Source organism: Actinomyces sp. SKVG-SVH-4(1) (assembly GCF_048514265.1).
In the GTDB taxonomy this organism is placed as follows: Bacteria; Actinomycetota; Actinomycetes; order Actinomycetales; family Actinomycetaceae; genus Actinomyces; species Actinomyces oris.
Map to the genome: position 1 here is coordinate 169,455 of NZ_JBGEVE010000003.1, position 106,521 is coordinate 275,975.

Annotated in this window: 98 protein-coding genes, 1 tRNA gene, 1 pseudogene and 1 other annotated feature; of the genes and pseudogenes, 66 read left to right on the forward strand and 34 right to left on the reverse strand. The window is 68.6% G+C overall.

Annotated features, from left to right (window positions below):
* Nucleotides 1-14: 14 nt before the first annotated feature.
* Complete coding sequence (gene gabT / locus AB7V09_RS04130) at nucleotides 15-1,337, reverse strand: 4-aminobutyrate--2-oxoglutarate transaminase (protein WP_010614462.1); 1,323 nt, start codon at nucleotides 1,335-1,337, stop codon at nucleotides 15-17.
* A gap of 193 nt (nucleotides 1,338-1,530) precedes the next feature.
* Between gabT and AB7V09_RS04135 the strand changes: the two genes are divergently transcribed.
* From AB7V09_RS04135 to AB7V09_RS04155, 5 genes are all read left to right on the forward strand, one after another.
* Nucleotides 1,531-3,111, forward strand: coding sequence for a PucR family transcriptional regulator (locus AB7V09_RS04135; RefSeq protein WP_419143019.1), 1,581 nt, complete (start codon nucleotides 1,531-1,533; stop codon nucleotides 3,109-3,111).
* 311 nt (nucleotides 3,112-3,422) lie between these two features.
* A complete protein-coding gene (locus tag AB7V09_RS04140; protein WP_419143020.1) occupies nucleotides 3,423-4,850 on the forward strand; it encodes an aminobutyraldehyde dehydrogenase in 1,428 nt (475 codons plus the stop codon).
* Nucleotides 4,851-4,880: 30 nt separating this feature from the next.
* On the forward strand, nucleotides 4,881-5,741 hold the full coding sequence (locus AB7V09_RS04145) for a universal stress protein (RefSeq protein ID WP_419143021.1): 861 nt from the start codon (nucleotides 4,881-4,883) through the stop codon (nucleotides 5,739-5,741).
* Entirely contained in the window at nucleotides 5,738-7,318 is a 1,581-nt protein-coding gene (locus tag AB7V09_RS04150) for an APC family permease (protein ID WP_419143022.1), read from the forward strand. Before AB7V09_RS04145 ends, AB7V09_RS04150 begins: the two co-directional genes overlap by 4 nt.
* 176 nt (nucleotides 7,319-7,494) lie before the next feature.
* Nucleotides 7,495-8,865, forward strand: coding sequence for an aspartate aminotransferase family protein (locus AB7V09_RS04155; RefSeq protein ID WP_419143023.1), 1,371 nt, complete (start codon nucleotides 7,495-7,497; stop codon nucleotides 8,863-8,865).
* A gap of 89 nt (nucleotides 8,866-8,954) precedes the next feature.
* Here the strand turns inward: AB7V09_RS04155 and AB7V09_RS04160 are convergent, their stop codons facing one another.
* The 14 genes from AB7V09_RS04160 to AB7V09_RS04225 form a co-directional block, all read right to left on the reverse strand.
* A complete protein-coding gene (locus AB7V09_RS04160; protein WP_419143024.1) occupies nucleotides 8,955-9,461 on the reverse strand; it encodes a ClbS/DfsB family four-helix bundle protein in 507 nt (168 codons plus the stop codon).
* 135 nt (nucleotides 9,462-9,596) lie between these two features.
* Nucleotides 9,597-11,168 carry a peptide MFS transporter gene (locus AB7V09_RS04165; RefSeq protein WP_419143025.1) on the reverse strand — a complete coding sequence of 524 codons (1,572 nt, stop codon included), beginning with the start codon at nucleotides 11,166-11,168 and terminating at the stop codon, nucleotides 9,597-9,599.
* 304 nt (nucleotides 11,169-11,472) lie between these two features.
* The gene (locus tag AB7V09_RS04170) at nucleotides 11,473-13,056 is read right to left on the reverse strand and encodes a peptide MFS transporter (RefSeq protein ID WP_419143026.1); all 1,584 of its coding nucleotides are present in this window, start codon (nucleotides 13,054-13,056) and stop codon (nucleotides 11,473-11,475) included.
* A gap of 371 nt (nucleotides 13,057-13,427) precedes the next feature.
* The gene (locus AB7V09_RS04175) at nucleotides 13,428-14,696 is read right to left on the reverse strand and encodes an alpha-hydroxy acid oxidase (protein ID WP_009406137.1); all 1,269 of its coding nucleotides are present in this window, start codon (nucleotides 14,694-14,696) and stop codon (nucleotides 13,428-13,430) included.
* Between the two features lie 268 nt (nucleotides 14,697-14,964).
* Nucleotides 14,965-16,425: a mannitol dehydrogenase family protein gene (locus tag AB7V09_RS04180; RefSeq protein WP_419143060.1), complete on the reverse strand. Its 1,461-nt coding sequence runs from the start codon at nucleotides 16,423-16,425 to the stop codon at nucleotides 14,965-14,967.
* Between the two features lie 273 nt (nucleotides 16,426-16,698).
* The gene (locus AB7V09_RS04185; protein WP_419143027.1) at nucleotides 16,699-17,349 is read right to left on the reverse strand and encodes a LutC/YkgG family protein; all 651 of its coding nucleotides are present in this window, start codon (nucleotides 17,347-17,349) and stop codon (nucleotides 16,699-16,701) included.
* Nucleotides 17,349-19,082, reverse strand: coding sequence for a LutB/LldF family L-lactate oxidation iron-sulfur protein (locus AB7V09_RS04190; protein ID WP_419143028.1), 1,734 nt, complete (start codon nucleotides 19,080-19,082; stop codon nucleotides 17,349-17,351). The genes AB7V09_RS04185 and AB7V09_RS04190 overlap by 1 nt, the downstream gene beginning before the upstream one ends.
* Nucleotides 19,079-19,909 carry a (Fe-S)-binding protein gene (locus AB7V09_RS04195; RefSeq protein ID WP_003789184.1) on the reverse strand — a complete coding sequence of 277 codons (831 nt, stop codon included), beginning with the start codon at nucleotides 19,907-19,909 and terminating at the stop codon, nucleotides 19,079-19,081. Before AB7V09_RS04195 ends, AB7V09_RS04190 begins: the two co-directional genes overlap by 4 nt.
* A 528-nt stretch (nucleotides 19,910-20,437) precedes the next feature.
* On the reverse strand, nucleotides 20,438-21,271 hold the full coding sequence (locus AB7V09_RS04200) for an RCC1 domain-containing protein (protein ID WP_419143029.1): 834 nt from the start codon (nucleotides 21,269-21,271) through the stop codon (nucleotides 20,438-20,440).
* Between the two features lie 1,047 nt (nucleotides 21,272-22,318).
* A complete protein-coding gene (locus AB7V09_RS04205; RefSeq protein WP_419143030.1) occupies nucleotides 22,319-24,028 on the reverse strand; it encodes an L-lactate permease in 1,710 nt (569 codons plus the stop codon).
* Nucleotides 24,029-24,451: 423 nt separating this feature from the next.
* Nucleotides 24,452-26,542: a heavy metal translocating P-type ATPase gene (locus AB7V09_RS04210; protein ID WP_419143031.1), complete on the reverse strand. Its 2,091-nt coding sequence runs from the start codon at nucleotides 26,540-26,542 to the stop codon at nucleotides 24,452-24,454.
* A gap of 230 nt (nucleotides 26,543-26,772) precedes the next feature.
* A complete protein-coding gene (gene glpK / locus AB7V09_RS04215) occupies nucleotides 26,773-28,308 on the reverse strand; it encodes a glycerol kinase GlpK (RefSeq protein WP_308681720.1) in 1,536 nt (511 codons plus the stop codon).
* Nucleotides 28,309-28,398: 90 nt separating this feature from the next.
* Nucleotides 28,399-29,139, reverse strand: coding sequence for an MIP/aquaporin family protein (locus AB7V09_RS04220; protein ID WP_279012985.1), 741 nt, complete (start codon nucleotides 29,137-29,139; stop codon nucleotides 28,399-28,401).
* 166 nt (nucleotides 29,140-29,305) lie between these two features.
* Nucleotides 29,306-31,105, reverse strand: coding sequence for a glycerol-3-phosphate dehydrogenase/oxidase (locus tag AB7V09_RS04225; RefSeq protein WP_308681723.1), 1,800 nt, complete (start codon nucleotides 31,103-31,105; stop codon nucleotides 29,306-29,308).
* A gap of 388 nt (nucleotides 31,106-31,493) precedes the next feature.
* Between AB7V09_RS04225 and AB7V09_RS04230 the strand changes: the two genes are divergently transcribed.
* From AB7V09_RS04230 to AB7V09_RS04255, 6 genes are all read left to right on the forward strand, one after another.
* Nucleotides 31,494-32,648 carry a sugar-binding transcriptional regulator gene (locus tag AB7V09_RS04230; protein WP_308681725.1) on the forward strand — a complete coding sequence of 385 codons (1,155 nt, stop codon included), beginning with the start codon at nucleotides 31,494-31,496 and terminating at the stop codon, nucleotides 32,646-32,648.
* A 126-nt stretch (nucleotides 32,649-32,774) separates the two neighbouring features.
* Nucleotides 32,775-33,407 carry an amino-acid N-acetyltransferase gene (locus AB7V09_RS04235; protein WP_308681727.1) on the forward strand — a complete coding sequence of 211 codons (633 nt, stop codon included), beginning with the start codon at nucleotides 32,775-32,777 and terminating at the stop codon, nucleotides 33,405-33,407.
* A gap of 139 nt (nucleotides 33,408-33,546) precedes the next feature.
* The gene (locus AB7V09_RS04240; protein WP_311372059.1) at nucleotides 33,547-34,032 is read left to right on the forward strand and encodes an SRPBCC family protein; all 486 of its coding nucleotides are present in this window, start codon (nucleotides 33,547-33,549) and stop codon (nucleotides 34,030-34,032) included.
* 122 nt (nucleotides 34,033-34,154) lie between these two features.
* Nucleotides 34,155-34,826 carry a hypothetical protein gene (locus AB7V09_RS04245; protein WP_311372058.1) on the forward strand — a complete coding sequence of 224 codons (672 nt, stop codon included), beginning with the start codon at nucleotides 34,155-34,157 and terminating at the stop codon, nucleotides 34,824-34,826.
* 142 nt (nucleotides 34,827-34,968) lie between these two features.
* Nucleotides 34,969-35,916, forward strand: a complete 948-nt coding sequence (locus AB7V09_RS04250; protein WP_419143032.1) for an A/G-specific adenine glycosylase — start codon at nucleotides 34,969-34,971, stop codon at nucleotides 35,914-35,916.
* A gap of 150 nt (nucleotides 35,917-36,066) precedes the next feature.
* Entirely contained in the window at nucleotides 36,067-37,305 is a 1,239-nt protein-coding gene (locus tag AB7V09_RS04255; protein WP_419143033.1) for a hypothetical protein, read from the forward strand.
* A 58-nt stretch (nucleotides 37,306-37,363) separates the two neighbouring features.
* On the opposite strand, the gene disA is transcribed toward AB7V09_RS04255, so the two are convergent.
* The 4 genes from disA to tkt form a co-directional block, all read right to left on the reverse strand.
* Nucleotides 37,364-38,434, reverse strand: a complete 1,071-nt coding sequence (gene disA / locus AB7V09_RS04260) for a DNA integrity scanning diadenylate cyclase DisA (protein ID WP_101559851.1) — start codon at nucleotides 38,432-38,434, stop codon at nucleotides 37,364-37,366.
* Nucleotides 38,435-38,764: 330 nt separating this feature from the next.
* Nucleotides 38,765-40,186: a DNA repair protein RadA gene (gene radA, locus AB7V09_RS04265; protein ID WP_419143034.1), complete on the reverse strand. Its 1,422-nt coding sequence runs from the start codon at nucleotides 40,184-40,186 to the stop codon at nucleotides 38,765-38,767.
* A gap of 63 nt (nucleotides 40,187-40,249) precedes the next feature.
* Complete coding sequence (locus tag AB7V09_RS04270) at nucleotides 40,250-40,810, reverse strand: hypothetical protein (protein ID WP_419143035.1); 561 nt, start codon at nucleotides 40,808-40,810, stop codon at nucleotides 40,250-40,252.
* Nucleotides 40,811-41,043: 233 nt separating this feature from the next.
* Nucleotides 41,044-43,134, reverse strand: a complete 2,091-nt coding sequence (gene tkt / locus AB7V09_RS04275; RefSeq protein WP_419143036.1) for a transketolase — start codon at nucleotides 43,132-43,134, stop codon at nucleotides 41,044-41,046.
* 223 nt (nucleotides 43,135-43,357) lie between these two features.
* Here tkt and AB7V09_RS04280 point away from each other — a divergent pair, with 223 nt between their 5' ends.
* On the forward strand, nucleotides 43,358-44,740 hold the full coding sequence (locus AB7V09_RS04280; RefSeq protein ID WP_419143037.1) for an MFS transporter: 1,383 nt from the start codon (nucleotides 43,358-43,360) through the stop codon (nucleotides 44,738-44,740).
* A gap of 37 nt (nucleotides 44,741-44,777) precedes the next feature.
* On the opposite strand, the gene AB7V09_RS04285 is transcribed toward AB7V09_RS04280, so the two are convergent.
* The 4 genes from AB7V09_RS04285 to AB7V09_RS04300 all read right to left on the reverse strand — a co-directional run bounded on the left by AB7V09_RS04285 (nucleotide 44,778) and on the right by AB7V09_RS04300 (nucleotide 50,671).
* Nucleotides 44,778-45,965 carry a hypothetical protein gene (locus AB7V09_RS04285; RefSeq protein WP_419143038.1) on the reverse strand — a complete coding sequence of 396 codons (1,188 nt, stop codon included), beginning with the start codon at nucleotides 45,963-45,965 and terminating at the stop codon, nucleotides 44,778-44,780.
* 322 nt (nucleotides 45,966-46,287) lie between these two features.
* The gene (locus AB7V09_RS04290) at nucleotides 46,288-47,748 is read right to left on the reverse strand and encodes a flotillin family protein (protein ID WP_419143039.1); all 1,461 of its coding nucleotides are present in this window, start codon (nucleotides 47,746-47,748) and stop codon (nucleotides 46,288-46,290) included.
* A gap of 99 nt (nucleotides 47,749-47,847) precedes the next feature.
* On the reverse strand, nucleotides 47,848-48,348 hold the full coding sequence (locus AB7V09_RS04295) for a nodulation protein NfeD (RefSeq protein ID WP_009747649.1): 501 nt from the start codon (nucleotides 48,346-48,348) through the stop codon (nucleotides 47,848-47,850).
* Nucleotides 48,349-48,454: 106 nt separating this feature from the next.
* Nucleotides 48,455-50,671 (reverse strand): hypothetical protein, encoded by a 2,217-nt coding sequence (locus AB7V09_RS04300; RefSeq protein WP_419143040.1) that lies wholly within the window; start codon nucleotides 50,669-50,671, stop codon nucleotides 48,455-48,457.
* Nucleotides 50,672-50,958: 287 nt separating this feature from the next.
* On the opposite strand from AB7V09_RS04300, the gene dhaK reads away from it, so the two are divergent.
* From dhaK to dhaM, 3 genes are all read left to right on the forward strand, one after another.
* On the forward strand, nucleotides 50,959-51,984 hold the full coding sequence (gene dhaK / locus AB7V09_RS04305) for a dihydroxyacetone kinase subunit DhaK (protein ID WP_419143041.1): 1,026 nt from the start codon (nucleotides 50,959-50,961) through the stop codon (nucleotides 51,982-51,984).
* Between the two features lie 67 nt (nucleotides 51,985-52,051).
* The gene (gene dhaL / locus AB7V09_RS04310) at nucleotides 52,052-52,711 is read left to right on the forward strand and encodes a dihydroxyacetone kinase subunit DhaL (RefSeq protein WP_003789237.1); all 660 of its coding nucleotides are present in this window, start codon (nucleotides 52,052-52,054) and stop codon (nucleotides 52,709-52,711) included.
* Nucleotides 52,712-52,800: 89 nt separating this feature from the next.
* Complete coding sequence (gene dhaM, locus AB7V09_RS04315) at nucleotides 52,801-53,217, forward strand: dihydroxyacetone kinase phosphoryl donor subunit DhaM (RefSeq protein ID WP_314157435.1); 417 nt, start codon at nucleotides 52,801-52,803, stop codon at nucleotides 53,215-53,217.
* Between the two features lie 45 nt (nucleotides 53,218-53,262).
* Here dhaM and AB7V09_RS04320 read toward each other — a convergent pair whose 3' ends face one another.
* Both AB7V09_RS04320 and AB7V09_RS04325 read right to left on the reverse strand, forming a co-directional pair.
* Nucleotides 53,263-53,931, reverse strand: a complete 669-nt coding sequence (locus AB7V09_RS04320) for a potassium channel family protein (protein ID WP_009394109.1) — start codon at nucleotides 53,929-53,931, stop codon at nucleotides 53,263-53,265.
* 40 nt (nucleotides 53,932-53,971) lie between these two features.
* A complete protein-coding gene (locus AB7V09_RS04325; RefSeq protein WP_419143042.1) occupies nucleotides 53,972-55,573 on the reverse strand; it encodes an MFS transporter in 1,602 nt (533 codons plus the stop codon).
* 122 nt (nucleotides 55,574-55,695) lie between these two features.
* On the opposite strand from AB7V09_RS04325, the gene AB7V09_RS04330 reads away from it, so the two are divergent.
* Complete coding sequence (locus AB7V09_RS04330) at nucleotides 55,696-56,406, forward strand: TetR/AcrR family transcriptional regulator (RefSeq protein WP_075414860.1); 711 nt, start codon at nucleotides 55,696-55,698, stop codon at nucleotides 56,404-56,406.
* A gap of 62 nt (nucleotides 56,407-56,468) precedes the next feature.
* Here the strand turns inward: AB7V09_RS04330 and AB7V09_RS04335 are convergent, their stop codons facing one another.
* Nucleotides 56,469-58,091 (reverse strand): TrkH family potassium uptake protein, encoded by a 1,623-nt coding sequence (locus AB7V09_RS04335; protein ID WP_419143043.1) that lies wholly within the window; start codon nucleotides 58,089-58,091, stop codon nucleotides 56,469-56,471.
* A gap of 276 nt (nucleotides 58,092-58,367) precedes the next feature.
* Between AB7V09_RS04335 and AB7V09_RS04340 the strand changes: the two genes are divergently transcribed.
* The 3 genes from AB7V09_RS04340 (at nucleotide 58,368) to AB7V09_RS04350 (ending at nucleotide 60,263) form a co-directional block, all read left to right on the forward strand.
* Nucleotides 58,368-58,610 carry a helix-turn-helix domain-containing protein gene (locus tag AB7V09_RS04340; protein ID WP_003789249.1) on the forward strand — a complete coding sequence of 81 codons (243 nt, stop codon included), beginning with the start codon at nucleotides 58,368-58,370 and terminating at the stop codon, nucleotides 58,608-58,610.
* A 146-nt stretch (nucleotides 58,611-58,756) separates the two neighbouring features.
* Nucleotides 58,757-58,855: a 30S ribosomal protein bS22 gene (locus tag AB7V09_RS04345; RefSeq protein WP_003792170.1), complete on the forward strand. Its 99-nt coding sequence runs from the start codon at nucleotides 58,757-58,759 to the stop codon at nucleotides 58,853-58,855.
* Between the two features lie 103 nt (nucleotides 58,856-58,958).
* Nucleotides 58,959-60,263 (forward strand): UDP-N-acetylmuramate dehydrogenase, encoded by a 1,305-nt coding sequence (locus AB7V09_RS04350; protein ID WP_009406219.1) that lies wholly within the window; start codon nucleotides 58,959-58,961, stop codon nucleotides 60,261-60,263.
* A gap of 307 nt (nucleotides 60,264-60,570) precedes the next feature.
* Here the strand turns inward: AB7V09_RS04350 and AB7V09_RS04355 are convergent, their stop codons facing one another.
* Together AB7V09_RS04355 and AB7V09_RS04360 are read right to left on the reverse strand one after the other, a co-directional pair.
* On the reverse strand, nucleotides 60,571-61,656 hold the full coding sequence (locus tag AB7V09_RS04355) for an adenosine deaminase (protein ID WP_075414863.1): 1,086 nt from the start codon (nucleotides 61,654-61,656) through the stop codon (nucleotides 60,571-60,573).
* A gap of 178 nt (nucleotides 61,657-61,834) precedes the next feature.
* A complete protein-coding gene (locus AB7V09_RS04360; RefSeq protein WP_419143044.1) occupies nucleotides 61,835-62,674 on the reverse strand; it encodes a hypothetical protein in 840 nt (279 codons plus the stop codon).
* Nucleotides 62,675-63,150: 476 nt separating this feature from the next.
* Here AB7V09_RS04360 and AB7V09_RS04365 point away from each other — a divergent pair, with 476 nt between their 5' ends.
* Nucleotides 63,151-64,398, forward strand: a complete 1,248-nt coding sequence (locus AB7V09_RS04365) for a phosphotransferase (protein ID WP_003789258.1) — start codon at nucleotides 63,151-63,153, stop codon at nucleotides 64,396-64,398.
* Between the two features lie 29 nt (nucleotides 64,399-64,427).
* Here the strand turns inward: AB7V09_RS04365 and AB7V09_RS04370 are convergent, their stop codons facing one another.
* Complete coding sequence (locus AB7V09_RS04370; RefSeq protein ID WP_419143045.1) at nucleotides 64,428-65,471, reverse strand: serine/arginine repetitive matrix protein 1; 1,044 nt, start codon at nucleotides 65,469-65,471, stop codon at nucleotides 64,428-64,430.
* Nucleotides 65,472-65,634: 163 nt separating this feature from the next.
* Nucleotides 65,635-66,849, reverse strand: a complete 1,215-nt coding sequence (locus AB7V09_RS04375) for a pyridoxal phosphate-dependent aminotransferase (protein ID WP_101559512.1) — start codon at nucleotides 66,847-66,849, stop codon at nucleotides 65,635-65,637.
* 219 nt (nucleotides 66,850-67,068) lie between these two features.
* Between AB7V09_RS04375 and AB7V09_RS04380 the strand changes: the two genes are divergently transcribed.
* From AB7V09_RS04380 to rplA, 5 genes are all read left to right on the forward strand, one after another.
* Nucleotides 67,069-67,141: transfer RNA gene (locus AB7V09_RS04380), tRNA-Trp, on the forward strand.
* A gap of 97 nt (nucleotides 67,142-67,238) precedes the next feature.
* A complete protein-coding gene (gene secE, locus AB7V09_RS04385; protein WP_003789264.1) occupies nucleotides 67,239-67,475 on the forward strand; it encodes a preprotein translocase subunit SecE in 237 nt (78 codons plus the stop codon).
* Between the two features lie 135 nt (nucleotides 67,476-67,610).
* Nucleotides 67,611-68,456 (forward strand): transcription termination/antitermination protein NusG, encoded by an 846-nt coding sequence (gene nusG, locus AB7V09_RS04390; RefSeq protein ID WP_419143046.1) that lies wholly within the window; start codon nucleotides 67,611-67,613, stop codon nucleotides 68,454-68,456.
* Between the two features lie 259 nt (nucleotides 68,457-68,715).
* Nucleotides 68,716-69,147 carry a 50S ribosomal protein L11 gene (gene rplK, locus AB7V09_RS04395; RefSeq protein ID WP_003789267.1) on the forward strand — a complete coding sequence of 144 codons (432 nt, stop codon included), beginning with the start codon at nucleotides 68,716-68,718 and terminating at the stop codon, nucleotides 69,145-69,147.
* Between the two features lie 98 nt (nucleotides 69,148-69,245).
* Nucleotides 69,246-69,935: a 50S ribosomal protein L1 gene (gene rplA, locus AB7V09_RS04400; protein ID WP_009405977.1), complete on the forward strand. Its 690-nt coding sequence runs from the start codon at nucleotides 69,246-69,248 to the stop codon at nucleotides 69,933-69,935.
* Nucleotides 69,936-70,886: 951 nt separating this feature from the next.
* Here the strand turns inward: rplA and AB7V09_RS04405 are convergent.
* Nucleotides 70,887-72,389 (reverse strand): OmpA family protein, encoded by a 1,503-nt coding sequence (locus AB7V09_RS04405; RefSeq protein ID WP_043537562.1) that lies wholly within the window; start codon nucleotides 72,387-72,389, stop codon nucleotides 70,887-70,889.
* Between the two features lie 241 nt (nucleotides 72,390-72,630).
* Nucleotides 72,631-74,301, reverse strand: coding sequence for an OmpA family protein (locus AB7V09_RS04410; protein WP_419143047.1), 1,671 nt, complete (start codon nucleotides 74,299-74,301; stop codon nucleotides 72,631-72,633).
* 343 nt (nucleotides 74,302-74,644) lie between these two features.
* On the opposite strand from AB7V09_RS04410, the gene AB7V09_RS04415 reads away from it, so the two are divergent.
* Both AB7V09_RS04415 and AB7V09_RS04420 read left to right on the forward strand, forming a co-directional pair.
* Nucleotides 74,645-75,262 carry a hypothetical protein gene (locus tag AB7V09_RS04415; RefSeq protein ID WP_254654028.1) on the forward strand — a complete coding sequence of 206 codons (618 nt, stop codon included), beginning with the start codon at nucleotides 74,645-74,647 and terminating at the stop codon, nucleotides 75,260-75,262.
* A 107-nt stretch (nucleotides 75,263-75,369) separates the two neighbouring features.
* Complete coding sequence (locus tag AB7V09_RS04420) at nucleotides 75,370-75,948, forward strand: OmpA family protein (protein ID WP_419143048.1); 579 nt, start codon at nucleotides 75,370-75,372, stop codon at nucleotides 75,946-75,948.
* A gap of 23 nt (nucleotides 75,949-75,971) precedes the next feature.
* Here the strand turns inward: AB7V09_RS04420 and AB7V09_RS04425 are convergent, their stop codons facing one another.
* Nucleotides 75,972-76,721, reverse strand: coding sequence for a prepilin peptidase (locus AB7V09_RS04425; protein WP_419143049.1), 750 nt, complete (start codon nucleotides 76,719-76,721; stop codon nucleotides 75,972-75,974).
* A 493-nt stretch (nucleotides 76,722-77,214) separates the two neighbouring features.
* Between AB7V09_RS04425 and rpsL the strand changes: the two genes are divergently transcribed.
* The 37 genes from rpsL to rplQ all read left to right on the forward strand — a co-directional run bounded on the left by rpsL (nucleotide 77,215) and on the right by rplQ (nucleotide 105,280).
* A complete protein-coding gene (gene rpsL, locus AB7V09_RS04430) occupies nucleotides 77,215-77,589 on the forward strand; it encodes a 30S ribosomal protein S12 (RefSeq protein WP_003786082.1) in 375 nt (124 codons plus the stop codon).
* Nucleotides 77,589-78,059 (forward strand): 30S ribosomal protein S7, encoded by a 471-nt coding sequence (gene rpsG / locus AB7V09_RS04435; RefSeq protein WP_003786052.1) that lies wholly within the window; start codon nucleotides 77,589-77,591, stop codon nucleotides 78,057-78,059. The genes rpsL and rpsG overlap by 1 nt, the downstream gene beginning before the upstream one ends.
* A 45-nt stretch (nucleotides 78,060-78,104) precedes the next feature.
* A complete protein-coding gene (gene fusA / locus AB7V09_RS04440; RefSeq protein WP_279015495.1) occupies nucleotides 78,105-80,246 on the forward strand; it encodes an elongation factor G in 2,142 nt (713 codons plus the stop codon).
* Nucleotides 80,247-80,446: 200 nt separating this feature from the next.
* Nucleotides 80,447-81,637, forward strand: coding sequence for an elongation factor Tu (tuf, locus tag AB7V09_RS04445; protein ID WP_314156868.1), 1,191 nt, complete (start codon nucleotides 80,447-80,449; stop codon nucleotides 81,635-81,637).
* A 335-nt stretch (nucleotides 81,638-81,972) separates the two neighbouring features.
* The gene (locus tag AB7V09_RS04450; RefSeq protein ID WP_390883622.1) at nucleotides 81,973-84,834 is read left to right on the forward strand and encodes a CshA/CshB family fibrillar adhesin-related protein; all 2,862 of its coding nucleotides are present in this window, start codon (nucleotides 81,973-81,975) and stop codon (nucleotides 84,832-84,834) included.
* Nucleotides 84,835-84,984: 150 nt separating this feature from the next.
* Entirely contained in the window at nucleotides 84,985-86,592 is a 1,608-nt protein-coding gene (locus AB7V09_RS04455) for a SpaH/EbpB family LPXTG-anchored major pilin (RefSeq protein WP_419143050.1), read from the forward strand.
* Between the two features lie 236 nt (nucleotides 86,593-86,828).
* Nucleotides 86,829-88,067: a class C sortase gene (locus tag AB7V09_RS04460; protein WP_419143051.1), complete on the forward strand. Its 1,239-nt coding sequence runs from the start codon at nucleotides 86,829-86,831 to the stop codon at nucleotides 88,065-88,067.
* Between the two features lie 258 nt (nucleotides 88,068-88,325).
* On the forward strand, nucleotides 88,326-88,634 hold the full coding sequence (gene rpsJ / locus AB7V09_RS04465; RefSeq protein WP_003786051.1) for a 30S ribosomal protein S10: 309 nt from the start codon (nucleotides 88,326-88,328) through the stop codon (nucleotides 88,632-88,634).
* An 8-nt stretch (nucleotides 88,635-88,642) separates the two neighbouring features.
* Entirely contained in the window at nucleotides 88,643-89,311 is a 669-nt protein-coding gene (rplC, locus tag AB7V09_RS04470) for a 50S ribosomal protein L3 (RefSeq protein ID WP_003789295.1), read from the forward strand.
* A 4-nt stretch (nucleotides 89,312-89,315) separates the two neighbouring features.
* Nucleotides 89,316-89,960: a 50S ribosomal protein L4 gene (gene rplD / locus AB7V09_RS04475; RefSeq protein WP_009403568.1), complete on the forward strand. Its 645-nt coding sequence runs from the start codon at nucleotides 89,316-89,318 to the stop codon at nucleotides 89,958-89,960.
* Nucleotides 89,957-90,259 (forward strand): 50S ribosomal protein L23, encoded by a 303-nt coding sequence (gene rplW / locus AB7V09_RS04480; protein WP_003786064.1) that lies wholly within the window; start codon nucleotides 89,957-89,959, stop codon nucleotides 90,257-90,259. Before rplD ends, rplW begins: the two co-directional genes overlap by 4 nt.
* Nucleotides 90,260-90,285: 26 nt before the next feature.
* Nucleotides 90,286-91,122: a 50S ribosomal protein L2 gene (gene rplB, locus AB7V09_RS04485; protein WP_009747234.1), complete on the forward strand. Its 837-nt coding sequence runs from the start codon at nucleotides 90,286-90,288 to the stop codon at nucleotides 91,120-91,122.
* A gap of 14 nt (nucleotides 91,123-91,136) precedes the next feature.
* On the forward strand, nucleotides 91,137-91,415 hold the full coding sequence (gene rpsS / locus AB7V09_RS04490; RefSeq protein ID WP_003786073.1) for a 30S ribosomal protein S19: 279 nt from the start codon (nucleotides 91,137-91,139) through the stop codon (nucleotides 91,413-91,415).
* 31 nt (nucleotides 91,416-91,446) lie between these two features.
* Nucleotides 91,447-91,824 carry a 50S ribosomal protein L22 gene (gene rplV / locus AB7V09_RS04495; RefSeq protein ID WP_003789298.1) on the forward strand — a complete coding sequence of 126 codons (378 nt, stop codon included), beginning with the start codon at nucleotides 91,447-91,449 and terminating at the stop codon, nucleotides 91,822-91,824.
* Entirely contained in the window at nucleotides 91,824-92,645 is an 822-nt protein-coding gene (rpsC, locus tag AB7V09_RS04500; RefSeq protein WP_003789299.1) for a 30S ribosomal protein S3, read from the forward strand. Before rplV ends, rpsC begins: the two co-directional genes overlap by 1 nt.
* A 3-nt stretch (nucleotides 92,646-92,648) precedes the next feature.
* Complete coding sequence (rplP, locus tag AB7V09_RS04505; protein ID WP_003781881.1) at nucleotides 92,649-93,068, forward strand: 50S ribosomal protein L16; 420 nt, start codon at nucleotides 92,649-92,651, stop codon at nucleotides 93,066-93,068.
* Complete coding sequence (gene rpmC, locus AB7V09_RS04510) at nucleotides 93,068-93,313, forward strand: 50S ribosomal protein L29 (protein WP_009403578.1); 246 nt, start codon at nucleotides 93,068-93,070, stop codon at nucleotides 93,311-93,313. Before rplP ends, rpmC begins: the two co-directional genes overlap by 1 nt.
* Nucleotides 93,310-93,603 (forward strand): 30S ribosomal protein S17, encoded by a 294-nt coding sequence (gene rpsQ / locus AB7V09_RS04515; RefSeq protein WP_003789301.1) that lies wholly within the window; start codon nucleotides 93,310-93,312, stop codon nucleotides 93,601-93,603. Before rpmC ends, rpsQ begins: the two co-directional genes overlap by 4 nt.
* Before the next feature lie 568 nt (nucleotides 93,604-94,171).
* Nucleotides 94,172-94,540 (forward strand): 50S ribosomal protein L14, encoded by a 369-nt coding sequence (rplN, locus tag AB7V09_RS04520; RefSeq protein WP_003781898.1) that lies wholly within the window; start codon nucleotides 94,172-94,174, stop codon nucleotides 94,538-94,540.
* A 2-nt stretch (nucleotides 94,541-94,542) separates the two neighbouring features.
* Nucleotides 94,543-94,887, forward strand: coding sequence for a 50S ribosomal protein L24 (rplX, locus tag AB7V09_RS04525; protein WP_003781892.1), 345 nt, complete (start codon nucleotides 94,543-94,545; stop codon nucleotides 94,885-94,887).
* Between the two features lie 2 nt (nucleotides 94,888-94,889).
* Nucleotides 94,890-95,447, forward strand: coding sequence for a 50S ribosomal protein L5 (rplE, locus tag AB7V09_RS04530; RefSeq protein WP_043537565.1), 558 nt, complete (start codon nucleotides 94,890-94,892; stop codon nucleotides 95,445-95,447).
* A 1-nt stretch (nucleotide 95,448) separates the two neighbouring features.
* Complete coding sequence (locus AB7V09_RS04535) at nucleotides 95,449-95,634, forward strand: type Z 30S ribosomal protein S14 (RefSeq protein ID WP_003781856.1); 186 nt, start codon at nucleotides 95,449-95,451, stop codon at nucleotides 95,632-95,634.
* A 58-nt stretch (nucleotides 95,635-95,692) separates the two neighbouring features.
* Nucleotides 95,693-96,091, forward strand: a complete 399-nt coding sequence (gene rpsH / locus AB7V09_RS04540) for a 30S ribosomal protein S8 (RefSeq protein ID WP_003781870.1) — start codon at nucleotides 95,693-95,695, stop codon at nucleotides 96,089-96,091.
* Between the two features lie 21 nt (nucleotides 96,092-96,112).
* Nucleotides 96,113-96,652, forward strand: a complete 540-nt coding sequence (gene rplF, locus AB7V09_RS04545; RefSeq protein ID WP_003789306.1) for a 50S ribosomal protein L6 — start codon at nucleotides 96,113-96,115, stop codon at nucleotides 96,650-96,652.
* 2 nt (nucleotides 96,653-96,654) lie between these two features.
* Complete coding sequence (gene rplR, locus AB7V09_RS04550) at nucleotides 96,655-97,035, forward strand: 50S ribosomal protein L18 (RefSeq protein ID WP_003789309.1); 381 nt, start codon at nucleotides 96,655-96,657, stop codon at nucleotides 97,033-97,035.
* A gap of 34 nt (nucleotides 97,036-97,069) precedes the next feature.
* Complete coding sequence (gene rpsE / locus AB7V09_RS04555) at nucleotides 97,070-97,777, forward strand: 30S ribosomal protein S5 (protein ID WP_003789310.1); 708 nt, start codon at nucleotides 97,070-97,072, stop codon at nucleotides 97,775-97,777.
* Nucleotides 97,777-97,983: a 50S ribosomal protein L30 gene (gene rpmD / locus AB7V09_RS04560; protein WP_009396392.1), complete on the forward strand. Its 207-nt coding sequence runs from the start codon at nucleotides 97,777-97,779 to the stop codon at nucleotides 97,981-97,983. Before rpsE ends, rpmD begins: the two co-directional genes overlap by 1 nt.
* 1 nt (nucleotide 97,984) lies before the next feature.
* The gene (gene rplO, locus AB7V09_RS04565) at nucleotides 97,985-98,461 is read left to right on the forward strand and encodes a 50S ribosomal protein L15 (RefSeq protein WP_003789315.1); all 477 of its coding nucleotides are present in this window, start codon (nucleotides 97,985-97,987) and stop codon (nucleotides 98,459-98,461) included.
* A gap of 350 nt (nucleotides 98,462-98,811) precedes the next feature.
* Nucleotides 98,812-100,113: a preprotein translocase subunit SecY gene (gene secY / locus AB7V09_RS04570; RefSeq protein WP_009405748.1), complete on the forward strand. Its 1,302-nt coding sequence runs from the start codon at nucleotides 98,812-98,814 to the stop codon at nucleotides 100,111-100,113.
* Nucleotides 100,110-100,697, forward strand: coding sequence for an adenylate kinase (locus AB7V09_RS04575; RefSeq protein ID WP_419143052.1), 588 nt, complete (start codon nucleotides 100,110-100,112; stop codon nucleotides 100,695-100,697). The genes secY and AB7V09_RS04575 overlap by 4 nt, the downstream gene beginning before the upstream one ends.
* Nucleotides 100,698-100,832: 135 nt before the next feature.
* Nucleotides 100,833-101,714, forward strand: a complete 882-nt coding sequence (gene map / locus AB7V09_RS04580; RefSeq protein WP_419143053.1) for a type I methionyl aminopeptidase — start codon at nucleotides 100,833-100,835, stop codon at nucleotides 101,712-101,714.
* A gap of 287 nt (nucleotides 101,715-102,001) precedes the next feature.
* Entirely contained in the window at nucleotides 102,002-102,223 is a 222-nt protein-coding gene (infA, locus tag AB7V09_RS04585) for a translation initiation factor IF-1 (protein WP_003781847.1), read from the forward strand.
* Nucleotides 102,224-102,256: 33 nt separating this feature from the next.
* Nucleotides 102,257-102,370, forward strand: a complete 114-nt coding sequence (rpmJ, locus tag AB7V09_RS04590) for a 50S ribosomal protein L36 (protein WP_003781903.1) — start codon at nucleotides 102,257-102,259, stop codon at nucleotides 102,368-102,370.
* A gap of 165 nt (nucleotides 102,371-102,535) precedes the next feature.
* On the forward strand, nucleotides 102,536-102,910 hold the full coding sequence (gene rpsM, locus AB7V09_RS04595) for a 30S ribosomal protein S13 (protein WP_010614542.1): 375 nt from the start codon (nucleotides 102,536-102,538) through the stop codon (nucleotides 102,908-102,910).
* A gap of 61 nt (nucleotides 102,911-102,971) precedes the next feature.
* Nucleotides 102,972-103,373 (forward strand): 30S ribosomal protein S11, encoded by a 402-nt coding sequence (rpsK, locus tag AB7V09_RS04600; RefSeq protein WP_003781888.1) that lies wholly within the window; start codon nucleotides 102,972-102,974, stop codon nucleotides 103,371-103,373.
* Nucleotides 103,374-103,531: 158 nt separating this feature from the next.
* The gene (locus AB7V09_RS04605; protein ID WP_003789324.1) at nucleotides 103,532-104,533 is read left to right on the forward strand and encodes a DNA-directed RNA polymerase subunit alpha; all 1,002 of its coding nucleotides are present in this window, start codon (nucleotides 103,532-103,534) and stop codon (nucleotides 104,531-104,533) included.
* Between the two features lie 30 nt (nucleotides 104,534-104,563).
* On the forward strand, nucleotides 104,564-105,280 hold the full coding sequence (gene rplQ / locus AB7V09_RS04610) for a 50S ribosomal protein L17 (protein ID WP_419143054.1): 717 nt from the start codon (nucleotides 104,564-104,566) through the stop codon (nucleotides 105,278-105,280).
* A gap of 95 nt (nucleotides 105,281-105,375) precedes the next feature.
* On the opposite strand, the gene AB7V09_RS04615 is transcribed toward rplQ, so the two are convergent.
* Nucleotides 105,376-105,996 (reverse strand): tetratricopeptide repeat protein, encoded by a 621-nt coding sequence (locus AB7V09_RS04615; RefSeq protein WP_419143061.1) that lies wholly within the window; start codon nucleotides 105,994-105,996, stop codon nucleotides 105,376-105,378.
* Between the two features lie 20 nt (nucleotides 105,997-106,016).
* Here AB7V09_RS04615 and AB7V09_RS04620 point away from each other — a divergent pair, with 20 nt between their 5' ends.
* Together AB7V09_RS04620 and AB7V09_RS04625 are read left to right on the forward strand one after the other, a co-directional pair.
* Nucleotides 106,017-106,331 (forward strand): transposase, encoded by a 315-nt coding sequence (locus AB7V09_RS04620; RefSeq protein ID WP_419143055.1) that lies wholly within the window; start codon nucleotides 106,017-106,019, stop codon nucleotides 106,329-106,331.
* Nucleotides 106,292-106,420, forward strand: a sequence feature (AL1L pseudoknot). Its footprint overlaps the gene before it by 40 nt.
* Nucleotides 106,328-106,521 (forward strand): annotated as a pseudogene (locus AB7V09_RS04625) (IS3 family transposase); the annotation flags it as partial. (Overlaps the previous feature by 93 nt.) The gene AB7V09_RS04620 and the pseudogene AB7V09_RS04625, both read left to right, overlap by 4 nt.

The following is a 106,521-nucleotide window of genomic DNA, read 5'->3' on the forward strand; positions in this document are numbered from 1 at the left end:
GGTGGAAGAGGGGATCAGGGCTGGTCTCGGAGCGCCTGCTCGAGGATCTCCATGCCTTCGGCGAACAGCTCGTCCGGCATGGTCACCGGTGGCAGGAGGCGGATGACATTGCCGTAGGTGCCGCAGGTGAGCAGGATCAGACCGCGTGAGCGCGCGGCCTGCGCGACGGCGGCGGTCAGTGCGGCATCGGGCTTCTGCGAGTCGGGGTCGACGAGCTCGAGAGCCATCATGGCGCCCTTGCCCCGGACCTCGCCGATGCGGGGGTCCTTCGCCTTCCACTGCTCCATCAGGCGGATGCCGGTCTCGCCGATCGTGCGGGCCCGTCCCAGGAGATCGTGCTCCTCGATCATGTCCAGGGTCGCCAGGGCGGCGGCACAGGCCAGGGGGTTACCGCAGTAGGTGCCGCCAAGGGCGCCCGGTTCGGCGGAGTCCATGATCTCGGCCGAACCGGTGACCGCCGACAAGGGGGTGCCTCCGGCTAGGCCCTTGGCGGTCGTCACCAGGTCGGGAACGACTCCCTCGTGGTCGCAGGCGAACCACGCCCCGGTGCGGGCGATTCCCGACTGGATCTCATCGGCGATGAAGACCGCGCCGTTGTCATGGCACCAGCGCTGGAGCGCGGTGAGGAAGCCGGGCGCCGGCACGATGAACCCGCCTTCGCCCTGAATGGGCTCGATGATGACGGCGGCGACGGAGGATGCCCCCACCTGCTTCTCGATCTGACTGATCGTGCGCTCGGCGGCGGCCTCGCCGTCCAGTCCGTCGCGGTACGGGTAGGAGCCGGGGACCCGGTAGAGCTCAGGGGAGAAGGGGCCGAAGCCGCCCTTGTAGGGGGCGACCTTGGCCGTCAGTCCCATGGTCAGGGAGGTGCGTCCGTGGAAGGCGTGGTCGAAGCAGACCACTGCCTGGCGGCCGGTGTGCTTGCGTGCGAGCTTGATGGCGTTCTCGACGGCCTCCGCCCCGGAGTTGAACAGCGCGGTCTTCTTCGGGAAGCTGCCCGGGGTCAGGGCGTTCAGGCGTTCGGCGACCTCGACGTATCCGGCGTACCTCGTGACGGCGAAGGAGGTGTGCGTCAGGTTCTCGGCCTGCTCCTGGATCGCAGCGACGACGGGCGCCGCCGCACCGCCCACGGTTGTCACCGCGATGCCGGATCCGAAGTCGATGAGACGGTTGCCGTCCACGTCCTCCAGGACGCCTCGGTCCGTGCGCCGTGCGAAGGTCGGCATGGCTGCGGTCAGGGCGCGTGGGAGTGCGGTACCTGCGCGTTCGTCGAGGGCGCGGGCCTCGGGACCGGGCAGAGGAGTGGCGAGATGAATGGTCTGGGGCAGCGTTGCCATATGGACCTCACAGTGTGTCGTGACGGGCGGAGAGCTGCAGTGGAACAGAGCGCTCCGGGGATGTCGTAGAAACGAGCTCGGCTATGAGTTCCGTCTCAGGTTATGCCCGCCTCTAGGCCTGATCACCTAAGCCCAATGCACAAAATCTCGCGAATCCTGTGCGTGATGCATAGAACAGTGTTTGAATCCAGGCATGGTGTTGGTGTCGGATCTCATCGATGGAGCGGACCTGGGGGTTCGCGCGGTGCTTCTGCCCGCACCGCACGCCGCGGTCACCTGGGTTGTCGCGACCGAGCTCCTCCAACCGGCCTCCTACCTCGAGGGCGGCGAGCTCGTTCTCACCACGGGTCTCGTCATGGCCGATGCGGAGGCGGCCACGTGGCGGGAGTACGTGGCATCACTGGTCGAGGCAGGAGTCGCGGCTCTCGGACTGGGGACCGGCATCGCCTTCGACACCGTGCCCGAGGACCTGCGCGAGGCCTGCAGGGCCGGGCGTCTCAATCTCATCGAGGTCCCCCTCGAGGTCTCCTTCGCCTCCATCAGCCGCGAGGTCGGGGCCATGCTTCAGGCCACCGAACCTGAGATCGGTGCCGAGGGGGCGGGAGACGAGGAGACCCTGGTCCTGCAACAGCTGACGCGTGCAGCCGCCAAGGACAACCAGAGCGCGATCATGCGCGCCCTGGCCTCGATCCTCCGGGGCGAGGTGTCCCTGCGGGATGCCACGGGACGCACCGTGGTCGGTCCCTTCGGGCCGGAGGCGACGGGAATCGACGACGAGGTCGCCGAGTGCATCGCCAGGATCCGTCCGGCAGGGATGCGAGGAGCCGGGGCGGTCGGCCTCGGCGACATGCGGCTGGTCGTCCGCCCGGTCGGCATCACCGGCGAGCCCGAGCGCTACCTGGCGACCGTTCAGCGCGAGACGCTCACGCGCGCTCAGACCCTGGGGGTCGATCTCGCCTGGTCGTTTCTGAATCTCATCGCCGAGTCCTCCAAGGCCTTCACCGGATGGCTCCTCCAGCTCGTGGGGGCCTCCACCCGGCATCTCCTGGCGGGTGACATCGCGCAGGGGCTGGCGCTGGCGGACCAGGTTCAGGAGCTCGTCCTCACCCGCCTGCCGTCTCCGGAGCGGCGATCGGTGCCCGCTACCGGTGGTGGTCATCAGTGGCGGGTTGTCTGCCTCGAGGGTGGCAGTGCTGACGTTGCCGGGCTCTCCACAGTGCTGGCCCGCCTGCTCGTCGAGAGTCGGGGGGCTCCGGTGGGGGAGCGGCTTCTGTGGCGCACGGACCGGGGCGGGACCCGCCTGATGATCCTCGGTGAGGTCGAGCGCGTTCCCTCCCTTCTTGAGGACGGCAGTGTCACGCCCTGGACGGAGCGGATGCGGATCGGCGTCAGCGGTCCTGTCGGCGTCACTGATCTGCCGCGGGGCGCACAGCAGGCGCTGTCCGTCTGCACCGGAACTCGGCAGCTCGGACAGGCGGTGCGCTGGGAGACCTCGGGACTGCCGTCGGTCACGGACCTCCTGGACGAGGATCGGGCCCAAGCCTTCGCCCGCGCTCGCCTCGGGGGCGTCGCCGATCAGCCCGAGCTGCTCGAGCTGTTGAGGATCTACCTCAGCGAGGCCGGGGCGGTGCAGCGCATCGCCGAGCGTCTGGGGGTGCATCGCAACTCCGTCCCCGCACGTCTTGTGCGCCTGAGGAGGGCACTCGGCGTCGACATCGAGGATGCCGAGCAGCGGGCGAATTTGTGGTTTGCGTTACATTTTTGGGCGGAGTGACGGTTTGTCATCTCGCACAAGGGTGACTTTTCCGCGTTTTGATGCGATTCCTTGAAGTGTGGAACGTGATGTTCGACATACCTGGTGGTGTGTGTTTACTATTACGCCGTCACCTAGGACCTTAGCCCGCGTTGTTGTTACAGGACTTGTGCCGCGTCGGGCTCCAGCGGCGATGTGGCCTGCGCCGGTCCGGCGTGAGCTTGGGCAGCAGATGCCTGAGCCGTCTCATTTTTTCGACTCTCGACACCTCTCGTCTCGACTCTCATCTCGACACCGACGTCCCGCCAAAGCCAAGAAGCAGAGTGATTCACATGAGCCTTCCTCTCCTCCAGAATTTTATTGACGGACGATTTGTTCCGGCAACCACCGATACCACGTTCGACGTCGTGGATCCTCGAACGGAACAAGTCGTGGCGCAGTGCCCGGTCTCGGGTTCCGCCGATGTCGACGCCGCCTACGACGCCGCCCTCAAGGCATTCGAGAGCTGGCGGCTGACAACGCCGGCGGAACGGCAGATGCTCCTGCTCCGGCTCGCCGACGCCCTGGAGGCCAACGCCGACCGTCTCGTCGAGGCTCAGCGCCGCAACACCGGTCAGCTCGCCGAGATGATCCGGGCGGAGGAAGTCGTGACAGGGGCCTCTCAGCTGCGGTTCTTCGCCGGGGCCGCCCGTCTCCAGTCGGGTGTCGCCTCGGGGGAGTACGCCGAGGGTCTGAACTCGCAGATTCGCCGCGAGCCCATCGGCGTCGTCGGGCAGATCGTCCCGTGGAACTACCCCTTCATGATGCTCATCTGGAAGGTCGGGCCCGCTCTGGCCGCAGGCAACACGGTGGTGCTCAAGCCGAGTGCCAACACGCCCGAGAGCGCCATCGTCTTCGCTGAGATCGCCAGTGAGATCCTCCCGCCAGGGGTCTTCAACCTGGTGCTCGGCACCGGGGAGACCGGGCGGCTCATGAGCTCCCACCCGGTGCCCGGGCTGGTCGCGCTCACAGGTTCAGTGCGCGCCGGCTCGGATCTCGCTGAACAGGCGGCCGGAAACGTGACTCGTGTTCACCTCGAGCTGGGAGGCAAGGCCCCTGCCGTCGTCTTCGCCGATGCCGACATCGAGGCGGCTGCCGAGGGCATCGCCGCCGCAGGGACGTTCAACGCCGGGCAGGACTGCACCGCCGCCACCCGCGTGCTGGTCGAGGCCTCGGTGGCCAAGGAGTTCACCGATGCGCTGGTGCGTCACGTCGAGTCCTTGCGGACCGGTCCGATTCCGGAGGAGGAGGCGTTCTACGGCCCTCTGAACAACGCCCGTCACTTTGCCTCCGTGCAGAAGATCGTTGAGGAGCGGCCCGCACACTCCCACCTGCTGACCGGTGGTCACCGCGTCGGCGAGAGCGGGTACTACTACGCGCCCACTGTCATCTCGGGGCTCAAGCAGGACGACGCGCTCGTGCAGCAGGAGGTCTTCGGGCCGGTCCTGACCGTTCAGGAGTTCTCCTCCGACGACGAGGCCCTGGCCCTGGCCAACGGTGTGGACTACGCCCTGTCCTCGTCCATCTGGACGACCGACCACCAGCGTGTCCTGCGATTCAGCAGGGACCTGGACTTCGGCTGCGTGTGGGTGAACTGCCACATCCCCCTCGTCGCGGAGATGCCGCACGGCGGCTTCAAACGGTCCGGCTACGGCAAGGACCTCTCCGTCTACGGCGTGGAGGACTACACGCGTATCAAGCACGTCATGAGTGCTCTGTGACCTCCCGGAAGCTAACAGGAGATCACCCCCATGCGCATTCTGACGGCTTTCACCAATTCGCTCGGCGGCAGAGACTCCTACCACCTGGGGGTATCTCTCGCTGAAGCGTTCTCGTGCCCACTCGATCTCGTCACCGTCGTCAAGGGCGGCGGAGGGCGCTACGTCCTTGATGTCACCGATCACGCCTTCCAGGACGTCGTTGCCACGCAGGTCGACGACTGGATGACGGAGATCATGGAGGAGCATCGGCCCCGTGTGCCGGTGAGCAAGTACCTGCGGTACAGCCTCTCCTTCCCCGAGGGCATCATTGCCTCGGCCGAGGAGCTCAAAGCCGACCTGCTCGTAGCCGGCGGGGGCCGTCACGGGGTCCTGGGACGAGTGTCCCTCGGCTCCGTGGGGCAGACCCTGCTCAACTCCTCGACAGTTCCGGTCGCCCTGTCCCCGCGCGGCATGAGGCACGCCCCTCTCGACGGGCTCTCACGCATCACGGTCATGCTGGGCGAGTCCGGCAGGTGGAGGGGAGTGCTCAGTAAGGCCAGGACCTTCGCAGACAGAGCCGGTGTCCCGTTGCGTCTCGTCACGGTGGCCACCGGGGACTCACAGGACACCGCGGAGATCGAGAAGCGGACCGAGGCCCTGCTCGCCGAGGTGCGCCTGGATCTCACCGGACTGGATGATCAGCGTGTCCAGATCGTTCACGCCCACTCCATGAGCGCCGCCGTGCTGGCCATGGAGTGGAATAGGAATGAGCTGGCCTTCCTGGGGTCGGCGCGCCTGGCCCAGAGCGGGCGCCTGTTCCTGGGGCCGGACGCCAACAAGATCCTGCGGGTCCTGCCGGTGCCGCTCGTCGCCGTCCCGGCTGATCCGGCCGACGTCGGAGGTGGAACATGAGCGCCGCGACCACCAGCTCTGGAGGCGGGCTGTCGAAGAAGGGACTGGCCGAGGGCTCTGTCGGTCTGCTCGGCGCCATCATCATCGGGGTGTCCTGCATCGCGCCCCCGTACACCCTCACCGGCGCGCTGGGGCCGACCGCCTCAGAGGTGGGCGAGCAGGTACCGGCGATCTTCCTCGTCGGATTCATCCCGATGCTCCTGGTCGCCTTCGGGTACCGAGAGCTCAATGCGGCGATGCCCGACTCGGGCACATCCTTCACCTGGGGGACGCGTGCCTTCGGTCCGTGGATCGGGTGGATGAACGGATGGGGGCTGATTGTGGCGACCGTCGTCGTCCTGTCGAACCTTGCGGCCATCGCCGTCGACTTCTTCTATCTGTTGCTCGCACAGGTGACTCGCAATTCCGCCATTGCGGATCTCTCCGACAACGTATGGGTCAATACCCTCACCTGCCTGGTCTTCATCACGCTGGCGACCTGGATCGCGTACCGCGATATGCAGACCACCCAGAAGCTCCAGTACTGGTTGGTGGGGTTTCAGCTGACGGTGTTCCTCGGCTTCGGCGCGGTGGCCATTTACCGCTACTTCACCGGAACCGCCGTCAATCCGACACCCGTGAAGCTCGAATGGTTCAATCCCTTCGCCGTCGACTCGCTGGGGACTTTCGTGGCGGGCGTGTCCCTGTCCTTGTTCATCTACTGGGGCTGGGACGTGTCGCTGACGGTCAATGAGGAGGCCGACGACGCCAGCTCCACTCCAGGGCGCGCCGCCGTGCTCACTGTCATGACAATTGTCTCGGTGTACATGTTCGTCACGATCGGATCCATGATGTTCGCCGGCCTGGGGGAGGATGGGATAGGACTGGGCAATCCTGCGATCCAGGACAATGTCTTCTTCGCCTTGGCCAGACCGGTTCTGGGGCCGTTCGCGATCCTCCTGTCGACGGCGGTGCTGGTCTCGTCCGCGGCGTCCTTGCAGTCCACCTTCGTCTCTCCCGCCCGCACCTTGCTGTCGATGGGATACTACGGGGCGATGCCGGAGAAACTCGGTGAGATCTCTCCGCGCTTCCTCACCCCTGGTCGCGCAACAGTCGTCTCGGCGATCGCCGCCTCGACCTTTTATACCCTGCTGCGCTTTGTATCCACCTCCGTCCTGTGGGACACGGTTCAGACCCTGGGGGCGATGATCGCCTTCTATTACGGGCTCACCGCCTTCGCCGCGGTATGGTACTTTCGAGGGAAATGGTTCTCCTCAGTGAGGAACTTCTTCTTCACGCTGGTCTCGCCGGGACTGGGAGGTCTCATCCTCTTCTCGCTCCTCGGCCTGACCCTGAAGGACTCCCTCGACCCGGAGTATGGGTCGGGATCGCAGGTCTTCGGCGTCGGTCTCGTCTTCGTCCTCACCCTCGCCCTCATTCTCCTGGGCGTGGTACTGATGCTTGTGCAGTACGTCCGAGCACCGGCCTTCTTCCGTGGGGAGGTGATCGCACGATCCGACGCTGTCACTGAGGAGATGAAGGTGGCGACTGTCTATGAAGACGGCGACGACGCCTACCCGCTCCGTGCTGCGTCGTGACCGCCGGTGAACCGGAGTGAACGCGCACACATGAAAACAGCTCCCTCCGCGCCAGGCCGGCGGAAGGAACTGAGAGGAAACACATTGTCATCGCATCGACGGACACAGCTGATCGATGCGCCGGTAATCAAACACACGATATGTGGACGCCAGGCCGGACCACGAAGGAGTGAGCAATGAGCATCAACATGGAGCGAGTCGCTGAGCTGACGGAGATCGAGTCCAAGCGCCTCAACGAACGGACCAAGGGATCCGGCGACATGTACAACCGCGCGAGGAACAGTCTCTCCGGCGGAGTCGCCTCCTCATACCAGCTGCGCGAGCCCTGGCCCATTTACCTCGAACGGGGGCAGGGGCCGAAGGTCTGGGATGTTGACGGCAACGAGATGTGGGACTTCCACAACGGCTTCGGGTCGATGCTTCAGGGGCATGCCCACCCGGTGATCGGTGAGGCCGTTCTGGAGCGGTACGGCAAGGGTACCCACTTCGCCGCCCCGACCGAGGACGCTCTGGCGGTGGCGGAGAACCTCTCGAGCAGGTGGGGGCTGCCGAAGTGGCGCTACACGAACTCGGGCTCGGAGTCCACGATGGATGCCATCCGCATCGCACGCGCCTACACCGGTCGCGACACGGTCATGAAGATCTTCGGCTCCTACCACGGGCACCACGACACCGTCATGGTCTCGATCGGCGTCGAGTACGACAAGATCGGTGACCGCGACAACCTGGCCTCCCTGCCCTACGGAGGCGGCATCCCCGACGCCACCGTCCAGATGACGGTGCCGGTTCCCTTCAACGATGCCGAGGCCATGGAACGCCGCATCGTCCGGCTGACCGATGAGGGTCGTAAACCCGCCTGCGTCATCATGGAGCCGGCCATGATGAACCTGGGTGTCGTGCTGCCGGAACCGGGTTACCTGGAGAAGGTTCGTGATATCACCCGGCGACACGGCGTCGTCCTGATCTTCGACGAGGTCAAGACCGGCCTGTGCATCGGTCCGGGTGGCGCCACCAAGCGCTTCGGAGTGACTCCCGACATGGTGACCATGGCCAAGGCCCTCGGTGCCGGTCTGCCCTCGGGCGCCATCGGAGGCACCGAGGAGGTCATGTCCGTCGTGGAGGACCACACCGTCTTCCAGGTCGGCACCTACAACGGCAACCCCCTGGCGATGGCCGCCGTTCGGGCCAACCTCGAGAAGGTCCTCACCCCGGAGGCCTACGCCCACCTCGACCACCTCAACGATCGCATTCTCGCGGGTTGCACGGAGGTCATTGAGCGCTACAACCTTCCGGGCTACGCGGTGGGCGTCGGCGGCAAGGGGTGCGTCACCTTCTCCCCCAAGAAGGTCGTCGACTACGAGTCCTTCAAGGAGCACCAGAACGCGGAGCTGTCCGAGCTCGCGTGGCTGTTCAACATGAACCGGGGGATCTTCATGACTCCGGGCCGCGAGGAGGAGTGGACCCTGTCAGTGACCCACACGGATGAGGCGATCGACGCCTACGTCAGCTGCTTCGAGGAGCTTGCCGAGGCGATCACCTCCAAGTGACGTCAGCACTCTCTGATCTCATGGGGGCCACCGAAGACGTCGGTGGCCCCCATGAATCGTGTCCTGCCCGCGGTGGCGCTCGGTGGCACTCAGCGGCGTTTCCAGGCGCGGATCCTCGTGCGGAAGGAGGTGAAGGGCGCCACCGTGTTGATGTGGATCCACTTGGCCACCGGCCAGGCCGACGGCGTCGAGGAGGCCCACGCCCGCTGCCCGGAGGTGAAGAGCTCCTCCCGACTCAGCGATGCCACGAGGGCGACGACGCCGTCGACCCTGTCCCGAAAGGCCTCCTGAAGCCGGGGCAGTGGGGCATCGTGCCATCGCTCGTAGAAGGTGCTGTAGAGGTCGCCGAGCCGGTTCCACCGGTAGCCGGGTGCGGGCGTGACCACCTCGCATCCGGCCTGCTCATCGCGTTCCCAGCCCAGCAGCAGTGCCATCCACCCCAGCTGGTAGGCGAGCATCTGCGCCGGCGTGCGGTCCACCCCGTCCTTGAGCGTGTGGAGTTCGGAGGCGGGGACGTCGTCGAACTCGGCGATGAACAGCTCAGCGCGCTTGCGGATCTCCGCGATGAGCTCCTCACCGGAGGCGTAGTCCTTCACGGCGGTCTCCTTCTTCGTCCTCGCTGGCCCGCCGGTGGCAGTCGGAGGCGTGCGATCGTAGGTTAACCCTCGCGGTCGTGCCCTTAACCTACGAACCCGAGACTTAACCTACGAACTCGCGGCCCCCAGCCCCGCCTAGTCCTGCGCCGTGACCCCGACGTCGGCCATCTTCCGCTCCGTCCACGGGGCGACGATGAACAGGATGATGGCCACGGCGACCGTCACGGCCCCCAGGCCGTAGTAGTAGGTGGAGTTTGCGATGTTCTCCGTCCTGGAGATGATGAAGCCGGCCAGCCCCTGACCAGTGGCCGTCGTCAGCAGCCACAGACTCATTGTCTGGGAGGCGAAGTTCTTGGGTGCCAGCGCCGACGTCGTGGACAGGCCCACTGGGGACAGGAAGAGCTCGGCGACGGTCTGGATGATGAAGACCACCGCCAGGAACCACCAGGGGGACAGCTTTGCGCCGCCCGGCCAGATCTGGAAGCCGTAGCCCAGGATGAAGGCCGATCCCCCGATGATGAGCACCGAGATCGCGAACTTCATGATGGTGGAGGGAAACCTGCCCGCCCGCCGGGTGAAGAGCCAGCCGATGAATGGTGCCAGGATGACGATCGTGGCGGGGTTGATGGACTGGTAGGTCTCGGGGGTGATGGCCCAGCCGAGCCACGGGATAGTGCCGTCGGTGTTGTCCTTGGCGAAGGTGGCCATCTTGCCGGCCGCCTGCTCGGAGATCATGAAGAACAGGACCGCCCCGATCCACAGGGGGATGTAGGCGCGCAGGTGCGTGCGCTCGCGGGCCGTGACCTTGGGGGAGCGGAACATGAGGACGAAGTAGCCCAGGGCGGCACCGGCCGGGATGATGAGCATGGTCGCGGAGATGGCGTCGAGCAGGCTGCCGGTCAGGGCGTTGAGGACCGAGACGAGTGCGGCCGCGGCCACCACGGTCAGGAGCGAGGCGAGTACGAAGCTCCGGCGCTCCTGGGGGCGGATGGGGTTGGGAACGGTGAAGGCGAAGGCGGAGAGCTTGTGTCGGCCGTAGATGAAGGCGATCAGGGCCACCCCCATGCCGACGGCGGCTGAGAAGAAGCCGGCGTGGTAGCCGTAGTGCTCACGCAGCCAGCCGGTCACCAGCGGAGACGCCAGTGATCCGAGGTTGACCGACATGTAGAACAGCTGGAAGCCGGCGTCGCGCCGAGGGTCGTCGTCATCGTAGAGACCCCCGACGATCGTGGACAGGTTCGGCTTGATGAAGCCGGTTCCGACGGCCACCAGCACGATCCCCGTCCAGGCGAGGGCGGGCGTGGGGATGGACAGGCAGATGTGGCCGGCCATGATGACGACGCCGCCGTAGAGGGTGGACAGCCACGGTCCGATGATGCGGTCGGCGAAGATGCCCCCGGGGATGGCCAGCAGGTAGACGGCCGCACTGTAGGAGGCCAGGATGACCTGCCCGGAGTTGGCGCTCAGGCCCAGGCCGCCGCGGGCCACGGTGTCGGTGATGAAGTACAGCAGGATGGCGCGCATGCCGTAGTAGGAGAAGCGTTCCCACATCTCCACGTTGAGCATCCAGGGCAGCCCGCGGGGGTGGCCGAACAGCCCCCGGTCCTCCTTCGACGGCGTCGTGCGCAGGGTGGCGGGTCGCCACCGACTGGCGATCATCCGACCAGTATCGAGATCGTCCTCGACGGGAGTCGGGGTCGTTGACATGAGACTCTCCCTTCCTGTGGTCAGGTGAGGCGTGCTGCCGGACCGTCAGTGTCCGGCATGAACCACAGGTACCCATGCACCCTACCCCGACCGTGAGGTGATTTTGGGAGAACGTGAAGGCGGCTGAGCGAAGCGGCCCATGAGGTCGGCGAGTCGGGGACGCTCAATGCCCCCTCTGGGACCCATCGGCGGCAGCCGCGCCTCGCGGTCGTAGGTTAGTCCGCGGGATCGTGCGCTGAACCTACGACTCCGAGGGCCAACCTACGAACTCGCGGCGCTCCAGGTGCGGCTCGTCCAGGCGCTCCTAGTCCTGCGCGGCGACCTCGACGTCGGCCATCTGCCGCTGCGTCCACGGGGCGACGGCGAACAGCACCAGGGCCATGAGCAGCGTGGCCACGCCCAGGCCGTAGTAGTAGGTGGCGTCGGAGGCGTCCTCGGTCTGGGCGATGACGAAGCCGGCCACGCCCTGCCCGGTGGCGACACTGAGCCACCACAGCCCCATCGCCTGGGAGGCGAAGCTCTTGGGGGCCAGGGCGGTCGTCGTGGCCAGGCCGACCGGGGTCAGGAAGAGCTCGGCGACGGTCTGGATGACGTAGACCAGCGCCAGGAACCACCAGGGGGACAGGTGCTCCCCACCCGGCCAGATCTGGAAGCCGTAGCCCAACATGAGCGCCGAGAGCCCCACGATGAGCACCGCGATGACGAACTTCATGATGGTGGAGGGGAACCGGCCCGCCCTCCGGGTGAACAGCATGCCGACCATCGGGGCCAGGATCACGATCGCCGCGGGGTTGACCGACTGGTAGGCCTCCGCGGTGATCGACCAGCCGAACAGGGGCAGCCGCAGATCCGTGTTGGAGTCGGCGAAGGTGGCCATCTTGCCGGCCGCCTGCTCGGTGATCATGAAGAACAGGACCGCGCCGATCCACAGGGGGATGTAGGCACGCAGGTGCGTGCGCTCGGGGGCGGAGACCTTCGGGGAACGGAACATGACCACGAAGTAGGCCACGGCCGCACCGACCGGCACGAGCAGGCCCGCCGTGGCGACGGTGGTCACCAGGTTTCCGGTGATCGCCTTCAGAGTGGCCACGACAGCGCCGACGGCGACCAGGACGCCGAGGGAGCCCAGCAGCAGTCGCCGGCGTTCCTCGGGGCGGATGGGGCTGGGGACGGTGAAGGCGAAGGCGGAGAGCTTGTGGCGACCGTAGATGAAGGCGCCCAGGGCGAAGGCCATGCCGATGGCGGCCGAGGAGAAGCCGGCGTGGTAGCCGTAGTGCTCGCGCAGCCAGCCGGTCAGCAGGGGAGAGGCGAAGGCGCCGACGTTGATGGACATGTAGAACAGCTGGAATCCGGCGTCGCGCCGGATGTCATCGTCGTCGTAGAGGCCGCCGACGATGGTCGTCAGGTTCGGTTTGATGAAGCCGGTGCCCACGGCCACCAGCACGATCCCCGTCCAGGAGGTCACGGTGCTGGGGATGGTCAGGCAGATGTGCCCGGCCATGATGACCACGCCGCCGTAGAGGGTGGACAGCCAGGGCCCGATGATGCGGTCGGCGAAGATGCCTCCGGGGATGGCCAGGAAGTAGACGGCCATGCCGTAGAGCGCGATGACGACCTGTCCGCTGGTCTCGCTCAGGCCCAGGCCGCCGCGGGCGACCGTGTCGGTGATGAAGTACAGCAGGATGGCGCGCATGCCGTAGTAGGAGAAGCGTTCCCACATCTCCACGTTGAGCATCCAGGGCAGTCCGCGGGGGTGGCCGAACAGCCCCCGGTCCTGCCTCGACGGCGTCGTGCGCAGGCTGCGGGGCCGCCACCGGCTGGAGATGAGGCGGCCGGGCTCGGTGAGCTCGTCCTCGCGCTCGTTGACCGCCGTCGTGGCGGCTGACATCGGGCCGGATGTCGAGTCTGACATCGGGCCTGACGTCGAATCGGACTCGGACTGTGCCATGGCGCTGTCCCTTCCTCGGGGCGGTGGCCACTCGGGGCCGGCCGCAGGGGTGATCCAGGGCGCCGGGTGCTCCGTCTGACACGAGGGGCACAGACCTGTCGCCGAGGTCAGAAGTGATGGTGCCCAGACCATAGCGCCCGGGCTGTTTCCGGCATGCTTCCGGTTCTTGGCCAGACGGCGGCGGCCCCGGAGAGGACCGCAGGGGGTCTCTTCTCCGGGGCCGCCGGGTGCCGCCGCACTGGGCGGATGACGGGTACTCCTCCGACGACGCGCGGAGGGGCAGGCCGGCAGGACTGCGCGGGCCGGGGCCCTCAGCGGGCCAGGGCGTCGGCTGCGGCCTTGACGTTCGGGCGCACCGGGGTCAGGCGGGTCAGCTGGGTGACGTGGCGCGGCTCGAGCTCGTCCAGGCTGGAGACCCCCAGGAGCTTCATGGTGCGGATGACCTCGTCGGAGAGGATCTCGATCATACGGTCCACGCCCTCGCGCCCGCCGGCCATGAGGCCGTAGAGGTAGGCGCGGCCCACGAGCCCGAACTTGGCGCCCAGGGCGACGGCGGCCACGACGTCGGCGCCGTTCATGATGCCGGTGTCCACCATGATCGTGGCGTCCTTGCCGACCTCTCGGACCACCTCGGGCAGGAGGCGGAAGGGGATGGGGGCGCGGTCGAGCTGACGCCCGCCGTGGTTGGACAGCAGGACGCCGTCGACGCCCAGGTCGATGAGGCGCTTGGAGTCCTCCACCGTCTGGACACCCTTGATGACGATCTTGCCCGGCCACATGGAGCGGATGACCTTGAGGTCCTCGTCGCTGATGGTGGGGTCCATGGCGTTGTCGAGCAGCTCGCCCACGGTGCCGCCGGTGGACTTCAGGGAGGCGAACTCCAGCTTGGGCGTGGTCAGGAAGTCGAACCACCACCACGGGCGGGGGATCGCGTTGAGGACGGTGCCGGCGGTGATCTGGGGCGGGATGGAGAAGCCGTTGCGCTTGTCGCGCAGGCGGGCCCCGGCCACGGGGGTGTCCACGGTGAACATGAGGGTGTCGAAGCCGGCGGCCGCGGCGCGCTCGACCAGCCCGTAGGAGATCTCGCGCTGGCGCATGACGTAGAGCTGGAACCAGTTGCGCCCGTGGGGGTTGGCGGCCTTGACGTCCTCGATGGAGGTGGTGCCCAGCGTGGACAGGGTGAAGGGGATCCCGGCGGCGCCGGCGGCCCCGGCCCCGGCGACCTCGCCCTCGGTCTGCATGAGGCGGGTGAAACCGGTGGGCGCGATGCCGAAGGGCATGGACGAGCGCCCGCCCAGGATTTCGCAGGAGGTGTCGACGTCGATGGCCGGGCGCAGGATGTCGGGGTGGAACTCGATGTCGCGGAAGGCCTGGCGGGCGCGGCGCAGGGAGACCTCACCCTCGGCGGCGCCGTCGGTGTAGTCGAAGGCCGCGGCCGGAGTGCGGCGCTTGGCGATCTTGCGCAGGTCCCAGGTGGTCAGTGCGGCGTCGAGGCGGCGACGCCTGGGGTTGAGCTCGGGCGTCTTGAAGTGGAGCAGCTCGAAGATCTCGCTCGGGTTGGGCAGCTGGCGCTTGACCATAGGAACCTCATCGGTGAGTCGGATTCTGGACGCTCCGCGCGGCGCGGAGTGCTCGTGGAGGCGGCCGGCCCCCATGGCCGGCACTGAGGCCTACGAACCACCTCATGCTATGGGACAAAGGTCACCGAAGCAAGGTTAGCCTAAGCAAGCCGTCTAACGGGAGGGAGAGATTTGCAATTTCTGTGCGGGGCCAGTCTCTCCGTCGCGGTGGCGTCTGCTCGACGGCGGGGACGACAGCGCAGGACGATGACGGGGCCGACAGCCCGGGCTAGGCCGCCCGGGTGTGGCCGGCCAGGGCGCGCAGACGCGCCCGCGCCCCTTGGCGTCGCAGGGCCTCGAGCTCCTCGACGAAGGTGCGTCGGAAGCGCTCGTTGGTCGCCAGGCCTCCGAAGATCCCCTCGTGGCAGATGAAGGCGGTGCCGTGGCCGGCCCGCTGCGCGGCCATCAGGTGCCTCAGCTCCTCGGCCAGAGGGTCGTCGACGACGATCGCCCCGCCGTTCTCGTCGTGGCCCTCCAATCCCAGCGCCCAGGCCGCCACCATCGCGGTGCCCAGACGGATCGGCCCGCCGGCGGTGAGGTTGTCGCGCACTGTGCCCAGGACGAACTTCGGCATCCGGCTGGAGGCGTCCTGTGCCAGGCGGGAGAGCGTGTCTGCGATCGCCTCGTTGGTGAAGCGCTTGAAGAGCGTGCTGATGTAGTCGTCCAGGTCGATCCCCGGCACCGAGCGCAGGGTGGCCCGCGCCTCGCGCTCAAGATAGGCCCTCACCCAGGTGGCGATGTCCGCATCGGCTGCGGCCTCGTGCGCGTACTTGATCCCCAGCAGCCGCCCCCAGTGGGCCAGCCCCTGGTGGGAGGCGTTGAGCAGACGCAGCTTCATGAGCTCGTAGGGGACGACGTCGTCGACCATCTGCACCCCGACCTCCTCCCACGGGGGCCGCCCGGCGGGGAAGTCGTCCTCGATCACCCACTGGGTGAAGGGTTCGCAGACCACCGGCCAGGCGTCCTCGACACCGAGTGCCCGTTGCAGCTCGGCGATGTCGGCCCGCGTGGTGCGCGGGGTGATGCGGTCCACCATGCAGCTGGGGAAGGCGACGTTCCCGTCGATCCAGTCCGCCAGCTCAGGGTCGCTCATCGCGGCCTGGGAGACCACCGCCGTGCGGGCCGCCTTCCCGTTACCGGGCAGGTTGTCGCAGCTCATGATCGTCAGTGGAGCGATCCCCGCCTCCCGACGACGCCTCAGCGCCTCAACGATGTAGCCGAAGGCCGTCGTCGGCTCGCCCGGGTGCTCGGCGTCGTGGACGGCCCCGGGGCTGAAGGTGCGGAACTCGCCGGTGGCATCGTCAACGTTGTAGCCGCCCTCGGTGACCGTCAGCGAGACGATCCGGGTGGTCGGCGCGCTCAGGAGGGCCAGGACCGCCTCCGGGTCGTCGGGGGCGAGACGGTAGTCGTGAATGGAGCCGATGACCGCTGGATCGCGCAGCCCACCGGGATGCTTGAGCACCAGGGTGTAGAGGTGGTCCTGGCTCTCCAGCACGTCACGCATCCGGGCGTCCCCGGGCAGTAGGCCGACGCCGCAGATCCCCCACTCCAGGCAGGATCCGCCCGCTGCGGCGGCTGCTCCACCGCCGGGCCCGGACCCGGCGCGCCGGCGCATGAGCCTGTCGAGGTAGGCGGCCTCGTGGGCGCGGTGAAAGCCGCCCACGCCGATGTGGACGATCCCGGTGGTCATGGCGGAGCGGTCGTAGGCGGGGGCCAGGGGCGACTCAGTCAGTGAGATGGTCAAGAAGAGGTCCTTTCCGCGCTGCCGCCAGTCGCCCTCAGTCAACCGGGCCTCCTTGGAAATCCGGTGGGCGTCCACTCCGGGAGGCCTCAGCGGAACGGTCCGCCCCTCGCCCTGATCCCTGTGAAACTCTTGCGGGAGCAGGGAAGAGACGACAAGACTCCGCGCCGCCCGAGCAGTGAGCAATCGGGCGACGCGGAGTGAGAGCGGTCTTGATGAACCTCAGTGGGCGATGACGACGCGCAGGTTGCGCGGGCCGTGCACGCCGTTGACACGCACCAGCTCGATGTCGCTGGTGGCCGAGCCGCCGGCGATCCACGTCATCGGGCGCGTGGGGTGCTTGCCCAGGACGTCGACGGCCTGCGGCACCGTCGGCATGATCGTCTCGCGCTCCAGAACCACGACGTGCTTGTCCGGCACCAGCGAGATGGCCCGGCGGCCCTGGTCCGGCTCGCCGTCGAGGACGATCGTCCCCGAGATCGAGATGCCCACACGCGAGCAGGTCAGCACGGCGTCGATCTCATTGAGGTCGAGGGTGGCGATGGCCTCCTCGCGGGAGTCCTCCACCACGGCGCGGCCGCCCCGGGCCGCCGCCTTCTTGTAGTCCTCGGGCAGCCCGGCGGGGACGACGACGGAGCGCGCCTCACCGAGCATCTCGTCGATGGCATCCAGGATCGCCGCGTCCTTAGGGGCGACGATGACCTCGGCCGAGTAGTCCTCAAGCTTCTCGATCATCTCATCAACCACGGGCTTGGAGCCGGGGGGATTCTCCCCGGAGCGGATGTAGTTGCGCGGGATCGGCCCCACCGGTCGGGTCTGGGACCGCGAGATCGCGTCGCGGGCGCGGGCCAGGATCGCGGACTTCGCATCCATCACAGCTCCTCCTCGCTGGTCGAGCCGGCCGGGGCCTGGGAGGCGGATGCCTCCGGGGCGATCGGCTCAGGGTTGTTGATGGCCGAGCGTGCGTCCAGCGCGGCCGGGGTGGGCTCGCCGTCGGCGCTCGCGCTGCCGGACACCGGCTTGCCAGAAAGCGGGGGCGGGTCGGCCGGGAAGCCGTCCGCGTGACCACGGCCGCTCTGGGCGCCGGCGACCTGGCTCAGCGGAGTCTCACCCTCGGGGTGAGTGCGCTTCCACCACTGGCGGAAGGTCTCCGAAGGAGCCACCGGCAGGTCGCGCGCCCCGGTCCACAGCGAGGCCGGGAAGGGCAGGGCACCGATCTTGCCTTCCTTGCCGCCCAGCAGCGCCGAGGCCTTGACCGTCTGCGAGGCGGCGGCCCACAGCGAGCTCTTCGACATCACCGGGGCCGAGACGTTCATGGCCACATCCCACACGTCCGGCACCGCGCGGCGCTTGACGTCCACGGAGCGGGCCCGCAGGTGGATGAGGATCGTGGGGATGTCGATCTTGACCGGGCACACCTCGCCGCAGGCCCCGCACAGGGAGGAGGCGAAGGGCAGGGTGTGGACCGGGTCGTCGTCGGCCAGCCCCTGAGTGAGCTGAGGCGTGATGATCGAGCCGATCGGGCCGGGGTAGACCGAGCCGTAGGCGTGCCCACCGGTGTGCTGGTAGACGGGGCAGATGTTCATGCACGATCCGCAGCGGATGCAGGCCAGGGCCTGGCGGCCCACCGGGTCGGCCAGGGTCTTGGTACGCCCGTTGTCCATGAGCACCAGGTGGAACTCCTTGGGGCCGTCGCCCTCGGTGACACCGGTCCACATGGAGGTGTAGGGGTTCATGCGCTCACCGGTGGCCGAGCGCGGCAGGAGCTGGGAGAAGATCTCCACGTCCTGGAAGCGGGGCACCAGCTTCTCGATGCCCATGAGGGTGATGAGCGTGTCCGGCAGGGTCAGGCACATGCGCCCGTTGCCCTCGGACTCGTAGATCGAGACCGTGCCGGTCTCGGCCACACCCATGTTCGTGCCGGAGACGGCCACCGAGGCGTGCAGGAACTTGTTGCGCAGGTGCGAGCGGGCCGCGGCCGTGAGCTCCTTGGGGTCGTCGGAGAGGTCCTCCGGGGCGTCCTCCATGCGGTCCAGGAAGATGCCTCGCACCTCGGAGCGGTTGCGGTGGATGGCGGGCACCACGATGTGCGAGGGCATGTCGTCGGCCAGCTGGACGATCATCTCGGCCAGGTCCGTCTCGTGGGCGGTGATGCCCCGGTCGGCCAGGTACTCGTTGAGGTTCGTCTCCTGGGTGGCCATCGACTTGACCTTGACGATGTCGTCGACGCCCTTGGAGGCGATGATGTCGGTGATGATCCGGTTGGCCTCGGCGGCGTCACGCGCCCAGTGGACGATGCCGCCGCGGGCGGTCACGTTGGCCTCGAACTGCTCCAGCAGCTCGGGCAGGCGCGAGGCCACCTCGAACTTGACGGCCTCGGCGGCGTTGCGCAGGTCCTCCCAGTCGGGCATCTCGGATACGCGGTCGGCGCGCTTGGAGCGGATGGTGCGCGTGGCGTGGCCCAGGTTGCGGCGCATCTGGGTGTTGGCCAGCGTCTTGTGCGCGCCCTCGGGGAAGGTGTGTCCCCAGCGCAGCGTGTCCTCGGGCTGCTCGACCTCGGTGCGCCACCCGCCCGTGTGGGGCATACCGAGAAATACCTGTGTCATCGTGCCACCGCCTGTGTGTGCTGAGAGTTACCGGTGTGCTGGACGTGCTTGGGGGCGAAGGAGATGTTGCCCTCGAAGGGCGCGTCCTTGGTGGAGGCCAGAATCTCGGCCAGGTGCATGATGCGCACCCCGGAGTTGACACGGGACAGGCCACCGCCGATGTGCATGAGGCAGGAGTAGTCACCGGCGCACAGGACCTCGGCGCGCGTGGACATCACGTTGCTCATCTTGTCGGCGAGCATCGCGGTGGAGGTCTCGGAGTTCTTCATGGAGAAGGTGCCGCCGAACCCGCAGCAGACCTCGGCGTCGGGCAGGTCGATGAGGGTGAGGGCCTCGACGGCCTTGAGGAGGCGGTAGGGGCGGTCGGCGACCTTGGCGACGCGCAGCGAGTGGCAGGTGGGGTGGTAGGTGACCGTGTGCGGGAAGTAGGCGCCCACGTCCTCGGTGCCCAGGACATCGATGAGCAGCTCGGTCAGGTCGTAGGTGTGCGCGGCGATCTGCTCGACCCGCTTGGCCAGGGCCGTGTCGCCCACGTGCTCGGCCACGAGGCCCTGCTCGTGGCGGGCCGCGCCGGTGCACGAGCCCGAGGGGATGACGATGGCGTCCCACTCGCCGTCGAGCACGGGGGAGAAGGTCTCCACGTGGTTGCGGGTGATCTTGGCGGCCTGCTTGAAGTAGCCGGTGTTGGCGTGCATCTGGCCGCAGCAGACCTGTCCCTCGGGGAAGCAGACCTGGTGGCCGAGCCGCTCCAGGATGGTGACGGTTGCCTGCGCTGCCTGCGGGAACATGGTGTCCGCAAGACAGGTGGCGAAAAGGGCGATTCGCACGATATGCCTCCACGACGTCGTAGCTGAGACTTCACGAGGACCGCCCGGACTCACCTGCCTCGAAGCAGGATGTGATGCGGCCTCGGCTGCGTCTCAGGCTACGGCCCGGAGGTGGTGCTCGTCTGACAACGACGGACTCCCGGTCGGTTGGTTCCGCTCTCTGAGACAGGTTTTCCGTTGAGGTGGCGCCGATCTGTGAGGGGTGAGGGTGGGCTGAGCAGGGGATGGCCGCGGCGTGTGGGAGGTAAGTCCTAGAAGCGGATTGCGTCATGCATTACTGCCCTTATCTGCGATGGGCTTCGAACAGCCCTCGGTAGGAGTGTGGCCGACGCCGTCGAGAACGCACTTGTGCTGCGAGAACGTACTTTCGCGGCGAGGACTGCGCTTGCCTCCAGAATGCGAGTGCCGGCGCGCAGTCGTCGGTGGGAGAACGCAGTCCTCGGCTGGGAAGTACGTCCCCGATCCGACGTCGGGGCTCGGGCTTAGCCCTTCAACCTCACGTGTGTCAGTGCGGTGGCGGCGACGGGCTCAGCCGGCGGACCAGGCCCCGACCTCGAGCTGGCCGTGACTGTTGGAGCCAGTGGCCACGACGCCGCCGTCGGCGCGTAGGCCCACGGTGTGGGCCGCGCCCGCCGCAATGGCCACGATGTCGCGCCAACGGCCCACATCGCACTGACCGGCCTCCGATTTGCCCGCTGCGACGACCGTCCCGTCGGCCCTGAGTCCGACGCTGTGATAGCTGCCCGCGGCCACGGCGGTGATAGTGGACCAGCGCTCGATCCCGGCCCAGAGCTCCGGACGTCCGGCCGCGAGAACAGTGCCGTTCTCCAGCAGCCCCAGAGTGTGGAGGTAGCCCGCGGAGACCGCGCGCACTCGGTGCCAGTCCTGCACCTCGCACTGGCCGGCGGCGTTGTTGCCGGCTGCGCAGACGCTCCCGTCGGCACGAACGGCCACCGTGTGCCAGTCGCCGCAGCTGATACCGGTGATCTCGCGCCAGTGGTCAACCTGCCGTTGTCCCTCGACGTCGCGGCCGGTGGTCACCAGCGTCCCGTCGATGCGCAGTCCTGCGCTGGATCTCCATCCTGCGGCGACGGCGACGACGTCCCGCCAGTCCCGGACGTCGCACTGCCCCTGCGCGTTCCAACCGCAGGCCAGCACTGTTCCGTCGTCGCACAGGCCCAGGGTGTGAGACCGGCCGGTGTTGGCGGCCACATGGACACTGCCCGCCGCCACGGAGATGACGCCTCGCCACTGCGAGACCCGGCACTCTCCGGCACCGTCCGCTCCGACGGCGACCACCCGTCCGTCGCGGAGACATCGGACGGTGTGCCTGCGTCCAGCAGCCAAAGGAGCATGAGTCATCACGAAGTCCTCCTTCGTTCCCATCCCAGCAGAACCGCCCCGCTTTCGCCACCGACGCCGTCGTCGAGAACGCACTTGTGCTGCGAGGACGTACTTTCGCGGCGAGGACTGCGCTTGCCTCCAGAATGCGCGTGCCGGGGCGCAGTCGCCGGTGGGAGAACGCAGTCCTCGGCTGGGAAGTACGTCCCCGATCCGACGTCGGAGGCTGAGCACACGCACTGCGCCCCCGGAGTCGCGAAGGATCCGGGGGCGCCGTCTGTAGGAGTCAGGCTCGAGCGGCCTCAGACGCCCGGCCCTCTGGGCGGCGGTGGCCTGCAGGTTGGCGAACAGAGCCCCGCGCTTGTTGCCGAGTCGGATCCTGCGAGGCATGTGAGACCCACGGAACCTGCGACGGTGCCGTCGGCGACTGCGTGAGATGCACAAGCCCCAGAGGGAATGTGCAGCTGCTCGGCCCGCAACTGCGTGAGGGCCGAGCTCAGGATGTCAGTGCTGGCTGGCATGATTGGGGCGCCTCTCTTCGGCTCCTTCCCCCGGAACACGCGCAGTGTCCTGGTCGGGGAGGAGAGGAGCTGGGAAGGAGGTGAGGGCCGTGTCCAAGCCGAAAGGCCGGAACGCGAAAGTCCGCCGGGGCAAGGTAACGGCCCGGAAGGTGAGCGACGTTTTGACCTCTATCGCTCGCCTGATCCGGGCCGTTGGTGTCCTGGTGGATGCCCTGAGCAAGTGGTTCAGCTGAGGCTGACTGCTTGCTAGGGGAGTCGCCCGGCTAGTACCCGGGTGGCTCCCTGCCATTATGGTCGGCGCCGCTCCTCCCTGTCCACATGACGACGAGACTCATCAGAAACGCCCGCGGAGGAGGCCCGGTGCCTCACGGAGAACTGCCCGCGACGCCCGTGGACCGTGCCAGGCTCAGGCGAGGGATCAGGTCCCGGCCTCGAGCTGTCTGTGGCTGTTGCTGCCACCGACGTCGGAGGCTGAGCACACGCACTGCGCCCCCGGAGTCGCGAAGGATCCGGGGGCGCCGCAGGTAGGAGTCAGGCTCCGGCGGCCTCAGACGCCCAGCCCCACCTGGGAGGCCAGGAACACGAGAGCGCCCAGCACCAACAGCAGCCCGATGGAGTAGGGGGCCGCCTTCTTGAGGATTTCGGCGTCCGTACCGGGGGCGTCCACTGCAGTGGAGGCGATGGCCAGGTTCTGCGGGGAGACGATCTTGCCCAGCCCGCCACCGATGGTGTTGGCGGCCAGCAGGATCTTCGGGTCGAGCCCGGCCCCCTGGGCGGCGGTGGCCTGCAGGTTGGCGAACAGGGCGCCCGCGCTCGTCGCCGAGCCGGCCACGGCGGTTCCCACCCAGCCCAGAGCCGGGGAGAGGAAGGCGTAGGCGGCGCCCGTGGCGGCCAGGGCCGCACCGATCGCGGAGGTCTGGCCGGAGAAGTTCATGACGTAGGCCAGGGCCATGACGGCCGCGATCGTCAGGATCGCCATGCGCAGCGTGTAGCAGGTCTTGGCCAGCGTGGCGAAGCCCTTGCCCACGCTCATCTCGAACTTGCCCGGCACCGAGCGCGCCGCGTAGATGAAGGTGACGATAATGGCGGTCAGGAAGATCCAGGTGCCCGGGTTGGACAGGGTCTGAAGGTTGTAGATGGCGCTCTTGGAGGCCTCGCCCTTGGCGGTCAGGAGCTGGCCGTACACGCCGGGCCACTTCACGGGCAGGTCAGTGGCCTTGAAGGCCTTGTCGAGATTGACGCCCAGGGTCCACAGCTTGGTCGTGGCGATGATGACCACCACCAGGATGTAAGGCAGCAGGGCCAGGATGACGCGCTCGCGGTCGGGGGCGTCGTCGGCGGCCACCTGGGAGCGGTACTCCTCAGGGGTCGTCGGGGTCCACACCAGCAGGAAGACGTAGGAGGCGGCCAGGCCCAGCAGGGAGGCCAGCACGGCGGTGAGCTCGTAGGAGATCGAGGGGGTGAAGAAATGACCCACCCCGGTGGCCAGCCCCGCCACGATCGCCAGCGGCCACAACTGCTTGACGCCGCGCGCGCCGTCGAGGATGAACAGCAGCAGGAGCGGGATGAAGGCGCAGAACACCCAGGTCAGGTGCCCCATGGCGGTGGCCACGCTCACCGGCTCCTGGCCGCCGAGCTTGCCGGCGGTCGTGGTGGGAATGGCCATGGCGCCGAAGCCCACGTTGATGGCGTTACCGACCATGACGACGACGGCCGCCTTGAGCTTGGGCAGGCCCAGGGTCGCCACCATGGCGGCGGCGATGGCCACCGGGGCGCCGAAGCCGGCCAGACCCTCGAGCAGGCCGCAGAAGGAGAAGGCCACGATGAGGGCCTGGGCACGCATGTCGCCCTTGCCGATCACGTTGAACACGGCCTTGAGGTCCTTGGAGCGACCCGAGACGTCAGTGAGGTTGTAGAGCCACACGGCCGCGATGATGATGTAGATGATCGGGACGAATCCCAGCGCCATGCCCTGGGTGGCGCTCATGACCGTCATACCCACCGGCATGTGGAACAGGGCGACTGCGGTGATGGCCGCGATCACCAGGGAGATGATGGCGCACCAGTGGGTGGCCACCTTGAACACGCCCATAAGGACGAAGAACACCACCAGCGGCAGCAGACCCACCGCGGCGGTGAGGTAGACGTTGCCGCCCACGGCGGTGGTCGACGGCGTGAAGGCGGCGGGCAGTCCCGCCAAGGCTGGGGCGAGCGGTGCCGGATGCGTCGGCAGGGCTGACAGGACGGCTGGCGTCATGGCTACTCCACTGTGAGTACTGATGGGTCGTCCAGGTCGTCAGCGGGGCTGGGTTGGCAGCCGCGCTGCTGCGTCCTGGGTACTAAGGCCCAACGATCATGCCATGGAGACGGTGACTTGTGCACTATATGCGGGGGCCGTGCGCCGTCTTCGCGCATTCTTCCAGGAAAAAGTGGGGACGCAGGGCGCGGCGGTCGAGGCGGCCCGGAGCTCATGGCGCCCAGTCTCGCCGGCACGTCATGCACGAGGGTGGGGTGCTACTGGACGAGGGTGGGGTGTACTGCGGGTAGGTGGGGCCTTCGTGCAGTTGGCACGACCCTTGGCCAGTGGATCCCGGCCCTCGTGGAGTAGGGCGGCCCGAGGCGAGGACCGGCCGGCGCCGGTGCTGCGGCCTGTGTCGGTGGGTGTCGGTGGCCGGCCGGCTCAGCGCCTGCGGGTGCGCCGGGGCACCAGTCGGGCCGAGTTGAGAATGAAGGCCGATTCGGAGACGACGTGCACGAGGGCCGCGGCCACCGGCCCCAGCAGCCCCAGCCCGGCGGCGATCATGCCGACGACGTCGACCACCACTGTGCCCACGAAGTTCACCATGATGATGCGCCGAGCCCGGCGGGCTACCCGCACGGTCTCGACCAGGTCGGCCGGGGCGGAGCCCACGAGCACCACGTCCCCGGCCTCGCGGGCCACGTCCGTGCCGGTGCCCATGGCGATGCCGACGTCGGCGGCGCCCAGGGCGGGCGCGTCGTTGACGCCGTCGCCCACCATGGCCACCCGCTTGCCCGCCCGGCGCAGCGAGTCGATGACCTCCTCCTTGTCGGTGGGCAGCAGGTCGGCGCGCACCTGCTCCTCGGTCAGGCCGAGCAGGCCGGCCACGTGGCGCGCAGAGGCGGCCGAGTCGCCGGTGAGCATGAGGACCTCCAGCCCCATGTCACCCAGGTCGCGCACAGCGGTGGCCGCCCCCTGGCGCAGCCGGTCGGCCAGGGCGATGGTGCCCAGGAGCTGTCCGTTGGCCCGCACCTCCACCACCGAGGTGGCCGACGGCGCCTCCGGGTCGGACTCGGCGCTCAGGGCGGCCTCATCCTCGCAGCCGGGGGTGTCCCGCTCCGCTTGGTGCCCTTGCCCCCGGCAGCGCCCCACGGTGATCCGGCGCCCTTCGATGTGGGTGCTCACGCCGGCTCCGGGGGAGTAGGCGACGTCGCCGGGCACCGGCACCGTCAGGTCGCGCACGGCGGCCTCGTTGTAGATGGCCCGGCCAATGGGGTGCTCGGAGTTCCACTCCGCCGCAGCCGCCAGGGCCAGCACCTCGTCCTCCCCGGCGGCGGCCTCGGTGGGGCGGACGCTCACGACCCGGGGCTCGCCGACGGTGAGGGTCCCGGTCTTGTCCATCACCACCGTGTCCACCGCGGAGAGCTGCTCCAGGTGGGTGCCGTCCTTGACGAAGGCTCCGCAACGGGCGGCGCGGGCGATGGCCGCCAGAACCGCCAGGGGAGTGCCCGCGGCCACCCCGCAGGCCCCGGCCACGATAATGACCGAGATCGTGGCGCGCACGTCCCGGGTGACCAGGAAGGTGACCAGGGCCGCCGCCAGGGCCAGATAGACGATGCGGGCCGCCAGCCGGTCGGCCAGGCGCTGGACCGGCGCGCGCGACGACTGGGCGTGGCGCACCGCGGCCACGATCCGCCCGTAGGAGGACTCCTCGCCGACCCGCTCCACCTCGAGCTCCAGGGCGCCACGGGTGATGGAGCCGGCCGGCACCCGGTCACCCGGCCCGACCTGCACGGGCAGTGCCTCCCCGGTGATCCGGGACTGATCGACGTCGGCCCTACCGGTGCGCACGACGCCGTCGACCGGCACCCGGCCCCCGGGGCTCAGGGCGATGACCTGCCCCGGGCGCACCTCGTCCAGGGGGACCTCGGTGACTCCGGAGGACTGCGAGGACTCGGAGGCCTCAGCGGCCTCGGCCGACTCGGCGGACTCAGTGGCCTCCGGGGCCCCCACCACCCGCGCGGTCTGCGGCAGGAAGGACATGAGATCGGTCAGGGCGTCGCGGCCCCGATCCATCGACAGCTCCTCGAGGACCTCGGCGCACAGCGCGAAGACCGTCACGGCCAGGGCGGTCACCCACTCGCCAATGACGGCGGCCGCCACGATGGCCAGGAGCATCGACAGCTCCATGCTCATGCGCCGCTCGCGCAGGTCACCGGCCGCCTCGACCAGGAGCGGCCAGCAGCCCACCGCCAGCACCACCGCCCCGACGGCGCCCACTGCCCAGCCGGGAGTGCCGGTCGCCTCCGCGACCCAGGCGCCCAGTGCCGCCAGGCCCACCACCGCGATGCGCACGACGTCGGCCCACTCGATCCGCTCGAGGATCCCCTCCCCCGTGCAGGCACCGGCTGAGCCGGTGGCGGCGCCGGCACCGGAGAGCTCGTCGGAGTCATCGACGGGCAGTGCCGGCGTTGAGGCCGACGGGGCCGAGGCGGGCGGGGACACGTGGGCAGCGGGTGGGTGAGCCGTCATGCAGGGACTCCTCGCAAGGGGGACAGGAAGTACTCCCCGGGCGGGCCGGGGAGCGCCACCCAGGAATCTACCGACCATTCACGGGTCTCGACAGTGTATGAGAGGACTAGTGGCGCATAAGGACGCCGCCAACGGGCCCGTGGGGAGACGGGAACCGTTGGCGGCGTCCGGGGCAGTGGGCACTCAGGCGGTGCCGGCGAGCGTCGCCTGAGCGCTGTCGGACATCGTCCCTACTCGACGACGTCCTCGTCGACCCAGTCCAGCGTGCGCTGGACGGCCTTGTTCCAGTTGCGGAAGAGCCGCTCGCGCTCGGCCTCCTCCATGGACGGCTCCCAGCGCTTGTCCTCGGCCCAGTTGTCGATGACATCCTGGGTGCCTGACCAGAAGCCCACCGCGATACCGGAGGCGTAGGCGGCCCCCAGCGCCGTGGTCTCGGCGACCTTCGGGCGCACCACGGGCACACCCACCTGGTCGGCCTGGAACTGCATGAGCAGCTCGTCACGGGTCATGCCGCCGTCGACCTTGAGCTCGGTCAGGGCCTGCCCAGAGTCGGCATTCATGGCCTCGAGGACCTCGCGGGTCTGGTAGGCGGTGGACTCCTCCACGGCCCGGGCGATGTGCGCCTTGTTGACGTAGCGGGTCAGACCCACCAGGGCGCCGCGGGCATCGGGGCGCCAGTGCGGGGCGAACAGCCCGGAGAAGGCCGGCACGAAGTAGGCCCCGCCGTTGTCCTCGACGCTGGAGGCCAGGGCCTCGATGTCCTTGGAGTCGGCGATGATGCCCAGGTTGTCGCGCAGCCACTGCACCAGCGAGCCGGCCACGGCGATCGAGCCCTCCAGGGCGTAGACGGCCGGCTCGTCACCGATCTGGTAGCACACGGTGGTCAGCAGCCCGTTCTCACTGCGCACTGGGGTGGTGCCCGTGTTCATGAGCATGAAGCAGCCGGTGCCGTAGGTGTTCTTGGCCTGGCCCTTCTCGAAGCAGGCCTGCCCGAAGGTGGCCGCCTGCTGGTCACCCAGGATGCCGCTGATGGGGGTGTCCACCAGCAGACCGTTCTTGCGGCCGTAGCCGAAGATGCCCGAGGAGGGCCGGATCTCGGGGAGCATGGAGACGGGGATGCCCATGTCCGCGCAGATCTCCGGGTTCCAGTCCAGGGTGTCGATGTTCATGAGCATCGTGCGCGAGGCGTTGGTGACGTCGGTGGCGTGCACACCGCCGTTGACCCCGCCGGTGAGGTTCCACAGCGTCCAGGTGTCCATGGTGCCCATGAGGAGGTCACCGGCCTCGGCGCGCTCGCGGGCGCCCGCCACGTTCTCCAGGATCCAGGCCACCTTGGGGCCGGCGAAGTAGGTGGCCAGCCCCAGGCCCACGCGGTCCTTGTACTTGTCCGGGCCGTCCTCGCCGGCCAGGCGGTCGCAGATCTTCTGGGTGCGGGTGTCCTGCCAGACGATGACGTTGTAGACGGGCTCGCCGGTGTTCTTGTCCCACACGACGGCGCTCTCGCGCTGGTTGGTGATGCCCACCGAGGCGATCTCGTGGCGGTTGATCTGCGCCTTGGCCAGCACCCCTCCGACGACGAAGCGGATGTTGTCCCAGATCTCGTTCGCGTCGTGCTCGACCCAGCCGGCGCGCGGGAAGATCTGCTCGTGCTCCTTCTGGTCGACGGCGACGATCTCGCCGTCGTGGTTGAACAGGATGGCGCGTGAGGAGGTCGTACCCTGATCGATGGCCAGGACGTACTTCTTCTCAGTGCTGTTGGGGCTCAAAGGAATGTCCTTTCACTGCGTTGTGAGGGGGCGGTGGTGAGGGCTGCGCTGGGCAGCGATGGTGTCGATGCGGTCAAGGGTTATGCGGGCTCAGAACAGCCCGGCGAAGTGGGGGACGATGAGCCCGGCGGCGACGGCGCCGATGAGCGGGCCGACGATCGGGACCCAGGAGTAGGCCCAGTCCGAGCCTCCCTTGCCGGGGATCGGCAGGAGGGCGTGGGTGATGCGCGGGCCCAGGTCACGGGCCGGGTTGATGGCGGAGCCGGTGGGGCCGCCCAGGCTCATGCCGATGACGACGACGACCATGGCCACGGCCAGTGGGCCCAGGCCGGAGGGGGTCTTGCCCGAGGCGATGATCCAGGCCAGCAGGACGAAGGTGCCCACGGCCTCGGTCACGACGTTCCAGCCGTAGGAGCGCACCGCCGGGCCGGTGGCGAACACGCCGAGCTTGGAGGCGGCGTCGGCCTCCTGGTCGAACTGCTTCTTGTAGGACAGCCACACGGTGGCGGCGCCTGCCATGGCGCCCACCATCTGGGCGGCGCAGTAGACGAGGATGTTGACCGGCGTGGCCGAGATTCCCTCGGCCAGGGGACGTCCGGCGACCGCCAGGCCGATGGTCACCGCCGGGTTGAGGTGTGCGCCGGTCTTGTAGGCGGCGTAGACACCCACGAAGACCGCCAGACCCCACGCCATGGTGATGACGATCCAGCCGCTGTCCTTGGCCTTGGAGGTGGGCAGCACGACACCGGCGACGACGCCGCAGCCCAGAAGAATGAGAAGGAATGTCCCCAGAGCCTCCGAGGCGAAGATCTGGGTCAGGGTCGCAGACATGTGCGGCTCTCTTTCTGCACGACGGTGTGCGGGTGTAGTCGGGACGGCGAGGTCCGGGTGTGGGTGGTGGGTGGTCGCGGTGCCCGCCTCTACGGGAACTGACGGGCGCCACGGGGAGCCTGCTGGCCGAGCGGTACCGGCAGCGGTCCGCTCGGCCAGCAGGAGACTAGATCGGCTCGGTGATGTGCGCCACCGCGGCGGCGTCAGTCAGCTCGGACTCGGCCGCGGCGATCTGGGCCACGCGCTGGGCGTAGGCCTCCTTCTGGGCGGCGACGTCCTTCTCGGACCAGTTCAGCAGCGGCGCCATGATCGCCAGGATCTCGTCGGCGGCGGCCAGGCCCCGGTCGCGGCGCGAGAGGTCCAGGCGCACCCGGCGCAGCAGGACGTCGTCGAGGCTCTCGGCGCCCTCGTGGGTGACGGCCCAGGCGACCTCGGCGCGCAGGTAGGTGGGGGCCTCCGCCAGCGGCTCGCCCAGGCGCTCCTCGGGGCCGGCGGCGTCGATGGCTTCCAACAGGGCCGGGGTCTCGTCGCCGTAGCGGTCCAGCAGGTGGGTGACCCGTTCCAGGGTCCAGCCGCGCTCACCGGCGATCCGCCCGGCCCGCTTGGCCAGGGCGTGGTAGCCGGCCGCACCCACCAGGGGCAGCTCCTGCGTGGCGCAGGGGTGGGCGTGGGACAGGGCCTCGCCCAGGGCGTGGTCGACGGCGTCGGAGGCCATGACCCGGTAGGTGGTCAGCTTGCCGCCGGCGATGGCGGTCAGCCCCGGGGCGATCCGGGTGACCGTGTGCTCCCGGGAGACCTTCGTGGAGGCGGCCTCGGCACCCGGCTTGAGCTTGGGCTGGAGCAGGGGGCGCAGGCCCGCGTAGACGCCGATGATGTCCTCGCGGGTGATGGGCCGCGACAGCACGGAGTTGGCGTGCTCGAGGATGTAGTCGACGTCGGCGGCGGTGGCCACGGGCTTGGAGACGTCCAGGTCCCAGGGGGTATCGGTGGTGCCGATGACCCAGTACTCGGGCCAGGGGATGATGAACAGGACGGACTTCTCGGTGCGCAGGAAGACCCCGGTCTCGGCGTCGATGGCCTCCTTGGGGACCACGATGTGGATGCCCTTGGAGGCCAGGACCTTCAGGCCGCCGGCGTCGGTGGCTAGGTCCTGGACGTCCTCGGTCCACACGCCGGCAGCATTGATGGTGCGCTTGGCCCGGATCTCGTGGTCGGTGCCGGTGGCCAGGTCGGTGACGCGGGCGCCGTGGACATGGCCGCGCTCGTCGGTGAGGAAGCCGGTGACCTTCGTGCGGTTGGCGGCCAGCGCCCCCAGGCCGACGGCGGTGCGCACCAGGTCGATGACCAGGCGGGCGTCGTCGACGCGGGCGTCGAAGAAGCGTATGGAGCCGGCCAGGCCGCTGGTGTCCAGGGAGGGGGCCAGGGCGGAGGTGCCCTTGCGGCCCAGGTGGCGCTGGATCGGCACGGTCTTGCGGCCGCGGGAGCCGGCCAGGGCCAGGGCGTCGTACATGCCCACGCCGACCGCGGAGTAGGAGCGCTCATAGTGGTGCTTGAGCGGCCACAGGAAGGGCTGGGCCTTGACCAGGTGCGGCGCGGTGGTGCTCAGCAGGCGGCCGCGCTCGGTGAGGGCCTCGTGCACGAGGGCGAAGTTGAGCTGGTAGAGGTAGCGCAGGCCGCCGTGAACGAGCTTGGAGGACCACGAGGAGGTGCCCGAGGCCCAGTCGCCCATCTCCACGATGCCGGTGCGCAGGCCGCGGGCCGCGGCGTCCAGGGCGATGCCGGCGCCGGTGACGCCTCCGCCGACGACCAGCACGTCCAGGCCCTCGGCGGACGACATCTCCTCCAGGGCACGCTCGCGCTGGGTGGCGTTGAGCGCGGTGTCCTGGATGGGTGCGGGGTAGGAGGGGCCAGCCGGGCCGGAGCTGCGGGGGGTCTTCTTGGACGAGGGCTTGCGGGTGGAGGTCATGGCTCCTGGGCTCCTACGTGTCGTGAGATCGAAACTGGTGGGGCTGTGCGGGGCCGGTCGGCGTTGACCGGGGTGCCGGATGGGAAGCGGCTCAGGTCCCGGCTTCCGGTGCCGGGGCCCACCGCGTCCCGTCGCGCTCGCACGGCCCTTGTGTGGTGGTGGACAACACTGTCCGCCGCGCGTGGGAGAATGCGCAAGGACTGTGCACGAATGTGCAGTAGGCTTTCGAGGTATCCACAAGAATGTCCGCACATCTGTGTGGACGGTTCTCCTGAACAGGACATCCGACGCCGCAGGCGGCAGGATCGTTCCCTTCCGCGGTGCGCAGCAGCCGTGTGGAACGGCCCCGTCATCGGAGGATGGAGCCGGGTGGAGCAAGGAGGAAGACGTGACTGGCAGAACCGCTGCTGACGCGGCCGGGGGCGCGGTGAGTGCTGCCGACCCCGGCGGCCTCCTGCGCGCCTATGAGGCGGCCTCCATGTACTACGTCCAGGGCGAGACGATGGAGGTGATCGCCCACCACCTGGGGGTGTCGCGCTCGACCGTCTCCCGGCTCCTGGCGCGTGCCCGCCAGGAGGGTGTCGTACGGGTCAGCCTCGTCCAGCCCGGGGGTGCCGGCTCCCTGGAGGGGCGGATGGCCCAGGTCTTCGGGGTCCGCACTCATATCGTCCCGGTGCGCGAGGGCACCACGGAGATCCACCGCCTCCAGCAGGTCGCCTCCGTCGCCGCCGCGCACATGGTCGATCTCATCGAGGCCCTGGCCGAGCAGGGCCGGGGCCGAGGTGCCGGTGCGCCTGAGTCCGGTGGTCCCGAGGATGACAAGCCCGCCGCGGCCGGCGAGCCCGCCGGAGCGGGCCGGGATGCTGACGCAGGAGGCGTCGTCGTCGGCGTCGCCTGGGGCACCACCATGTCGGAGGTCAGCGCCGCCCTGCCCTCGAGGTCCGTTCCGGGACTGACTGTCGTCCAGCTCAACGGCGCCTCGGATCCGGTGCGTGAGGGGCCCAGCGCCGGCGAGGTGCTCTCCCGGATGCGCCTGTCGCTGGGGGCGCGCACGATCTCCTTCCCGGTGCCGGCCTTCTTCGACCATGTGGCCACCCGCGAGGCCATGTGGTCGGAGCGCTCGGTCAAGCGGGTCCTGTCGGTGGTGCGGCGCGCGAGTCTGGCCGTCTTCGGCGTCGGCGCCCTCGACGCCCTCAACGGGGCCCTGCCCTCCCAGGTCTACGAGGGCGGCCACCTCACGGCGCGGGACCAGGCCGTCCTGCGCCGCCAGAACGTGGTGGGGGACGTGTGCACCGTCCTGCTGCGCGCCGACGGCTCCTGGCGCGACGTCGCCCTCAATGCTCGGGCCACCGGCCCGACTCCCGCCCAGCTCGCCCGGATTCCGCGCCGCCTGTGCGTGGCGGCGGGAACCGGCAAGGCCCGCGCCCTGCTGGCCGCGCTGCGTGCCCGGACGGCCACCGATCTCGTCGTCGACGACGCCACCGCCCGCGCCGTCCTGGAGCTCGCCGAGGTCCGCGGCCAGAAGGGAGGCGGTTCTCGATGAGTCGCGAACGTGGCAGGATGTGGCCCCGGATCGCGCTGCGGTCTGCTCACGGCTCCGACATCGCCGGTGGTGCGCCGGCTCGCGGGACCCACGACCAGAACTGAGCCCTACTGAATACGGACGACGATGAACAGCACTGCGCTCAGGACAGATGAACACCTGCCCACCGGGCGGGCAACTCGCCGGGCCGAGGTCTACGGGGGCGACGGCTCCCGACGCGTCCTGCGGCCGGCTCGCCCGGCGGACGTGCGTGCCATCGCCGAGCTGGTGCGGCCCTACGCCGAGCGCCGCGTCCTCATCGCCAAGGACCTCATCTCCTACTTCGAGGACATCCAGGAGTTCACCGTCGCCGAGGAGATTCCCGGCGTCGCCGGGCCCGGTGGAGCAGACGGCGGAGAGGTGTCGGCCGTGCCCAGGATCGTGGGCTGCGGGGCTTTGCACGTCATGTGGGACGACATCGCCGAGGTACGCACCCTGGCCGTTCATCCCGACGCCGTGGGGACCGGGCTCGGTTCAGCCATCCTGCGCGAGCTCATCGCGCAGGCCCGGGAGATGGGACTCAAGCGGGTGTTCTGCATGACATTCGAGGAGCCCTTCTTCGGTGCCCACGGTTTCGAGCCGATCGAGGGCACCCCAGTGGGTGCGGACGTCTTCTCCGAGATGCTGCGCTCCCACGACGACGGTCTGGCTGAGTTCCTCGACCTGGCCCGCGTCAAGCCCAACACTCTGGGCAACGCCCGCATGCTCCTGCACCTGTGAGCTGACGGACCTGGATGGGCCGGGGGTGGTTCGCTGCAGCGCGCCGCAGTCCTGTGCGACCTCATGGTCGGGCGCGATCCTGTCGGACAAACGACCGGCGGCTGTGTGACAGCCGTGCGACAACCGCGGAGGAGCACTCATGATCCGCAACGTTCACGAACGCGTCATCAACGCCCCTATCGAGTCCCTTGGGGCCCTGCTTGACGGGCTGGGACAGAAGGACGACCGGCTCTGGCCCTCGCAGTCCTGGACACCGATGGTCCTGGACCGACCCCTGGCGGTGGGAGCCGACGGCGGCCATGGCGTCATCCGCTACTACGTCAGCGAGTACGAGCCCGGCCGGCGAGTGCGGTTCACCTTCCGTCCGCGAACAGGGATCATCGGCGCCCATGAACTGAGCCTTGACACCCTTGACGATGAGCGCACCCGCATCCGCCACATCCTCATCGGCCGTACCCGCGGCGCCATGCGTCTTCTGTTCCCGGCCGTGGTCGAGCCCCTGCACGACGCCGTCGTCGAGGACCTCCTCGACAACGCCGAGCGGGAGGCGACCGGTTCGGTGGCCCGGCCCGCGTCCTGGAGTCCGCGGGTACGCGTGCTGCGCCGCCTCACTGGCGACAGATAACCGTCAAGCGCAGGCTGGGCCGATGGGGAGTTGTACCAAAAGCCGGCACAGAGCCGGAGCGATAGGCTGACAAAGCGTCGTCAGCCCCCATAAGTCCGAAGAACCCCTTGAGGAAAATACTCGTGAGACAGCCGCCGGTTAACGATTCCCATGGTTGGCCCGCCCAGTGGAATCCGGGACGGCGTCATCGGGTGCCGCCGATCTCACCGGTCACGGATAAGCTGGTGCGCCGAACCGCGTTCACCGGCTCCGGCTGGATCGTGTTCATTTTTTGTGGCATCCCAGGGCTGTACCTGCTGAACATTGCGCGACTCTTCGTGGGGGAATGGGGTGGCGCTTTCTTCACGGCGCTGATAATCGGGCTGTTGCTCCTCCTCCCTGTCGCGGTGGCGGCCTCGAGGAGGACGCAGTTCGATGCGGATGGGATCCATGTGCGGGGCCTGTGGAGCGCGCATGATGCCCCGTGGCCCCGCTCCCGCCGCGGGCTGGTCATCCAGCGGCCGGCTAAGAACCCGGTCCTGGGACTCCTCATCATGGCCTTCGCCGGGCTCTTCATCGTGATTCTGGTGTTCCTGAGTGATGGGAACCTGACCCCGGATGAGTTCCCCGGCATGAGTCTGGCCGCTCGGACCTACGTCCTCGACTCCGAGGGAGAGGCCGTCTGGCTTGCAGGATTGTCGCGCCGAGGATTGTCCAGGTCCGGCACGGAGCGCAGAAGCGCGGCGGAGCTGGATCGGATCTGGGATTGGGCAGTGGCTCGCGGTTATACCCGGGAGATGGGCACGCCCGCGTGATCGTAGGTTAAGCCTCGGCTTCGTAGGGTAAGGGTACGAACCGGGTGCCTACCCTACGATCGCGAGGAGTGCGACGACTCTCAGCCGGCTGGTGACGAAGGCATCCGGCCTCGCCCAAGCCGTTGCCGCTACGGTGTCCCCCGTGCCCGACCGCCCCACCCCTGACGACACCCTTACCGCTGCGACCTCGGCGCAGGACGTCATGACCTGGTACGACGCCCATGCCCGCGACCTGCCGTGGCGCAGGCCCGGTACCACGCCGTGGGAGGTCCTCGTCTCGGAGGTCATGAGCCAGCAGACCCCGGTGGCCCGTGTCGTCCCCGCCTGGCAGGAGTGGATGCGGCGCTGGCCCGGTCCCGCCGAGCTCGCCCAAGCCCCCACCGCTGCGGTGCTGCGGGTCTGGGGTCGCCTGGGCTACCCACGCCGGGCCCTGCGGCTCATCGAGTGCGCCCGCAGCGTCGTCGAGCAGCACGGCGGCGTCCTGCCCGATGCCCCGGACGCCCTCCTGGCCCTGCCCGGGGTGGGGGAGTACACGGCCGGTGCGGTCCTGGCCTTCGCCCACGGTCGGCGCGCCCTCGTGCTGGACACGAATGTCAGACGGGTCCTGGCCCGCGCCGTCGGCGGTCAGGCCCTTCCTGCCTCCAGCCTCAACCGGGCCGAGCGCGAGCGGGCACTGGGTCTGCTGCCCGACGACGACGCCACCGCCGCCCACTGGTCGGTGGCCGTCATGGAGCTCGGCGCCCTGGTGTGCACCGCCCGTGAGCCGGACTGCGGGGCCTGCCCGTGGCAGGCCGGCTGCGCCTGGCTGGCGGCCGGCCGCCCCGCGGACATCCACGCGGGCCGACGTCGCACCCAGGCCTGGCACGGCACCGACCGCCAGGCCCGCGGGCTAGTCATGGCCCGCCTGCGCGCGGCCCCCGACGGGCAGCGCGTCAAGGCCGCCGAGCTCAGGGCCTGCGCCGCCAGGGCCGGGACGCGAGCCCCCGGCGGAGCTCCCGACCCCGAGCAGCCGGTGCGCGCCCTGTCCACCCTCCTGGCCGACGGGCTCATCGCCACCGACGACGACGGCGCCACCTACCGGCTTCCCTAACCGCCCACCGCCGCGCGGACCGCCCCGGTAGCCGGCCGGCAGGCCGCGCTTGGGGCCTGTGCGGACAACGACGAAGGTCTCACGCTCTGGCGCATCGCCGGGGCGGGGCGCTCACGGGCCTGGGCTTGTGACGCCGGTAAAGTCGTGACCATGGCCAAAGGACGTGGACGCAACCAAGGGGAAAGCGCAGGACGACGAGGCTCGGCCCGTCGCGGCGCAGGCTCCTCGTCGGGGCGCTCCGCCTCGGGCTCCCAGTCCCGGCCCCATCGGCAGGGCGCTTCCGGTGGCGGCCCGCGGACGGGCGCTGGGCAGTCCTCCTCAGCCCGCTCCGGTGGAGTGCCCCGATCCTCCCAGGCCAAGGGACGCGGCGGCCGCGCATCGGGCGCCAAGTCCACTGGACGCCCCCTGCACTCGGGACAGACGGGTAGGCCCGCCGGCGGGCACTCGGGTCAGGCGGGCCAGGCAGGCAAGAACCGCCGGTCCCCCCAGGGCGGCCAAGGGACCTCGACGTCGCGCTCGCGGCAGGCCGCTCCGGGAACCGCTCGCTCCTCCCGGACGAGCTCGACTCAGGCCGCTCGCTCCGATCGTCGTCGACACAGTTGGGGCGCGGGCCTCCAGTGGACCCATATCGGCGGCGGGCGGCTGACCGGAGCCCCCGACTCGATCCCGCAGGGCCCGGACCAGCCTCGCAGTGGGCGCCTGCGCAAGCCGGTCCCGCCCCAGCCCCGCTACGGTCTGCGCCGTGCCCTGGTGCTGGGCGGGGTCCTGCTGGTCCTCTTGCTGCTCATCGTGACCATCGCCGTCGGCTACTTCTGGGTCCGTAACACCATCCGCACCCAGGATGAGGAGCGTGCAGCCGCCCAGGTGCACACCGTCTACCCCACTCCGGGGAAGTGCGACCCCTCGACCTTGAAGAGCACAGTGCAGGGGCCCGAGTCCGTCAGTGTCGGTGCCGGGGCGACCTTCTCCATCTCCCTGGTCAACAGCGGCCAGGCACCCTGCCTGATCGACGTCGGCAGCCAGGCCCTGGGGGTGCGGGTCTCCTCGGGCTCCCAGCAGGTGTGGGACTCTGTCACCTGCCCCGTGGGCCAGACCGAGAAGGCCCTCCTCCTGCCTGCGGGCAAGGGCGCCGATGTCAACGTGACCTGGAACGGTAACGCGGCCACCTCCGACTGCGCAGCGGCCAACGCGGCACCGGCCTCCCCGGCTTCTCCGGCAGGCGCATCGGCCTCCTCGACGCCGAGTGCCACTGCCTCCTCCTCCGCGAGCCCCTCGGCGGGCCAGGCGCAGACCGCCCCCGGCAGCACCGCGGGCGCGGGAACCTACCGTTTCCGCTTCGTCATGGGGGACAAGGACCTCACTGAGGACCGGGTCTTCGTCGTCGGCTGACGGCCTTCTGCAGGCGGGTGCCGGGGCGGCCGCCGGAAAGGCCTGGCGACCGACGAGCTCAGGAGTAGCGCTCGACGACGGAGATCTCCGCCAGCCGTGACAGCCCGTCGCGCAGGGTCCGGGCCCGCTGGGCGCCCACGCCCTCGACGGCCTCGAGCTCCTCGATGGTGGCTCCGAGGACCCCCTGCAGGGACCCCCACTGCTCGACGACGGCGCGCGCCGTCACCACGGGCAGGCGCGGGATCTTCGACAGGATCCGCAGGCCGCGCGGGGAGACCTGGGCGTCCAGATCCTGGCCGTCGATGCCGCCCAGACCCATGGAGCGCGCCACCATCGCCAGGTCCAGGAGGGCGGGGGAGCCCACCCACTTCAGGCGCGCATCGACGGTGGTCGTGTCCAGGCCCTCGGGCAGGTAGTCCTCCAGGAGGAAGCCGTGCTCGGCGAGCAGGCCCCGGGTGAGCTCCTCGACCTGGAGGGCCAGGAGACGCCCGTCGGTGCCGAGCTCCAGGACGTAGGAGTCGATGTCGGCGGAGATGCGGCGGACCATCTCCATGAGCTGGAGCACCGAGGTGACGTCACGGACGGTGACGAGGTCCTCGATCTCCAGGGAGTCCAGGCCGGCGGAGGTCTGGTCGAGGCGGGCCTTGTAGCGCTCCAGGGCGGACAGGGCCTGGTTGGCGCTGGCCAGGATCGACTCACTGGGCTCCAGGACGTGGCGCTTGCCGTCCACGTACAGGGAGATGATCCGCATCGACTGACTCACGGAGATGACCGGGTACCCGGTCTGGCGGGCCACGCGCTCGGCGGTGCGGTGACGCATGCCCGTCTCCGAGGTCTGGATCGAGGCGTTGGGCAGCAGCTGGACGTTGGCGCGCCGGATCCGGGCGGTGTCCATGTCGACGACGACGCCGCCGTCCATCTTGGCCAGCTCGCGCAGGCGGGCGGCGGAGAGCTCGACGTCCAGGTGGAAGCCGCCCGAGGAGATGGCCTCCACCACCGGGTCGAAGCCCAGCACGATGATCGCCCCGGTACGTCCGCGCAGGATCCGCTCCAGTCCGTCACGAAGGACGGTGCCGGGAGCAACGAGCGCAAGCGTCTCGTGCAGCTGGCCAGCGGCCTCGATCATCATCTCTCCTGATCTCGCGGTGTCCTGGGGAAGGGATCGCACAGTGAACTTGCCGGGGCGGACCGCGCTCGGGACCCTCCGGTCTTGCGGCATCCAGGTGAGCGCACGCCCCGGTGCTCACGCTCCCATGGTATCGGCAGCCGGGCCGACCTTCGGCGAGGGCCTTCCCACACTGGACCAGTCGGTCTGTTGGCGGCGCCCGGCCGATCCATGACGGTCACGTCACCTGCTCGGCTCCCGTGGCCGCCCCTGGTCCCGGCGTTGTCTGCGCTTGCCAGTAATGCATCCACTGCCTGTGCTGTATGTGCTGCCCATGGTGACCGTACTGTCCTGTCAGCCACGCGGGAGTGCCGCCCCCATGGCCTCACCCACGTGCGCGACCGGCAGCACCTGCATCCCGGCGACCTCGCGCAGCTCGGTCGAGCCCGCCAGCGGCACGATCGCCCGGTCGAAGCCGAGGCGGGAGGCCTCCGCCAGACGCCGCTGAATGCCGACGGTGGCCCGCACCTCACCGGTGAGCCCCACCTCGCCGAAGGCCACGAGGCCAGCAGGTGTGGGCAGGTTGCGCGCGGCCGAGACCACGGAGATGGCCACCGCCAGGTCCGTGGCCGGCTCGACGGCGCGGGCCCCGCCCACGGTGGAGACGTAGACGTCCGCACTGGAGGTGTCCACCCGCAGCCGGGCGCTGAGGACCGCCAGCGCCATGGCCGTGCGCGAGTGGTCCACCCCGGAGGTAGTGCGCCGCGGGGAGCCGGCGTTGGTGGGGGCCACGAGCGCCTGGATCTCCACCGGCATGGGGCGGCGCCCCTCGAGGGTCACGGTGGCGCAGGTTCCCGGCACCTCGGAGCGGGCGGCGGACAGGAACAGGCCCGAGGGGTCCGCCAGCCCCACGATGCCCCGCTCGCCCAGGTCGAAGCAGCCGACCTCATCGGTGGGGCCGTAGCGGTTCTTGACGGCCCGCAGCAGCCGCAGGCGGGCGTGGCGGTCACCCTCGAACTGGGTGACGACGTCGACCAGGTGCTCCAGGACGCGGGGTCCGGCGATCCCGCCGTCTTTGGTCACATGACCCACGAGCAGCACCGGGATATTGCGCTCCTTGGCTACCGCGATGAGTGCACCGGCCACGGCCCGCACCTGGGTGACGCCCCCGGCACTGCCCTCGACCTGCGCTGAGGCGATGGTCTGAACCGAGTCCACCACCAGCAGGGAGGGACCGGCTGCCTCCACGTGCCCCAGCAGGGCCCCCAGCTCGGTCTCCGCGGCCAGGAGCAGCCCGGGATCCATGGCGTCGATGCGTTCGGCCCGCAGCCGCACCTGCGAGGCCGACTCCTCACCGGTGACGTAGAGGACCGGTCCGTCCCCGCGTTCGCGCGCCACGGCGGCCGCCTTCGCGGCGACGTCGAGCAGCAGCGTGGACTTGCCGACGCCGGGCTCACCGGCCAGCAGCACGACGGCACCCGGCACGATCCCGCCGCCCAGGACCCGGTCCAGTTCACCCACCCCGGTGGGACGGGCCCTGGCCTCCGTGGCGCTGACCTCCCCGATGGGGCGGGCGGCCACGGTCGGTCGCACGGCGCCGGCAGCGCCCAGGGCCCCGCCGGCGCTCCCACCCGGGGAGTCGGAGACCTGAGTCTCCTCCAGGGTTCCCCACTCGCGGCACTCCCGGCACTGGCCCATCCACTTGGGGCTGGACCAGCCGCACTCGGTGCAGCAGTAGGAGACCTTGGGGGCCTTGGGGCTCTTTGATGCGGGCATGACCGGAGAGTATCGGGCCCCACCGACATCTATTCAGACCTAGACATCGGCGTCCTGCGGGCCTCAGTAGCCGACCGGGCCGCTCTGCCCTCCCTGACCGTAGGGCTGCTGGTTCTGGGAATCCTGACCGTACTGGCCCGACGGCGGCACCTGGCCCGGCTGCTGCGGCTGGCCGTACGGGGCCTGCTGCGGAGCGGTCTGAGCCGCCTGCTGGCCGGGCACCTGGCCGTAGCCGGCGCTCTGCGGCGCCGTCGGCTGGGCAGCCGGCTGTCCGTACTGAGGCTGACCGTACTGGCCCTGCTGCGGGACCTGCCCTCCCTGGAAGTACGGGGCCGCGTAACCGGGCACCAGGTGGGGAGACTTCTTGGCCAGGGCCGCGTCGGCGAACCTGCCGATCGCCAGAGCGCCGACAACGGGAAGAATGAAGACCAGGTAGGGGATGCGCACCCTCCCCTCGGCGTTCGTGATGATCCCGATGAAGATCGCGATGTCGATGACGACGCCGATCACGACCATGATGGTCATGATGAGGTAGTAGTAGCGCGTGCGCAGGGGCTGGTCCTTACCGGAGTCCTCGCTGTCAGGGATCTGAGGGTCGTTCTGGGCGGGTTGCTGTGCGCTCATGAGAGACGGCCTTTTCTGTATTCGGGGATTGGTGTCGCAGTGCGCCAGGTGGCGCGACCGGGTCCCAGCCTGCCCGCATTTGACCGTCAGGTCACCCCCTCCTCATGGGGAGGGGTACCCCGGTGACATGTGCTTCTCTCATGCCGAGCCGGGCACCTCTCGCGTGGCCCTACAGAAAAACCGTAGGACGACTCGAAAGATGCCCGGCTCGGTGGCGGTAAGGCCGGTGGGCGTCAGCCGCGGGTGCGGGCCAGGGCCTGGCGGGCCCGCTCGGCGACGTTGTCCCCGGTGAAGCCGTACTCCTCGAACAGGGCGGTGCCGGGGGCGGAGGAACCGTAGTGGTCGATGGAGACGATCTCGCCGGCGTCGCCGACGATCTCGCGCCAGCCCAGGGCGATGCCCGCCTCGATGGCGACCTTGGCGGTGCCGGCCGGCAGCACCTGCTCCCGGTAGGCGGCGTCCTGCTGGGCGAACCACTCCAGGCAGGGGGCGGAGACCACCCGGGTGGGGGTGCCCTCGTCCTGGAGGATCTCCCGGGCGGCCACGGCCACGCCGACCTCGGAGCCGGTGGCGATCAGGACGACCTCGGGGGCCGTCTGGTGCCCATCGGCGTCGGTGGCCTCGGCCAGGATGTAGGCGCCGCGGCGCACGCCCTCGGCGGCGGCCGTGGTGGAGGCGCTCACGGTGAGGTTCTGACGCGACAGGGCGATGCCGGCCGGCTCGTCGTGACGGCGCAGGATCTCGGCCCAGGCCGCGGCGGTCTCGTTGGCGTCCCCGGGGCGCACCACGGACAGTCCGGGGATGGCGCGCAGCGCCGCCAGGTGCTCGATGGGCTGGTGCGTGGGGCCGTCCTCGCCGACCCCGATGGAGTCGTGGGACCACACGAAGACCGGGCCGATCCCCATGAGTGCCGCCAGGCGCACGGCCGGGCGCATGTAGTCGGAGAACACCATGAAGGTGCCCCCGTAGGGGCGGGTGAGCCCGTCCAGGGCGATCCCGTTGAGGATCGAGCCCATGGCGTGCTCGCGCACACCGAAGTGGAGGGTGCGCCCGAAGGGCCCGTCGCCCTCGGACTGCGCCAGGGCGGCGGGCAGGAAGGAGGGCTCCCCGGCCATGGTCGTGTTGTTCGAGCCGGCCAGGTCCGCCGACCCGCCCCACAGCTCGGGCACCACGCCGGCCAGGGCGGAGAGCACCTTGCCCGACGCCGCACGGGTGGCCAGCGACTCGCCCACCTCCCAGGTCGGCAGGGCCTCCTCAAGGCCCTCGGGCAGGCGGTGGGCCTCAAGGCGCTCCAACAGCGCGGCGCCGGCGGAGTTGACCTGCTGCCAGGTCGCGAAGCGCGCGTCCCAGTCCGCTCGGGCGGCCCGGGCGTTGTCGGCGGCCTGCTTGCGGGCGTGGGAGACGACGTCCTCGGGCAGGATGAAGCTCTGCTCGGGGTCCAGGCCCAGGGCCCGCTTGAGCCCGGCAACCTCCTCGGCCCCGAGCTTGGAGCCGTGGGAGGACTCCTGGCCCTGCTTGGTCGGGGAGGGCCAGGCGATGATGGTGTGCAGACGGATCAGCGACGGGCGCGCGCTCTCGGCGCGGGCCGCGACGATGGCCTTGTGCAGCTCCTCGAGGTTCTCCGCGTAGCCGTCGGGGCCGGTGCGCCAGTCGACGTCGAGCACCTGCCAGCCGTAGGCCTCGAAGCGGGCCGAGACGTCCTCGGTGAAGGCGATGTCCGTGTTGCCCTCGATGGAGATGTCGTTGTCGTCGTAGATGGCGATGAGGTTGCCCAGCTGCTGGGTGCCCGCCAGGGAGGCGGCCTCCGAGGACACGCCCTCCTGCATGCAGCCGTCGCCCAGGACCGTGTAGACGAAGTGGTCGAAGACCGACTCGCCCAGCGGGGTGCCGGCGTCGAGCAGCCCGTGCTCGCGGCGCGCCGCCATGGCCAGGCCCACCGCGTTGGCGAAGCCCGCCCCCAGCGGGCCCGTGGTGGTCTCCACCCCGACAACCTCGCCGAACTCGGGGTGGCCCGGCAGGCCGGCCGGAGAGCGGAAGGCCGTGAAGCCCTCCAGGTCGATGTCGTATCCGGCCAGGAACAGCTGGATGTACTGCACCAGCGAGGCGTGCCCGATGGACAGGACGAACCGGTCCCGTCCCAGCCACCCCGGATCCGCCGGGTCGTGGACCATCTCACGCTGGTAGAGCAGCCACGCCACCCCGGCCAGGGAGATCGGCGTACCGGGGTGGCCCGACCCCGCCTTCTCCACGGCGTCGGCGGCCAGGGCCTTGGACACCGCGATGGTCTGACGGTCAAGGTCGGTGAGCAGCGGCTCAGTGCTCATAACTGAGGACTCCTTGTGCATGAGGGTGGGTCTTGCTCGCGGCCACGGGCGCTGTGACGATGGTGCATTGTCGGTGCATCGTGGCGCATCCGCGGGCGGGCATCAAGGGTGATCCTTCCCGCTTCCGCGGGGGCGGGCAAGTACAGGCGTGAGCGCGTGTGTCTTTCACACTCGGGGGCTTGTTCCCGCAGGCGGGCGCTCTTGCCCGTAGATTGGGCCGCATATGGGTACAGCAAGAGGGCGCGCGGCGCCGCCGGCGGAGCGCGGGAGCGCGTTGGAGCAGATCGACTCCCGGCCCCTGACGGGCCATCAGCGAAGCATCATCGCTCTGGCGATCGTCGCCAACATCTCTGAGTTCTTCGACATGTTCCTCATCGGCTTCGCCGTCGTCCAGCTTCAGAAGGAGTGGAGCCTGGGCGGCTTCGAGACCGGTGTCATCCTGGCCTGCTCCGGGCTGGGCACGGTGCTCGGCGCGGTCCTGTGGGGCTGGGCCGCCGACCGGATGGGCCGACGGCGCACCTTCTTCTGGTGCGTCCTGATCTTCACCGTCTTCACCCTGGCCTCGGTGTTCACCCCCACGGGCTGGTGGGTGATGCTGGCCCTGCTGCGGGTGCTGGTCGGAGTGGGCGTCGGGGGCCTCAACATCGTCTCCATCCCCTACGTCCAGGAGTTCGTGCCCACCAGGCAGCGCGGTCTGCTTGCCGGGCTGGGCTCGGTGTTCATCCCGCTGGGGCTCTTCCTGGGCTCTCTGTCGCAGCGGCTCCTCCACGACAACTGGCGCGGCCTCATCGCGCTGGGGGCCGTCCCGATCCTCCTGCTGGTCTGGATTCGGATCGTCCCCGAGTCGCCCCGCTTCCTGCTCTCCCACGGGCGCGAGCGCGAGGCCCGCGAGTCCATCGCCTGGGCCCTGGAGCTGAGTCCCGACGACGTCGGAGCCCTGCCGCCGGTGCGGACCGGGCCGCGCATCGCCTACGGCGAGCTGCTGCGCAAGCACCTGCGGCCCCTGCTCATCGTCTCGGTGGGCTCCTTCTGCTTCATCCTGGGCTCCTTCACTGTGCAGTCCTGGGGGCAGACGCTCCTGGAGGTCGGCTTCACCGACATCGGCGCCGACGCCGTGGGGACGCTGTTCATGGGGGTCTCCCTGGTGGATCTGCTCGGCCGCCTGGCCTCGGCCTGGCTCGCCGACCGGATCGGGCGGCGCTGGACCGTGTTCTCCTTCGGTCTCATCGGGGCGCTCGGAGCGGTCATCGTGGCCCTCTCCGCCCACTGGGAGACCTCGTGGATCGTCTTCTTCACCGGCATCTGCATCACGATGGGCTTCGGCGACGGCGCCTTCGGGATCCTCAACGCCTTCGGCGGCGAGCAGTTCCCCAACGGCGCCCGGGGTACGGGGCTGGGCCTGGGATACGGCATCGGCGCGAGCGCCAAGATCCTCGGGCCCCTGCTCATGGGGGTGATGATCGGCTCCGGCAGCCTTCAGGATCTGGCGCACCCGCTGGCGGCCGTCTTCCCGGCCTTCCTCTTCTTCGCGGTCATGCTGGTCCTGGGCGGCTTCATCTACCTGCTGGCCCGCGAGACCAAGGGCGAGAGCCTCGAGGACATCTGAGTGCCCGAGCGCTTCGGGGGCGTCAGCGGTGGCGGGCTCAGGACTTCCAGGCGGTGGTCGGGTAGAAGGCGCTCTCGTTGCAGAACCCGTAGGGCGTCACCGTCACTATCTCGTGCTGGCCGCCGGTCCTGGACTGTGAGATCACCTCGCCGGTGTCCAGGTCGATGAGGTGCAGGCGGCCTCCATTGAGGGTGAGGTAGAGGATGGAGCCGTAGATCGCCGCACTCTGGTAGGACTCCTCCTCGGTGGACTCCCGGGTCAGCAGCGCGGTCGCCGAGCCGTTCTTGCGGACCTGGATGTGGTCGGTCCTCCTGATGACGTATCCGTTGCTCGCGGTCAGGGTGGGGTGCTTGTCCTCCTTGTCGACCGGCAGGTCCGTCAGCTCGGTGCGCTCACCGGTGGTGAGGTTGATGCTCACCTCGGGGTAGGGCGGCTCCTTCGTGCGGCTGTCGGTGGCGTAGAGGTAGCCCTGGTGCACGAGCTGTGCGCTCAGGTTCTCGATGGGGTGGGTGAGGCCGTCGGCGAGCGTGACGATGGCCGTGTGGACCTTCGCGTCGTCACCGAGCAGGGCTACCGCCTCGCCGCCGGCCACCGCGCAGAAGCTCTGGGACGTGACGGAGGCCAGGTCGAACTGCACGGACAGGTCCTTCGCAGACAGCCGCAGGGCCCGGTGCGGGACGCTGGTGGTGACCAGGAGGTCGGCGCCGTCGGAGGTCAGCGTGATCGAGGAGCCGGCGCGGTAGGTCGACTCCCTCGCCTTGAGGGCGAGATTCTCCCCGAGCAGTGCGCTGGCGACGATGCGGCGGTCGGCCAGGCGGATCTTGAGCAGACTGACTCGTCCCCGGTTCTCGGGGCGCTCGTCGAGGACGTCCTCGCGGCCGGTGATGAGGTAGGCGAACTCGTCGTCGCAGGTGGCGGCGCAGGTGAACTGCTCGGTGACGAGTGTGCCGGGGCTGGGGGCGATGGGGTTGCTTGCGGGAACACCGCCGACGGGGGGAACGGTCATCGGCTCGATGCGATACCCGTGCTTGGAGTCCTCCGGCACGATGCCGTAGGTCGTCGGCCCCTTGAGGTCAACGAGGATGGGGCGGTCGCCGGACAGACCGGCGGTCTCGTCGTCGCTGTTGACGTCATAGGCGATGAGAAAGGAGCCGTGGACGGTCTCGATCATCGCGTTGGTGGGCCAGGGGTGGTTCTGATTCTCCTTGACGCGCAGGGGCCACACCGCCTCGCCGCCGAAGTCGGTCGGGATGGAGGGGGCCTTCGGGAGCGTGGACAGTGACGCGTGAAGGACGGTGGGGGGGCTGAGGGGTCAGGGTGCGCGCGATGCGCTGGCGGACGTCCGCGCAGCCGCTCAGGGACAGGGCGCCGGCGCCCGCGGTGGCGCCGAGTGCGGCGGTGAGAAAGATGCGACGACGCATGATGACCTGCCCGGTACTGACTGTGCGGAATGACGGGGACATGCTACGTGGCCGGGTGCGGTTGAGCGGACATATTCCGCACCCGGCCACGTGGATGATCTCGATTTGTTTCAGACCTACCGGTTGTCAGTGCTCCGAGTGTTCGACGACGGCGGCCGGGGCTGCGCCGTCGTGGTCAGCGGAGCCGGCGTGGTCGGCGGAGGTGTCCGAGCCCGGCAGGTGGTTGCCCACCATGTCGGTCAGTCCGGTGCCCACGAGGCTGCGCAGGATGAGATCGAGCTGCTCGACGTTGTTGGCCACCGCCTTGGGCAGGGCGGAGGCGCCCTCGGTGGAGATGATCGACAGGTCGCGCACGCTGGCCAGCGGCTCGCTCAGGGCCCGGGCGATCTCGGGGGCCTTGTCCAGCAGCATCTGGCGGGTGGCGGCCTCGCCGTACTTGGCCAGGGCGTCCGCCTTGTCGCTCATGGCCTTGGCCTCGGCCTCACCGGCGGCACGGATCGTGTCGGCCTCGGCCTGGCCTCGGGCCGCGATGGCCTCGGCCTCGGCGCGGGCCCGGGCGGCGGTCGCCTTGGCCTCGGCCTCGGCGCGGGCCACGGTGGCCTGGGCCTGGGCCTCGGCGTCCAGACGGGTGCGCTCGGCGTCGGCCTGGGCCCGCAGCAGCGCCTCGGTCTTGGAGGCCTGAGCCTCCTGCTCGCGCTGGTAGCGGGCGGCGTCGGCGGGCTTGCGCACGGTGGAGTCCAGCTCGCGCTCGGTCAGGGCGGCCTTGGCCTCGGCCGCCTCCTGCCCGATGATGGCGATCTCGCGCTCCTTGGCGGCGCGGGCGATCGGGCCGGCGGAGTCGGCGTCGGCCTGGGCCTTGTCCGTCTCGGCCTTGAGCTGGGCCTGACGCAGGGACAGGTCGCGCTCGCGCTCGGCGATCTGCTGACGGGAGGTGACCTCGGCGTCGCGGGCCTCACGCTCGGCGTTGGCCCGCGCGATGCGGGCGTCCTTCTCGACGCGCTGCTGCTCGGGCACACCCAGGGACTCGATGTAACCGCCGGCGTCGGTGATCTCGGAGACCTGGAGCATGTCGATCTCCAGACCCATGTTGGCCATGATGCTCTTGGCGTCGTCGAAGACGTTGCGCTGCAGGGCGTCGCGGTCGGAGATGAGGTCGGTGACCGTCATGTGGCCGATGATCGAGCGCAGGGAGCCGATGAGCGCCTCCCGTGCGGAGTCGGCGATGGCCTGGTCCGTGTTGGGCTTGCCCAGGAAGCGCTTGGCCGCGGCGCGCACCTGCTCGTCGGAGTCGCCCACCTTGACGGCGGCCACGGCGGCGACGTTGACGTTGATCTTGTTCTCGTCCTCGGCGGTGACCTTGAAGCCGATCGTGGTCTGGGTGAAGGGCAGGTACTGGATGGTCTGGATGACCGGCAGGACGAAGTCGCGTCCACCGGGGTGGACGATCTTGACCGTGCCCCGGTTCGATCCGGAGATCAGACCGGTGAGGTTGGAGGGGACGACGACGATGCGGCTGAACAGGTAGGCGACCGCCGCCAGCACGATGATGGCGACGATGGCGATCAGGCCGATGAGTGATACACCCATGCGGGTTCCTTTCTGTGCGGGAAGATGGGATGAAGGAGAATGGTGGGCAGACGGCGTAGTAACAGGTGGGGTGCGGTCCGTCAGCGGCTCCCGGTGGGCTCAGTCGCTGATCTGCTCCCAGGGGACGATGGCCAGGGTGGAGTCGACGGCGTCGAGCACCCAGGCGCTCTGCCCCGAGCGCAGCGGCTGCTCGGAGTGCGCCGGCAAGGTGAGCTGGTGGCCGCGCGTGACGGCGCGAACCTCACCGCTGCCGTCCTTCCACCACAGGACGGTGACCTTCTCACCGACCAGCTCGGCGGCGGTGGGCGGAGCCGTGTCCAACGGCATGGAGCGCCTGAGTCGGTTCCACAGCCAGCGCATGAGTGCACCGGATCCGAGGGCTGCTGCGGTGGGAACGCCCCACAGCACCGCCGCCGGCACCTGCGCCGTGGCCGAGCCCGTCGCCGTCACCCCCATGCCGATGGCGCCGAACACGGCCACAGGCAGAGCGAGGATCGGCACGAGCCCGTCGGGCAGGAGGGCGTCCAGCAGTCCGTCGAACAGGATGCCGGCCACCAGGACGGTGCAGCCGATGATCGCGCACCAGGCGAAGACGCCCACACCAGCTCCCTTCCGCGCAGGCCCCTCGACCTCCGACACCTGGATTCTGCCACGCAGGCCGGCACGGCAAGCCTGGGTTGGGATGGGAAGAACAACCCGGTTGGACTCAGGCGCCGCGGGCGCGCGGCAGCCGACCGGAGTCCTGCAGGGGCGGCGCAGCCGAGGACCAGGATGTCGCCGTCGGGATGGCTGTCGCAGCAGAGGGGTTGGTGGGAATGGTCATGGTCTCCTGCATCGCCGGATCGGTCCCCTGCTCGGGGCCGGCCGGGGCGGCGGTGCCGGCGGTCCTACCTGTGCCGGCTGTGCCAGCCGTGCTCACTGTGACCGCTGCCTTCCGGTGGGATCCGACGGCGTCGGCGGGGACGGCGCCGGCGGCTGCCACTGCTGAGGACTGGTCTGCCTGCTGGGAGGCGGTCAGGATGGGCGGGCCCGACGGGTCGGGGACGGGATGGCCGGCGCTCCCGGGTGCCTGGGCGGAGGCCTGGGGTCCTCCTTGGGGCGGGAGAAGTCCGTAGCCGGCGGCCGCGGCCGGAATCGCACCGGCTGCCGCGGCCGAGGAGGGCTGGGGCCCGGTGGGGCCGGTGGGCACGGTGACGGTTTGCGCGGATACAGCCACGGCTCTCACTGGTGACCCGACCTGGCGCTCGGCCGGCGGGTTCGCCTGGGCGCCGGTGTGCTTGGGGCGCGGCTGGGCCGGCTGGGCCGGTTGGGGCCTTGCCGGTGCGGCGCCGGCGGCAGCGGCCGCTGCGATCGGTGAGGCGGGCGCCTCGGTGGTGTGGCGCCTGGTCTGCGTCCCGGGGGGAGTCGAGGCGAGAACCGGCTCGGTCTCCTCGGTGTTGGCCGAGGCCGTCGACGCTCCCGAGGTCACTGCCACGGAGGCGGACAGGGGCGAGGTTGTCACCGTCCCCGTGACCGTGATGGCGTCAGGGGCCGCGGCCGCCTGCATGGACGAACCAGACAGGGCGGCCTGGGTCCGTCGACGCCGGGAGATGCGACTGGGGGTCGGGTCCTCGAAGACTCTCCTGGGCGCCTGGGGCTCTCGGTGACTTCTCGGGCCCGCGGGGGAGTGCTGGGGCTGGCCCTCGGGTGCGGAGGTCTGCTCCGGTGGCGCCGACTGGGCGTCGGCGGCCTGGGGCGGGGCCTCGGGCAGCAAGTCGGTGGACGGCCCCGAGGGCGCGTCTGTCCGCGGCTCCAGGATGGGGGCGGCAGTCGCTGCGTCCGACGGCTCCGCGCCGCCGGGGCGCTCGCCCAGGGCGGCGGCTGAGAAGGATGGCTCGAGCACCGGCGCATGTGAGCCGGTGGTGGCGGTCGTCGTCGCAGGCGCTGCTGGCACCACCGGCCGGGCCGGCTCGGGAATGGTCATGGAGCGTGCCGGAGCCGCTGCCCGCCCGCCCCGGCGCCCGGGGGTGATCGGAGGCCAGACGACATCGGCGTCGGACACCGGGGCGGCGGCCGGCCTGGAGGGCGCCTCCGAGGCCCTGCGTTCCACCCGGCTGCGCGCCCGCCGTGAGCGCCGCCGGGGCTCGGAGCCGGAGGCGCGGGCGCCGTCGGCGGAGGGCACGGCCCTCGTGGTTCCAGTGACTCCACTGGCCCGGATGGCCCCGGCGGGGGAGGCGGGGCTCGGGTAGTCGGCGAACTTGGCGATGTGGTCCAGGTCGTAGTGGGTCGGGTCCTGTCCGGCGTTGCGCAGCACGTCCTCCAGAGGGCTGAGCAGGGCCAGCCGGAAGGCGGGGTCGACACAGCGGGCGTTGACCGCGCCCCAGATCTGGTCGGCGGTCAGGGACTCCTCGGAGGAGCCCAGGTCATTGCGGATCGCGGTGACCAGGTCCGACTCCAGGCGCGCGTAGGCCATGGCGTAGGCACTCGGCCACGGGGCCTCGGGCCGCTGGGTGCGCAGGAGGGCGAAGTTCCGCATGGCGCGCAGCACCTCGTCCGAGCCACCCACCAGGGCCCCCACCCGCAGGCGGTCCAGCGCCTCATTCTTCATCGTCCCGGTGCCCTCGGGGCCCAGCAGGTGCTTGGAGTCCTCGACGACCTCACGCAGGAAGACCCGGTAGGCGGCGACGCTGTCAGGGGTCGTGCGCTCCTTGGTCATCGAGCGCAGCCGCTCGGCGGCGTGACGCGCCGCCAGGCGGGCCGAGCTGGCCTCGGACTGGACCTCGTTGATCCGCGAGATGCTCGCCCGGGAGATCCGTGAGGCCTCCTTGAGGGCCAGGTCCGCATGCGCCGTCGAGCGCCGGGCGGCGAAGACGGCGGCAACGGCGACCAGGATGGAGACACCGGCTGCGATAGTGGCCACGACGGCGACGACGGACAGATCCATACCCCTATCCTGCCCGTAATCGACTCGATGGTGCCGCGAAAAAAGGGCCTCCCCAGATAGTCCCCAGAATCTCTGCGGGTGACGCCCAGGCCGGGTGGTGGCCGCGCTCACGCTGAGGAGGGCGAGGGGGTGACGTCGCTGGGGCGGTGCGTTGGGAGGGGTCGCCGGCCGCTGCGGCGCGCATCCGCCCCGACAAGGCCTCGGCAACCTGCACCGATGTGCACGGGGCGAGGTCCTTAGTGCCCGAGACGCCCCACGCGGGCCCGTGGCGCGGTAGCGTCAGCGCCATGAAGAAACTTATCAACGCCGTTGACAACGTGGTCACGGACACCCTGCGGGGCATGGCCGCCGCCCACCCCCACGAGCTCGACATCGACCTCGACCAGCACATCGTCTACCGCCGCCGACCCAAGGAGCAGGGCAAGGTCGCCATCATCTCCGGGGGAGGCAGCGGGCACGAGCCCCTCCACGGCGGCTTCGTGGGCACCGGCATGCTCGACGCCGCCTGCGCCGGAGAGATCTTCACCTCCCCGGTCCCCGACCAGGTGGTGGCCGCCACCAGCGCCGTCGACCGTGGAGCCGGCGTTCTGCACATCGTCAAGAACTACACCGGCGACGTCATGAACTTCGAGATGGCCGCCGAGATCGTCGAGGCCGAGTCCGGCATCCAGGTGGCCAGCGTCGTCACCAACGACGACGTCGCCGTCGAGGACTCCCTCTACACCGCCGGACGCCGCGGCGTGGGCGTGACCGTCATGGTGGAGAAGATCGCCGGCGCCGCCGCCGAGCAGGGACGCCCGCTGGACGAGGTCGCCGGTATCGCCGCGCGCGTCAACGCCGCCGGCAGGTCCATGGGGATGGCCCTGACCTCCTGCACCGTCCCGACCAACGGCAAGCCCTCCTTCGACCTGCCCGAGGGCGAGATGGAGATCGGCATCGGCATCCACGGCGAGCCCGGACGCCGCCGCGAGAAGATCGCCCCCGCCGCAGAGATCGCTGAGCGTCTCGTCACCCCCATCCTGGCTGAGCTCACCGCGCTCACCGAGCTGGACAGTGCCGGCGCCGACGAGGGCGTCATTGCCATGGTTAACGGCATGGGTGCCACCCCGCTGCTCGAGCTCTACCTCATGTACGGGGAGATCGCCCGCCTCCTTGAGGGTGCCGGGATCACCGTGGCCCGCAACCTCGTGGGCAACTACATCACCAGCCTCGACATGGCCGGCTGCTCCCTGACCCTGGTGCGTGCTGACGCCGAGCTGCTGAGCCTGTGGGACGCCCCAGTCAACACGCCCGGCCTGCGCTGGGGAGCGTGAGGACCTGACACAATCGGGGTGCCCGATCGCCTGCGGGCACCCCAAGGAGACTGTAAGGAGAAGCGACATGACCGCAGAGGTGGGAGCCGCCCGCCACTCGCTGAGCGTGGCGGACTTGGCTACTTGGGTGCGCCGTAGCGCCGCACTCATCGCCGAGCACGCCGAGGAGCTCACCGACCTGGACGCCGCCATCGGCGACGCCGATCACGGCACCAACATGAAGCGCGGCCTGGCCGCTGCCGCCGAGGCGGTGCAGGCCGGCAGCTTCGCCAGCGCCGATGCCCTGCTCAAGAAGGTCGGCACCACCCTGGTCTCCACCGTCGGCGGCGCCTCCGGGCCCCTGTACGGCACCTTCTTCCTGCGCGCCGGGGGCGCCGTGGCCGGCCTGGAGGTGCTCGACGCCCAGGCGCTCGCGGGCGCCCTGGAGGCCGGGGTCGGCGGCCTCGCCGCACGGGGGCGGGCCACCACGGGGGAGAAGACCATGCTCGATGCCTGGAGCCCGGCCCTGGAGGCCCTGCGCGCCCACCCCGGCGACCTCGCCGCCGGCGTCGCGGCCGCCGCGCAGGCCGCCGCCGAGGGGCGCGAGGCCACCAAGCCCATGGTGGCCACCAAGGGACGGGCCTCCTACCTGGGGGAGCGCTCGGTGGGGCACATCGACCCCGGTGCCGCCTCCACCGTCCTGCTGCTGACGGCCCTCGACGACGTCGTGTCCGGAAGGGCGTCGTGAGCCCCGTGAACCCCGTGAGTCCTGAGAATCCCGCCAACCTTCCCCAGTCCCCAGCGGTCCCTGAGCCGGAGCGGCCGAGCGGTGGCGCCGTGAGCGTCGGCATCGTCCTGGTCTCCCACTCCCGGGCCCTGGCCGAGGCCGCCATGGACCTGGCGCGCCGGCTCATCGTGGCCGTCGACGTCCCCGTCGAGCTGGCCGCGGGCCTGGCAGACGGCGGTCTGGGTACCGACCCCGGGGCCGTCGTCGAGGCCGTGGAGCGCCTGGCTGAGCACTGCGAGGGCGTCCTGGTCCTGGCCGACCTGGGCAGCGGAGTCATGAGCGCCGAGATGGCTCTGGAGATGCTCGATCCGGCCCTCGCCGAGCGGACGCGCCTGTCGGCGGCGCCCTTCGTCGAGGGGTTGCTCGGCGCCTACGGCGCAGCCGGTATCGGCAAGGATCTTCAGGCCGTGGCCGCTGAGGCCGACGGCGCCGCCGAGGCCAAGCGTTCCCAGGTGGCCGCCTTCTGACGTGCTTCTGACGCGCGTCGTCGCGTCAGGGGCCGCCGGGCCGGTTCACGCGCGGTTGGCGAAGCGCTCCAGGAGGGCGGCGTCCCCACCGACGACGAGCACGTCCTCGGCTGAGACCAGGGTGTCCGGGGTGGCGTACTCGAAGGGCTCGCCCGGGCTCATGAGGCCGAAGACGGTCACCCCGTAGCGCGAGCGCACCTTGGACTGCCCGATGGTGAATCCGTGCAGCTCCGTGGGCGGACGCATCTTGACAATGGTGAAGCCGCCCTTCTCCATCTCGATGTAGTCGAGCATGCGGCCTGAGACGAGGTGGGCGGCACGCTGACCGGCGTCGAACTCGGGGTAGACGACGTGCTGGGCGCCGATGCGGCGCAGGATGCGGCCATGGGCGCGGGAGATGGCCTTGGCCCAGATCTGGGGGGTCTCGAGGTCCACGAGGTTACCGGTGATGAGGACGGAGGCCTCCAGGGAGGTCGCCACCCCCACGACCGCGGTGCCGAACTCGGTGGCGCCCAGCTGCTCGAGGGCCTCCACGTCCGTGGCATCGGCCTCCACCAGGGGGATGCGGCCGGTCCACTGCCGCACGGTCGCGGGATTGGCCTCCACGGCCAGCACCTCGCGCCCCAGCCGGTCCAGGGTGGCGGCCACGGCCGAGCCGAAGCGTCCCAGCCCGATGACGAGCGTGGAGTCGGTGCGCGAGAGCGGGGCAGGCATGAGATCTCCTGAGGTCGGCCGTGAGGCAGTGGCCCCTACGCTACCTCCTGCGGCGACGACGGAGGCTCAGGCCGATCCCGCAGGCCACCAGGACCGTCGCCGCCCCGGCCAGGAGCCACGTCATCATCGTGAAGCCGCCGGAGTAGGCCTCGATCTGCGCGCGGTCGACGAGCTGGGCCTTGAGGGTCTCGATGATCTGCTTGCCCGTGGGCGACTGCGGCAGTGCCTGAGCGCGCATCATCGCCTCCATGGCTTCCGCCCTGACCCCAGCGGCATGGTCGGTCACGTAATCCTGGGCGTGCTGGGTGGCGTAGGAGGTCATGAGCGCCACCCCGAAGGAGCCGCCGATCTGCTGCGCGGCACTCAGGATCGCCGAGGCCAGTCCGGTCCGCTTCGCATCCACCCCGCGAGTGCCGGAGTTGAAGGTGACCGGCATCGTCAGCCCCAGGCCCATCCCGAAGACGATGAGGCCGGGCAGTGCCACGTGCTCGTAAGTCGATTCCGTGGTCATACGGGAGAAGATGAGGAAGGATCCCGCCAATACTGCCAGCCCCAGTGGCAGGGTGCCGCGCGCCCCGAGCCTGGGCACGATGATGCGCCCGGCCGGGATCGCGGTGGCGATCAACGCAAGGACCATCGGGAGGAAGACGACCCCGCTCTTGAGGGGCGAGTAACCGAAGTGGTTCTGCATGTAGTAGGTCAGGTAGATGATCGCCCCCATCTGGGCGGCGCCGACGACGAACTGCGTGGCGTAGGAGGCCGCCCGCACTGGCAGTGCCATCATCGACAGGGGCAGCACCGGGCGGCTCGCGAAGCGCTCACGGACCACGAACAGCACCGCGGCGATGCCGCCCAGGGCCAGCCAGCTGACGGTCGACGTGGAGGTCCAGGAGGTCTGCTGGGCCCGGTCGAGCCCGTAGACGGCGCTGAAGCAGGCTCCGCAGCCCAGTACCAGGCCGCTCAGGTCATCAGTGATGCGTGAGCCGCGGTCGCGCTGGTCGGCCGGCGGAAGGCTGCGCTGCCCGATGAGCAGGGCGGCGGCAGCCAGGAGAATGTTGATGTAGAGGGCCCAGCGCCAGCTGAACCAGTCGGTCAGTGCTCCGCCGACAAGCAGTCCGACGGCCGCTCCCAGGCCGCCAGTGGCGCCGAAGATCGCGAAGACCCGTTCGCGCTCAGTGCGCTCGGTGAAGGTGACATTGAGCAGCGACTGTGAGGTGGGGGCCAGCAGGGCGCCGAAGCAGCCCTGGGCCACGCGGGCCGCCAGCAGGACGGGGAAGGAGGTCGCCATCCCGGCTGCGAGGCTGGCGATCCCGAATCCGATCAGACCGACCTGGTAGGAGCGGCGGATGCCGACCACGGCGCAGAGCCTTCCCCCGAAGAGCACGAGGCCGCCGAAGGCCAGGCTGTAGCCGGTGACCGTCCACGGGCTCTGGGACACGGTCATCCCCAGGTCCTCCTGCATGTGCGGCAGGGCGATGGCGATGATCGTCAGGTCCAGGACGATCATCAGCTGGGTGAGGACGGCACTGACCATGACCGCACGGCGATTGGGGCGCCGCGCGGTCATGACGGTCGTCTCCTCCTGTGTCTCTTGTGCCGACTCGGTCCGCTCCTTGAGGGTGGATGCCACTGGGGATGTCATTGCGACCTCCATATCAAAATGATCGTTTTCGCTTGTGTTCGGAAGTCTAGGGAGCGTGTGGCGGTCAGTCAACAACGATCGTTTCGATTTGGAGTGTGCTCTGAGTCGCTTATCCTGAACTCATGCCACGAGTGACCGCCGCCTACCGGGAGCGTCAGACCGACCGGATCCTGCAGGCCGCCGAGGAGTGCTTCGCGCGCAGCGGCTTCCAGGCCGCCTCCATGGATGAGGTCATTGCCGCGGCCGGAATGTCGTCATCGACGGTCTACCGCTACTTCCCCGAGGGCAAGCGCTCACTTGTGCGCGAGGTCCTGACTCGGCGTATGGGACCGCTCGTCGAGCGGATCAAGCAGCTCGCCGAGTCCGAGGTGCTGCCGGACTTCAAGCAGGGATTCATCGAGGCGCTCGTCCTGCTCAACTACGAGCGCGACGACGCTGAGCAGCACGTTGGCGAGGCGGACTCCACCTCGCGGCGGACCTCCGCTCGGCGAGGCGAGGTCCGCAAGGATGCTGACGATGTCGGACTGAGTGCCTGGGCGCCGCTGGCCTACCACGCCTGGGGTGAGCTGACTCGCGATCCTGAGATGTCTGTCATGGTCCAGGAGAACTACCACGACATCCGCAGCGGCCTGATCCGACTGTGCCGCAACGGGCAGAGGGTGGGGACGATCTCCAGCCGTCTGAGTCCCGAGCAGCTGGCCTCCCTCATCCAGAGCGTCTCCTTCGGTCTCATCGTCGAGCAGCTCATCACCGGCCGCGCGGACGTGGAGAGTGCGGCCGCGACCCTTGGGCACCTGCTCGCGCCGGATGGGCAGAAACCCGAGGGGAGCTGATCGTTCTCCCTGGTGCTTGCAGGCTCTCGGGTGAGCAAGTGCGGAGAGCAGGGCGGTGGGCGCTAGCCGATCATCGGGCTTGCCTCGGGCATCCGGATGACGCGGCGCCGCTCGCGCAGCGCCAGGGCGCTGGCCGCCGTCATCGTGCCCACGCGGCCGACGAACATGAGCGCCACGATGACGTACTTGGCGCCGTCCGGCAGGGAGGGCGTGATGCCCGTGGACAGGCCCACGGTGGCGAAGGCGCTGATGACCTCGAAGAGGATTCGGTCCAGGGACAGGTTGGTCATCTGCAGCAGCAGGAGCGTGGCCAGTCCGATGATGCTGGAGCCGATGAAGGCCACCGCCACGCTCAGGCGAACGGTTGAGGGGGTGATGCGCCGCCCGAAGGCCTCGATGTCCTGGTCGCCGCGGGCCTCGGCGAGGATCGCCAGCAGCAGGACCGCGAAGGTCGTCACCTTGATGCCGCCGGCTGTCGAGGCCGAGCCGCCACCGACGAACATGAGGGCGTCCTGGAGGAACCAGGTCGCCTCGTGCATGTGCTCGGGCGGGATCGTGGACAGCCCTGAGGAGCGGGCGTTGACGCCGTTGACGAGCGCGGTCATGATCTTCCCGCTCGTGGGCAGGGAGCCGTAGGTGAGCGGATTGTTCCACTCGAAGGTGGCGATGGCGATGGTCGAGGCGACCGTGAGGGCCAGGTAGGTCGTCAGGGTCAGCTTGGTGTGCAGGCTCCATGTACGGGGGCGGCGGCGTCGGCCCATGATGTCCAGGATGACGGGGAAGCCGACGGCGCCCATGAAGGTCCCCACGATGATCGGCAAGCCGATCCACCAGTCGGTGGAGTAGGCCTCCAGGCCCTCGGGCATGATGACGAAGCCGGCGTTGTTGAAGATCGACAGCGCCATGAAGACCGCGTACCACAGGGCGTGGCCCACATCGAGGCCGTGACTGAGGAAGGGTGGCAGCAGCATGAGCGTCAGGAGGAGCTCGCAGCCGGCGGCCGTGTAGATGACGGCGCGTAGCAGCCGCCCCACCTCGCCCAGGCGCGACTGGTTCTCCGAGGCCGCCAGCATCCGCTGAGTCAGTCCCACGTGCCGGGACACCGCCAGGGACAGCAGGGAGGCCAGGGTCATGACGCCCAGACCGCCCACGGCCGCGGCCAGGATGATGACGACGTGTCCGAAGGTGGACCAGTAGGCAGCCGTGTCCACCGTGCTCAGGCCGGTGACGCACACGGCCGAGGTGGCGGTGAACAGGGCGTCGAGGAAGTCGGCGTGCTCCCCACTGGTCGTGGCGATGGGGAGGCTGAGGAGGCCGGTCACCACCACGATGATGGCCGCGAAGACGATCACGGCCAGCCGGGCCGGGTAGAAGCGGGCGGCCCTCGCGATCTGGCCGAGGGGCTCGATGTGCCTGAGCAGGCGGCGAATCCCGGTGGGCTCCGTACCCGGCAGCGGGGGGCGGGGCAGCGGCTCCTCGAGGGGGCCGGCTCCCTCTCTGGAATTCGGGGGCTTCTTGTGGCGCTTCCACGCATGGCCGACGACGCCCACGAGTGGGGCGTGCCAGTGGGCCTGACGGCGCCGGCCGGCCTGGGAGGCGCCGCGCTTCCCGGTCGGGGTCTCGTCGCGGGATCCGCGGCCGGGCTCCGGGTCCTGGGCGGTGTCTGTCTGGGGCACGGTCGCCATTGTGGTCCCGCTGGTGGGGCTTCGTCACGTTTCCCGGCGTCGTGGGTCGGGTGTGTTCGAGTGGGGCCGGTGAGCGGGCTCCGGTGCTCGCCGTCCTGACGGCCGGATCGGGGGCGGATCTGTGAGGATGCCGCAGCGACAATTGGTGACCGAGTGTGAAATGCGACGCCTGTGGCGAATGGGGCCCGAGAAACCCTGTGCGAAGGCTGGTGCGGAGATATATTGGCTGTGTTCCTGCCCCGACGGGGCCACCCGCGACGAACGGACCTCAAGCTCATGGCACCGGGCCTTCCCACATCCCCCAGCGCCTCCGGCGCCCCCTCGTTCCTCACCGTGGCTGAGGTGGCGGCGATGCTGCGCGTGTCCAAGATGACCGTCTACCGGATGGTGCACTCCGGCGACCTGCCCGCGATGCAGGTCGGACGATCCTTCCGCGTCCCCGAGCGCGCCGTTCACGACTACCTGTCCGCAGGGCTGGGTGACTGGGGCCACGACGCGTCAGAGGCATCAGGGTCCTAGGAGCCGCTACACTCAGGCGGTCACCTGCGTGGTCGGCCGCTGAGCCTCACGCGCCGACCAACCGCCCCATGGCATAACCCTCGCCGGCCTGCCTCGGCCCGCAGGGAGGGTCTGCGGGCACTACAAGCGAACTGCGAGGAGATCTCATGGGATCCGTCATCAAGAAGCGCCGCAAGCGCATGGCCAAGAAGAAGCACCGCAAGCTGCTTCGCAAGACGCGTCACCAGCGTCGCAACAAGAAGTGAGACGAGCGGCCCGTCCGCGTCTCGGGGCTCCGTGCACACTACTGGTGTGAGCGGGGCCCTGCTTGTCTCACGAGGAACCGATCAGAAAGAGCGGAGACCTCCGTTGACCACCACCCCAGATGACCGCGCCCCCGCTGCCCCCGCTGAGGCCTCGACGGTGCCGGCTGCGCCGTCGATCGAGCCGCAGCTGGTGGCAGGCGACTGCACCGTCCCGCTGAGCGTTGACGTCGACCCGTCCGCCTGGCCCGCACCCGTCCAGGCCCTGGCGCACACGCCCGGCTCCGGCGCCCGGCCGACCAGCCTGGCCGAGCTGACCACGCTTCGTGTGGGCGGCCCGGTGGGCAGCTACGTCGAGGCCACCACGCAGAGCGAGCTGACCGAGGCGATCCGCGAGGCCGACGCCGCCGGAACGCCCGTCCTCGTCATCGGCGGCGGCTCCAACATCATGGCCTCCGACGCCGGCTTCGACGGTCTCGTCATCCGGGACGCCCGCGCCGAGGTCTCGCTCGTCTCGGACTCGGTGTGCGGCGGCGTCGAGGTCACCGCCACCGCCGGAACCACCTGGGACGACCTGGTGCGCGAGGCCATCGCCAGCCAGTGGGCCGGGTTCGCGCCCCTGTCCGGGATTCCCGGCACGGTGGGCGCCGCCCCCGTGCAGAACATCGGGGCCTACGGCGCCGAGGTCGCCGAGCTCATCGCCAGCGTGCGCGCCTGGGACCGCCTGCGCAATCGGGTGGTCTGGCTGGCCCTGGGTGAGCTGGGGCTGGCCTACCGGGATTCGCGCCTCAAGCAGTCCCTCACCGACACCGAGGTGGGGGGCGGGCGCCTGTGGGGGCCGACCGGGCGCTGGGTGGTCCTCGACGCCACCTTCGCCGTGCGGCAGGGCTCCCTGTCCTCCCGGATCGCCTACTCCCAGCTGGCCGGGGCGCTCGGCGTTGAGCTGGGTGAGCGTGTGCCCGAGCGCGAGCTGCGTGAGGCGGTTCTCGAGCTGCGCCGCTCCAAGGGGATGGTGCTGGACGGCACCGACCACGACACCTGGTCGGCCGGGTCCTTCTTCACCAACCCGATCCTGACCACGGAGCAGGCCGAGCAGCTGCCGGAGGACGCGCCGCGCTTCCCGGTCACCGACCACTCGCAGGTGGTGCTCGGAACCAAGGCCGCCCCCGTCATCGAGGGGCTGGTTAAGACCAGCGCCGCCTGGCTCATCGACCACGCCGGCTTCAGCAAGGGCTTCGCCGTGGAGACCGGCGCACCGGCCGGGCTGTCCACCAAGCACGTGCTGGCCCTGACCAACCGGGGCGGCGCGACCGGTGCGGACCTGGCGCGCCTGCGTGACGCGGTGGTGGCCGGCGTGCGTGAGCGCTACGGCGTCACCCTTGTGCCCGAGCCCGTCCAGGTCGGCTTCTAGGCCGCCTGTCCAAAGCCCCGGCGGCCCCGGTAAGTGTCGGCGCGTCCCGGGGTGCCTGTGCAATGTGATGGTGGCCGGCGTGCATGAGCGCAATGGCGTCCCCCTTGTGTCCGAGCCCGTCCAGGTCGGCATTTAGGTTGCCTGTCCAAAGCCCCGGTAGCCCCGTAGTTCACCGCGCGAGCATGTGGTCCGTCGCGGGCGCCCCTGGCTCTGGGGAGCGGTCGCTGCGGGCACTTTCCCTGTCCCTGGGGCGTGGTTCTGCGTCTCAGAGTCCTTATCCGGGCGTGCTCGCTGCCGGTTCTAGCCCCTAGCGCGCAGCCGCGCGAGACTCGAGGTCGCCGGCCTCCGGGCCGTCGGACTGCGCTCCTGGAGCCTGGTCGGGCGCCGCCAGCCAGGCGTCCACCTCGGCCAGCCAGGTCTGCTTCGCCGTCGGGGAGGCCAGGCAGGCGCGGATCGAGCCGCGGGCCAGTTCGGCCAGCTCGGCGTCGCCGCAGCCCAGGGTCCGGGCGATCTCGTACTGGTCGACGAGCCGGGACTGGAAGAGCAGGGGGTCATCGGCGCTCAGGGCGATCTGCGCACCGTGGCTCATGAGCCTACGTAGAGGGACGTCGTCGGGGCTGTGATAGACGCCCAGGCTCACGTTGGAGGCGGGGCAGACCTCGAGGCTGATGCCGGAAGCGACGATCGCGTCCAGCAGTGCGGGGTCCTCACCGGCGCGAACCCCGTGGCCCAGGCGTGTGGGGCCGAGGCAGGAGACGACCTCACGCAGGTGGTCGGGCCCTAAGAGCTCCCCTCCGTGCGGCATGGAGGCCAATCCGCCCCGGCGGGCGATGGCGAAGGCCCGCTCCCAGGAGGACGTCTGCCCGGCGCGCTCATCGTTGGACAGGCCGAAGCCGATCACCTCGCCCGGCTGATCCCCGGCGTAGCGTACCGCCAGGCGCGCAAGCGTGCGGGCGTCCAACGGGTGACGCATCCGGGAGGCCGCCACGATGACCGCCACCTCCACCCCGCTCAGAGTCGTGGCCTGCTTGGCGGCATCGAGGATGATCTCCAGGGCCGGGGTGATCCCGCCGACGAAGGGGGCGTAGCTGGTCGGGTCGACCTGGATCTCCAGGCGGCGCGAGCCCTCGGCGGCATCATCCAGAGCGGCCTCCAGGACGATGCGGCGCATGACCTCCTCCGTGCGCACCAGGGCCCGCGCCGTGTCATAGGCGCGCTGGAAGCGGAACCAGCCGCGCCGGTCAGCGGGCACGCGCAGGGGGTCGCCGTCCAGGAAGTTCGAGGGCAGGCGCGTGCGCGCGCTGGAGGCGAGCTCAATGAGGGTCTCCAGGCGCATCGACCCCGTGAAGTGCAGGTGCAGGTGCGCCTTGGGAAGAGTGGCGAGGTCTCGCATGGGTGGATTCTTCCACGCGTTCGCACCCCACCGGCAGCTCTCCCACGCGAGGCAGGAGGCACCGAAGTGTCACGATTGGCGACTTTTCCCGGAGCCACTGACAGCCTGCGAGGGGAGAGGAGGGAGCGGACCAGCGCAGATAGGGGAGAGGTGCCCGGCCACCCCGCCTCAACTCGACCTAAAAGTCGCCAGGAGTGACATCCGGGTGGATTCCGAGCCGGCGCGCCACTGGGGAGACGATCCGCACCGTCTCCCGATCCAGTACCTGGTTGCTGGTGAGGCGCAGCGGAGTATGGCCACGCGCGAGAGCGGCCTGATCGCGTAGGTGGTCGCTGTGCCAGTCCGGGCGGGAGGAGTGGTAGGTGTAGCCGTCCGTCTCGATGAGCAGGGCCGGGCAGGCCGCCGCGGTGAGGACATGGGTGCCCTCCGCAGGCCCGGGAACGATCGCCTGAGGCCTCCGGCTGAGAACCAGGTCCACCTCGCCGACCCCGTCCACCATGACCGCCGCGACGGGGCGGTAGCCGGCCTGCTCCAGGTCGTGGCGGGCGATCGTCTCCAGCAGGGAGCGCGCCCCCGGGCAGGCCTGGGAGAGCAGGGAGCGCAGCGGTGCGTTGCGCGGGCCCGGCAACGCGGATTCCAGCTGAGCGCGGGTCGTGTATCCCAGGCGCAGGGCCGCATCCAGAGCGATGAGGGCATCGAGCTTATCGGCGCAGCGCATGAAGCAGATGAGAGCCTGCTCGACCTGCGCCACCGGTGGTTGAGTGTCCTCGGGCAAGGCCAGTCCCCTGACGCGGTGGACCACGGTGCGGCCGATCGCATTGGGAACGCGGCTTCGCTGTGCCGGGATGGCGACATGGAGAACACCGGATGATGTCCTCAGCGGAATGCCGTAGTGCTTCATCGCGTGTCCACAGCTCACCACGCCTCCCAGTCGGCGGCAGGTGACGACGAAGGTCTTGGCCGACGGAAGGGACACGACGTGACCGGGGTGGGAGGTCAACGCCTTCTCAGACAGCATGCGCGCCACTGTCCTGCGCTCTGACCGGGTGAGGCTCAGTGAGGAGAGCCGGGCTGCGCCGTTCCTGGCCAGTAGCCGGGCGCGCACATCACTCCGACGGACATCATCAAACATATTTAAATCATGTCAAACAGTGCTTAGAGGTAAAAGACATGGGGTGGCGCTGTGGATAACGTCGGGCATCCCTCGGTGTTGTCAGTGCCTTCGTTGTCACGATTGGCGACTTTTCCGCCCGGTACCGACAGCCTGCGACAGGAGGGAACGGCGCTGACCTGCGCAGATAGAGGGCAACGTCCCGGCGCCCCCTCCCCGAGCCGACCTAAAAGTCGCCAGGAGTGACAGATCTGCCGTCCTGCACGTACTCCACGTTGGCCACCCAGTGCACCGCCCCAGGGATGGGTGGGCTTCCGCTGTTGTCGAACACCCGGGCCCGTTTTGGAGGCGAACCACCAGGTGGGTGGGGCAGACTAACTGCTATGAACCACTCGTCGGCGTCCCAGGAGCCCGAGGAGGTGGCCCTGCTGACGGGGCCGCGTGCCGCGTCCGTGCTCTCCGCCGCCCTCGCCCCGGCCGGCCAGCGTCTGGCCAGCTGGGAGGTCCACTCAGTCCACCATCGCCCCGGAGCGGGGGTGTCCGTGGGGTACACGGCCGTTGTCGTCGCGCCCAACGGGCGCTCCACCACCGAGTACCTGTGCGCCACGACGGCTCGCCTGTCCAACCCGCACGCACCGGGACTGACCCGGGTAGCCCCCACCGGCGGGGACGGCCCCGCGGTCCATGTGTGGCGCCACCCGGCCGACCCCGAGCTTCCCGGCCTGGTGGTGGCCTGCACGCCCTCGCTGCTCTCGGCCCGGATCGGCACGCAGGTCAAGGCCACGATGGTCGCCTACCGTCCCACCCGTCGAGCGGTCGTGCGCGCCACCTTCCCGGATGAGACCACCGCCTACGCCAAGGTCCTGCGCCCGAGCCAGGCCCCCTCCTTCGCCCAGCGCCACCGCCTGCTGACGGCCTCAGGCGTGCCCGCTCCCGAGGTTCTGCGGGAGGATCCCGACGGGCTCGTGCTGCTGTCCACAGGTCGGGGAGTGGCCCTCTCCGGTCTGCTGTCCCAGGGCATGAGCGTGTCGCGCAGCGAACGCGTCTTCAACGGCCTCATCTCACTGCTGGACGCCCTGCCGGCCAGTGCCATGCAGCTGCCGGCGCACGCCGCCTGGTCGGAGCGGGCCCGCCACTACGCGCACGCCGCCGCCACGGTCCTGCCCGAGCACGCCGCCCGCGCCCGGGCCGTCGCCGAGGGGGTCGAGCAGCTCATGGCCGCCTCCGATGCTGGTCGGCCGGTCCCGGTCCACGGCGACTTCTACGAGGCCAATGTCCTCATGGAGGGCGAGTCCGTCACCAGTCTGCTCGACGTGGACTCCCTGGGGCCCGGCTACCGGGTTGACGACCTGGCCTGCCTGCTGGGGCATGTCAGCGTGCTGGACCACCTGGCGCCCGCTTCCTACCCGAAGCTGCGTCCCATCCTGGAGACCTGGACCCGCATGGCCGAGCGGCAGGTGGATCCGGTCTCCCTGCGTGCCCGCTGCGCCGGTGTGGTCCTGTCCCTGGTGGCCGGCGCCCGCCGCGAGGACGGCGGTCCGTGGCGCCCCGACGCCGAGGGTCGCCTGGCCCGCGCCGAGACCTGGCTGGCGCAGGGCCGCGAGATCCAGGCCCGCCGCGGCGCCCACTGACAGTCCGCCGGACGCTCGGCTCGAGGCCGTCAGAAGCGGATGAGTGACTTCCTGGAGATGGTGAATCCTCGTCCAGTGATCGTGTTCCAGCAGGTCATCCCCTTGGACTGCGAGGTGCAGGCGTAGTCGGAGAACGTCGTGGTCTCCCCGTACTCGAGCGTGTGGAAGGTGTCCCCGGGCTGTCCCAGGTACTCCTCTCCGCAGCGGACCTCGGTGCGACCGGCGAGCGCCACGATGGAGAACTCCCGGTCGGGGCAGTCCTGCATCCCGGAGGAGGCGTAGCTCCTCTCCAGGATCGAGCAACCGACTCCTTCGTTGGAGAGGACGCAGGAGATGTTCTTCGACGGGGTGTCCACGTACTGGTAGGAGTACGTCGTTGTGGACGTGGGAAGGGCGGGGCCGCTGGGGAGTATCGGCCCGGCGGTGGGAGGTGCGGCCTGCTCTGCTGCAGTACCCGCGCTTGAGGATGGGGCCGCAGTGGCGGCCGAGGCGGATGTCGTATCGGACTGTCGTCCTCGGTTCGCCAGCAGCATGCCGCCGAGGACTCCGGCCGCAGCGACCACGAGGATCAGAACGACAACCAGTGTGGTCATCAGCCCAGCATGAGAGCTGGAACGAGGCGCAGGACGGTTGAGGGGCGGTGCCGTCGAGACTGCTGGGGCGGTGCCGGACGCGGGCGGCGCTGCGGTCCCTGGAGCTGAAGCCGTCGCTGGCGCTGCCGACGAGGCTCCCAGCACCATCGTCTGAGGAGCTGTCTCGACGGGGATCACGGAGTACGTCGAGACGCTGCTGTAGTCCGCGGTTGATGCCGTGGGCAGGCACGCGGTTTCCGCAGTCCTCGGACGGTTCGTGTCTGATGCGTCCGTGGCGTTGGTGGGGGATGCGGGTGAGACGTTGGGGAGATCGTTCGCGCCCATCTGGAGAACCTGCTCGCGCAGCACCGCGGGGATAGCGGGATTGGCGGCGACGACCGGTCGCAGATCGGGAAATGCCTTGGCGAGGTACTCCAGCACCTCGGGCTCAGTACTGGGATCGGCGGCACGACGTTCATCGTCGGGAGTGTGGGCGGGCACGAATCGGATGATAGGTCTCTGAAGGACGCGGAAGGCCCGTCCGCAACCACATTGGTATCAAACGCTGAGCCGGGCAGGTTTTGCGGCGCCCGACAGACTTTCTGTCGGCTTGCGCGAAACCTGCCCGGCTCGGTGAGGAGGCGGAGGGGTGGAGCCTCAGGCGCTACTCGACCTCGGCCAGCAGCTTCTGGACCCGGCCCACGCCCTCGACCAGGTCGTCGTCGCCCAGCGCGTAGGACAGCCGCACGAAGCCCGAGGGGCCGAAGGCCTCACCGGGAACGATGGCGACCTCGGCGTGCTCGAGGATGAGCGCGGCCAGTGTGGCCGAGCTGTCGATCGTGGTGCCGCGCAGCGTACGCCCCACGAGGCCTTCGATGCTGGGGTAGGCGTAGAAGGCGCCGCGGGGCACGGGCACGGTCAGCCCCTCGATCTGCGAGAGCATCTCCACCATGGTGCGCCGGCGCCGGTCGAAGGCGGTGCGCATCTGCTCGACGGCGGTCAGGTCGCCGCTGACGGCCGCCAGCGCCGCGCGCTGCGAGACGTTGGCGACGTTGGAGGTCAGGTGCGACTGGAAGTTGGTGGCGGCCTTGATGACGTCGCTGGGGGCGATCATCCAGCCCACGCGCCATCCGGTCATGGCATAGGTCTTGGCCACGCCGTTGAGGACGATCGTCTGCTCAGCCAGCTCGGGAACCAGCTTGACGACGTGTGCGGTCTGGGCGCCGTCGTAGAGGAGGTGCTCGTAGATCTCATCGGTGATGACCCAGATCCCGTGCTCCAGGGCCCACTGGCCGATGGCGGTGAGCTCCTCGGGCGTGTAGACCGAGCCGGTCGGGTTCGACGGCGAGCACAGCAGCAGCACCTTGGTGCGCTCGGTGCGGGCGGCCTCGAGCTGGTCGACGCTGACCTTGTAGTCCTGGTCGGCCCCGGCGAAGACCTCGACCGTGGTCCCCCCGGCCAGGGCGACGGCCTCAGGGTAGGTGGTCCAGTAGGGCGCGGGCAGCAGGACCTCGTCGCCGGGGTCGACGAGTGCGGCGAAGGCCTGGAAGACGGCCTGCTTACCGCCGTTGGTGACCAGGATGTCGTCGGGGGAGACCTCGTAGCCGGAGTCGCGCAGCGTCTTGGCGGCGATGGCCTCGCGCAGGACCGGCAGGCCCTTGGCGGGGGAGTACTTGTGGTTGGCCGGGTCCTTCGCGGCGGCGACGGCGGCCTCAACGATGTAGTCGGGGGTGGGGAAGTCGGGCTCCCCGGCGCCGAAGCCGATGACGGGGCGGCCGGCGGCCTTGAGGGCCTTGGCCTTGGCGTCGACGGCCAGGGTGGCGGAGGGGGCGATGGCGGACAGTCGGGCGGAAACGCGGTGCGTGGGTGCAGGTGTCACCCGACCATGGTCCCACGGCCGGCGACATCCGTGCGTCTGAAACACGTCGGATCTGCCGGTGACGACACCGGGGAGCCTCCGCGACGCCTCCGGGAGCTCCCGGAGCTCCTCCTGGGTCGCAGCATGGTGGCCACGCCCCGGCCGGCCCTGGCGTGGCGCACCCCACGGCCTGCGGTTACCGCAAAGGCTTCCTCGTATGGCAGACTAGAGCACCGCTGAAGGGCAGTGGCGCAATTGGTAGCGCACCGGTCTCCAAAACCGGCGGTTGTGGGTTCGAGTCCCGCCTGCCCTGCTGAGAACGGCGGATCTGTCGGGAGATCCCGTCGGTTTCGTCTTTCTCCCCGCTGTGCGGGAACTGACCTGACCGTCGACCCTGAGGACCCAGATTTATGAGCGAGAGCGCACGCGCCGCGACAGGCAAGTCGGCCACCAAGCGCGGCTTCTTCGGGCGCATCGCCCTGTTCATCCGCCAGGTCATTGACGAGCTGCGCAAAGTCGTCTGGCCCACCATGAACGAGCTGTGGACCTACTTCACGGTAGTGGTCGTCTTCATCATCGCCATCATGGCCTTCACCGGGGTACTGGACTTCGCCTTCAACCGGGCCGTCATGTGGCTCTTCGCCTGACCTCCCGGCTTCTGCGGCCGTACCCTCATCGGGGATGCGCGGTTGCGCCCCTGACCACGTCTACTCCCGACGCCGCTGCTGCTCGCGCGGCCCGTCGCATCCGCTCGTCTCACGCCACTGGAAAGCAGGTACACCATGTCTGAGGACGTCTCCTCGCAGACCAACCCCGACGACGTCGAGGCCCTGACCTCGCTCGCGACCGACGACGCCGGTGACACCGTCGAGCCGGTTGAGGCCGCCCAGGCCGATGTGACCGACGAGGTGGCTCAGGCGCAGCCCGAGACCGCCGCCGAGCCTGCCGCGCCGGCCGAGGAGGCGCCCGTCGTCGACCCGCTGGCCGAGTTCCGCCGCCAGATGTCGGCTCTGCCGGGGCAGTGGTACGTGCTGCACACCTACTCCGGCTACGAGCGCCGCGTGGCCGCCGACATCATGGCCCGCGCCGAGAACTTCGAGGTCGAGGACTACATCTTCGACGCCACCGTCCCCATGGAGACGGTCATCGAGATCAAGAACGGCAACAAGAAGAAGGAAGTCTCCCGGGTGCGCATCCCCGGCTACGTGTTCGTGCGCATGGACCTGGATGACCCGGAGACCTCGGACAAGGTGTGGCGCACCATCAAGGACACCCCGGCTGTCACCGGCTTCGTGGGGGACCGCTACAACCCGGTGCCGCTGACCTTCGAGGAGGCCGTCGCCCAGCTCGGCCCCACGCCCGAGGAGATCGCCGCCAAGGAGGCCGCCGCTGCGGAGGTCACGGCCCCCGAGTCCGGCTCCGGCACCCAGATCGCCACCGGCGGACAGGTCTTCGAGGTCGCCTTCGAGGTCGGCGAGTCCGTCATCGTCACCGACGGCCCCTTCGAATCCCTCCCGGCCACGATCGCCGAGATCCTTCCCGAGACTCAGAAGCTCCAGGTGCTCATCTCCCTGTTCGGCCGTGACACCCCCGCCGAGCTTTCCTTCAACCAGGTTGCCAAGATCTGAGGCGGACCTGAGGACAGGCCCCGTCAGCCGTTGTGGCCCGACGACGCTGTTTCGCGTCGTCGGGCCACAACCGCCTGAGCTGCGCCAGCGGCCACGACTCAAGAGCCGTGAATCACAGGCAGATCTCCTGTGATACCGCGCACCGGGCTCCCTGCGCGGCCCGGCAGCGGGCTACGATGAGCGCTTGTGCGTGCGCATGCACCCACGGCTGCACGGCAGGCGTGCAGCACATCCGGACAAGTAAGAAGGACCCATTCCTATGGCCCCCAAGAAGAAGGTCGCCGGGCTGATCAAGCTCCAGATCCAGGCCGGCCAGGCCAACCCCGCTCCGCCGATCGGCCCCGCCCTGGGTGCCCACGGCGTCAACATCATGGAGTTCTGCAAGGCGTACAACGCGGCGACCGAGTCGCAGCGCGGCAACGTCATCCCCGTGGAGATCACCGTCTACGAGGACCGCTCCTTCACCTTCATCACGAAGACCCCGCCGGCCGCCGAGCTCATCAAGAAGGCCGCGGGCGTCCCCAAGGGATCCGCCACCCCCCACACCGTGAAGGTGGCATCCCTGACCCAGGCTCAGGTGCGTGAGATCGCCGAATCCAAGATGCCCGACCTCAACGCCAACGACATCGAGGCCGCTGCCAAGATCATCGCCGGCACCGCCCGCTCCATGGGCATCACCGTCGAGGCCTGAGGCACTCGCCGGCCCGCCGGCTCTCTCAACTCAATCCCCATACGAAACCGTGGAAGGGCCTCGCGCGGCCCGAACACCACGACTGCAAGGAGAAGCAGATGACCAAGCGCTCCAAGGCCTACCGCGCCGCGGCTGAGAAGATCCAGTCCGGAGTCCTCTACACCCCGGCCGAGGCCGTTCACCTGGCCAAGTCCACCTCGATCACCAAGTTCGACGCCACCGTGGACGTCGTCTTCCGCCTGGGGGTCGACCCCCGCAAGGCGGACCAGATGGTCCGCGGCACCGTGTCCCTGCCGCACGGTACCGGTAAGACCGCCCGCGTCGTCGTCTTCGCCCAGGGTGAGCGCGCCGAGCAGGCCCTCGCCGCCGGCGCGGACGAGGTCGGTGGCGACGAGCTCATCGAGAAGGTCGCCAAGGGCTACACGGACTTCGACGCCGCCGTGGCCACCCCGGACCTCATGGGCAAGGTCGGCCGCCTGGGCCGCGTCCTGGGCCCCCGTGGCCTCATGCCCAACCCCCGCACCGGCACCGTGACGATGGACGTGGCCAAGGCCGTCTCCGACATCAAGGGCGGCCGTATCGAGTTCCGCGTGGACCGCGCCTCCAACCTCCACTTCATCATCGGTAAGGCCTCCTTCACCGAGGAGCAGCTGACGGAGAACTTCCAGGCCGCCCTGGAGGAGGTCCTGCGCCTCAAGCCCTCGACCTCGAAGGGCCGCTACATTCTCAAGGCCACCATGACCACCACCATGGGCCCCGGCATCCCGATGGATGTCACCAAGGCCTGAGGCTCTTTCCTTCACGACGGCGTCGGCCGCTTCCTCATGCAGGAGGCGGCCGACGCCATTCTTCGCCTGCGGGGGTGTGCCAGTCCCCAGGGCCTGCCTGGGGACAGCACGAGCCCTCCACGGGGGCATCTGCCCATGGTCCGAGGGGTGCCGGGCTGGCTACGGTGAAGCCGTCGGTGGAGCACCGGATGAGGGAGTGGAGAAGCCGGTTGTCCCCGTCCTTGTCTCTCCCTCTCGCAAGGACGGGGACAACCTCTCTCTCGCCTTGAAGGAGGCCCGGACAGGTCTCAGCGTCGGAACCGGCTACCTCGCGGAGTTCGCAGTGCAGTGGAATTCGATTGAGTTAGCCTGGTGTCATTTTCGACGTCGAATGGTCCATCCTATAATAGTTCCGAACAATGAGGTCAGGAGTCCGAGCGCTATGACTTCGGAAACATATAGTTCGCGGTTGGGGATGCCGTAGGGGATTAGGAAAGTCGATCCGATGCACAGAAGTGACGGGGTGGGGAAAGAAAATGCGCAGCACGTTACGAATCTCTTGGCCCACCAACGAGGGATGAGGAAGGTGCTGAAGAGTGCGGTGCTCGAAGGTACCATAAGTGCCAGAATGCCGGCACCACTCACTCCTATGGATTTTATGATGGAATCGTGTAGGGTTGAAAGGCCTAGGCATGACAAGAGGAAGTATCCGGCACTCAGTGTCCAGGTCAGCAATAAAGCGGGATATGGACTTCGTTTCTGTGGTGTGCTGTGAGTGTCAATCATGGTTAATCTCGATTCCGGCCGCAAACGTCTTCAAAAGTTCTTCTGTGATTCCAAGGCCCGTCAATCCAACGATCGCAAGTTCCGGTTGTCCGTAAAGTCACGACGTCGCATAGCATCCTCTCTGTTGTGTGCGCTCCGCTGAGGTGCGGTCTCCAGTTCGTGGACAACCTCGCCTCCCTTGCATTGTCAGCTGTTCTTGACGGGGATGTCGGTGAGGCGGTAGGCGAAGTCGGAGAGTTGCTTCATGGGCGTCGTGTGGTCGACGGTGATGGTGTCGCCGCCGGGGTCGGGCCAGACGACGCAGATAGTGGTGGTTCCGGCCTTGATGAACGGGGTGAGTGCGAGCTCGGTGAGGGGGACGTGGGTCTTGAACTCGGCGTCGAGGTAGTCGGCGGGGTAGATGCGCTCGCCTCCGGCCAGAAGGGTCAACCCGTCGGCGGAGAAGCCGGTAGTCTCGCCGCTCGCATCCTCTCCTCGGACGTTGGACAGAAAGACCTCCTTGTCCTTGAACCAGTGGAAGAGGCCTGTGGTGGAGTTGTTCTTGGTGCTGAGGGTGGTGTGGAGCTGCCCGAGGAGGTAGCCGCCGGAGCGGGTGACGTGGTCCAGGGTGATGGTGAGTTCTCCGTTACCACTGTCATTCTTGACGGTGACGCCTTCAGCGCCCTTAGCGACGGCGCCCTTGGTCTCGGGCAAGGAACCGGTTCCAGCGGGAGGGGCAGTGTTCTTGGGGGTGGTGCCGCTGGTGGGGGTCAGGGTGATCTCGACGCGTCGGTTGGCGGCCCGGGCTTCGTCGGTGGTGCCCTTGATCTTGGGCTCGGACTCGCCCTTGCCGGACACACTGGTCTGCCACTTGTCCAGACTGGTGAGCTGCTCGAGGCGGGTCTTGACAGTGTTGGCCCGCTTCTCGGAGAGGGTCTGGTTGTAGGCGTCGTCCTGGACGTCGTCGGTATGTCCCACGATGGTGAGCGTCCCTCCCTCGGGGTGCTGGCCGAGTTTGCCGGCCACAGTCTGGAGCTGCGCCTCGGCGGCGGGGGCCAGGTCGGCGGAGTCGGAGGCGAAGGTGACGTCGCTGGCCAGGGTGACGGTGATGTCCTTGCTCCCCGTGTGGGTGTTGCTGGAGTCATCCAGAGCCCTGGAGTAGCGCTCGATGGTGACTGGGGCCTCCAGTGCCTGTTTGGGCTTGGCCTTGTCTCGGGAGTAGCCGATGGTGGCGACACTGTCGAAGGCCTTGTCCATTGCTGCAAGGTCGACGCCGGAGGCGCCAGGGGCGTCCTTGTCCACGACGTCGACGGTGACGAAGCCGGCCTGGGGGACGAAGACGGTGACCTGCTTGGCATCCACAGCCCCGAAGAGAACGAAGCAGCTGGTGGACTCGCCCGGCTTGAGTGCCAGCTTGTTGTAGTTGTCCTTGACCTTGTTCTCCACACCGGTGGTGGCCACCCACACCCGGTTGTTGGGCAGGTCCAGCAGGCGCACCCCGGTCGCACCCCAGTCAAAGGTCCTGATGTGAATGGGGCGTCCCAGTGGGCTAGTTGCCTCGAAGGTGTTGTTTCCGGGATCATGCGAGGAGTCTGCGATGTCCTTGACTGCGGGGTCGTCCTTGGCTCGTGTCAGTCTCAGGGCCAGGACGGTGGTCTTCTCGTCGCGGCGCACCAGTGGTGAGACCTGGATCCCCAGGTGGTGACCCATGACGTGAGCGTCGAGTTCCTGCCATCCCTGCGGCGCGGCCGATGCTGTGGGTGCGGCTGTCCCCGGTGTTTTGACTGCCGACGGCGAGGCCGATGCCGATGCTGATGTCGAGGCCGCTGAGGTAGAGCCGGCCTGATGCTTCGACTGCCAGGGCAGCTTGCACCCGGCCAGCATCGGCAACCCGACACCGGTCAGAATTGCTCCGGAGAGAAATACGCGACGACGCATGGCGCGGGTCCTTTCAGTTGTTCTTGATGGGGATGTCGGTGAGGCGGTAGGCGGTGTCTGGGATGGAGTACTTGTCTTTGGCGTGGTCGAGGGTGATGGTGTCGCCGCCGGGGTCGGGCCAGACGACACAGATGGTGGTGGTGCCGGTCTTGAGGTGGTCGCTGAGGTGTAGCTCGGTCAGGGGGAGGTGCTGCTTGTTGTAGGCGTCGTTGTAGTCGGCGGGGAAGACGCGTTCGCCGTTGCTGAGGAGGGTCAGGCCGTCGCTGGCGAACTGGGTTACGAAGGCGCTGCCGTCTTCGTCGCGCTGGTTGCTCAGTGCCGTCTGGGGGTCCTGGAGCAGGGGGTGGAGTTGTGCACCGGTGGATCCGTCCTTGACGGTGCAGGTGATGGTGCCCAGGAGGTAGCCGCCGGAGCGGGTGACCTGGTCGAGGGTGATGGTGACCTCTCCGCTGGTGTCACCGCTCTTGGGGGTGAGGGTGACGCCTTCGGCTCCCTTGGCGACGGGGCCCTGGGGGTCGGGCAGCTTACCGCTGCTGGGGTTATGGGCTGTGCTGCTGCTGGGGGTGGCAGTACTGCTGCCCTTGGGGGTGGTGCCGCCGGTGGGGGTCAGAGTGATCTCGACGCGTCGGTTGGCGGCTCGGGCCTGGTCGGTGGTGTCCTTGATCTTGGGCTGGCTCTCGCCCTTGCCGGACACGCTGGTCTTCCACTTGTCGAGCTTGGTGAGTTGCGCGAGGCGGGTCTTGACGGCGTTGGCTCGTTTCTCGGACAGGGTCTGGTTGTAGGCGTCGTCCTGGACGTCGTCGGTGTGTCCCACGATGGTGAGTGTGCCGCCGTCGGGGTGCTGGTTCAGCTGGCCGGCCACGGTCTTCAGCTGGGCCTCGGCGCCCGAGGCCAGGTCGGCGGAGTCGGAGGCGAAGGTGACGTCGCTGGCCAGGGTGACAGTGATGTCCTTGCCTCCGGCGTGGGTGCTGGTGGAGTCGTCCAGAGAGCGTGTGTAGCGCTCGATGGCGACGGGGTCAGCGAGCTCGGGGGCAGCGCGCGGGTACTTGTCGATGTCGGTTTGGGCTGTGCTCAGGTCCATCTTGGCCTTCTTGGCCTTGTCGGCGTCCAGGACGGAGACGGTGGTGAAGCCGGCCATGGGGACCATGACGGTGACGGTGTCGGTGTCGACCTTGCCGAAGGACAGGTAGGAGATGATCTCCTCGCCGGGGGTGAGCTCCAGCATTCCGCCGCTGCCGTCGACGGCGCTCCACACGCGCCCGGAGCCGGTGTCGAGGAGCTTGACCAGGTCGGCGCCGGCGCCAGGCCGAAAGATGGTTGGAGCCCCTACGTAGCTTGAGAGGATGACCTCGTTCTTGTTGTCGCTGAAGGGATGGGCGTTGACGGCGTCGATGGAGGCGTCGTCGGATGCGCGGGTGAGCTTCAGGGCGATGATCGAGGTCTTGTCGTCCTGGCGGATGACGGGGGAGACCTCCACGGTCACCTTGTGGCCCATGACGTGGCCGTCGAGCTTCTGCCACTCGGTGCTCCCCGCCTGAGCCGGAGCACTGGCCGAGGCTGTGGCTGACCCGCCGGCGGTGGAGCCTGACGGAGAGGCCGCCCCTTCCTTGCCCCTCGATGTCCCCGGCAGGTCACACCCGGTCAGCACCGGTACACCCACACCCACCAGGGCCGAGAGAGCCACGAAAGACCGACGAGACGGTGCCGAAGGAACACGAGAAGAACCAGGCAAGATGGGCGACACAAGAACTCCTTCATGGGTCCGCCGGAATTTCTCAAAGACAGAGCGTAATCGTAACGTAATCTTGCTAGCAAGTGGGGCTCCCCGGGTACTCCCCATCGCTCCCCAGGTACTCCCCATTGCTGCATGGGGAGCATGTGGGTCCCCTGGGCTGCCCGTGGGCATCATGGGTACGGCACAGTTTTTCCCCGTGGGAGTCTCCCCATGTCTCGAATAAGGAATGCTGCATAGAGTGTCGGTATTCCTCAGGTTGAAGTGGCCTGAATGAGAGCATTGGAGGTCCATCATGACGATTACTTCGAAGCGGCTCCTGGCTGCCGTGAGCAGTATTGGTCTGGCGGCGACCTTGGCGTCCTGTCAGCTGCCAGGAGGCTCCTCGGGTGAGAAGGGGGCGTCGACCTCGACGTCGGCTTCAGCGCCGAAGTCGGCGCAGCCCGGGGGTGATAGCAATAGCAGCCAGGGTGCGGCCATTGAGTCGCACACCAGCAGCATTGACAGCAAGCCTGCAACCGTCTCCCTGAACTCCGTCTCCGCCACGGGGACGACGGTCACCGTCATGTTCTCCGTGACGAATGACGACAAGAGCAATGATATGTACGTCTCCGACTACTTCTCGGATGGGGACGACTCGATTCCGCAGCCCAGCGGAAAGGCGACACCGGGAGGAAGTAAGAACAACGTCGATGGAATCACGCTCATTGAGCCGTCCTCCTCGAACATCTATCGAGTCTCCTATGACTCCCAGGGCGGCTGCCTGTGCTCCGGTGACCTCAACGAGTTCGTCAAGCCCGGTCAGACGATCGCGCTTCAGGCGACCTTCACCGGTGTGCCGGCCGAGGCGAAGAACGTCACCATCACCATCCCGAATGGAGGGACCTTCAGCAACGTGGCGGTGACCCGATGAGACGGCAGATGAATGGGGGATGGGCAAGGGGCGCCACGTCTCGGTCTCTGTTTCGGTCAGGGGTGCTTGCAGCCGCAGTCGCCGTCGTGTGGGCAACATCGTGGCCAGTGTCCGCCTCGGCTGCTGCCGTACCTGCAGCACCGCAAGCGGGTCACCCGTTGGCGGCTGCGAGCAACAGCGCCACAGCCGACCCGACGACGATCACCAAGCAACCGGAGAGCGCCGGGCCGGGCAACCCTCGGGTGGCTCAGACCGTGGACCGCGTCGTCACGCCGGTGTCGCGTTCGAGCAGCTCGGATAGCGCGGTCACCTACTCCTCGGACGGGCAGACCACGGTGGCCTCACTGTCCGGAGACGTCACCTTCGACGTCGACTCCTCGGCCCTGACCGACCGCGCCAAGCAGGTGCTCGACGAGATTGTCAAGCGCTGGAACGGCAAGCCGCCCGCCACGGTCACCGTGGTGGGGCACACGGACTCCGTCGCCGACGACGCTCACAACCAGACGCTCTCCGAGCAGCGGGCCAAGGCTGTTGCCGACTACCTGACCTCCAAGGTCCCCTCCCTGAACGTCCAGTCCTCCGGCAAGGGGGAGAGCGAGCCCGTGGCCTCCGAGACCAACGCGGACGGCAGCGTCAACGAGGCGGGCAAGGCCGCCAACCGCCACGTCGATGTGCGGTGGGGGTAAGTGCGCACAATCGTCCTGCGGAGTCATGCCATCGCGAGCATCCATGCCAACCAGCCTCCTAGCGACAGGTAGGGACCGAAGGCGATGAATGTTTTGCGGTCCGCCAGGCGACAGGCCATGAGTGCTACGGCGGTGATCCCACCGATGAAGAATCCGAGGATAATGCCCATCGTGGCATAGGTTCCGCCGAAGTATCCGAGCCACAGCCCAAGAACGGCACACAGCTTCGCATCCCCAAGTCCCATGCCCGATCCGGGTAGCAGTGCCATGGCGCCCACAATGACGCCGGCACTCACTGCGCACAGGATGGACCTGAGGGCTGCCCAGCCTGCTTCGGGGAGGGGCGTCCCCGTGGTCGCGTTGAACAGCGCAAGAGCCAAGGTTGCTGTGCCGGTCCACAGGGCCGCAGGGCCGAGAATGCGATTGGGGAGCCGGTGGCACACGGCGTCAACGCTGCATGCCGCGCCGAGCAGCGCCACGAGGGGAAGGGCGACGATCACCTCGCCCCACGCCCCGCCAGCCGCTCCCCGCACGAGCGTCGCCGCGCACAGGACAGCGGCCAGAATGCCCTGAGAAGTGGGAGTCAGCAGCCACAGGGCGCGGAATTCTCGCGGCTCGGTGGTGGCGTCACGGGATGAGGTGGCCCCGGTCCGTGCCCTGGCCTGCTCTAGGTCGGACACATACCGGCGGGCGAACGCCGAGGCCGGGCGGGTGACGACTGCGATGGCTGCGCCGCCAACGGCGATGGTGGCCAGTAGTGCGGAGACGTTCACCTCCACACTCTCGCACGTTCGCTACCTTCGAGGTGGGGAAAAGTGGAGAAGACTCATGCGTGTCTCGCGTCCTCCAATGAGTGCTGGGCATCGACGCCAGTGTGCTCGCGCCTGTCCTTGCGGTCCTGCGGCGTGTCCAGGACCACGCCCTCACCTCTCCCTTCGCCCTGGCGCCCTGACGCGGCGAACGGGTAGCCTGGCCGACGGTGCCCGCAGACGGGTCACCGCATCTCCATTCCGTTCCCAGCGACGTCGGCTTCGTACGGGCCTCAGGCCTGCTCGGCTCAGGTGCGACATCGTGACGCGGGTCTGCCGCGGCGGGAACCGACGGGCCCCTGACTGCGGGGCTCCGGACGTCGTCATCGGGCCCGCCCCGATCCCGGCGGGCCGGCCCTCTCCGCGGTGGCGTGCGCCGTCGAGCCACCAATGGGGGAGCGGCCCGGCACGCAGGCAGCAGCCAGATACAGACTCACGTCCCCATGGAGAATCAGTAGTGCCTACCATTCAGCAGCTGGTCCGCAAGGGCCGCTCGACGAAGCGCTCCGCGTCCAAGACGCCGGCGCTCAAGGCCAGTCCGCAGCGCCGTGGCGTGTGCACCCGCGTGTACACCACGACCCCCAAGAAGCCGAACTCCGCCCTTCGTAAGGTCGCCCGTGTGCGCCTGTCCACCGGTATCGAGGTCACGGCCTACATCCCCGGTGAGGGCCACAACCTCCAGGAGCACTCCATCGTGCTCGTGCGCGGTGGTCGTGTGAAGGACCTTCCCGGTGTCCGCTACCACATCGTGCGCGGTGCCCTCGACACCCAGGGTGTCAAGGGCCGCCAGCAGGCACGTTCCAAGTACGGCGCCAAGAAGGAGAAGAAGTAATGCCTCGTAAGGGTCCCGCACCCAAGCGTCCGCTCGTCGTCGACCCCGTCTACGGCTCGCCGGTCGTCACCCAGCTCGTCAACCGTGTTCTGCTGGACGGCAAGAAGTCCACCGCCGAGCGGATCGTCTACGGCGCCCTGGAGGGCGTGCGCTCCAAGACGGACCAGGACCCGGTCTCGGTCCTCAAGCGCGCTCTGGACAACATCCGCCCCGCCCTGGAGGTCCGCTCCCGTCGTGTCGGTGGTGCCACCTACCAGGTGCCCGTCGAGGTCCGCCCCGGCCGCGCCACCACCCTGGCGCTGCGCTGGCTCGTGGACTTCTCCCGCCAGCGCCGCGAGAACACCATGACCGAGCGTCTCATGAACGAGATTCTCGACGCCTCCAACGGCCTGGGCGCCGCGGTCAAGCGCCGTGAGGACATGCACCGCATGGCCGAGTCCAACAAGGCCTTCGCCCACTACCGCTGGTAGTGCCGGAATCAGCTCCGTACCCCACACGAACGAAGGACACCACCAGTGGCACTTGACGTGCTGACAGACCTCACCAAGGTCCGCAACATCGGCATCATGGCCCACATCGATGCCGGTAAGACCACCGTGACAGAGCGCATCCTGTTCTACACGGGCATCAACTACAAGATCGGCGAGACGCACGACGGCGCCTCGACGATGGACTGGATGGAGCAGGAGCAGGAGCGCGGTATCACCATTACCTCCGCGGCCACCACCTGCTTCTGGAAGAACAACCAGATCAACATCATCGACACCCCCGGACACGTGGACTTCACGGTCGAGGTCGAGCGCTCCCTGCGCGTGCTCGACGGCGCCGTGGCGGTCTTCGACGGCAAAGAGGGTGTGGAGCCGCAGTCGGAGACGGTGTGGCGCCAGGCGGACAAGTACAACGTCCCGCGCATCTGCTACATCAACAAGATGGACAAGCTGGGCGCGGACTTCGACTTCTCCGTCCAGACCATCCGTGACCGCCTCCACGCCACCCCGATCGTCCTCAACTTCCCGATCGGTGCCGAGAACGACTTCTCCGGCCTCGTCGACGTTCTGGAGATGCGGGCCATCCGCTTCCCCGAGAAGGACGCCGACGGCAAGGAGACCCGCGGCTCCGTCGTCGAGTACGAGGAGATCCCCTCCGAGCTGGTCGCCAAGGCCGAGGAGCTGCGCGCCCAGCTGGTCGAGACGGTCGCCGAGGCCGACGACGCCCTCATGGAGAAGTACCTCGAGGGCGAGGAGCTCAGCATCGCCGAGCTCAAGGCCGGCATCCGCAAGCTCACCGTGGCCGGCGAGGCCTTCCCGGTCCTGGCCGGGTCCGCCTTCAAGAACAAGGGCATCCAGCCCGTGCTCGACGCCGTCCTGGACTACCTGCCCTCCCCGCTCGACGTCCCCGACGTCGAGGGCCACGCCGTCGGTAACGAGGAGGAGGTGCTCACCCGTCCGGCCGACGAGAAGGCGCCCTTCTCCGCCCTGGCCTTCAAGGTGGCCACCCACCCCTTCTACGGCAAGCTCGTCTACGTGCGCGTCTACTCCGGCAAGGTCTCCCAGGGCGAGATGGTCCTCAACGCCACCAAGGGCAAGAAGGAGCGCATCGGCAAGCTCTTCCAGATGCACTCCAACAAGGAGAACCCGGTGGAGGAGGCCCACGCGGGCCACATCTACGCCTTCATCGGCCTCAAGGACGTCACCACCGGTGACACCCTGTGCGCCCAGGGCTCCCCGATCGTCCTGGAGTCCATGACCTTCCCGGACCCGGTCATCCACGTGGCCATCGAGCCCAAGACCAAGGGCGACCAGGAGAAGCTGGGCGTGGCCATCCAGAAGCTCTCCGAGGAGGACCCCACCTTCACCGTCTCCCTCGACGAGGAGACCGGCCAGACCGTCATCGGCGGTATGGGCGAGCTCCACCTGGACGTGTTCGTGGACCGCATGCGCCGCGAGTTCAAGGTCGAGGCCAACGTGGGTGCACCGCAGGTCGCCTACCGCGAGACCATCCGCAAGAAGGTGGACAAGGTCGAGTACACCCACAAGAAGCAGACGGGTGGCTCCGGCCAGTTCGCCAAGGTGCAGATGAGCTTCGAGCCCCTCGTGGTCGACGAGGCCGCCGAGACCGCCGACGGCGAGAAGGCGCACTACGAGTTCGCCAACGCCGTCACCGGTGGTCGCGTGCCCCGCGAGTACATCCCCAGCGTGGACGCCGGGGTCCAGGACGCCATGCTCACCGGTGTCCTGGCCGGCTACCCGATGGTGGACATCAAGGCCACCCTCATCGACGGCGCCTACCACGAGGTCGACTCCTCCGAGATGGCCTTCAAGATCGCCGGTTCCATGGCGTTCAAGGAGGGTGCCAAGAAGGCCTCGCCGGTCCTCCTCGAGCCCGTCATGGCCGTCGAGGTCCGTACTCCCGAGGAGTACATGGGCGACGTCATCGGTGACCTCAACTCCCGTCGCGGCATGATCGCCTCGATGGAGGACGCCGTCGGCGTCAAGGTCATCCGCGCCAACGTGCCCCTGTCGGAGATGTTCGGCTACGTCGGTGACCTGCGCTCCAAGACGCAGGGACGTGCCGTGTACTCCATGACCTTCGACTCGTACGCCGAGGTTCCCAAGAACGTCGCCGACGAGATCATCGCCAAGGTCAAGGGCGCCTGACGCCCTGCCTCCGGGGTCCGCACCGGCTGCACGCAACCGCGGCGGACCCCGGCCCGACGGCGCCCCTCGGGTGCCGACCGGGACCCAGTTCAGTAAGATTTCCAACATCCACCAGTAGAGACTCTCGACGCCCGGGCGGCTAGCATGTGTGCTAGTCGAATCCCGACGAAGAGAACTACCCGAGTCCCAGGAGGACACCAGTGGCCAAGGCCAAGTTCGAGCGGACCAAGCCGCACGTCAACATCGGAACGATCGGTCACGTCGACCACGGTAAGACGACGCTGACCGCTGCGATCTCCAAGGTTCTGCACGACGAGTACCCCGAGCTGAACCCCTTCACCCCCTTCGACGAGATCGACAAGGCTCCTGAGGAGCGTCAGCGCGGTATCACCATCAACATCGCGCACGTCGAGTACGAGACCGACAAGCGCCACTACGCGCACGTCGACGCCCCCGGGCACGCCGACTACATCAAGAACATGATCACCGGTGCCGCCCAGATGGATGGCGCGATCCTCGTGGTCGCCGCCACCGACGGCCCGATGGCCCAGACCCGCGAGCACGTCCTGCTCGCCCGCCAGGTGGGCGTCCCCGCCCTCCTCGTGGCCCTCAACAAGTCCGACATGGTGGACGACGAGGAGCTCCTCGACCTGGTTGAGATGGAGGTCCGTGAGCTGCTGTCCTCCCAGGACTACGACGGCGACGAGGCTCCCGTCATCCGCGTCTCCGCTCTCAAGGCCCTCGAGGGCGACGCCGAGTGGGCCGGCAAGATCAAGGAGCTCATGGACGCGGTGGATGAGTTCATCCCCACCCCCGAGCGTGACATGGACAAGCCCTTCCTCATGCCCATCGAGGACGTCTTCACCATCACCGGTCGCGGCACCGTCGTCACCGGTCGTGTGGAGCGCGGCAAGCTCCCGATCAACTCCGAGGTCGAGATTCTCGGTATCCGCGAGGCCCAGAAGACCACGGTCACCGGTATCGAGATGTTCCACAAGCAGATGGACGAGGCCTGGGCCGGCGAGAACTGCGGTCTGCTCCTGCGCGGCACCCGTCGCGAGGACGTCGAGCGCGGTCAGGTCGTCTGCAAGCCCGGCTCCATCACCCCGCACACCGAGTTCGAGGGCCACGTCTACATCCTCACCAAGGACGAGGGCGGCCGCCACAACCCCTTCTACTCGAACTACCGTCCGCAGTTCTACTTCCGTACCACGGACGTCACCGGTGTCATCACCCTCCCCGAGGGCACCGAGATGGTCATGCCCGGCGACACCACCGAGATGACCGTCCAGCTCATCCAGCCCATCGCCATGGAGGAGGGCCTCGGCTTCGCCATCCGTGAGGGTGGCCGCACCGTCGGCTCCGGCCGCGTCACCAAGGTCATCAAGTGACCCACTGACGCTCCGCGCCTCCGCGTAGCACCAGACCTCCCCGGTCAGAGCATCTGCTCTGACCGGGGAGGTCTTTTTCGTGTCCCATGACGGGAAAGGGCGCAGCCGACCGTCAACATGAATAGAAATATGAATGACACTATTTTCTTGTATTCGTGATCTCGGCGTAATGAATGGTGTCGCAATGCCATAACGGACGATTTCAGATCCGTCACCGATCCTGTATTGCCCGACTACGTCAACTAAGTTAATGCCTGTTGCCAAGGGCATGGAGTCGACGCCTAAAAGAAGGTGGTCCCAGCGCTGTTGGTTACCCATGAATCGGAGTGTTCCCTTTGTTGTCTCGTCGTGCCATCAAGCCTCGTCTGCGCAAGCTCATCGCCGGCGCTGCGGCACTCACCTGCGTCGCTGGGGCGCTCGTGGGCACTGAGCAGCCTTCTGCCGGGGCGGCCCCGAGCGGGCTCCCTGCCGATGCGCTTCCGGCGGTCTTCGCGCAGGGCGGCACCAGCTGGTACCGGGACACCATCCAGTGGCTCCAGTGGGCGGACTACGACCAGAACTTCGCCGGCCAGACTAAGCCGAATGTTCCCGTGCTCGACTACGGGCAGCGCAGGACCTTCACCAACTACCGCGACATGGGGGAGGCCGGTTATCTGGTTACCACCTGCAACCTGTCCAATCTCAAGCACCTTGGTCACCGGAAGGACTTTCCTGACGATCTTTCGCGCGGTCCGCTGGTCGCCACGATTCCGGGCACCTGGGCCGGTGACATCCTCGACAACCTCTACAACATCGGAGGCGCCGGAGGCTGGAGCGACGGCAGCTCGGAGTGGCACAACGGCCTGACGTACCCGGACAACTACGTCAACCACAACCAGATGGTCATCGGACTGGCTAACGGCTACGCCTACAACGGGGAGAAGACCTGGGACGGCAGGGACAAGAACGATCGTCGGGCCGATCGCACGCCCACGGGCGGGTACTCACGCATCAGCTTCGATGTCTCCTGCTCGGCAGCTCTCCAGGCCCCCGACGGCAGCTCCACACCGGTGGCCCTCAACGGCCTGGTCTTCGCCGATGCGGAGGCCTCCAACCCCGGCAGTACCAATGAGCCCTTCGACGGTGAGTGGATCCAGGCCGAGGTCCCCAGCAACCAGCGAGTCACCTGGCGCCTCCTGGACGGCGGGCGCTCCAGTAACTGCACGGACACCAGAGGAGGTACCGGGCGGCCGGTCACGACCCGCGCGTCCTTCTCCAACGGGAACCGCACCCTGCGGCTGGACAACACGGCGCAGGAGTGCGTCTACCAGAACGGTGGACGCTACTCCAAGCCCAACGGCATCGGTGGGCCCGCGGTCTCCATGTTCATGGAAGGGGCTACCAGCGCCACCATCACCATGCAGGGATCGGGCTACTCCGCCGTCGCCCTCGGGCTGGTCCTGGTCACCGACTTCGGTGACGCGCCGGTCTCCTACGGCAGTGCCTCCGCCCTCCTGCAGCCCAGGTGGGATGGTGGTGAGGTGACGAACCGCAACGGCTATGACCTGTTCGGTGGCCGCCTCATCAACACCACCCGCATGCAGCCCACCGGACCCTACCTGGGCTCGGGTACTGACGCCGAGTCCCAGCAGCGCTTCAGCGACGGGGCCGACGGCGATGACAACGACGGCTGGTACGGCAACGACGAGGACGGTGTCTCCATCCCCGCCTCAGGCATTGAGACCGCCCCGGGACAGCAGTACACCACCAACGTCCGCTGCGGCGGCCGAGGAGCGGTAGCCGGCTGGATCGACTGGAACCACAACGGCGTCTTCGACGCCACCGAGAAGAGCGCTCAAACCACCTGTGACGGCCGGGGCAATGCCACACTGCGTTGGACCGTCCCCGAGGACGTCGTGCGCAGCATCGACGGGGAGGCCGGATCCCAGCCCCACACCTACCTACGGGTGAGGACAGCTGAGGCAGGAGTGAATCTCAAACCCACCGGCAGCACGATGGGTGGCGAGGTCGAGGACTACCGGATCGCGGTGCGCGTCCCCACGATCCGGCTCGTGAAGAACGTCCAGGCCCCCTACACCGGGCAGGTCAGGGCCCTCGGGGCCGACCAGTGGACCCTCAAGGCCCAGCAGGGCAACGGTGGGGCGGCGTCCCAGCAGGTGACCGGAAGTGTTGACACCGGGATCAAGGCGGTGCGTCCAGGACAGTACGCGCTCAGCGAGTCCTCCACGAACCCCCAGGCGCCGGGCTACGAGGCGAGCGCATGGCAGTGCGCCCAGACTCCCGGGACGCGCGGCAGCTGGAGCGGCTCGAGCGTGACAGGATCCAAGATCCAAGTGCAGGGCACCGATCGCCTCACCTGCTCGGTCACCAACACGACCAAGCCCGGAGCGCTGTCCTGGACCAAGGTCGACCAGGACGGTCAGACGCCCCTGGGCGGTACCAGCTGGACCCTGACCGGTCCCGGCGTCCCCGCCGGCACCGTTGTCGAGGACTGCCAGGCGGCGGGCTGCCGTGGCGGCGCCTACCGGGACACCAACCCGGCTCCGGGTGTCTTCGAGGTCAGTGGACTGGCGTGGGGGAGCTACTCCGTCACCGAGAGAACCGCCCCCAGTGGATACCAGCGCCTGGACAAGACCTTGGCCTTCAACGACGTCTCCGGCGCCAACCTCAAGGCTGGGCTCAAGGACACCACCGGTGTCACCAGGGGAGCCGTGACCAACCAGCGTCTGACCGGAGCCGTGTCCTGGAAGAAGCAGGACACGAGCGGACACGCCCTGGGCGGCTCGGAGTGGACGCTCAGCGGCCCCGGAGTCCCGGCCAGGACCACCGTCACCGACTGCGTCATCGCCGGTGGCAGGGGACGGTGCCCAGGCGGCCCCTACGCCGATACGGACCCCGCGGCCGGTTCCTTCACCGTGACCGGCCTGCCCTGGGACACGCGCTCCTACTCCCTGGTGGAGAAGCGGGCTCCCGCGGGATACCGGCTTGACACGACGAGCCGCAGCTTCGCCATCAAGCCCAACGCCCTCCAGTACTCCTTCTCGAAGGCCTTCACCAACGAGAAGGCGGCCACCCCCCGCTTGCCCCTGACAGGCGGACGCGGTGCGCACATCTTCCTGATCGCAGGAGCGGTCGTCTCCGCTCTGGCGATCTCCACCGGACTCCTCAGGAGGCGCCGTCACTGCAACCTCGACTGATCCGCCCACCGACCCACGCATGAAAGGTCGGAGGCGCCGGTGACGCCGTCGGACAAGACGAAGCCGTCCACCGGAGAAAGACTCCCTATCCATACCTCTGCCACGCGTTCGCATCTCCCCGCGGCGCACAGTGAAAGGAAATCCCAACCCATGAAGCACAACGCCAGCACGCTGGGGCGTCGGGCTGCTGCCGCAGCCGGTGTCCTCACCCTGGCCTTCCTCGGCCTGGCCCCTTCGGCCGTGGCTACGGAATCGCCTAACTACGGCAACATCAAGACTGAGGTGAAGGGCTCCCTGGCCATCCACAAGCACCTCAACGGTGGTGGCAACGACATCGGTAACCCCACCGGTACCCCGCAGAACGCGGACAGCAAGGGGGCTCCCGTCCAGGGCGTCGTCTTCACCGCCTACCCGATCACGGACATCAACCTGAAGGACCCCGCCGGGTGGGACACGATCAGTGACCTGTCCAAGGCCGGCGTGCCGGACAGCGCCTGCACCAACCCCGCCGCCCCCACGCTGGGGACGCACAAGTTCGGCACCCCCATGGCCTCCCCGGCCACCAATGACGAGGGCCTCGCCACGATTACGGACATGCCGGTTCAGGCCTACCTCGTGTGCGAGACCACGACCCCCGGCAACATCGTCCAGAAGGCCAAGCCCTTCGTGGTGACGGTTCCTCACCCGAACACCGCTGCGGGCGCTGACGGCCAGTGGATCTACGACGTCCACGTCTACCCCAAGAACGAGGCCATCAGCGTTGAGAAGAGCATCCAGGAGCAGAAGCTCAACGGCTACGGTGTCGGCTCCCTCGTCAAGTTCCCGGTGAGCTCGACGGCGCCGACTCTTGACGCCAAGTCCTTCTACAAGTACTTCCAGCTCAGGGACACCCTGGACGACCGCCTCACTGCGGTGACCGCCACTGAGGTCTCCCTCGAGGGCACGACCCTGGATCCCACCGACTACCAGGTGAACACCAACCAGCAGACCGTCACCGTCACCTTCACCGCCGAGGGTCTGAAGAAGATCAAGGCCGCCCCCGGCAAGAAGGTGTCCGCGGTCTTCCAGGGCAAGGTGACCGAGGTCCGCAACGGCGCCATCACGAACCGGGCTCAGGTGATCAGCGACACCGTCTACGCCGAGCAGCCCCCGACGCCTGAGGAGCCCCCGGCGAACCCCAACGACCCGCCGACCTCTAACGAGGTGACTTCCCGCTGGGGCGACCTGCTCATCAAGAAGGTGGACAACCACCAGCAGGGCCAGGACAAGGCCGGCCTCCAGGGCGCTCAGTTCCAGCTGTACAAGGCCAAGAACGCCTACGCCGGTACCTGCACCAAGGACAAGGAAGGCGACCCCATCGCCATCAACGGCGAGACCACGCTGACCACGGACGCCCAGGGCGCCATCAACGTCAAGGGCCTGTTCGTCTCCGACTCCATCGACGGTGCGAACCGTGACAACCAGAAGGATGCCACCGCGCGCTGCTACGTCCTGGTTGAGACCAAGGCTCCGGCCGGCTACGTCCTGCCCGCCGGTGACGGCGCCGTGACCCCCGTCAAGATTGAGGTCGGTTCGGTGACCACGGACAACGTCACCATCGAGAACACCAAGCAGTCGGTTCCGGGCCTGCCCCTGACCGGTGCCAACGGCATGCTCATCCTGACCGCCTCCGGTGCGTCCCTGCTGATGATCGCCGTCGGCTCCGTCCTCGTGGCCCGCTACCGCGAGCGCAAGCAGAACGCGAACCTCGCCGCCTGATGACGACCGCTGTCGGCCGGGGCGTATGAGCCGCGGCCGACAGCCACAACCGCACGAGCCCCGCCTCAACCGCGTCGTGACCGGGTGCTGAACCCGTCTCGATCGTGAGGCCGTGGCCCGAGCGGAAACGGTGCAGGCACTCGACGGACCCCGATCCGGCGAGCGCCTGCACCGCCATGTACCAACCTCCATCATCCCCGCCCCGAACACCCCGACCCTGGAAGCGCACGAGGCCCATGATCTTCCGCAAAGCACGCACGCCCCGCACCGCCCGGACTCCGCGCACACGCGCCTCGAGCGCCCAGAAGCATCGCCGTCCGCGTACCTGGCGCCTGTCGGTCTCAGCCCTGGTCACCTCCATCATGGCGCTGGTGGGCATGGGGCTGCTGACCTATCCGACGGCGGCCTCCTGGGTCGCCCAGTACAACCAGTCGAAGGTGACTGCCGACTACTCCGCCCAGGTCGATGGGGCCCGTCCCGACGCCAAGACCCAGGTCGAGCAGGCGCACGCCTACAACGACGCGCTCTCGGCCGGAGCGGTCCTGGAGGCCAACAACCACGTCCCCACCGGCGCCGGCTCCAGCAAGGACAGCTCCCTGCAGTACGCCAACATCCTCAAGGCCAATAACGAGGGACTCATGGCCCGTCTGAAGATCCCCTCCATCTCCCTGGACCTGCCCGTCTACCACGGCACGGCCGACGACACCCTCCTCAAGGGCCTGGGGCACCTGGAGGGCACCTCGTTGCCGGTCGGGGGAGAGGGGACCCGCTCGGTCATCACCGGGCACCGCGGCCTGGCCGAGGCCACCATGTTCACCAACCTGGACAAGGTCAAGACCGGTGACAGCCTCATCGTCGAGGTCTTCGGAGAGGTCCTCACCTACCGGGTCACCAGCACCAAGGTCGTCGAGCCCGAGGAGACCGAGGCCCTGCGCGCCGAGGAGGGCAAGGACCTGCTCACCCTGGTGACCTGCACGCCCCTGGGCATCAACACCCACCGCATCCTGCTGACCGGCGAGCGCATCTACCCGACCCCTGCCAAGGACCTCGCGGCGGCGGGCAAGCGCCCTGACGTTCCCCACTTCCCCTGGTGGGCCGTGGGTCTGGCCGCGGGGCTCATCGTCATCGGGCTGTACCTGTGGCGCTCGGGCTACACGGCGGCGCGGGCCAAGGAGCGGGCGCTGGCCAGGGCCCGTGCTGCGCAGGAGGAGCCGCGCCCCCAGACCTGGGCGGAGCAGATGCGGATCTGGATGGATGACGACGCCGGTGTCGAGCCCCAACGGTGGTTCACCGACCTTCCGGTCCCTCCCCAACCCTCCGAGATGGAGAACCTGGCGCTCCTGGAGGAGATCGCGTCGCTGTCGGCGCCGTCGGGACAATGGGATGACCAGGAGCTCATCGACACCGCGGAGATCCCGGTGCTGGGCGCGACACGCCCGAGCGCGGGGGCCAGTGGGCGGACTCACAGCCTCTAGGCCCAATCCTGGGTTCCGCTGCCCGCGCGAGCCCTGATAACGTAATCCGGCCGGCCAAGGGCGTGCACTCGCGTGCCCCTGGTTGTGCCGCCCCGGGATCACCCCGGGATTCATTCTGACGGACCCGTTCCTCCTGAACGGGTTTCCGTGTGTCCAGACCGGTTCACCGCCTTCCATCACGGGAGAGGCGTGCGTCCTCAAGCGACACGCCCGAGCGCGTGGACCGGCCAGAAGCAAGTACAAGAGAGGTTAGGCGCCATGGCGGGACAGAAGATCCGCATCCGGCTCAAGTCCTACGACCACGAGGTCATTGACTCCTCGGCGCGCAAGATCGTCGACGTCGTGACCCGCGCTGGCGCGACGGTCGTGGGCCCGGTGCCGCTGCCGACCGAGAAGAACGTGTTCTGCGTGATCCGGTCGCCGCACAAGTACAAGGACAGCCGCGAGCACTTCGAGATGCGCACGCACAAGCGGCTGATCGACATCGTCGACCCGACGCCCAAGGCCGTCGACTCGCTCATGCGTCTCGACCTGCCCGCTGACGTCAACATCGAGATCAAGCTCTGAGGACTGCCATGACAACGCTTAACACGCCGGCTGCCGCCGCGCCTGCCAAGGCGCTGCTCGGCACCAAGCTCGGCATGACGCAGATCTGGGACGAGAACGGGGTCCTGCGCCCTGTGACCGTCGTCCGGGTCGACACCAACGTCGTGACCCAGGTCCGCACCATCGAGACCGATGGCTACGAGGCCGTTCAGCTCGCCTTCGGCGACATCGACGCCAGCAAGGTCACCAAGCCGCTCGCCGGCCACTTCGCCAAGGCCGGGGTCGAGCCCCGCCGCCACGTGGCGGAGATCCGCACCTCCCTGGCGTCGGAGTTCACCCCCGGCCAGGAGCTGGCCGCTGACACCTTCGAGGTCGGCCAGCTGGTCGACGTCACCGGGACCTCCAAGGGTAAGGGGTTCGCCGGTGTCATGAAACGCCACGGCTTCGCCGGTGTGGGCGCCTCCCACGGTGCTCACCGCAACCACCGCAAGCCGGGCTCCATCGGCGCCTGCGCCACCCCCGGGCGCATCTTCAAGGGCCTGCGCATGGCCGGTCGTATGGGCCACGCGCGCCGCACCGTCCAGAACCTCAAGATCCGCGGCATCGACGTTGACAAGGGCGTTCTGCTCGTCAACGGCGCGATCCCCGGCCCCAAGGGCTCGGTCGTCGTCGTCCGCACCGCCGTGAAGGGAGCCTGAGACCATGACTGAGGCACTCACCGTCGACGTCGTCGACTCCGCGGGCAAGAAGACCGGCAGCGTCGAGCTGCCCGCCGAGGTCTTCGACGCCCCCCTCAACATTCCGCTCATGCACCAGGTGGTCGTCGGCCAGCTGGCCGCGGCCCGCCAGGGCACCCACGCCACCAAGACCCGCGGCGACGTCCGCGGCGGTGGCCGCAAGCCCTACCGCCAGAAGGGCACCGGCCGCGCCCGCCAGGGCTCGACCCGCGCCCCGCAGTTCGTCGGCGGTGGCACCGTCCACGGCCCGCAGCCGCGCGACTACACCCAGCGGACCCCCAAGAAGATGAAGGCCGCCGCCCTGCGCAGCGCCCTGTCCGACCGCGCCCGCAACGGCCGCGTCCACGTCATCACCGAGTTCGTCACCACCACGGTGCCCTCCACCAAGAACGCCCTGGTCGCGCTGCGCAACCTCACCGACCGCAAGGCCCTGGTGATTGTGGACCGTCAGGACGACCTGTCCAGGCTCAGCCTGCGCAACGCCCCCGAGGCGCACGTCCTGTGGGCCGACCAGCTCAACACCTACGACGTCCTCAAGTCCGACGACGTCGTCTTCACGGCCTCTGGCCTGGACGCGTTCCTGGGCAAGGGTGAGGAGGAGTCCAAGTGAGCCTCGAGAAGTCCAAGAACCCCCGCGACGTCATCATCGCGCCGGTGGTCTCCGAGAAGTCCTACGCCTGCATGGACCGTGGCCAGTACACGTTCATCGTGGCGCCGGGATCCAACAAGACCGAGATCAAGCAGGCCGTCGAGGCCATCTTCGATGTCAAGGTCTCCTCGGTGAACACCATCAACCGCAAGGGCAAGACGCACCGCACCCGCACCGGGATCGGCAAGTCCAAGGACACCCGCCGTGCGATCGTCACCCTGCGCGAGGGGACCATCGACATCTTCGGTGATGTGGCCTAGTGCGCCACGGAAGGTAAAGGATCGATATGGGAATCCGTAAGTACAAGCCCACGACCCCGGGTCGTCGCGGCTCCTCCGTGGCCGACTTCGTGGAGATCACGCGCAGCACGCCCGAGAAGTCGCTGGTGCGCCCGCTGAGCAAGTCCGGTGGACGTAACTCCTCCGGTCGTATCACCACCCGCCACAAGGGTGGTGGCCACAAGCGCGCCTACCGTCTCATCGACTTCCGTCGTCACGACAAGGACGGCGTGCCCGCCAAGGTCGCTCACATCGAGTACGACCCCAACCGCACCGCGCGCATCGCTCTGCTGCACTACATGGACGGCGAGAAGCGCTACATCATCGCCCCGAACAAGCTCCGTCAGGGCGACGTCGTCGAGGCCGGCCCCAGCGCCGACATCAAGCCCGGCAACAACCTGCAGCTGCGTCACATCCCCACCGGTACGGTCGTCCACGCGGTCGAGCTGCGTCCCGGTGGCGGGGCCAAGATCGCTCGCAGCGCCGGCACCTCCGTCCAGCTGGTCGCCAAGGAGGGCAAGTACGCGCAGCTGCGCATGCCCTCCGGGGAGATCCGCAACGTGGAGGCCGCCTGCCGCGCCACCATCGGCGAGGTCGGCAACGCCGAGCAGTCCAACATCAACTGGGGCAAGGCCGGCCGTATGCGCTGGAAGGGCGTGCGCCCGACCGTCCGCGGTGTCGTCATGAACCCGGTGGACCACCCGCACGGTGGTGGTGAGGGCAAGACCTCCGGTGGTCGTCACCCCGTCTCGCCGTGGGGCAAGCCCGAGGGCCGCACCCGCCGTCCCAACAAGTCCAGCGACCGCCTCATCGTGCGTCGTCGTCGGACCGGCAAGAAGCGCTGATAGGAGCCTGAATCATGCCGCGTAGTCTGAAGAAGGGTCCCTTCGTCGACGACCACCTCCTCAAGAAGGTGGACGCTCAGAACGAGAAGGGCACCAAGAACGTCATTAAGACCTGGTCCCGCCGTTCGGTCATCACGCCGGACTTCCTGGGGCACACCTTCGCCGTCCACGACGGTCGCAAGCACGTGCCGGTCTTCGTTACCGAGTCCATGGTGGGCCACAAGCTCGGTGAGTTCGCTCCGACCCGCACCTTCCGCGGGCACGTCAAGGACGACCGCAAGTCGCGTCGCTGACGGACGTCGGAAAGTTTGAGAGGCAGAGAACATGGAAGCCAAGGCGCAGGCCAAGTACGTGCGCTGCACGCCGATGAAGGCGCGCCGGGTCGTGGACGTCGTCCGCGGCAAGCGCGCCGTCGAGGCCGTCAACGTGCTCCGATTCGCCCCGCAGGCCGCTGCGGTGCCGGTGCGCAAGGTCCTCGAGTCCGCAATCGCCAACGCCCGGTTCAAGGCTGAGCGTGACGGTGAGCGTTTCGACGAGAACGACCTGTTCATCATCGAGGCGTTCGCCGATGAGGGTCCCACCCTGAAGCGGTTCCGTCCCCGTGCGCAGGGTCGGGCCAGCAGGATCCTCAAGCGGACCAGCCACATCACCGTCATCGTCGGGGACAAGTCCGACGCCGCAACGAAGGAAGGAGCCCGGTAATGGGGCAGAAGGTCAACCCGACCGGGTTCCGCCTGGGCATCACCACGGACCACCGCTCGCGCTGGTTCGCCGACTCCACCAAGCCCGGTCAGCGTTACCGCGACTTCGTGGAGGAGGATGTCAAGATCCGCCGCCTCATGGAGGACGGCATGGAGCGGGCCGGAATCTCCAAGGTCGACATCGAGCGCACCCGTGACCGCGTGCGCGTCGACCTGCACACCGCCCGTCCCGGCATCGTCATCGGTCGCCGTGGGGCCGAGGCCGAGCGCCTGCGCGGTCAGCTCGAGAAGCTGACCGGCAAGCAGGTCCAGCTCAACATCCTCGAGGTCAAGAGCCCTGACCTGGACGCCCAGCTGGTCGCCCAGGGGATCGCCGAGCAGCTCGCCTCCCGCGTGTCCTTCCGGCGCGCCATGCGCAAGGGCATGCAGTCCGCGATGCGCGCCGGCGCCAAGGGCATCCGGGTGCAGTGCTCCGGCCGCCTTGGCGGCGCCGAGATGAGCCGCAGCGAGTTCTACCGCGAGGGGCGCGTGCCGCTGCACACCCTGCGCGCGAACATCGACTACGGCTTCTACGAGGCCAAGACCACCTTCGGCCGCCTCGGCGTCAAGGTGTGGATCTACAAGGGCGACATCACCGAGCGCGAGTTCGCCCGCCAGCAGGCCGAGTCCGGCTCCCGTGGCCGGGGCCGGGGCGAGCGCCGCGGCGGCCGTCGTGGCGACCGCGGTGAGCGCGGTTCGCGTCAGAACACCGAGCAGCAGCAGGCAGCCGAGCAGACGCCGGCCGCCGAGACCGCTGCCGCAGACCAGGGAACGGAGGCCTGAGCCGTGCTCATCCCCCGCCGGACCAAGTTCCGCAAGCAGCACCGCCCGCACCGCACGGGCCTTTCCAAGGGCGGCAACCAGATCGCCTTCGGTGAGTACGGCATCCAGGCCCTCGAGCCCGCCTACATCACCAACCGCCAGATCGAGGCGGCCCGTATCGCCATGACCCGCCACATCAAGCGTGGCGGCAAGGTGTGGATCAACATCTTCCCGGACCGCCCCCTGACCAAGAAGCCCGCCGAGACCCGTATGGGTTCCGGTAAGGGTGCACCCGAGTGGTGGATCGCCAACGTCAAGCCCGGACGCATCCTGTTCGAGCTCGGCGGTGTCGACGAGGCCCTCGCCCGCGAGGCCATGCGCCGCGCACAGCACAAGCTTCCGATGAAGACCCGTTTCGTGACTCGTGAGGGTGGTGACGTCTGATGGCAATCGGTTCCAAGGGCCTGACCCCCGCCGACCTCGACGGCATGGACAACGAGCGCCTCTCCGAGGAGCTCTCCAAGGCCAAGGCCGAGCTGTTCAACCTCCGGTTCGCCTCGGCGACCGGCCAGCTCGAGGACCACGGACGTCTCAAGGCTGTGCGTCGCGACATCGCCCGCATCTACACGATCGTGCGCGAGCGTGAGCTCGGTATTCGCACCGCCCCGAGCACGGAGGAGTCCAAGTGAGCGAGCAGACCAGCACTGAGAACGTCGAGCAGTCCACCGAGCGCCCCCAGCGCAAGGTGCGTCGCGGCTACGTCGTCTCCGACAAGATGGACAAGACGGTTGTCGTCCTCGTCGAGGAGCGCTACAAGCACTCCCTGTACGGCAAGGTCCTCCGTCGCTCCAAGAAGGTCAAGGTCCACGACGAGAACAACGAGGCCGGTGTCGGCGATCTCGTCTCCATTATGGAGACCCGCCCGCTGAGCGCCACCAAGCACTTCCGCCTCCTGGAGATCCTCGAGCGCGCCAAGTGACCCTCGGCTGAACGCCGCCCTCGACTCGGTCGAGCCGGCCCCCGACGCCGCAGCATCCCTCCCGGGAGGCTGCGGCGTCGGCGTCGTTGGCTGCTACCGATGAATGATGACAGTCAGGCGGATCGGGGACTGCGGTGTGCGACGGGGACGTCCTGTTCCCCCAAAGGACGACGGTCGTACCCCAGTCGTCTGGAGGACAACGCAGTCCTCGGCGGGCAGGTACGTCCTCGATCAGGGGCCGATGGGCCGACCGGGTGCTTCGAGCGTCGGAGCAGGAGACCCGGGAAAAGCCGGTGAGCAAAGGCACAGGGCGGGCTGGTCATCTCAGGTTCCGCGTGATGCAGCGGCTGGACTAGGCTAATGGAGTTGCGCGCGCCCTCGGTGCGCCCGGCAGAGACCTCGTGCAGTCTGCGCCTGTGTCTGTCGGGACAGCGTATCGCGGGAATCCCCTATCCCTGGGTCAGCCTCGTGCGGCCTGCGGCCGGGGGAGACGTGTGCAAGACCAGAAGAACGTTCGGCCAGGCTCAGGAGCTTCCTGAGAACCGGCTCGACGACAGGAGAACACTCAATGATCCAGCAGGAGTCGCGACTGAAGGTCGCCGACAACACCGGTGCCAAGGAGATCCTTTGCATCCGTGTTCTCGGTGGATCGGGTCGGCGCTATGCGGGTATCGGCGACACGATCGTCGCCACCGTCAAGGACGCCATTCCCGGCGGCAACGTGAAGAAGGGCGAGGTCGTCAAGGCCGTCGTCGTGCGTGCCCGCAAGGAGCGTCGTCGTCCCGACGGCTCATACATCCGCTTCGACGAGAACGCCGCCGTCATCCTCAAGAACGATGGGGAGCCGCGCGGTACGCGCATCTTCGGCCCCGTCGGCCGTGAGCTTCGCGAGAAGAAGTTCATGCGCATCGTCTCGCTCGCCCCGGAGGTGATCTGAACATGGCACGCATCAAGAAGGGCGACCAGGTCATCGTCATCGCCGGTAAGGACAAGGGCAAGACCGGCCGCGTTCTGGAGGTCCTCAAGGGCACTGACCGTGTCATCGTCGAGGGCGTCCAGCGCGTGACCAAGCACACCAAGGTGGGGCAGTCCCAGCAGGGCGCCCGCACCGGCGGCATCGAGACCGTTGAGGCGCCCATCCACGCCTCCAACGTCATGCTCGTCGACCCCAAGACGAAGAAGCGCACCCGCGTGGGCTTCCGCGTCGAGGAGGGCGTGCGTCCCGACGGCCGCAAGCGCACCGTCCGCGTGCGTTACGCCAAGAAGAGCGGGGAGGACCTGTGACCATGGCTGAGAAGACCACCCCCCGTCTCAAGACGAAGTACGCCGAGGAGGTGCGCCCGGCCCTGCTCAAGGAGTTCCAGCACGGCAACGTGATGGAGGTCGGGCGCGTCGTCAAGGTCGTCGTCAACATGGGTGTGGGCGAGGCCGCCCACGACTCCAAGATGATCGAGGGCGCCGTGCGCGACCTCGCCGCCATCACCGGCCAGAAGCCGCAGGTCACCCGGGCCCGCAAGTCCATCGCGCAGTTCAAGCTGCGTGAGGGCATGCCGATCGGCGCGCACTCCACGCTGCGCGGCGACCGCATGTGGGAGTTCCTGGACCGTCTGGTCTCGATCTCCCTGCCCCGTATCCGCGACTTCCGCGGTCTGAGCCCCAAGCAGTTCGACGGGAACGGCAACTACACCTTCGGTCTGACCGAGCAGGCTGTCTTCCACGAGATCGACCAGGACCAGATCGACCGCGTCCGCGGCATGGACATCACCGTGGTGACCACGGCCAAGACCGACGAGGAGGCCCGCTCGCTGCTCAAGCAGCTCGGCTTCCCCTTCAAGGAGAAGTGAGATGGCGAAGACCGCACTGATTGAGAAGGCGAACCGTAAGCCCAAGTTCGGTGTCCGTGCCTACACGCGCTGCCAGCGCTGCGGCCGCCCGCACTCGGTCTACCGCAAGTTCGGCCTGTGCCGTATCTGCCTGCGTGAGATGGCCCTTCGCGGCGAGCTCCCGGGCGTGAGCAAGTCCAGCTGGTAAGAACTTACGTCGCAGGTCCGCTGAGGAAACCACGACGAGGAAGGGCTAAGGCCCACTCATGACAATGACAGACCCCATCGCAGACATGCTGACCCGTCTGCGCAACGCAAACAGCGCCTACCACGACACCGTGTCGATGCCGTCGAGCAAGCTCAAGGTGAACATCGCTGAGATGCTCAAGTCCGAGGGCTACATCGCCGGCTACGAGGTCACGGACGCCGAGGTCGGCAAGACGCTCACGCTGAGCCTCAAGTACGGAGCCAACCGCCAGCGGGCCATCCAGGGCCTGCGCCGGATCTCCAAGCCCGGCCTGCGCGTCTACGCCAAGTCCACCAACCTGCCCAAGGTCCTCGGCGGCCTGGGAGTGGCGATCCTGTCCACCTCCTCCGGCCTCCTGACCGACAAGCAGGCCGAGTCGCGTGGCGTGGGCGGCGAAGTCCTCGCCTACGTCTGGTAAGAGAAGGAACGGAGGAAAACCATGTCTCGTATTGGACGGCTCCCCGTTCCGGTTCCTGCCGGAGTGGACGTCACCATCGACGGCCAGGACGTGACGGTCAAGGGCCCCAAGGGCACCCTGTCCCGCACGATCAGCGAGCCCCTGAGCGTCACCCGCCAGGAGGACGGCTCCATCCTGGTCACGCGCCCCGACGACGAGCGCCGCTCGCGCTCGCTGCACGGACTGTCGCGCACCCTCATCAACAACATGGTGATCGGCGTCACCGAGGGCTACTCCAAGCAGCTCGAGATCGTCGGCACCGGTTACCGCGTCGCCGCCAAGGGCCAGAGCATCGAGCTCTCCCTCGGCTTCTCCCACACCGTGACCGTTGAGCCCCCCGAGGGCATCACCTTCACGGTCGACGGCAACCTGAAGATCACCGTCTCCGGTATCTCCAAGGAGCAGGTCGGCGAGGTCGCGGCGAACATTCGCAAGATCCGTCCGCCGGAGCCCTACAAGGGCAAGGGCGTGCGCTACGCCGGCGAGAACGTGCGCCGCAAGGTCGGAAAGGCTGGTAAGTGACCATGGCTTACTCGATCAAGAGGGGCAAGGGCAACCCCCGCGCCATCGCCCGCAAGATCCGTCACCAGCGCGTGCGCAAGCACATCTCCGGCACGCCCGAGCGTCCCCGCCTGGTGGTCACCCGGTCCAACCGCCACATGGTGGCTCAAGTCGTGGACGACACCATCGGTCACACCCTGTGCGCCGCCTCCACTCTGGAGGAGGCCGCCAAGGGCGTCGAGGGCCACAAGGTGGGCGCCGCCCACAAGGTCGGCGAGCTCATCGCCGAGCGCGCCAAGGCGCTGGGCATCGAGGCAGTCGTGTTCGACCGCGGCGGCAACAAGTACCACGGCCGTGTCGCGGCCGTCGCCGAGGGCGCCCGTGAGGGCGGCCTGAAGCTGTGAGCACTAAGACGACGAGAAAGCAGAGGAACATCTGATGGCTGCACCGCAGCGAGACAGGTCCGCGTCGTCCGACGGCTCGGCCCAGCGCGAGAACGACGAGCGCCGGGGCGAGGGCCGCGGCCGCCGCGACCGCAACAACGACCGCCGCGACCGTGGTCGCGGCAACGACGACAAGTACATCGAGCGCGTCGTCACCATCAACCGCGTGTCCAAGGTCGTCAAGGGCGGCCGCCGTTTCACCTTCACGGCCCTCGTGGTCGTCGGTGACGGTGAGGGCACCGTCGGCGTGGGCTACGGCAAGGCGAAGGAAGTTCCCTCCGCCATCGCCAAGGCCGTCGAGATCGCGAAGAAGAACTTCTTCCACGTCCCGATGATCCGCCGCACCATCCCGCACCTGGTCCAGGGTGAGGACTCCGCCGGAGTCGTCCTCCTGCGCCCGGCGTCCCCCGGTACCGGTGTTATCGCCGGCGGTCCGGTGCGCGCCGTGCTGGACTGCGCCGGTGTCCACGACATCCTGTCCAAGTCGCTGGGCTCCTCCAACGCGATCAACATCGTGCACGCCACGGTGGACGCCCTCAAGCAGCTGGAGCAGCCCGAGGCCGTCGCGGCCCGCCGTGGCCTGCCCCTGGAGGACGTCGCCCCGCAGTCCATGCTGCGGGCCCGCGCCGAGGGCGAGGCCGACAAGCGCGCTCAGGCTGAGAAGCAGGAGGCCGAGAAGGCCGCTGAAGGAGTGGGTGCGTGATGGCTGAGTCCGCATCGAAGCAGATGACCAAGCAGCTCAAGGTCACTCAGGTCCGCTCTGGCATCGGGGGCACCCACCGCCAGCGCGAGTCCCTCAAGACCCTGGGTCTGCGCAAGATCCGCCAGTCCGTCGTACGCGAGGACAGCCCCAGCGTGCGCGGCCTGATTGCCACGGTGCACCACCTGGTCACCGTTGAGGAGGTCTGAGATGGCTGACACCGAGAACACGCAGGAGGAGAAGGTGCGCGTCGTCAAGCTGCACCACCTGCGTCCCGCCCCCGGCGCCAAGAAGGCCAAGACCCGCGTGGGTCGTGGTGAGGCGTCCAAGGGTAAGACCGCCGGTCGCGGTACCAAGGGCACCAAGGCTCGTTACCAGGTCCGTCCTGGTTTCGAGGGTGGCCAGATGCCGCTGCACATGCGTCTTCCCAAGCTGCGCGGCTTCCGCAACCCCAACCGGGTCGAGTTCCAGCCCGTGAACGTCGGCCGTATCGCCGAGCTGTTCCCCGAGGGCGGCACGGTGACCGTGGAGGACCTCGTCGCCAAGGGTGCGGTTCGCAAGAACCAGCTCGTCAAGGTTCTCGGCGGCGGCGACGTCACCGTGGCCCTGACGCTCACGGTCGACGCCTGGTCCGGCTCCGCCAAGGAGAAGATCGAGGCCGCTGGCGGCACCATCGCCACGCGCTGAACGTCGTCGGGCCGAGCCCGGCACGGGTGACACCCCGACGGCGCGGCCCTGACGAGTAGCGACATCACAGACCCCGGCGGTCCAGGGAAACCTGGGCCGCCGGGGTCTGTCGTGCGCGGGCCTCGCACCGCACGACGGCTCCTGCGCACCTGCGGCCGGGTGCCTTGGATCACCCCGGGCGACCGCACCGGGACGAGACGTGAGAAAACCCGCACCCCAGCCACGTTGCAAGCCCATCTCAGCGCCCAGGTGGCGAGCTCGGCGGGGTAGTCTGGGCCGGGCGCAGTTCCCCTGCGCTCCGCCTTGCTGCCCGCAAGGCCGAACCCACCCCCGAGTCCACAGGAGATCGAGTGCTCAGCGCGTTCACTCAGGCGTTCAGAACGCCAGACCTCAGGGCGAAGCTGCTCTTCACCCTCGGCATCATGGCCCTGTTCCGGCTCGGGTCGATCCTGCCGGCGCCCGGCGTCAACCTGGCCAACGCCAAGTACTGCATCGGGGAGGCCGGCAAGGACCAGAACCTCCTCAGCCTGGTCAACGTCTTCTCCGGTGGTGCGCTGCTCCAGCTGAGCGTCTTCGCGCTGGGCATCATGCCCTACATCACCGCCTCCATCATCATCCAGCTCCTGCGGGTCGTCATCCCCCGCTTCGAGGAGCTCCACAAGGAGGGGCAGGCGGGCACCGCCAAACTCACCGAGTACACCCGCTACCTCACCATCGGCCTGGGACTGCTGCAGTCCAGCACCATCGTGGCCACGGCCAAGAGCGGTCAGCTCTTCCAGGGGTGCGCCAGGGCCCAGCACATCATCGCCGGCGACTCGATCGTCACCCCGCTGCTCATCATCATCACCATGACCGCCGGTACTGGCCTCATCATGTGGCTGGGTGAGCTCATCACCGAGCGCGGCATCGGCAACGGCATGTCGCTGCTCATCTTCACCTCCATCGTGGCCCAGTTCCCCTCCAACATGTTCTCCATCGCCGGAGGCAACAACGGCGCGGCCAACTTCGCCATCATCGTGGCCGTCGTCCTCCTGGCCACCCTTGCGGTCGTGTACATCGAGCAGGCCCAGCGGCGCATCCCCGTGCAGTACGCCAAGCGGATGATCGGGCGCCGCCAGTACGGCGGGTCGACCACCTACATCCCGGTCAAGATCAACACCGCCGGGGTCATCCCCGTCATTTTCGCCTCCTCGATCCTGGCCATGCCCCAGCTCATCGCCGGCTTCGGGAGCCCCACGAGCAAGTGGGTGCAGTGGATCCTGACGAACCTGCAGCAGACGAGCCCGATCTACCTGACCGCCTACGGCGTCCTCATCCTCTTCTTCGCCTTCTTCTACACGGCCATCACCTTCGACGCCGAGGAGATCGCGGACAACATGAAGCGCTACGGCGGCTTCATCCCCGGCATCCGCGCCGGTGAGCCCACCGTGCGCTACCTGTCCTACGTCATCAACCGCATCACGACGGCCGGCTCCATCTACCTGGTGGTCCTCGCCCTCATCCCGACGCTTGCCGTCATCTGGCTGGACCTGGCCCAGCACCTGCCCTTCGGCGGAACCACTATCCTCATCATGGTGGGTGTGGGCCTCCAGACCGTCAAGGAAGTCAACTCCCAGCTGCAGCAGCGTCACTACGAAGGGTTCTTGTCATGAGCGCACGCATGGTTCTTCTCGGTCCCCCCGGAGCGGGTAAGGGCACCCAGGCCGCCCGGATCGCCGAGCGCCTGAGCATCCCGGCCATCTCCACCGGAGACATCTTCCGCGCCAACGTCGCCGGTGCCACCGAGCTCGGCACCCAGGCCAAGGCCTACATGGACAAGGGCGAGTACGTCCCCGACTCCATCACCAACGCCATGGTGGCCGACCGCATCGCCCAGGACGACTGCGAGAACGGATTCCTCCTGGACGGCTACCCGCGCACCACGGCCCAGGTCGGAGAGCTCGACTCCATGCTGAAGGCCTCGGGCCTGGCCCTCGACGTCGTCGTCGAGATCACCGCCGACGCTGAGGCCGTCGTCGCCCGCCTGCTCAAGCGGGCCGGCGAGCAGGGGCGGGCCGACGACACCGAGCCGGTCATCCGCCGCCGCCTCGAGGTCTACGCCGAGTCCACGGCGCCGCTGGCCGGGCTCTACGCCCAGCGCGACCTGCTGGTTCAGGTCGACGGTATGGGCGAGATCGACGTCGTGACCGGCCGCATCATGGAGGCCCTCGCCTCCCGCGGCATCACCGGCTCCTGAAGCCCACGCTCACCGGCGGGTCGTCTGCTTAAGCGGACGACCCGCCTGCGCATGCTCCGGCCCGTTCCCGTCCCTGACGGGGGAGCCGGAACCGCCCCAGGCCCAGCCCGCTACACACGACCCCAGGAGGCACCCGTGCTCTCACGCGAACAGATCCAGATCAAGACGCCGGAGCAGGTTCGTCTCATGCGCCGGGCCGGGCTCGTCGTCGCCGACATCCACGCCGCCCTGCGCGAGGCGGTGCGTGCAGGAATCACCACCGCCGAGCTCGACGCCGTCTCGGCCGGGGTCATCAAGGCCGCCGGCGCTCACTCCAACTTCCTGGGTTACTACGACTACCCGGCCACCGTGTGCATCTCGGTCAACGAGGAGGTTGTCCACGGCATCCCCGGTGAGCGGGTTCTGGCCGACGGCGACCTGGTCACCTTCGACTGCGGCGCCTACATCGTCGACGAGGACGGCACCCAGTGGCACGGCGACGCCGCCTTCACCACCGTCGTCGGCGGGACCTACCTGAGCGAGACCGACCGGCTCGTGGACACCACCACCCGGCAGGCCCTGTGGGAGGCCATCGCCGCCGTCGCCCGCGCCGCAGCGGGGGAGGGGCGGGGGCGCCAGCTGTGCCTCAACGCGGTCGGTGACGCCGTCGAGGCCGTTGTCGCGGACGTGACCGAGCGGGAGGGCCACGAGCTGGGGATCCTCCAGGAGTACGTCGGCCACGGCATCGGCACGAGCATGCACATGGCCCCCGACGTCCTCAACTACTCCGTCAAACGGCGCGGCCCCCGCCTGCGCCCCGGCATGGTGCTGGCCATCGAGCCCATGCTCACCGCCGGCAGCCCGGACACGCGCGAGCTCGACGACGGCTGGACCGTCGTCACCCGAGACGGTTCCCACGCCGCCCAGTGGGAGCACACCGTGGCCATCGTCCCCGGCGGCGTGTGGGTCCTTACCGCGCCCGACGGCGGCGCCGAGGGCCTCGCCCCCTACGGTATCGAGCCCAAGGCGCTGGGCTGAGACGCCGAGGCGGGAACCGCTGCGGGGGTGCGTCCTCGACGAGGCACGCGCCTGCGGTGTGTCAGGAAACACCGCGTGATCGCGCCATCTGGCATGGTGGAGCCCGGGCCGTCTGCCGTAAAGTTATCCGCTGGACGCGCGTCCGTCGATGACGCATGCCCTCGTACCGCATTCACGACCCTGGCAACGGGGGCCTGCCTGCGGTGGGCCTGCGCAACGGCGACCGCGGCTGCCCGACGGCGACGTCGTCGGGGTGAACTCGAGCGAGAAAGCACCGATGGAGGAACATGGCTAAGAAGGACGGAGTCATCGAGGTCGAGGGATCGGTCGTCGAGGCCCTTCCGAACGCGATGTTCCGGGTGGAGCTGAGCAACGGGCACGTCGTGCTCGCGCACATCTCCGGAAAGATGCGGCAGCACTACATCCGCATCCTCCCCGAGGACCGGGTGGTCGTGGAGCTGAGCCCCTACGACCTGTCCCGCGGCCGAATCGTCTACCGGTACAAGTGACATGTCGGCTCCCAGAGCCGGCGGAGGAACATCATGAAGGTCAAGCCGAGCGTCAAGAAGATCTGTGACAGCTGCAAGGTGATTCGTCGCCACGGCCGCGTCATGGTCATCTGCGAGAACCCGCGGCACAAGCAGCGTCAGGGCTGAGTCCCCGGCGCCGGGCCGCCCAGTAAGCTGGACGGCCCTTTCCAGCACCCATCCCAGCGCACCCGCACCGCGGGTCCGCAACCCCCGGTTCTCGGAGGCCGGGGCCACCAGGCGAGGTGGGGGAGATGGGTGACGACCTCCGGGAGCACACAGGAGAACCACACCGTGGCACGCATTTCCGGTGTCGACCTGCCTCGCGAGAAGCGAGTCGAGATCGCACTCACCTACATCTTCGGGATCGGACGCACCCGCGCGGACGAGACCCTGAAGGCGACGGGCGTCAACCCCGACACCCGCGTCAAGGACCTCACCGAGGAGGAGCTGGTCAAGCTCCGCACCCACATCGACGGCAACTACCAGGTTGAGGGTGACCTGCGTCGTGAGGTTCAGGCGGACATCCGCCGCAAGATCGAGATCGGCTGCTACCAGGGCCTGCGCCACCGCCGCCACCTGCCGGTGCACGGTCAGCGCACCAAGACCAACGCGCGTACCCGCAAGGGCCCCAAGCGCACCGTGGCCGGTAAGAAGAAGGCCAAGTAAGCAGCAGCTCGCGCCCGCCCAGCGCAGGGCGCAGTGACGACCTCATCACGAAGAAGGAAGAATGCCTCCCAAGACCCGCGCCGCCGCGCGCAAGACGCGCCGCAAGGACCGCAAGAACGTTACCCACGGTCACGCCTACATCAAGTCCACCTTCAACAACACCATCGTCTCGCTGACGGACCCGCAGGGCGCCGTCATCGCCTGGTGCTCCTCCGGCCAGGTCGGCTTCAAGGGCTCGCGCAAGTCGACCCCCTACGCCGCCCAGCTCGCCGCCGAGGCCGCCGCCCGGCGCGCCCAGGAGCACGGCATGAAGAAGGTTGACGTCTTCGTCAAGGGCCCCGGCTCCGGCCGCGAGACCGCGATCCGCTCCCTCCAGGCCGCCGGCCTCGAGGTCGGCTCGATCACCGACGTCACCCCCCAGGCCTTCAACGGCTGCCGCCCGCCCAAGCGCCGTCGCGTCTGAGCTTTAAGGGGACGACGGCGCAGCCGGTTGCTGCGTCGTCGTCTCACCACGTTCCGCCCCCACGGCGGGACGCGGAGTAGGGCCGGCCCGGTCGGGCCGGCTGCTCCACCCATGAGGAACGGCGTCATATAGCGGGCGCCGCGACGAAAGGAAACCACGTGCTCATTGCACAGCGACCCACGCTCACCGAGGAGGTCGTGGTCGAGGACCGCCGCTCGCGCTTCGTGCTCGAGCCCCTCGAGCCCGGCTTCGGCTACACGCTCGGCAACTCCCTGCGCCGCACGCTGCTGTCCTCCATCCCGGGGGCGGCCGTGACCAGCGTCCGCATCGACGGGGTGCCCCACGAGTTCCGCACGATCCCCGGGGTCAAGGAGGATGTCGCCCAGATCATCCTCAACATCAAGGAGATCGTCCTGTCCTCGGAGAACGACGAGCCGGTCGTCATGTACCTGCGCAAGTCCGGTCCGAGCGAGGTCACCGCCGGTGACATCACCCCGCCGGCCGGCGTCGAGATCCACAACCCCGATCTGGTCATCGCCACTCTCAACGAGAAGGGCAAGCTGGAGATCGAGCTGACGGTCGAGCGCGGCCGCGGCTACGTCTCCGCCAACCAGAACAAGGACCCCAACGCGGAGATCTCCCGCATCCCGGTGGACTCGATCTACTCGCCGGTCAAGAAGGTCTCCTACTCCGTCGAGGCCACCCGTGTGGAGCAGCGCACCGACTTCGACCGTCTCATCGTCGACGTCGAGACCAAGTCCTCCATCACCCCGCGTGACGCCCTGGCCTCCGCCGGTAAGACGCTCGTGGAGCTCTTCGGCCTGGCCCGTGAGCTCAACGTCGAGGCCGAGGGCATCGAGGTCGGCCCCTCGCCGATCGACGAGGCCTTCCAGCAGGACCTGGCCCTCATGATCGACGAGCTCGACCTGCAGGCCCGCTCCTCCAACGCCCTCAAGCGCGAGGGCATCCACACCGTCGGTGAGCTCGTCTCGCGCAGCGAGGCCGACCTGCTCGACATCCGTAACTTCGGCGCCAAGTCCATCTCCGAGATCAAGGACAAGCTGGCTGAGCTGGGGCTCTCCCTCAAGGGCTCCCCGGTCGACTACGTCTCGGACGACGACTACGCCAACCCCACGTTCAGCGACGAGACCCAGGCCTGAGCCGGCTCGTTATTCACCTAGGAGACAACCATGCCTCGCCCCACTAAGGGTCCCCGTCTGGGCGGCAGCGCCCAGCACGAGCGTCACCTGCTCGCCAACCTGGCCACGCAGCTCATCGTTCACGAGTCGATCAAGACCACGGAGGCTCGCGCCCGTCGCCTGCGTCCCTACGTCGAGAAGCTCATCACCAAGGGCAAGCGCGGTGACCTGCACGCCCGCCGTACCGTGCTGAAGAAGGTGACGGACAAGTACGCCGTCTACCGTCTCTTCGAGGAGCTCGCCCCCAAGTTCGAGGGCCGCGAGGGCGGTTACACCCGCATCATCAAGACGACCCCCCGCAAGGGCGACAACGCCCCCATGGCGGTCATCTCCCTGGTGCTGGAGCCGGTTGCCCGTAAGGAGATCGTGGAGGACGCGGTCGCCACCGCTAAGAAGGCCGCCCAGAACGCCGTCGCCGACGAGGACAAGGCCGAGAAGAAGGCCACGACCGAGAAGGCTGAGGAGAAGGCCGACAAGGCTGACAAGGCCGAGTACGCCGGCGCGGTCCGCCTCGAGGAGGGCGCCACTGACGCTCCCGACGACGACCACCTGGTCAAGGGCAACGAGGACTCCATGAAGTACCACGTTCCCGGCTCGCGCTGGTACGACGCCACGGTTGCCGAGGTCTGGTTCGCCAGCGCCGAGGACGCCGAGGCCGCGGGCTTCGCCCCCGCCGGCGGCGCCGCCGCCCAGAAGGTCGAGAAGTGAGCCAGAGCTGACGCTCTGAGCGAGAACTCAGGGAGGGCCGGTCACCTAATGGTGACCGGCCCTCCCCGTGTTTGCGTGAGGTGGTGGCGGGCCCGTCAGTCGTCGTCTTCCTTCATCCGTTTGAGGACCTCGTCGCGCTCCTTCCGGATGCGGGCGGCCTCCTTAGTGTTGCCACTCCGCTCCAGGATGTTTGCGTAGGTGTTGAGGGACTTGGCGAGGTTGGGGGTGTGGGCGGCTGGGTTGTGCTTGGCCAGGGTCTGGTAGAGGTTGGTGGCTTCTTGGGCGGTTGTGAGGGCCTCGCGCTGCTGGCCGTTTGCGGCCTGGCGGTTGGCGAGGTTGTTGAGGGAGGCGGCGAGGTTGGGGGTGTAGGCGGCTGGGTTTTGCTCGGCCAGTCTCCTTTGGATGGTGACTGCTTCTTGGGCAATCTGGAGGGCGTCGTGCTGCTGGCCGTTGCTGTCCAGATGGTTGGCGAGGTTGTTGAGGGAGGCGGCGAGGTTGGGGGTGTAGGCGGCTGGGTTGTGCTTGGCCAGGGTCCGGTAGAGGTTGGTGGCTTCTTGGGCAATCTGGAGGGCGTCGTGCTGCTGGCCGTTTGCGGCCTGGCGGTTGGCGAGGTTGTTGAGGGAGGCGGCGAGGTTGGGGGTGTAGGCGGCTGGGTTTTGCTCGGCCAGTCTCCTTTGGATGGTGTGAATCGCCCCGGGTTTGATGGAGGCAGTGATGACACGGAAGGATCACTGTCATGGGACAGAAGAAGTACCCCGATGAGCTGCGCGAGCGAGCTACGAGGATGGCGTTGGACGCGTTGGCTGACCCGGCGCGGGCCAAGGGCGCGATCCGCAGGATCGCCGACGAGCTGGGTGTCCACCCCGAGGCTCTGCGCACCTGGGTCAAGAAGGCCCAGATCGACCAGGGCACCCGGCCCGGCACCACCACCGACGAGGCACAGCGGATCAAGGAGCTGGAGAAAGAGGTCCGAGAGCTTCGAAGAGCCAACGCGATCCTGAAGAGCGCGTCAGCTTTCTTCGCGGCGGAGCTCGACCGCCCATCCCGTTGATCTGCCAGTACATCGAGACCAAGAAGGAGGAGTTTGGGGTCGAGCCGATCTGCAAGGTGCTCACTGGCGCCGGAGTCAAGATCGCCCCGAGTTCCTACTACGCCCGCCGTAGCCGGCCTCCTAGCGCCAGGAGCCTGCGCGACGAGACCCTCAAGGCGGAGATATCTAAGGTCCACAAGGACAACTACTC

What these genes read in the sequence shown, in the direction of transcription:
- rpsG (WP_003786052.1), top strand. Translation starts at nt 77,589, where the DNA reads ATGCCTCGTAAGGGTCCCGCACCCAAGCGTCCGCTCGTCGTCGACCCC.
- AB7V09_RS04345 (WP_003792170.1), top strand. Translation starts at nt 58,757, where the DNA reads ATGGGATCCGTCATCAAGAAGCGCCGCAAGCGCATGGCCAAGAAGAAG.
- AB7V09_RS04340 (WP_003789249.1), top strand. Translation starts at nt 58,368, where the DNA reads ATGGCACCGGGCCTTCCCACATCCCCCAGCGCCTCCGGCGCCCCCTCG.
- AB7V09_RS04325 (WP_419143042.1), bottom strand. Translation starts at nt 55,573, where the DNA reads ATGACATCCCCAGTGGCATCCACCCTCAAGGAGCGGACCGAGTCGGCA.
- AB7V09_RS04620 (WP_419143055.1), top strand. Translation starts at nt 106,017, where the DNA reads ATGGGACAGAAGAAGTACCCCGATGAGCTGCGCGAGCGAGCTACGAGG.
- radA (WP_419143034.1), bottom strand. Translation starts at nt 40,186, where the DNA reads ATGCCCGCATCAAAGAGCCCCAAGGCCCCCAAGGTCTCCTACTGCTGC.
- AB7V09_RS04335 (WP_419143043.1), bottom strand. Translation starts at nt 58,091, where the DNA reads ATGGCGACCGTGCCCCAGACAGACACCGCCCAGGACCCGGAGCCCGGC.
- rplX (WP_003781892.1), top strand. Translation starts at nt 94,543, where the DNA reads ATGGCACGCATCAAGAAGGGCGACCAGGTCATCGTCATCGCCGGTAAG.
- disA (WP_101559851.1), bottom strand. Translation starts at nt 38,434, where the DNA reads ATGATGATCGAGGCCGCTGGCCAGCTGCACGAGACGCTTGCGCTCGTT.
- rplQ (WP_419143054.1), top strand. Translation starts at nt 104,564, where the DNA reads ATGCCTCGCCCCACTAAGGGTCCCCGTCTGGGCGGCAGCGCCCAGCAC.
- AB7V09_RS04405 (WP_043537562.1), bottom strand. Translation starts at nt 72,389, where the DNA reads ATGGGTCACCACCTGGGGATCCAGGTCTCACCACTGGTGCGCCGCGAC.
- rplA (WP_009405977.1), top strand. Translation starts at nt 69,246, where the DNA reads ATGACCAAGCGCTCCAAGGCCTACCGCGCCGCGGCTGAGAAGATCCAG.
- AB7V09_RS04185 (WP_419143027.1), bottom strand. Translation starts at nt 17,349, where the DNA reads ATGGATGCGAAGTCCGCGATCCTGGCCCGCGCCCGCGACGCGATCTCG.
- rplO (WP_003789315.1), top strand. Translation starts at nt 97,985, where the DNA reads ATGGCTGACACCGAGAACACGCAGGAGGAGAAGGTGCGCGTCGTCAAG.
- AB7V09_RS04415 (WP_254654028.1), top strand. Translation starts at nt 74,645, where the DNA reads ATGACGATTACTTCGAAGCGGCTCCTGGCTGCCGTGAGCAGTATTGGT.
- AB7V09_RS04365 (WP_003789258.1), top strand. Translation starts at nt 63,151, where the DNA reads ATGAACCACTCGTCGGCGTCCCAGGAGCCCGAGGAGGTGGCCCTGCTG.
- AB7V09_RS04330 (WP_075414860.1), top strand. Translation starts at nt 55,696, where the DNA reads ATGCCACGAGTGACCGCCGCCTACCGGGAGCGTCAGACCGACCGGATC.
- infA (WP_003781847.1), top strand. Translation starts at nt 102,002, where the DNA reads ATGGCTAAGAAGGACGGAGTCATCGAGGTCGAGGGATCGGTCGTCGAG.
- AB7V09_RS04175 (WP_009406137.1), bottom strand. Translation starts at nt 14,696, where the DNA reads ATGGTCAAGCGCCAGCTGCCCAACCCGAGCGAGATCTTCGAGCTGCTC.
- tkt (WP_419143036.1), bottom strand. Translation starts at nt 43,134, where the DNA reads ATGAGCACTGAGCCGCTGCTCACCGACCTTGACCGTCAGACCATCGCG.
- AB7V09_RS04235 (WP_308681727.1), top strand. Translation starts at nt 32,775, where the DNA reads ATGAACAGCACTGCGCTCAGGACAGATGAACACCTGCCCACCGGGCGG.
- AB7V09_RS04210 (WP_419143031.1), bottom strand. Translation starts at nt 26,542, where the DNA reads ATGACGGCTCACCCACCCGCTGCCCACGTGTCCCCGCCCGCCTCGGCC.
- AB7V09_RS04255 (WP_419143033.1), top strand. Translation starts at nt 36,067, where the DNA reads ATGGCCAAAGGACGTGGACGCAACCAAGGGGAAAGCGCAGGACGACGA.
- AB7V09_RS04290 (WP_419143039.1), bottom strand. Translation starts at nt 47,748, where the DNA reads ATGGGTGTATCACTCATCGGCCTGATCGCCATCGTCGCCATCATCGTG.
- AB7V09_RS04240 (WP_311372059.1), top strand. Translation starts at nt 33,547, where the DNA reads ATGATCCGCAACGTTCACGAACGCGTCATCAACGCCCCTATCGAGTCC.
- rplV (WP_003789298.1), top strand. Translation starts at nt 91,447, where the DNA reads ATGGAAGCCAAGGCGCAGGCCAAGTACGTGCGCTGCACGCCGATGAAG.
- nusG (WP_419143046.1), top strand. Translation starts at nt 67,611, where the DNA reads ATGTCTGAGGACGTCTCCTCGCAGACCAACCCCGACGACGTCGAGGCC.
- AB7V09_RS04575 (WP_419143052.1), top strand. Translation starts at nt 100,110, where the DNA reads ATGAGCGCACGCATGGTTCTTCTCGGTCCCCCCGGAGCGGGTAAGGGC.
- AB7V09_RS04270 (WP_419143035.1), bottom strand. Translation starts at nt 40,810, where the DNA reads ATGAGCGCACAGCAACCCGCCCAGAACGACCCTCAGATCCCTGACAGC.
- AB7V09_RS04200 (WP_419143029.1), bottom strand. Translation starts at nt 21,271, where the DNA reads ATGACTCATGCTCCTTTGGCTGCTGGACGCAGGCACACCGTCCGATGT.
- AB7V09_RS04145 (WP_419143021.1), top strand. Translation starts at nt 4,881, where the DNA reads ATGCGCATTCTGACGGCTTTCACCAATTCGCTCGGCGGCAGAGACTCC.
- rplC (WP_003789295.1), top strand. Translation starts at nt 88,643, where the DNA reads ATGACAACGCTTAACACGCCGGCTGCCGCCGCGCCTGCCAAGGCGCTG.
- AB7V09_RS04170 (WP_419143026.1), bottom strand. Translation starts at nt 13,056, where the DNA reads ATGTCAGCCGCCACGACGGCGGTCAACGAGCGCGAGGACGAGCTCACC.
- dhaK (WP_419143041.1), top strand. Translation starts at nt 50,959, where the DNA reads ATGAAGAAACTTATCAACGCCGTTGACAACGTGGTCACGGACACCCTG.
- AB7V09_RS04135 (WP_419143019.1), top strand. Translation starts at nt 1,531, where the DNA reads ATGGTGTTGGTGTCGGATCTCATCGATGGAGCGGACCTGGGGGTTCGC.
- rpmC (WP_009403578.1), top strand. Translation starts at nt 93,068, where the DNA reads ATGGCAATCGGTTCCAAGGGCCTGACCCCCGCCGACCTCGACGGCATG.
- AB7V09_RS04460 (WP_419143051.1), top strand. Translation starts at nt 86,829, where the DNA reads ATGATCTTCCGCAAAGCACGCACGCCCCGCACCGCCCGGACTCCGCGC.
- rplF (WP_003789306.1), top strand. Translation starts at nt 96,113, where the DNA reads ATGTCTCGTATTGGACGGCTCCCCGTTCCGGTTCCTGCCGGAGTGGAC.
- AB7V09_RS04455 (WP_419143050.1), top strand. Translation starts at nt 84,985, where the DNA reads ATGAAGCACAACGCCAGCACGCTGGGGCGTCGGGCTGCTGCCGCAGCC.
- AB7V09_RS04535 (WP_003781856.1), top strand. Translation starts at nt 95,449, where the DNA reads ATGGCGAAGACCGCACTGATTGAGAAGGCGAACCGTAAGCCCAAGTTC.
- AB7V09_RS04360 (WP_419143044.1), bottom strand. Translation starts at nt 62,674, where the DNA reads ATGCTGTCTGAGAAGGCGTTGACCTCCCACCCCGGTCACGTCGTGTCC.
- rplD (WP_009403568.1), top strand. Translation starts at nt 89,316, where the DNA reads ATGACTGAGGCACTCACCGTCGACGTCGTCGACTCCGCGGGCAAGAAG.
- rpsS (WP_003786073.1), top strand. Translation starts at nt 91,137, where the DNA reads ATGCCGCGTAGTCTGAAGAAGGGTCCCTTCGTCGACGACCACCTCCTC.
- AB7V09_RS04190 (WP_419143028.1), bottom strand. Translation starts at nt 19,082, where the DNA reads ATGACACAGGTATTTCTCGGTATGCCCCACACGGGCGGGTGGCGCACC.
- rpsK (WP_003781888.1), top strand. Translation starts at nt 102,972, where the DNA reads ATGCCTCCCAAGACCCGCGCCGCCGCGCGCAAGACGCGCCGCAAGGAC.
- rpmD (WP_009396392.1), top strand. Translation starts at nt 97,777, where the DNA reads ATGGCTGAGTCCGCATCGAAGCAGATGACCAAGCAGCTCAAGGTCACT.
- rplB (WP_009747234.1), top strand. Translation starts at nt 90,286, where the DNA reads ATGGGAATCCGTAAGTACAAGCCCACGACCCCGGGTCGTCGCGGCTCC.
- rpsE (WP_003789310.1), top strand. Translation starts at nt 97,070, where the DNA reads ATGGCTGCACCGCAGCGAGACAGGTCCGCGTCGTCCGACGGCTCGGCC.
- gabT (WP_010614462.1), bottom strand. Translation starts at nt 1,337, where the DNA reads ATGGCAACGCTGCCCCAGACCATTCATCTCGCCACTCCTCTGCCCGGT.
- AB7V09_RS04140 (WP_419143020.1), top strand. Translation starts at nt 3,423, where the DNA reads ATGAGCCTTCCTCTCCTCCAGAATTTTATTGACGGACGATTTGTTCCG.
- AB7V09_RS04355 (WP_075414863.1), bottom strand. Translation starts at nt 61,656, where the DNA reads ATGCGAGACCTCGCCACTCTTCCCAAGGCGCACCTGCACCTGCACTTC.
- AB7V09_RS04320 (WP_009394109.1), bottom strand. Translation starts at nt 53,931, where the DNA reads ATGCCTGCCCCGCTCTCGCGCACCGACTCCACGCTCGTCATCGGGCTG.
- AB7V09_RS04155 (WP_419143023.1), top strand. Translation starts at nt 7,495, where the DNA reads ATGAGCATCAACATGGAGCGAGTCGCTGAGCTGACGGAGATCGAGTCC.
- rplK (WP_003789267.1), top strand. Translation starts at nt 68,716, where the DNA reads ATGGCCCCCAAGAAGAAGGTCGCCGGGCTGATCAAGCTCCAGATCCAG.
- rpsH (WP_003781870.1), top strand. Translation starts at nt 95,693, where the DNA reads ATGACAATGACAGACCCCATCGCAGACATGCTGACCCGTCTGCGCAAC.
- rplR (WP_003789309.1), top strand. Translation starts at nt 96,655, where the DNA reads ATGGCTTACTCGATCAAGAGGGGCAAGGGCAACCCCCGCGCCATCGCC.
- rpsJ (WP_003786051.1), top strand. Translation starts at nt 88,326, where the DNA reads ATGGCGGGACAGAAGATCCGCATCCGGCTCAAGTCCTACGACCACGAG.
- AB7V09_RS04150 (WP_419143022.1), top strand. Translation starts at nt 5,738, where the DNA reads ATGAGCGCCGCGACCACCAGCTCTGGAGGCGGGCTGTCGAAGAAGGGA.
- AB7V09_RS04165 (WP_419143025.1), bottom strand. Translation starts at nt 11,168, where the DNA reads ATGTCAACGACCCCGACTCCCGTCGAGGACGATCTCGATACTGGTCGG.
- AB7V09_RS04225 (WP_308681723.1), bottom strand. Translation starts at nt 31,105, where the DNA reads ATGACCTCCACCCGCAAGCCCTCGTCCAAGAAGACCCCCCGCAGCTCC.
- AB7V09_RS04220 (WP_279012985.1), bottom strand. Translation starts at nt 29,139, where the DNA reads ATGTCTGCGACCCTGACCCAGATCTTCGCCTCGGAGGCTCTGGGGACA.
- rpmJ (WP_003781903.1), top strand. Translation starts at nt 102,257, where the DNA reads ATGAAGGTCAAGCCGAGCGTCAAGAAGATCTGTGACAGCTGCAAGGTG.
- AB7V09_RS04300 (WP_419143040.1), bottom strand. Translation starts at nt 50,671, where the DNA reads ATGGATCTGTCCGTCGTCGCCGTCGTGGCCACTATCGCAGCCGGTGTC.
- dhaL (WP_003789237.1), top strand. Translation starts at nt 52,052, where the DNA reads ATGACCGCAGAGGTGGGAGCCGCCCGCCACTCGCTGAGCGTGGCGGAC.
- rpsC (WP_003789299.1), top strand. Translation starts at nt 91,824, where the DNA reads ATGGGGCAGAAGGTCAACCCGACCGGGTTCCGCCTGGGCATCACCACG.
- AB7V09_RS04205 (WP_419143030.1), bottom strand. Translation starts at nt 24,028, where the DNA reads ATGACGCCAGCCGTCCTGTCAGCCCTGCCGACGCATCCGGCACCGCTC.
- AB7V09_RS04280 (WP_419143037.1), top strand. Translation starts at nt 43,358, where the DNA reads ATGGGTACAGCAAGAGGGCGCGCGGCGCCGCCGGCGGAGCGCGGGAGC.
- rplE (WP_043537565.1), top strand. Translation starts at nt 94,890, where the DNA reads ATGGCTGAGAAGACCACCCCCCGTCTCAAGACGAAGTACGCCGAGGAG.
- rplN (WP_003781898.1), top strand. Translation starts at nt 94,172, where the DNA reads ATGATCCAGCAGGAGTCGCGACTGAAGGTCGCCGACAACACCGGTGCC.
- AB7V09_RS04180 (WP_419143060.1), bottom strand. Translation starts at nt 16,425, where the DNA reads ATGACCACCGGGATCGTCCACATCGGCGTGGGCGGCTTTCACCGCGCC.
- secE (WP_003789264.1), top strand. Translation starts at nt 67,239, where the DNA reads ATGAGCGAGAGCGCACGCGCCGCGACAGGCAAGTCGGCCACCAAGCGC.